At 62.4% G+C, this 114,425-nt stretch carries 100 protein-coding genes, 1 pseudogene and 2 riboswitches (1 of these 103 cut by a window edge); of the genes and pseudogenes, 55 read left to right on the top strand and 46 right to left on the bottom strand.

Annotation, left to right across the window (positions count from 1 at the left end; genetic code table 11):
* Positions 1-101 precede the first annotated feature (101 nt).
* Complete coding sequence (locus tag JOE27_RS04475) at positions 102-839, bottom strand: SDR family NAD(P)-dependent oxidoreductase (protein WP_204918041.1); 738 nt, start codon at positions 837-839, stop codon at positions 102-104.
* Between the two features lie 321 nt (positions 840-1,160).
* On the opposite strand from JOE27_RS04475, the gene JOE27_RS04480 reads away from it, so the two are divergent.
* A complete protein-coding gene (locus tag JOE27_RS04480; RefSeq protein WP_204918043.1) occupies positions 1,161-2,084 on the top strand; it encodes an AraC family transcriptional regulator in 924 nt (307 codons plus the stop codon).
* Positions 2,085-2,201: 117 nt separating this feature from the next.
* Here JOE27_RS04480 and JOE27_RS04485 read toward each other — a convergent pair whose 3' ends face one another.
* Both JOE27_RS04485 and umuD read right to left on the bottom strand, forming a co-directional pair.
* The gene (locus JOE27_RS04485; RefSeq protein WP_204918045.1) at positions 2,202-3,476 is read right to left on the bottom strand and encodes a Y-family DNA polymerase; all 1,275 of its coding nucleotides are present in this window, start codon (positions 3,474-3,476) and stop codon (positions 2,202-2,204) included.
* Positions 3,466-3,894 (bottom strand): translesion error-prone DNA polymerase V autoproteolytic subunit, encoded by a 429-nt coding sequence (gene umuD / locus JOE27_RS04490; protein WP_204918047.1) that lies wholly within the window; start codon positions 3,892-3,894, stop codon positions 3,466-3,468. The genes JOE27_RS04485 and umuD overlap by 11 nt, the downstream gene beginning before the upstream one ends.
* A gap of 101 nt (positions 3,895-3,995) precedes the next feature.
* Between umuD and JOE27_RS04495 the strand changes: the two genes are divergently transcribed.
* From JOE27_RS04495 to JOE27_RS04510, 5 genes and pseudogenes are all read left to right on the top strand, one after another.
* A complete protein-coding gene (locus tag JOE27_RS04495; protein WP_204918049.1) occupies positions 3,996-4,715 on the top strand; it encodes an SOS response-associated peptidase family protein in 720 nt (239 codons plus the stop codon).
* Between the two features lies 1 nt (position 4,716).
* Positions 4,717-5,064 carry a hypothetical protein gene (locus JOE27_RS04500; RefSeq protein WP_231386186.1) on the top strand — a complete coding sequence of 116 codons (348 nt, stop codon included), beginning with the start codon at positions 4,717-4,719 and terminating at the stop codon, positions 5,062-5,064.
* A 190-nt stretch (positions 5,065-5,254) separates the two neighbouring features.
* Positions 5,255-5,449: pseudogene (locus tag JOE27_RS24790) on the top strand (site-specific integrase); the annotation flags it as partial.
* Between the two features lie 20 nt (positions 5,450-5,469).
* On the top strand, positions 5,470-7,056 hold the full coding sequence (locus tag JOE27_RS04505; RefSeq protein WP_012314600.1) for an ABC-F family ATPase: 1,587 nt from the start codon (positions 5,470-5,472) through the stop codon (positions 7,054-7,056).
* 186 nt (positions 7,057-7,242) lie between these two features.
* Positions 7,243-8,436: an MFS transporter gene (locus JOE27_RS04510; protein WP_115274715.1), complete on the top strand. Its 1,194-nt coding sequence runs from the start codon at positions 7,243-7,245 to the stop codon at positions 8,434-8,436.
* A gap of 60 nt (positions 8,437-8,496) precedes the next feature.
* Here the strand turns inward: JOE27_RS04510 and JOE27_RS04515 are convergent, their stop codons facing one another.
* Complete coding sequence (locus JOE27_RS04515; protein ID WP_115274714.1) at positions 8,497-9,108, bottom strand: FMN-dependent NADH-azoreductase; 612 nt, start codon at positions 9,106-9,108, stop codon at positions 8,497-8,499.
* A gap of 134 nt (positions 9,109-9,242) precedes the next feature.
* On the opposite strand from JOE27_RS04515, the gene JOE27_RS04520 reads away from it, so the two are divergent.
* Positions 9,243-10,145: a LysR substrate-binding domain-containing protein gene (locus JOE27_RS04520; protein ID WP_046786126.1), complete on the top strand. Its 903-nt coding sequence runs from the start codon at positions 9,243-9,245 to the stop codon at positions 10,143-10,145.
* A complete protein-coding gene (locus JOE27_RS04525) occupies positions 10,138-10,497 on the top strand; it encodes an MmcQ/YjbR family DNA-binding protein (RefSeq protein ID WP_115274712.1) in 360 nt (119 codons plus the stop codon). Before JOE27_RS04520 ends, JOE27_RS04525 begins: the two co-directional genes overlap by 8 nt.
* A gap of 27 nt (positions 10,498-10,524) precedes the next feature.
* Here the strand turns inward: JOE27_RS04525 and JOE27_RS04530 are convergent, their stop codons facing one another.
* Together JOE27_RS04530 and JOE27_RS04535 are read right to left on the bottom strand one after the other, a co-directional pair.
* On the bottom strand, positions 10,525-10,953 hold the full coding sequence (locus JOE27_RS04530) for a DUF1294 domain-containing protein (RefSeq protein ID WP_204918051.1): 429 nt from the start codon (positions 10,951-10,953) through the stop codon (positions 10,525-10,527).
* Between the two features lies 1 nt (position 10,954).
* Entirely contained in the window at positions 10,955-11,785 is an 831-nt protein-coding gene (locus JOE27_RS04535; RefSeq protein ID WP_012314606.1) for an undecaprenyl-diphosphate phosphatase, read from the bottom strand.
* A gap of 300 nt (positions 11,786-12,085) precedes the next feature.
* On the opposite strand from JOE27_RS04535, the gene JOE27_RS04540 reads away from it, so the two are divergent.
* The 10 genes from JOE27_RS04540 (at position 12,086) to JOE27_RS04585 (ending at position 23,002) form a co-directional block, all read left to right on the top strand.
* Positions 12,086-13,720 (top strand): methyl-accepting chemotaxis protein, encoded by a 1,635-nt coding sequence (locus tag JOE27_RS04540; protein WP_119687075.1) that lies wholly within the window; start codon positions 12,086-12,088, stop codon positions 13,718-13,720.
* Between the two features lie 124 nt (positions 13,721-13,844).
* Positions 13,845-14,423: a nicotinamide riboside transporter PnuC gene (gene pnuC / locus JOE27_RS04545; RefSeq protein WP_046786123.1), complete on the top strand. Its 579-nt coding sequence runs from the start codon at positions 13,845-13,847 to the stop codon at positions 14,421-14,423.
* Positions 14,420-14,971: an AAA family ATPase gene (locus JOE27_RS04550; protein WP_115274708.1), complete on the top strand. Its 552-nt coding sequence runs from the start codon at positions 14,420-14,422 to the stop codon at positions 14,969-14,971. Before pnuC ends, JOE27_RS04550 begins: the two co-directional genes overlap by 4 nt.
* 297 nt (positions 14,972-15,268) lie before the next feature.
* Positions 15,269-15,706 carry a hypothetical protein gene (locus tag JOE27_RS04555; protein WP_115274707.1) on the top strand — a complete coding sequence of 146 codons (438 nt, stop codon included), beginning with the start codon at positions 15,269-15,271 and terminating at the stop codon, positions 15,704-15,706.
* A gap of 1 nt (position 15,707) precedes the next feature.
* Positions 15,708-16,286 (top strand): adhesin, encoded by a 579-nt coding sequence (locus JOE27_RS04560; protein WP_115274706.1) that lies wholly within the window; start codon positions 15,708-15,710, stop codon positions 16,284-16,286.
* A gap of 48 nt (positions 16,287-16,334) precedes the next feature.
* Positions 16,335-17,822: a heme utilization protein gene (locus JOE27_RS04565; RefSeq protein WP_115274705.1), complete on the top strand. Its 1,488-nt coding sequence runs from the start codon at positions 16,335-16,337 to the stop codon at positions 17,820-17,822.
* A 67-nt stretch (positions 17,823-17,889) separates the two neighbouring features.
* On the top strand, positions 17,890-18,570 hold the full coding sequence (locus tag JOE27_RS04570) for a C39 family peptidase (RefSeq protein WP_115274704.1): 681 nt from the start codon (positions 17,890-17,892) through the stop codon (positions 18,568-18,570).
* A 32-nt stretch (positions 18,571-18,602) separates the two neighbouring features.
* Complete coding sequence (locus JOE27_RS04575) at positions 18,603-19,346, top strand: hypothetical protein (protein ID WP_196996373.1); 744 nt, start codon at positions 18,603-18,605, stop codon at positions 19,344-19,346.
* A gap of 46 nt (positions 19,347-19,392) precedes the next feature.
* The gene (locus JOE27_RS04580) at positions 19,393-20,673 is read left to right on the top strand and encodes a transporter (protein ID WP_046786116.1); all 1,281 of its coding nucleotides are present in this window, start codon (positions 19,393-19,395) and stop codon (positions 20,671-20,673) included.
* Between the two features lie 133 nt (positions 20,674-20,806).
* Positions 20,807-23,002: an LTA synthase family protein gene (locus JOE27_RS04585; RefSeq protein ID WP_125925078.1), complete on the top strand. Its 2,196-nt coding sequence runs from the start codon at positions 20,807-20,809 to the stop codon at positions 23,000-23,002.
* A 51-nt stretch (positions 23,003-23,053) separates the two neighbouring features.
* On the opposite strand, the gene JOE27_RS04590 is transcribed toward JOE27_RS04585, so the two are convergent.
* Complete coding sequence (locus JOE27_RS04590; RefSeq protein WP_119687079.1) at positions 23,054-24,379, bottom strand: sigma-54 dependent transcriptional regulator; 1,326 nt, start codon at positions 24,377-24,379, stop codon at positions 23,054-23,056.
* Between the two features lie 341 nt (positions 24,380-24,720).
* On the opposite strand from JOE27_RS04590, the gene JOE27_RS04595 reads away from it, so the two are divergent.
* Positions 24,721-24,987, top strand: coding sequence for a hypothetical protein (locus tag JOE27_RS04595; protein ID WP_012314620.1), 267 nt, complete (start codon positions 24,721-24,723; stop codon positions 24,985-24,987).
* A gap of 113 nt (positions 24,988-25,100) precedes the next feature.
* Here JOE27_RS04595 and JOE27_RS04600 read toward each other — a convergent pair whose 3' ends face one another.
* The 4 genes from JOE27_RS04600 to cobW all read right to left on the bottom strand — a co-directional run bounded on the left by JOE27_RS04600 (position 25,101) and on the right by cobW (position 31,604).
* Positions 25,101-25,691: a VWA domain-containing protein gene (locus tag JOE27_RS04600; RefSeq protein WP_119689048.1), complete on the bottom strand. Its 591-nt coding sequence runs from the start codon at positions 25,689-25,691 to the stop codon at positions 25,101-25,103.
* Positions 25,692-25,768: 77 nt separating this feature from the next.
* On the bottom strand, positions 25,769-26,770 hold the full coding sequence (locus JOE27_RS04605) for an AAA family ATPase (protein WP_119687080.1): 1,002 nt from the start codon (positions 26,768-26,770) through the stop codon (positions 25,769-25,771).
* Between the two features lies 1 nt (position 26,771).
* A complete protein-coding gene (gene cobN, locus JOE27_RS04610; RefSeq protein WP_204918053.1) occupies positions 26,772-30,533 on the bottom strand; it encodes a cobaltochelatase subunit CobN in 3,762 nt (1,253 codons plus the stop codon).
* A gap of 3 nt (positions 30,534-30,536) precedes the next feature.
* Positions 30,537-31,604, bottom strand: a complete 1,068-nt coding sequence (cobW, locus tag JOE27_RS04615) for a cobalamin biosynthesis protein CobW (RefSeq protein WP_046786111.1) — start codon at positions 31,602-31,604, stop codon at positions 30,537-30,539.
* 98 nt (positions 31,605-31,702) lie between these two features.
* Positions 31,703-31,913: riboswitch (cobalamin riboswitch) on the bottom strand.
* A gap of 871 nt (positions 31,914-32,784) precedes the next feature.
* Positions 32,785-33,010, top strand: a riboswitch (cobalamin riboswitch).
* 108 nt (positions 33,011-33,118) lie between these two features.
* Here cobW and JOE27_RS04620 point away from each other — a divergent pair.
* From JOE27_RS04620 to JOE27_RS04650, 7 genes are all read left to right on the top strand, one after another.
* Positions 33,119-33,304 (top strand): CbtB-domain containing protein, encoded by a 186-nt coding sequence (locus tag JOE27_RS04620; protein WP_204918055.1) that lies wholly within the window; start codon positions 33,119-33,121, stop codon positions 33,302-33,304.
* Between the two features lie 9 nt (positions 33,305-33,313).
* Entirely contained in the window at positions 33,314-34,024 is a 711-nt protein-coding gene (locus JOE27_RS04625) for a CbtA family protein (protein ID WP_204918057.1), read from the top strand.
* A gap of 17 nt (positions 34,025-34,041) precedes the next feature.
* Complete coding sequence (locus JOE27_RS04630; RefSeq protein WP_204920616.1) at positions 34,042-34,434, top strand: cobalamin biosynthesis protein; 393 nt, start codon at positions 34,042-34,044, stop codon at positions 34,432-34,434.
* A 32-nt stretch (positions 34,435-34,466) separates the two neighbouring features.
* Entirely contained in the window at positions 34,467-35,219 is a 753-nt protein-coding gene (gene cobM / locus JOE27_RS04635) for a precorrin-4 C(11)-methyltransferase (RefSeq protein WP_204918059.1), read from the top strand.
* 66 nt (positions 35,220-35,285) lie between these two features.
* Positions 35,286-35,528 carry a DUF1272 domain-containing protein gene (locus tag JOE27_RS04640; RefSeq protein WP_046786105.1) on the top strand — a complete coding sequence of 81 codons (243 nt, stop codon included), beginning with the start codon at positions 35,286-35,288 and terminating at the stop codon, positions 35,526-35,528.
* Positions 35,529-35,754: 226 nt separating this feature from the next.
* On the top strand, positions 35,755-36,369 hold the full coding sequence (locus JOE27_RS04645; RefSeq protein ID WP_046786104.1) for a response regulator transcription factor: 615 nt from the start codon (positions 35,755-35,757) through the stop codon (positions 36,367-36,369).
* A 13-nt stretch (positions 36,370-36,382) separates the two neighbouring features.
* On the top strand, positions 36,383-39,652 hold the full coding sequence (locus JOE27_RS04650; RefSeq protein ID WP_204918061.1) for a transporter substrate-binding domain-containing protein: 3,270 nt from the start codon (positions 36,383-36,385) through the stop codon (positions 39,650-39,652).
* On the opposite strand, the gene JOE27_RS04655 is transcribed toward JOE27_RS04650, so the two are convergent.
* Together JOE27_RS04655 and JOE27_RS04660 are read right to left on the bottom strand one after the other, a co-directional pair.
* Positions 39,633-40,952 (bottom strand): PAS domain-containing methyl-accepting chemotaxis protein, encoded by a 1,320-nt coding sequence (locus tag JOE27_RS04655; RefSeq protein ID WP_046786102.1) that lies wholly within the window; start codon positions 40,950-40,952, stop codon positions 39,633-39,635. The genes JOE27_RS04650 and JOE27_RS04655 overlap by 20 nt on opposite strands.
* A 126-nt stretch (positions 40,953-41,078) precedes the next feature.
* Entirely contained in the window at positions 41,079-42,098 is a 1,020-nt protein-coding gene (locus JOE27_RS04660) for a LacI family DNA-binding transcriptional regulator (RefSeq protein ID WP_046786101.1), read from the bottom strand.
* A gap of 208 nt (positions 42,099-42,306) precedes the next feature.
* On the opposite strand from JOE27_RS04660, the gene JOE27_RS04665 reads away from it, so the two are divergent.
* From JOE27_RS04665 to JOE27_RS04675, 3 genes are all read left to right on the top strand, one after another.
* Positions 42,307-42,846 (top strand): gluconokinase, encoded by a 540-nt coding sequence (locus tag JOE27_RS04665; RefSeq protein ID WP_046786100.1) that lies wholly within the window; start codon positions 42,307-42,309, stop codon positions 42,844-42,846.
* Between the two features lie 114 nt (positions 42,847-42,960).
* Positions 42,961-44,313, top strand: coding sequence for a GntP family permease (locus JOE27_RS04670; protein ID WP_046786099.1), 1,353 nt, complete (start codon positions 42,961-42,963; stop codon positions 44,311-44,313).
* Between the two features lie 84 nt (positions 44,314-44,397).
* A complete protein-coding gene (locus JOE27_RS04675) occupies positions 44,398-44,700 on the top strand; it encodes a hypothetical protein (RefSeq protein ID WP_119687086.1) in 303 nt (100 codons plus the stop codon).
* 76 nt (positions 44,701-44,776) lie between these two features.
* Here the strand turns inward: JOE27_RS04675 and JOE27_RS04680 are convergent, their stop codons facing one another.
* The 4 genes from JOE27_RS04680 to JOE27_RS04695 form a co-directional block, all read right to left on the bottom strand.
* Entirely contained in the window at positions 44,777-46,201 is a 1,425-nt protein-coding gene (locus tag JOE27_RS04680) for a sigma-54 dependent transcriptional regulator (RefSeq protein WP_115274691.1), read from the bottom strand.
* Positions 46,170-47,666 (bottom strand): HAMP domain-containing sensor histidine kinase, encoded by a 1,497-nt coding sequence (locus JOE27_RS04685; RefSeq protein WP_046786096.1) that lies wholly within the window; start codon positions 47,664-47,666, stop codon positions 46,170-46,172. Before JOE27_RS04685 ends, JOE27_RS04680 begins: the two co-directional genes overlap by 32 nt.
* Before the next feature lie 284 nt (positions 47,667-47,950).
* Entirely contained in the window at positions 47,951-49,411 is a 1,461-nt protein-coding gene (locus JOE27_RS04690) for an ATP-binding protein (RefSeq protein ID WP_196996381.1), read from the bottom strand.
* A 109-nt stretch (positions 49,412-49,520) separates the two neighbouring features.
* Positions 49,521-50,114 (bottom strand): lytic transglycosylase domain-containing protein, encoded by a 594-nt coding sequence (locus JOE27_RS04695; protein WP_046786095.1) that lies wholly within the window; start codon positions 50,112-50,114, stop codon positions 49,521-49,523.
* A 190-nt stretch (positions 50,115-50,304) separates the two neighbouring features.
* On the opposite strand from JOE27_RS04695, the gene gspG reads away from it, so the two are divergent.
* Complete coding sequence (gene gspG, locus JOE27_RS04700; RefSeq protein WP_039603405.1) at positions 50,305-50,730, top strand: type II secretion system major pseudopilin GspG; 426 nt, start codon at positions 50,305-50,307, stop codon at positions 50,728-50,730.
* An 11-nt stretch (positions 50,731-50,741) separates the two neighbouring features.
* Complete coding sequence (locus JOE27_RS04705; protein ID WP_046786094.1) at positions 50,742-51,932, top strand: type II secretion system F family protein; 1,191 nt, start codon at positions 50,742-50,744, stop codon at positions 51,930-51,932.
* Positions 51,933-52,028: 96 nt separating this feature from the next.
* On the opposite strand, the gene JOE27_RS04710 is transcribed toward JOE27_RS04705, so the two are convergent.
* Positions 52,029-52,943: a tyrosine-type recombinase/integrase gene (locus tag JOE27_RS04710; protein WP_204918064.1), complete on the bottom strand. Its 915-nt coding sequence runs from the start codon at positions 52,941-52,943 to the stop codon at positions 52,029-52,031.
* A gap of 127 nt (positions 52,944-53,070) precedes the next feature.
* Positions 53,071-54,300 (bottom strand): aminotransferase class I/II-fold pyridoxal phosphate-dependent enzyme, encoded by a 1,230-nt coding sequence (locus JOE27_RS04715; RefSeq protein ID WP_204918066.1) that lies wholly within the window; start codon positions 54,298-54,300, stop codon positions 53,071-53,073.
* Positions 54,301-54,595: 295 nt separating this feature from the next.
* On the opposite strand from JOE27_RS04715, the gene JOE27_RS04720 reads away from it, so the two are divergent.
* Entirely contained in the window at positions 54,596-54,856 is a 261-nt protein-coding gene (locus tag JOE27_RS04720) for a DUF1652 domain-containing protein (protein ID WP_119687089.1), read from the top strand.
* Here the strand turns inward: JOE27_RS04720 and JOE27_RS04725 are convergent.
* The 9 genes from JOE27_RS04725 to JOE27_RS04765 form a co-directional block, all read right to left on the bottom strand.
* The gene (locus JOE27_RS04725; protein ID WP_115274687.1) at positions 54,853-56,940 is read right to left on the bottom strand and encodes an EAL domain-containing protein; all 2,088 of its coding nucleotides are present in this window, start codon (positions 56,938-56,940) and stop codon (positions 54,853-54,855) included. The genes JOE27_RS04720 and JOE27_RS04725 overlap by 4 nt on opposite strands.
* Positions 56,941-57,197: 257 nt before the next feature.
* Complete coding sequence (locus tag JOE27_RS04730) at positions 57,198-58,685, bottom strand: efflux transporter outer membrane subunit (RefSeq protein WP_115274686.1); 1,488 nt, start codon at positions 58,683-58,685, stop codon at positions 57,198-57,200.
* Positions 58,682-61,789: an efflux RND transporter permease subunit gene (locus tag JOE27_RS04735; protein ID WP_046786090.1), complete on the bottom strand. Its 3,108-nt coding sequence runs from the start codon at positions 61,787-61,789 to the stop codon at positions 58,682-58,684. The genes JOE27_RS04730 and JOE27_RS04735 overlap by 4 nt, the downstream gene beginning before the upstream one ends.
* Complete coding sequence (locus tag JOE27_RS04740; RefSeq protein WP_115274685.1) at positions 61,786-64,884, bottom strand: MdtB/MuxB family multidrug efflux RND transporter permease subunit; 3,099 nt, start codon at positions 64,882-64,884, stop codon at positions 61,786-61,788. The genes JOE27_RS04735 and JOE27_RS04740 overlap by 4 nt, the downstream gene beginning before the upstream one ends.
* Positions 64,881-66,173, bottom strand: a complete 1,293-nt coding sequence (locus tag JOE27_RS04745) for an MdtA/MuxA family multidrug efflux RND transporter periplasmic adaptor subunit (RefSeq protein ID WP_161872563.1) — start codon at positions 66,171-66,173, stop codon at positions 64,881-64,883. The genes JOE27_RS04740 and JOE27_RS04745 overlap by 4 nt, the downstream gene beginning before the upstream one ends.
* Positions 66,174-66,491: 318 nt before the next feature.
* Positions 66,492-66,992: a thiol peroxidase gene (gene tpx, locus JOE27_RS04750; protein ID WP_039603773.1), complete on the bottom strand. Its 501-nt coding sequence runs from the start codon at positions 66,990-66,992 to the stop codon at positions 66,492-66,494.
* Between the two features lie 168 nt (positions 66,993-67,160).
* Entirely contained in the window at positions 67,161-68,438 is a 1,278-nt protein-coding gene (locus JOE27_RS04755; protein WP_046786087.1) for a serine/threonine transporter, read from the bottom strand.
* Between the two features lie 263 nt (positions 68,439-68,701).
* On the bottom strand, positions 68,702-69,898 hold the full coding sequence (locus JOE27_RS04760) for an amino acid aminotransferase (RefSeq protein ID WP_204918069.1): 1,197 nt from the start codon (positions 69,896-69,898) through the stop codon (positions 68,702-68,704).
* Between the two features lie 130 nt (positions 69,899-70,028).
* Positions 70,029-71,054, bottom strand: coding sequence for an Ldh family oxidoreductase (locus JOE27_RS04765; protein ID WP_119687093.1), 1,026 nt, complete (start codon positions 71,052-71,054; stop codon positions 70,029-70,031).
* Positions 71,055-71,196: 142 nt separating this feature from the next.
* Here JOE27_RS04765 and JOE27_RS04770 point away from each other — a divergent pair, with 142 nt between their 5' ends.
* The 11 genes from JOE27_RS04770 (at position 71,197) to JOE27_RS04820 (ending at position 83,699) form a co-directional block, all read left to right on the top strand.
* Entirely contained in the window at positions 71,197-72,060 is an 864-nt protein-coding gene (locus JOE27_RS04770; protein WP_046786084.1) for a MurR/RpiR family transcriptional regulator, read from the top strand.
* 21 nt (positions 72,061-72,081) lie between these two features.
* A complete protein-coding gene (locus JOE27_RS04775) occupies positions 72,082-72,834 on the top strand; it encodes a transporter substrate-binding domain-containing protein (protein ID WP_115274681.1) in 753 nt (250 codons plus the stop codon).
* Between the two features lie 175 nt (positions 72,835-73,009).
* Positions 73,010-73,729 (top strand): ABC transporter permease subunit, encoded by a 720-nt coding sequence (locus tag JOE27_RS04780; RefSeq protein WP_046786082.1) that lies wholly within the window; start codon positions 73,010-73,012, stop codon positions 73,727-73,729.
* A complete protein-coding gene (locus JOE27_RS04785; RefSeq protein ID WP_046786081.1) occupies positions 73,726-74,436 on the top strand; it encodes an ABC transporter permease subunit in 711 nt (236 codons plus the stop codon). Before JOE27_RS04780 ends, JOE27_RS04785 begins: the two co-directional genes overlap by 4 nt.
* 15 nt (positions 74,437-74,451) lie before the next feature.
* A complete protein-coding gene (locus tag JOE27_RS04790; RefSeq protein ID WP_204918071.1) occupies positions 74,452-75,696 on the top strand; it encodes an FAD-binding oxidoreductase in 1,245 nt (414 codons plus the stop codon).
* Positions 75,697-75,718: 22 nt separating this feature from the next.
* Positions 75,719-76,501, top strand: coding sequence for an amino acid ABC transporter ATP-binding protein (locus JOE27_RS04795; RefSeq protein WP_046786079.1), 783 nt, complete (start codon positions 75,719-75,721; stop codon positions 76,499-76,501).
* Positions 76,502-76,804: 303 nt separating this feature from the next.
* Positions 76,805-77,614: a type 1 glutamine amidotransferase gene (locus tag JOE27_RS04800; RefSeq protein WP_119687095.1), complete on the top strand. Its 810-nt coding sequence runs from the start codon at positions 76,805-76,807 to the stop codon at positions 77,612-77,614.
* Between the two features lie 380 nt (positions 77,615-77,994).
* The gene (kdgD, locus tag JOE27_RS04805; protein WP_046786077.1) at positions 77,995-78,906 is read left to right on the top strand and encodes a 5-dehydro-4-deoxyglucarate dehydratase; all 912 of its coding nucleotides are present in this window, start codon (positions 77,995-77,997) and stop codon (positions 78,904-78,906) included.
* Between the two features lie 102 nt (positions 78,907-79,008).
* Positions 79,009-80,370 (top strand): MFS transporter, encoded by a 1,362-nt coding sequence (locus JOE27_RS04810; protein WP_174141136.1) that lies wholly within the window; start codon positions 79,009-79,011, stop codon positions 80,368-80,370.
* A 77-nt stretch (positions 80,371-80,447) separates the two neighbouring features.
* A complete protein-coding gene (gene garD, locus JOE27_RS04815; RefSeq protein WP_174141135.1) occupies positions 80,448-82,001 on the top strand; it encodes a galactarate dehydratase in 1,554 nt (517 codons plus the stop codon).
* 117 nt (positions 82,002-82,118) lie between these two features.
* A complete protein-coding gene (locus JOE27_RS04820; RefSeq protein WP_204918073.1) occupies positions 82,119-83,699 on the top strand; it encodes an aldehyde dehydrogenase (NADP(+)) in 1,581 nt (526 codons plus the stop codon).
* A 180-nt stretch (positions 83,700-83,879) separates the two neighbouring features.
* Here JOE27_RS04820 and JOE27_RS04825 read toward each other — a convergent pair whose 3' ends face one another.
* Complete coding sequence (locus JOE27_RS04825; RefSeq protein WP_115274674.1) at positions 83,880-84,629, bottom strand: FadR/GntR family transcriptional regulator; 750 nt, start codon at positions 84,627-84,629, stop codon at positions 83,880-83,882.
* Positions 84,630-84,852: 223 nt separating this feature from the next.
* Here JOE27_RS04825 and JOE27_RS04830 point away from each other — a divergent pair, with 223 nt between their 5' ends.
* The gene (locus JOE27_RS04830) at positions 84,853-85,503 is read left to right on the top strand and encodes a DUF998 domain-containing protein (protein WP_174141133.1); all 651 of its coding nucleotides are present in this window, start codon (positions 84,853-84,855) and stop codon (positions 85,501-85,503) included.
* Positions 85,504-85,578: 75 nt separating this feature from the next.
* The gene (locus tag JOE27_RS04835) at positions 85,579-85,908 is read left to right on the top strand and encodes a hypothetical protein (RefSeq protein ID WP_046786072.1); all 330 of its coding nucleotides are present in this window, start codon (positions 85,579-85,581) and stop codon (positions 85,906-85,908) included.
* A 60-nt stretch (positions 85,909-85,968) separates the two neighbouring features.
* Here the strand turns inward: JOE27_RS04835 and JOE27_RS04840 are convergent, their stop codons facing one another.
* From JOE27_RS04840 to JOE27_RS04850, 3 genes are all read right to left on the bottom strand, one after another.
* Positions 85,969-86,889: a LysR family transcriptional regulator gene (locus JOE27_RS04840; RefSeq protein ID WP_196996393.1), complete on the bottom strand. Its 921-nt coding sequence runs from the start codon at positions 86,887-86,889 to the stop codon at positions 85,969-85,971.
* A gap of 24 nt (positions 86,890-86,913) precedes the next feature.
* Positions 86,914-87,888, bottom strand: coding sequence for a quinone oxidoreductase (locus JOE27_RS04845; RefSeq protein ID WP_115274672.1), 975 nt, complete (start codon positions 87,886-87,888; stop codon positions 86,914-86,916).
* A gap of 109 nt (positions 87,889-87,997) precedes the next feature.
* Positions 87,998-89,212 carry a YeeE/YedE family protein gene (locus JOE27_RS04850; protein WP_204918075.1) on the bottom strand — a complete coding sequence of 405 codons (1,215 nt, stop codon included), beginning with the start codon at positions 89,210-89,212 and terminating at the stop codon, positions 87,998-88,000.
* Positions 89,213-89,377: 165 nt separating this feature from the next.
* Between JOE27_RS04850 and JOE27_RS04855 the strand changes: the two genes are divergently transcribed.
* Positions 89,378-90,286: a LysR family transcriptional regulator gene (locus JOE27_RS04855; protein ID WP_119687100.1), complete on the top strand. Its 909-nt coding sequence runs from the start codon at positions 89,378-89,380 to the stop codon at positions 90,284-90,286.
* Here the strand turns inward: JOE27_RS04855 and JOE27_RS04860 are convergent, their stop codons facing one another.
* From JOE27_RS04860 to JOE27_RS04875, 4 genes are all read right to left on the bottom strand, one after another.
* The gene (locus JOE27_RS04860; RefSeq protein ID WP_204918077.1) at positions 90,287-90,805 is read right to left on the bottom strand and encodes a DMT family transporter; all 519 of its coding nucleotides are present in this window, start codon (positions 90,803-90,805) and stop codon (positions 90,287-90,289) included.
* A 162-nt stretch (positions 90,806-90,967) separates the two neighbouring features.
* Positions 90,968-91,546 carry a hypothetical protein gene (locus JOE27_RS04865; RefSeq protein WP_039601934.1) on the bottom strand — a complete coding sequence of 193 codons (579 nt, stop codon included), beginning with the start codon at positions 91,544-91,546 and terminating at the stop codon, positions 90,968-90,970.
* Positions 91,547-91,621: 75 nt separating this feature from the next.
* Positions 91,622-92,914 carry a sorbosone dehydrogenase family protein gene (locus JOE27_RS04870; protein ID WP_204918079.1) on the bottom strand — a complete coding sequence of 431 codons (1,293 nt, stop codon included), beginning with the start codon at positions 92,912-92,914 and terminating at the stop codon, positions 91,622-91,624.
* A complete protein-coding gene (locus tag JOE27_RS04875; RefSeq protein WP_039601936.1) occupies positions 92,911-93,339 on the bottom strand; it encodes a DUF2231 domain-containing protein in 429 nt (142 codons plus the stop codon). Before JOE27_RS04875 ends, JOE27_RS04870 begins: the two co-directional genes overlap by 4 nt.
* Positions 93,340-93,517: 178 nt before the next feature.
* On the opposite strand from JOE27_RS04875, the gene JOE27_RS04880 reads away from it, so the two are divergent.
* Positions 93,518-93,817, top strand: a complete 300-nt coding sequence (locus tag JOE27_RS04880) for a hypothetical protein (RefSeq protein WP_115274668.1) — start codon at positions 93,518-93,520, stop codon at positions 93,815-93,817.
* On the opposite strand, the gene JOE27_RS04885 is transcribed toward JOE27_RS04880, so the two are convergent.
* Both JOE27_RS04885 and JOE27_RS04890 read right to left on the bottom strand, forming a co-directional pair.
* The gene (locus JOE27_RS04885) at positions 93,814-94,575 is read right to left on the bottom strand and encodes a hypothetical protein (RefSeq protein WP_204918082.1); all 762 of its coding nucleotides are present in this window, start codon (positions 94,573-94,575) and stop codon (positions 93,814-93,816) included. The two genes, JOE27_RS04880 and JOE27_RS04885, sit on opposite strands and share 4 nt — an antisense overlap.
* Positions 94,572-96,758, bottom strand: coding sequence for an OsmC domain/YcaO domain-containing protein (locus JOE27_RS04890; protein WP_204918084.1), 2,187 nt, complete (start codon positions 96,756-96,758; stop codon positions 94,572-94,574). The genes JOE27_RS04885 and JOE27_RS04890 overlap by 4 nt, the downstream gene beginning before the upstream one ends.
* 259 nt (positions 96,759-97,017) lie before the next feature.
* Between JOE27_RS04890 and JOE27_RS04895 the strand changes: the two genes are divergently transcribed.
* Genes JOE27_RS04895 through JOE27_RS04910 form a run of 4 tightly spaced genes read left to right on the top strand, consistent with a single transcriptional unit; the run spans position 97,018 to position 102,114 of the window.
* Positions 97,018-97,473, top strand: coding sequence for a (2Fe-2S)-binding protein (locus JOE27_RS04895; protein ID WP_046786065.1), 456 nt, complete (start codon positions 97,018-97,020; stop codon positions 97,471-97,473).
* Complete coding sequence (locus tag JOE27_RS04900; RefSeq protein WP_204918086.1) at positions 97,473-99,722, top strand: xanthine dehydrogenase family protein molybdopterin-binding subunit; 2,250 nt, start codon at positions 97,473-97,475, stop codon at positions 99,720-99,722. Before JOE27_RS04895 ends, JOE27_RS04900 begins: the two co-directional genes overlap by 1 nt.
* 18 nt (positions 99,723-99,740) lie before the next feature.
* Positions 99,741-101,087, top strand: a complete 1,347-nt coding sequence (locus JOE27_RS04905) for a cytochrome c (protein ID WP_204918088.1) — start codon at positions 99,741-99,743, stop codon at positions 101,085-101,087.
* Positions 101,088-101,100: 13 nt separating this feature from the next.
* Positions 101,101-102,114 (top strand): XdhC family protein, encoded by a 1,014-nt coding sequence (locus JOE27_RS04910; RefSeq protein WP_119687108.1) that lies wholly within the window; start codon positions 101,101-101,103, stop codon positions 102,112-102,114.
* Between the two features lie 33 nt (positions 102,115-102,147).
* Here JOE27_RS04910 and JOE27_RS04915 read toward each other — a convergent pair whose 3' ends face one another.
* Together JOE27_RS04915 and JOE27_RS04920 are read right to left on the bottom strand one after the other, a co-directional pair.
* The gene (locus tag JOE27_RS04915) at positions 102,148-102,963 is read right to left on the bottom strand and encodes a transporter substrate-binding domain-containing protein (RefSeq protein ID WP_119687109.1); all 816 of its coding nucleotides are present in this window, start codon (positions 102,961-102,963) and stop codon (positions 102,148-102,150) included.
* Positions 102,964-103,098: 135 nt separating this feature from the next.
* The gene (locus tag JOE27_RS04920) at positions 103,099-103,419 is read right to left on the bottom strand and encodes a hypothetical protein (RefSeq protein WP_046786060.1); all 321 of its coding nucleotides are present in this window, start codon (positions 103,417-103,419) and stop codon (positions 103,099-103,101) included.
* Positions 103,420-103,706: 287 nt separating this feature from the next.
* Between JOE27_RS04920 and JOE27_RS04925 the strand changes: the two genes are divergently transcribed.
* A complete protein-coding gene (locus JOE27_RS04925) occupies positions 103,707-104,180 on the top strand; it encodes a YMGG-like glycine zipper-containing protein (RefSeq protein WP_204918090.1) in 474 nt (157 codons plus the stop codon).
* Here JOE27_RS04925 and JOE27_RS04930 read toward each other — a convergent pair.
* The 4 genes from JOE27_RS04930 to JOE27_RS04945 are packed head-to-tail and all read right to left on the bottom strand — an operon-like array spanning position 104,170 to position 107,950.
* Complete coding sequence (locus tag JOE27_RS04930) at positions 104,170-104,997, bottom strand: sugar phosphate isomerase/epimerase (protein WP_115274660.1); 828 nt, start codon at positions 104,995-104,997, stop codon at positions 104,170-104,172. The genes JOE27_RS04925 and JOE27_RS04930 overlap by 11 nt on opposite strands.
* Positions 104,994-105,734, bottom strand: coding sequence for an SDR family NAD(P)-dependent oxidoreductase (locus JOE27_RS04935; protein WP_115274659.1), 741 nt, complete (start codon positions 105,732-105,734; stop codon positions 104,994-104,996). The genes JOE27_RS04930 and JOE27_RS04935 overlap by 4 nt, the downstream gene beginning before the upstream one ends.
* Positions 105,731-107,080 carry an MFS transporter gene (locus JOE27_RS04940; RefSeq protein WP_204918093.1) on the bottom strand — a complete coding sequence of 450 codons (1,350 nt, stop codon included), beginning with the start codon at positions 107,078-107,080 and terminating at the stop codon, positions 105,731-105,733. The genes JOE27_RS04935 and JOE27_RS04940 overlap by 4 nt, the downstream gene beginning before the upstream one ends.
* 42 nt (positions 107,081-107,122) lie before the next feature.
* A complete protein-coding gene (locus JOE27_RS04945; protein ID WP_204918095.1) occupies positions 107,123-107,950 on the bottom strand; it encodes an amidohydrolase family protein in 828 nt (275 codons plus the stop codon).
* Between the two features lie 147 nt (positions 107,951-108,097).
* Between JOE27_RS04945 and JOE27_RS04950 the strand changes: the two genes are divergently transcribed.
* Together JOE27_RS04950 and JOE27_RS04955 are read left to right on the top strand one after the other, a co-directional pair.
* Positions 108,098-109,051, top strand: a complete 954-nt coding sequence (locus tag JOE27_RS04950) for a LysR family transcriptional regulator (RefSeq protein ID WP_204918097.1) — start codon at positions 108,098-108,100, stop codon at positions 109,049-109,051.
* 127 nt (positions 109,052-109,178) lie between these two features.
* Positions 109,179-109,880 (top strand): DUF3053 domain-containing protein, encoded by a 702-nt coding sequence (locus tag JOE27_RS04955; RefSeq protein ID WP_119687114.1) that lies wholly within the window; start codon positions 109,179-109,181, stop codon positions 109,878-109,880.
* A gap of 34 nt (positions 109,881-109,914) precedes the next feature.
* On the opposite strand, the gene JOE27_RS04960 is transcribed toward JOE27_RS04955, so the two are convergent.
* Entirely contained in the window at positions 109,915-111,174 is a 1,260-nt protein-coding gene (locus JOE27_RS04960; protein ID WP_125924894.1) for an ATP-binding protein, read from the bottom strand.
* A complete protein-coding gene (locus JOE27_RS04965; protein ID WP_119687116.1) occupies positions 111,171-111,863 on the bottom strand; it encodes a response regulator transcription factor in 693 nt (230 codons plus the stop codon). The genes JOE27_RS04960 and JOE27_RS04965 overlap by 4 nt, the downstream gene beginning before the upstream one ends.
* Before the next feature lie 213 nt (positions 111,864-112,076).
* Between JOE27_RS04965 and bamA the strand changes: the two genes are divergently transcribed.
* Positions 112,077-114,425, top strand: the 5' portion of a protein-coding gene (bamA, locus tag JOE27_RS04970; protein ID WP_196914403.1) for an outer membrane protein assembly factor BamA. It continues 15 nt past the right edge of the window; the window shows 2,349 of its 2,364 coding nt (coding positions 1-2,349); the start codon lies at positions 112,077-112,079; its stop codon lies off the right edge, out of view.

A 114,425-nucleotide genomic window follows, 5' to 3' on the forward strand; every position in this document is an offset into this window, starting at 1 on the left:
ATGTCTCCATTCCGGCCTGCTATTCAACACTCGGGTTATAGAATCATCCCAGCGTGATACAAAACATTGTTGCGACACTCTCCTCGCTGTCGTCAGAACACTCAGAATGGACTTGCGGTTGGACGCACGATCAATTCGCTGACGTCGACATCCGCAGGCTGCTCTACCGCATAGGCAATCGCTCGGGCAATGGCCGAAGCTGGAATCGCGATCTTGCGGAACTCGCGCATCTCTGCACGCCCGCCGTCATCGGAAATGCTTTCGGCCAGTTCGGACTCGGTAACGCCAGGTGCAATGACGGTGACCCGGATGTCACCCCCCACCTCTTGGCGCAGGCCCTCTGAAATTGCCCGTACGGCATATTTGGTGGCGCAGTACACCGCAGCGGTCGGGCTCACAGCATAGGCTCCAATGGAGGCAATATTGATAATCTGGCCAGCGCGCTGTTGTTGCATGAGCGGCAGCGTGGTGGCAATGCCGTGCAGCACGCCGCGAATGTTGACGTCAATCATTCGGTTCCACTCATCGACCTTGAGCGCTTCGAGCTTCGAGAGCGGCATGACTCCAGCGTTATTGACGAGAACGTCGACGCGGCCATGCAATTCGACAGTGAAGTCAATGAAGGACTGCATGTCATCCAGGTTAGTGACATCCAGCCCCATTACATCAGCGGTACCACCTGCTGAACGAATCTCCTTGGCCAGAGCTTCCAGGCGATCGGTGCGGCGGGCACCCAAAACCACGCGAGCGCCTTTGCTGGCGAGCAGGCGGGCTGTCGCTTCGCCGATACCACTGCTGGCGCCGGTAATTACGATGACTTTTTGTTGGATGCCGTGCATGTTCTCACTCCTGTTTCTGGCTTAAGAGGCCCCCGCCGATCGGCAGGTGGTGCAGCAAGAGTAAGCAGCCTGGGCTGGGCTGGGTTATGCAATTCCTGCGTTCAACATGCACGATCCTGCATGAGCGGCCTGCGGTGAACGGATAACCTTCATGGCCTCAACTGGAATGATGCACAGGAGCGCTTGGACGCGAAGCGATCTGCCAAACACCTAACGATGGCAGCGGTGAGCATTGGGTAGTTGGCCTATTAGCCTCTACCCAAACGGCTGCCGACCCACATATCCTCTTCAACAGGTTGAGCCTAACGGGAGGTAAAGGCGATGAGTGATCGAAACGAAGAGCTGACACGCCTTAGGGCCGAGCTAGCGTCAACCATGCAACGTATCGCTCCGACATACGGCGTATATCAGACGGCAATTGATAAGCTGCATTTCATACGCAGCGATACTCCAACCGATGTGATCCACACTGTGCATAAACCGGGGCTATGCATCATTGTTCAGGGCCGCAAAAAGGTGCAGTTGTGGGAAGAGAGCTATACCTACGACCCCCTGAACTACCTGGTCGTCTCTGTAACTCTGCCGCTGGCGGGTCAAGTGACCGAGGCATCTTCAGAACGACCCTATTTCTGCATCCGCTTGGATATCGACCCGGCAGAAATCGCTCAGCTGATAGCAGACGTAAGTCCTGTCGGCGTTCCAAGCCAACAGCCCCACCGCGGGCTCTACCTGGACAAGATCGATACCCCGTTGCTAGATGCGATGTTGCGACTGGTACGTCTGCTGGATGTGCCATCAGACATTCCTGCGCTGGCACCGCTAGCCCTGAGAGAAATTTTTTACCGGCTGCTAAAAGGCCAGCAGGGCCAGCGCTTACATGAGATAGCGATAACCGATAGCCAGACCCACCGCGTCACTCGAGCCATTGAATGGCTGAACAATAACTATGCGCAGCCGTTACACATCGATGAGCTCGCGAGCTACGTCAACTTGAGCAACTCCACGCTTCACCATCGATTCAAGGCGGTCACTGCAATGAGCCCTTTGCAGTATCAGAAACAACTTCGCCTGCAACACGCGCGCAGGTTGATGATCTCAGAGGGGCTTGATGTTTCCACGGCCGGGTTCAAGGTGGGTTATGAAAGCCCGTCACAGTTCAGCAGAGAATACAGCCGTATGTTTGGGGTGAGGTGCGGCTTAAAGCCTTCCCAGGGAACAATCTTGATGAAAAACCTTGGGGCTTGAATGACACTTTCACACAGCCTGAATCCGTAGCAGCACTGACTATGGCCTTGCCTGCGATTGTCCAAGCTTCTGATCATAGAGTTCGTGGCGGGGACGATCATGAAGCGATTCATCCTCTCAACATTTGACCGTCCACAGCTGATCGATCCGCGTCGTATAGGATTGGCTCATCATCTCCCTCCTCATTCCCCAGTCCGGTGTCGCCGGCACGCTGGCGGCCCGCATCGTTCCCCTGCCCCAGCGTTCGTTGATGTCATCCATCACTTGCATCAGCCGATCACACGTCACCGACTGTTTGAGTGCAAACAAGTCCTCAGAGAACTCTCCTGGTTGCCGCAGGTCCATCAGCAATACCTCGGCCTTGCTGTATCGAAACCCCGGCCTGAAGATCAGTCCGACCGCGTCGGTGGCCAGTCGGGTCATGAGCAGCGTGTCGCAGGTCGGGTACGGCAGTTCCACCAGTGCCCCTTGGGCATGACGGGGCTCGTCCGGGTTGAACATCCCCGTTCGGATGCTCACCCGCATGCGTTTGCACACTGAGCCCTGAGCCCGGAGCTTCTGCGCAGCTCGGCCAACATAGGTGGCCACGGCCTGCTTGATCGGCGCCAGTTCGTTCAGCCGCTTGCCGAACATCCGGCTGCAGCAGATCTCCTGCTTCGCAGGTTCAGCCTCGTCCAGCTCCAGGCATGGCGTGCCAGCCAGCTCACGAGCGGTCTTCTCCACCACCACGCTGAATTTCTGCCGCAGCGTCCAGGGGTCAGCCATGGCCAGATCCATCGCCGTGTGAATGCCCATGGCCTCAAGGTGAGCGGTCATTCGCCGGCCAACGCCCCACACCTCTTTCACTTCGGTATTGCGCAGGACCCAATCGCGCTTGAACGGATCGGTAATGTCGACCACCCCACCAGTCTGCGTCTGTAAACGTTTGGCGGTGTGGTTGGCCAGCTTCGCAAGTGTCTTGGTGCTGGCGATCCCGACACCCACGGGGATACCGGTGCACTGGAAGATCCTGGATCGCAACTTGTGACCGAACTGGGTCAGGTTTTCCTGAATACCGGACAGGTCGGCGAAGCATTCGTCGATGCTGTAGATTTCGGCGGCAGGCACCATCGACTCGATCAGGGTCATGACGCGCTCGCTCATGTCGCCATATAAGGCATAGTTGCTGCTGAAGGCCATGATGCCGTGCCGCCGCAACTTGTCTTTCGCCTGGAAATACGGCTCGCCCATCTTCACGAATGGCTTTGCGTCGTAGGACCTGGCGATCACGCAGCCGTCGTTGTTGCTCAACACCACGATCGGGGTTTTGGCCAGGTCAGGCCGAAATACCCGCTCGCAGCTCGCATAAAACGCGTTGCAGTCGATCAGCGCAAATACCTGGTTACTGCGCATGGTCGCGCACGCTGTACCGCACGACACCCCAAATAACGAGCTCGTCGCCTTCCATGATGTATCGCGGTGGATACGCCGGGTTCTCGGACTTGAGAATCACCACTGCGTCACGGCGGTGCAAACGCTTGCAAACGGGCTCGCAGTTGACCGCAGCGATGACAATGTCCCCATGCTCCGCCTCACGCCCGCGGTCTACGATGACGATGTCACCCGAGTAGATCCCTGCCCCCTGCATGCTGTCGCCCTCAACTTTTACCAGATACACATGGGGCGCACGGAGGTCGAATAGCTCATCAAGGGAGATATGGCCTTCCAGATGGTCCGCTGCAGGCGATGGGAATCCGGCCGGAACGTGAAACGAATAGAGCGGTAACGGTTCGGTACCGCCGGTTGGCGTACCCAGAAATGTGATGGTCATGGGGGAAGGCCCGAAGCAATCTGTATGCATATACAGTAGATCCCGCATCGGGTGCCCGGTCAATCCTGGCGCTGAAATTTCTGACGGGCGAGAGGTGATTTATGTGTGGACGGTACTCGATCTACGAGTCGATGGATCACTACCTGCGGCAGCTATCGCTGGATCTGGTAGTGATCAATGGCTATGACCATGAGGCCATCAATCGCTACAACGTAGCACCATCGACGCGCGTTGAGATCATTCGCCAGGTCGGGGATGGATTGACAGTGGATCGCGTCAAGTGGGGCTGGTCGCCGTTCTGGGCGAAGGGGAAGCGCCCCGATCCGATCAATGCTCGAGCCGAGACAGTGGTGACGGGCACGTTTTTCAAAGGACTTTGGCCGGGGGGGAGAGCCTTGGCGCCGGCCAACGGCTGGTTCGAATGGATACCCGATCCAGCGGAGCCGAAGCGCAAGCAGCCGTACTACATTACCAGCGCTGATGGAGGGCCGCTCTACTTCGCAGCGCTCGCTGAGGTGCATCAGAGCATTGAGCCGGATGAGCGCGATGGGTTCGTTATCATCACCGCAGCTGCGGACGAGGGCCTGATCGACATCCACGACCGAAAACCCTTGGTGCTGACCTCTGAGCTTGCCCGGGAATGGATCGCCCCAAGCACATCACCAGAGCGGGCTTCGGCGATCGTGGAACAGGGCTGCAGGCCGGCAGCGGACTTTCGTTGGTTTCCAGTAGACAAGGCGGTGGGCAATGTCAGGAATGAGGGAGCATCGTTGGTTGCACCGATAAACAGCGAAGACCGGCAGGGTCAGCTAGAGTTTTGATATGTTCAAGCACCGTGAGATAACGATCATGCTGAAACAAGAAGCAGACGACGTGATTGAGCGTATCAGGGACGATCTGAAAAGGCATGGTGTGCTGATCGGCTACGATCCAGAGTTTACCACTGCCGATTTCGGTTGCGACCTGGACCACCACGTCGCTCAGGTCAGAGAGGATCCGGAAAACCGCGTCGTGTGTATCGTGATACATGACGAAGGCTTGTGGGCACAGCTCAGGCAGGGGTCCGTTTATCGCTGCGTCGTCAGTGAATGTAAAGGGAAGCTATTCGGCATGCCGATTACCATTGACCCTCAAACGGATGCGTCGTACACCATTCAGTACAAGCCCTGAAGTGTCTGCAGGGTAGTCAGCCAGCCAGGGTCACCCTCTGCCTGCCAAGTAGAACATCCCTCCGGCGAGCGTCGTTAAAACGATGCCGTCGAATACATCGCCAAAAGCGGCTTTATCCGAGAGCCATGCGTCGATCTGCGCGACCAGAAAGCAGACCGCGATGAATAAAACGGCGCCCGCGATGCGCCAATGCCGCCGCACCTATGCGACAATACGCTCAATGTCTGGTCTCAACCCCACATTTATCGCCCAACAGCTCGGGCATGGCGTGCAGATGCTCTCATCGACTTATGCGCGCTGGATTAACTCGTCCAACGACTGGCAGGAGCGGGAAACGCTCCAGATTGGTCCAAAATTGGTCCGCAGCTGCGAAGAAGCCACGTAAGTTATTGATAGGTAAGCTCCTTGATCTCCACCGCTAACATCACCATGCAGTTCGGCTCCAAGCCCCTGTTCGAAAACGTCTCGGTCAAATTCAACAACGGCAACCGCTATGGCCTGATCGGCGCCAACGGTTGTGGCAAGTCGACCTTCATGAAGATCCTCGGCGGCGACCTGGAGCCTTCCGGTGGTCAGGTCATGCTCGAGCCGAACACCCGCCTGGGCAAGCTGCGTCAGGACCAGTTCGCCTACGAGGAATTCACCGTTATCGACACGGTGATCATGGGCCACGCCCAGCTGTGGAAGGTCAAGGCCGAGCGTGACCGTATCTACTCGCTGCCGGAAATGACCGAGGAAGACGGCATGGCCGTCGCCGAGCTGGAAACCGAATTCGCCGAAATGGACGGCTACACCGCCGAATCGCGCGCCGGTGAACTGCTGCTGGGCCTGGGTATTCCGCTGGAACAGCACTTTGGCCCGATGAGCGAAGTGGCACCGGGCTGGAAACTGCGGGTGCTGCTGGCCCAGGCGCTGTTCTCAGACCCGGATGTGCTGCTGCTCGACGAACCGACCAACCACCTGGACATCAACACCATCCGCTGGCTGGAAACGATTCTGACGGCGCGTAACAGCACCATGATCATCATTTCCCACGACCGGCACTTCCTGAACAGCGTGTGCACACACATGGCCGACCTGGACTACGGTGAGCTGCGCCTGTTCCCAGGCAACTACGACGAGTACATGACCGCGGCCACCCAGTCGCGCGAGCAGTTGCTGTCGGACAACGCCAAGAAAAAAGCCCAGATCGCCGAACTGCAGACCTTTGTCAGCCGCTTCTCGGCCAACGCCTCCAAGGCCAAGCAGGCAACTTCGCGTGCCAAGCAGATCGACAAGATCCAGCTGGCCGAGGTCAAGCCTTCGAGCCGGGTCAGCCCGTTCATCCGCTTCGAGCAGACCAAAAAGCTGCATCGCCAGGCTGTCGTCGTGGAAAAAATGGCCAAGGCCTTCGACGACAAGGTGCTGTTCAAGAATTTCGACATCACTGTCGAAGCCGGCGAGCGCGTAGCGATCATCGGCCCCAACGGTATCGGCAAAACCACCCTGCTGCGCACCCTGGTCGGCGAGATGACGCCGGATGCAGGCTCGGTGAAGTGGACCGACAGCGCCGAAGTGGGCTACTACGCTCAGGACCATGCGCACGATTTCGAAGACGACATGACCCTGTTCGACTGGATGGGCCAATGGACCTCGGGTGAGCAGGTCATCCGTGGCACCTTGGGGCGCATGCTGTTCTCCAACGACGAGATCCTCAAGTCGGTCAAGGTGATTTCCGGTGGTGAACAGGGCCGCATGCTGTTCGGCAAGCTGATCCTGCAGAAGCCGAACGTGCTGGTAATGGACGAACCGACCAACCACCTGGACATGGAGTCGATCGAGGCGCTGAACCTGGCGCTGGAAAACTACCCGGGCACTTTGCTGTTCGTCAGCCATGACCGCGAATTCGTGTCGTCGTTGGCGACCCGCATCATCGAACTGTCGCCGGACGGTGTGGTGGACTTCAGCGGCACCTATGACGACTACCTGCGCAGCCAGGGTGTGCTGGTCTGAAGTCGCTAGCCGGCCTGGCCCTTTGAGGTGACCAGGCCGGCCTCTTTATATGGCGACCACGCTCCACAGGTACTACGCAGTAACTGTGGAGCGGTTTCCCTTTGAATAACTCGTTAGCCTGCTTTCATTTCCTTCGCGCAACGGCCATGATGGGGCCACGCCCACCGCCCGCCCGCGAACGAGCCAATGACCGCGCCACAGCCCGCCCCCGCCAGCAGCAACGCCTCCATCACCCTGCAGATCCTCTCGATCGTTTTCTACACCTTCATCGCGTTCCTCTGCATCGGCCTGCCGATCGCGGTGCTGCCCAGCTATGTACACGACCAACTGGGCTTCGGTGCGGTGATTGCCGGGGTAACCATCGGCCTGCAGTACCTGGCTACCCTGCTCAGCCGGCCTTTCGCAGGCCGTGTGGCCGATACGCTGGGCGGCAAGCAAGCGATCCGCTACGGTTTGCTGGGCATCGCGGCCTGTGGGGTATTGACACTGGCCTCGGCCTGGACCTTGAATGCGCCCTTGCTGAGCCTTGCGCTGCTGCTTGGCGGGCGCGTGCTGCTCGGGCTCGCACAGGGCCTGATTGGCGTTGCCACCCTGAGCTGGGGTATCAGCCAGGTGGGGCCTGAACATACGGCCAGGGTCATATCCTGGAACGGCATCGCGTCATATGGTGCCATCGCCATCGGCGCCCCCGTTGGCGTGCTCGCAGTCGATAGCCTGAATTTCAGCGTGCTCGGCCCAGCCTTGATACTGCTCGCCGCCCTGGCAATGCTGGTGCTGCGCAAACGCCCGGACGTGGTGGTGGTGCGCGGTGAGCGCCTGCCGTTCTGGTCTGCGTTCAGCCGTGTGGCGCCTTGCGGCCTTGGGCTGACCCTGGCTTCGATCGGCTATGGCACCCTGACCACCTTCGTCACACTTTACTATCTGGAACGTGGATGGGCAGGCGCCGCTTTGTGCCTGAGTGCCTTCGGTGTGTGTTTCATCATTTCGCGGCTGTTGTTCGTCAACGCCGTCAACCGCTTTGGCGGTTACAACGTGGCGGTTGCCTGCATGGCCACAGAAGTGCTCGGCCTGAGCCTGTTGTGGCTTGCGCCCTCCCCGCTCTGGGCGCTGGTCGGGGCCGGCCTCACCGGTTTCGGTCTGTCGCTGGTGTACCCAGCCTTGGGCGTTGAAGCCATCAAGCAGGTGCCCAGCAGCAGCCGGGGTGCCGGGCTGGGGGCCTATGCGGTGTTCTTCGACATGGCATTGGCCATCGCCGGCCCGGTCATGGGCGCAGTGGCGGCGCACCTTGGCTATGCGTCGATATTCTGCGTCGCGGCCCTGCTGGCCCTTAGCGGGGTTGGCCTGACATTGTTGCTGGCGCGGCGCAGCCATCGCGGCTGAGCGTTACCCATGAAAAACGGCCGCCGCGCAAGCGACAGCCGTTCGTTTAATACAAGTTGTTCATGCCGTGGCGAACAGCTCACTGGCAATCTGCGCCTGAGCAGCATCGATGGCTTTGCTGCGGTGCTCCGGGCCATAGGCCAGGCCGTGAGCGCGAACGATCTCCAGGTCGGTGATGCCGATGAAGCCCAGGAACACCTTGAGGAAGTCTTCGTGGCCCGCGCCGGTCGGCTGGCCAGCGTGCAGGCCGCCAGCGGTGGAAACCAGTACTACTTTCTTGTCACCGCACAGGCCTTCAGGGCCTGCCTCGGTGTAGCGGAAGGTCTTGCCGGCCACTGCAACGCGGTCGATCCAGGCCTTGAGCTGGGTCGGTACAGTGAAGTTGTACATCGGCGCACCAATCACCACGGCGTCGGCGGCAAGAAACTCGTCCAGCGTTTCGGCGCTGAGCTTGGCTTCGAAGGCAAGGGCTGCATCGCGAACGTCTTCCGGCGTGCCGGCTGCAACCAGGGTGGCAGCAGAGAAGTGGGCAATGGCGTCGGCGGCGAGGTCACGATAGACCACTTCGATGCTCGGGTCAGCGGCTTTCCAGGCCTGGACCACTTCACGGCTCAGTTGGCGCGAGGCGGAATTGTCGCCCAGGATGCTCGAATCGATGTGCAACAGTTTCATGGGACTCTCCTGTGAATGAAGACCGCAGCATTGGGCGATCACGATGGAGAGAATCCTACCGGACCGTCGAATAGCTGAAAAGCCAGCAAAAATGCGTTAGTTTGTCCCACAGATAGAACAGTGAGACAGCCCTCATGCAAGACCTCAACGATCTCTTCTACTTCGTTCGCGTAGTCGAAGCCGGTGGCTTCGCCGCCGCCGGGCGCCAGCTGGGCATCCCCAAGTCGCGTCTGTCGCGGCGCATCGCCGAACTGGAAGAGCGGTTGGGCACGCGGTTGCTGCAGCGCACCACGCGCCAACTGAAGCTCACCGCGGTAGGTGAACGCTATCTGCACCATTGCCAGGCCATGCTGCTGGAAGCCGAGGCCGCTGACGAGGCGGTGGCCAGCATGAGCAGCGAGCCGCGGGGGCGCTTGCGGGTGTCCTGCCCGGTAGCGTTGGCCCATGCGTTCCTGCCGGACGTCATCAGCCGATTTCTGGAGCTGTACCCCCAGGTGCAACTGGACATGGTGTTGCTCAATCGCCGTGTCGACCTGATTTCCGAAGGCATCGACGTTGCCCTGCGCGTGCGAGAGCTGGGCGACGAAGACCCGGCGCTGGTCACGCGCCGGCTGCGCCAGGCGCAGATGCAACTGGTGGCCGCGCCCGGCTTTGCCGATCATGTCCGTGAGCCGTCCGAGCTGGCCTCCTTACCGGTACTGGGCGCTGCTGAAGCAGACCGGCTGGTGCATTTGCGCCTGCTGGGGCCCAATGGTCGCCAACAGGAAATCGCCCTGGAGCCACGGTTGGCCATCGATGATTTTGTGGTGCGCAATGCCGCCGTACGTGCCGGGCTGGGATTTACTGCGTTGCCGAGCATGTTCTGCGAGCATGAACTCGAACGCGGCGAGCTGGTGCGGCTGCTGCCGGACTGGTCGCTGCCGGGGGGCTATCTGCAGGCGGTTTACCCGCATCGGCGTGGGTTGCTGCCTGCAGTACGGGTATGGATCGATCATCTGGCAGCATCGTTCGAAGCGTGTGGAGACCGTTATGTCTAGACAGACCATGACCGAGGAACAGGTGGCGGCGTTCTGCCTGGCGCTGCCCGGCGCACGGGAAGACTACAAGTGGGGCGGAATCCGGGTATTTTCGGTTGCCGGTAACAAGATGTTCGCAGTACTCGACCTGGCGGGGGCTGGCTTGTCGTTCAAGGTGGCCGATGAGCTGTTTCTGGGCTACTGCGACAGGCCAGGCGTGCGCCCGGCACCGTATCTGGCACGGGCGCGGTGGATCAGCATGGCGCCGCCCTACCCCATGGGCCGGGAAGAATTGTGTGACCTGCTGCAGCGCTCGCACCAGTTGGTGGTGCGGCGGCTGGCGAAGCGCTCGCAGGTTGGCCTGCTGATGTGAGGGCCCACGAAGGGCAGTAAGAGGCCATCACCCCAGAGACAGTACATGCCCACCCAGAAACAGGTGATCAACCCAGAACACCTGATGCAGCAATACAATCGCCCAGAACACCATCTGGTATGAAGCCTTGCGGGTCTTGTGCCGGTAAAGCTGCTGGGCGATCAGCGCACCTGGCCAGCCACCCAGTAGCTCACTGGCATGCAGTACCTTCTCTGGCGTGCGCCAGGCCTGGGTACGGGCCTGCTGCTTGTCCTGCCAATACAGCAGAACTGTAACCAGGCTTACAGCGGGATAAATCGCCAACGGCAGCCATGACTGCCCGCTCCAGGCCATCTGCGCCGCGCCCGCCAGCGGCAGCAGGCACAACACCCCAAGCATCAGCAGCTTGAGGCGTACATTGCGTACGCCCTCTGCCTTGCGCGCAGCACGCCGTTCTGCCGTTTGTGTCCGAGCCATATCAGCCGTGCGCCGTCGACCAGTCGACCCAGCCGAACTGCCAGGTGGCCAGGATCAGCAAACCGAAGGCTATGCGGTACCAGGCGAAGGCCGCATAACTGTGGTTGGCGATGAACTTGAGCAGGCCGCGCACTGCGATCATGGCGAAGATGAACGAAGTCACGAAGCCAATCGCGAACACTGGCAGATCGCTCGGCTGGAACAGGTCACGGTATTTGTAACCCGAGTACACTGCCGCACCGACCATGGTCGGCATTGCCAGGAAAAACGAGAACTCGGTGGCTGCCTTGCGCGACAGGCCGAACAGCAGGCCGCCGATGATGGTCGAGCCGGAGCGCGAGGTGCCCGGGATCATCGCCAAACACTGCACGAACCCGATCTTCAAGGCATGCGACCAGCGCATGTCATCGACGTGGTCGACCGCCACGCTGTGGGTGCGGCGCTCGGCCCAGAGCATGATCACACCGCCGATAACCAGCGCCGTCGCCACGGTGATCGGGTTGAACAGATATTCATGGATCAGGTCCGCGAACAGCACCCCCAGCACCACCGCCGGCATGAACGCCAGCAGCAGGTTGGCGGTGAAACGCCGCGCCGCCGGCTGGCTTTTCAGCCCGAACACCACATCGAGGATCTTGCGCCGAAACTCCCATACCACCGCCAGGATGGCCGCCAACTGAATGATGATGTTGAAGGCCATGGCCCGTTCGCCACCAAAGCCGATCAGGTCAGCAACGATGATCTGGTGACCGGTACTGGAGATCGGCAAAAATTCTGTCAGTCCTTCGACCACGCCCAAGATGATTGCCTGAAAGGCAGTCCAAAAATCCATCATTCCCCCGGTTGGAGCGCTGCTGCTTGCAGGCCCCTTGTTCTTGATTTGCTTGTGATTGCCGCATGCGGCGCGGCCTTTTTACAGCGTCAGTTGGGACCCGTGCCAGTAGAAAAGTTCACGTGGCCTAAAGGTTTCATCTCGCGCGGCCGAAATCCTAGCAGAGCGGCTTTGCAAAGGCTTGCCCGGCATGCGGCATCACAGCCATTAACTAGCACTTAGCCATTAGTCGGGTTTGGCCAAGCGCCAAAGCATGCTTGGATGCACCTTCATAAAAAGAACAATGCGGGAGTGCCGTTCATGAAGACCTTGAGGTCAATGTCGATCAGCCGCCGTTTGTGGCTGATACTGCTGGTTGCAGTGGCAATGCTGGTGATGCTCGGCCTGCTGATGCTGCGTCAGATCCATGGCGACCTGTACCAGGCCAAGGCGGAAAAAACCCGCCATGTGGTGCAGACCGCTGCGGGCGTGCTGGCGTATTACCAAGGCCTGGAGGCCGCAGGCACGCTCAGCCGCGATGCGGCCCAGCAACAGGCCCTGCAGGTGGTGCGCGCGCTGCGCTACGACCAGAACGACTACTTCTGGATCAACGACCTGGCGCCGAAAATGATCATGCACCCGGCCAACCCCAAGCTCGATGGCCAGGACCTCTCCGCCATTCGCGATCCTGACGGTTTCGCCGTATTCAACGAAATGGCTGCCCTCGCCCGCAGCCAGGGCGCAGGCCCGGTCAATTACCGCTGGCCCAAGCCTGGTGCCAGCGAACCGGTGGCCAAGACTTCTTATATTCAACTGTTCAAGCCATGGGGCTGGATCATCGGCTCTGGCGTGTACATCGATGATGTGCAGGCTGAATTCGCCCGCCAGTTGCGCCATGCCTCGCTGGTGGGCCTGGGTATCGCCCTGCTGATGGCTCTGGTGGTCATGCTCATCGCCCGCAGCATCGCGCGCCCGTTGCAGGAAGCGGTACAGGCGATGGGCAACATCGCCAGCGGCGAAAGCGACCTGACCCGACGCCTGGATACCCATGGCCGTGACGAAATCACCCACTTGGGCGAGCACTTCAACCGTTTCAACGGCAAGTTGCAGCGCGTGGTCGGCCAACTGCAGGGCGCGGCGCACTCGTTGGCGCAGTCCGCCGGGCATGTCGGTGACAATGCCGGTGCCGCGCAACAACGCAGCGCACAGCAATCGATGCAGATGGACCAGGTGGCAACAGCGGTCAACGAGGTGACCTACGCGGTGCAGGACGTGGCCAAGACCGCGGAGCAGGCTGCAGGCGAAATGCGCGCAGCGCAGCAGCAGGTGGAGCACGGGCAGCAAGCGATCCATGGCAGCCTGCAGCAGATCGACCGGCTTTCGGCAACTATCGAGCAGGCGGTACAAGTGATCCGTGACCTCGCCGGGCACAGCACGAAGATCGGCGGGGTGCTGGAGGTGATACGCTCGATCGCCGAACAGACCAACCTGCTGGCCCTCAATGCGGCCATCGAAGCGGCCCGCGCCGGCGAGCAGGGCCGTGGCTTCGCGGTGGTGGCTGATGAGGTGCGGCTGCTGGCCCAGCGCAGCGCGCAATCGACGGCAGAGATACACACCATGATCGAGCACCTGCAAGGTCAATCGGACGCCGCGGTCAAGGCCATCGACACCAGCAGCGAAGCTTCGCGCCAGACAGTCGAGCAAGCCCGGGAGGCCGGCTCCAGCCTGGACGCCATCAGCCAGGCGCTGCACAACCTCACCGTGCTCAATGCCACCATTGCCAGCGCGACCTTGCAGCAGTCGCATGTGGTTGAGGAGATCAATCGCAATGTGCTGGACACCGCCGGGTTGTCGCAACAGACCGCCGATGCAGCGCGCCAGTCCAGTGATGCCGGCGTGGCGCTGGGGCGCCTGAGCGAAGAGTTGGAGCAACTGCTGCGCCAGTTCCGGGTATGAGGACACTCGTGCGAGCCGGCCCGTCGGTTCCCACTGGCATGCGCCAGCACGTGCTGCTGGCCTTCTACTCCTTCCTGCGCCCACACGCTACAATCGCGCCCCTTACCCTCTCCAAGGATCGCCGATGTCCGGCCTCGAACTCATCGCCGCCGTGCTTGGCGTCACTGCCGTCTGGCTCACCGTCAAACAGAACGCCTGGTGCTGGCCTATCGGCCTGGTGATGGTGCTCATTTATGGCTGGCTGTTCTTTGAGGTGAAGCTGTACTCAGGGATGCTGCTGCAACTGGCCTACGCCGGTTTGCAGTTGTACGGCTGGTGGCAATGGAAACGACCAGACCGGGTAGAGGACGCACGCGCAGTGTCGCGCCTGCCCGTGAAGGCTGTGTTCACAGGGCTGGCAGCGGGCCTGGTGCTCAGCGTTGCCCTTGGCGCAGCCATGGCCCACTGGACCGACGCCGCTCTGCCTTGGCTGGACGCTACGCTGACGGGCTTGAGCCTGGTCGCGCAACTGTGGATGGCGCAAAAACGCCTGCAGTGCTGGCCACTTTGGTTGGTGGTCGACCTGTTCTATGTTGGCCAGTACCTGCACCAGCAACTGTATTTCACGGCGGGCTTCTTTGCCGTGCTGACCCTCATCGCCGTGCGTGGCTGGCTGGAATGGGGCCGTGATCCGGCGTTGCAGCCAAGCAAGGTGCAACCATGAAGGTCCTGGTACTGTGCGGCCCGGAGTCCAGCGGCAAAAGCTGGCTTAGCGGCGAAATCCAGGCGCACTTTGGCGGTGTGGTGGTCAGCGAGTACGTGCGGCATTTCATCGACCAGCACTGCCGCGACACCTGCTACGCCGATATCACCCCCATCGCCCGCGGCCAGTTGGCCTGGGAAGACCAGGCCCGGGAGATGGCGCCGCCGTTGCTGATCCTCGATACCCACCTGCTCAGCAATATGCTCTGGAGCCAAGCGCTGTTCCAGGCTTGCCCACCCTGGCTTGAACAGGCATTGCTTGCACGCCACTACGACCTGCATCTGCTGCTCAGTCCGCAAGGGGTTGACTGGGTTGCCGATGGCCAGCGCAGCCAGCCCGACCTGGCTGACCGCCAGGCATTCTTCGATGACAGCCTGCAATGGCTGCAACGCCATCGGCAAAGGCTGCAAATCATTGATGGCCACTGGCCCCAGCGTAGCGCCTCAGCATTACGTGCCGTGCAACAGCTGCTGCTGGGCACAGCGCCGCACTGCCCCACCGAGTGTTAAACCGGTGATACACCACGCTGGGCGTTGACCCCCGTATTTGCGCACTTCCCCACCAATTGCGGGGGGAGTGTCAAGCAGGTGAGACATTGTTGAAAAGAGCGCTGCAGGCAATGTGCATAGCGGGCAAAACGGCGAGCGGCGGCAAATCTGTCTCAGCGCTGATACAACAACTTCCAGCCGCTCCCAGCTAGATTCTGCAAACCACTGAATTCAAAGCCTTTTCCAAAAGCGGCACGCCTCCTGCTCTCCTCCTCGCAACGCTGAACTAGGCCAGCGCTCGAAGAAGGAATCGCCGTCGTGAGCACACTGGATAAAGGCATTACCCGCCTCCTGCTTGTCGGTTGCGTACTGGGGGCAGGCATGGCGCTGCCGGTCCAGGCCGACAACGGCATCATCGTCATCACCCGCGATGTACAACCTCGGATGGCGATACGTGCGCCACTGGCGCCTGACCCCAACCCCACTACCGCCAACGCCAACCCATCCGCATACGTGCTCAAACAGAGCAACGAATTGAGCGATGGCGACTTCGCCAACATCACCAGTGGCACGGGAATCTCTTCGCTGATCACCCAGCAGACCGACAACCTGGGCGGCAACATCAGCAACCAGAACCAGCTACCGAACCTGGCAGCAGGCCGTGGCACAGGCTCGGGCAACGGTATTTCCAACATGGTCAACTCAAGTGTTCAGCGTGGCCTCGCCCCTCTGCAGATCCTTACCGGAGGCAAATGAGATGAGGCAGACGCTGTCTATCATGGCCGTGTTGTTCAGTGCATCGGCCCTCGCCCAATCCCCCGTTCCTGTGCTCAACCATGCCACCATCGACAGCTCCGGCGCGCAATACCAAGGCAACTTCAGCGTAAACCAGGCCGCCGGCGACCGGCAGCAACAGGCCAATGCCCGGGCTTTTGCGATGGGCCACGGGGCAGATGCAACCACGCAGATTCGCCAACGCCAGCAGTCGATCGTCGACCCCAACATGGGAGCCACCGCCAGCATTCAGGGCGACGCCTTCAGCCATGGCAGCGGCGCTCTTGGCGTCAACCAGAGCGCAGGCGCCAGCACCCAGCAGGCCAATGCCCTGCGCATCAGCATCAGTACACAACCGCAAAGCATCGATGACAGCGTCCTGTTGCAGCAGAACGTGGCGCTGATCAACAGCTCCGATCCAACTGATACCTCACCCGGCTATCGCCAGGTCACTACCGGTGACCAGGCATTCACCGGTAGTCGCGGGGTCATCCAGCTGAATCAGAGCGCCGGGGTGGGCAACCAGACGGCAAACACCCTGAGCGTACGGGTCGCGAACTGACCCAAACAGGTGAGAACAACACTTAACCTAAAAAGACGGAGAAACACCATGAAACCCTCGATGGCAATCAAGCCTCTGGTTTTCGCAATTGCTGCGGTCATGGCTGTTGCTGCACAAGCGGATCAGAACGACAGGCGTGGCAACGGCCACAACCACAACTACACACCACCGGCAAAAGCGGTGTACACCAGTGCCACTGCTGAAGCGACCGACATTCAGAGAAGCACTAACAACAGCATCCGCAACGAAGGCACCATCAACGAAGCCGAGATGAGCAGCTCCGGTACTGGCGCAAGTGGCAACGTGGGCGTCAACGTGGCAGCCGGTAACGGCAACCAGCAGGACAACGCCGCGGCCATCGCCAACACGTCGTCCGACAATGCCGACATCGACAACAGCTTCGTCTTCGGCACAGCCACCGCAACCGCCGATGTTGTCCAGCGCAGCAACAATAACACCGTCAACAACTGGTCGACCCAAAGCTCCGCGGTCATGAGCGGCTCGGCCGATGGCAGCAGCGGCAACATTGGTATCAACGTGGCTGGCGGCGACCTGAACCAGCAGAAAAATACCATGGCCATTGCCAACAACAGTGCTGGTATCGGTAACTCGACCGCCACCGCTTCGGCCGATCAGAATGGCCCTGGCCTGGAAGTCAACAACCGCGCCGACCGTACCTATACCGTCGATACGTTGACCTTCACCACCAGCAAGAGCGGGTCGTCCTCGCGTAGCGGCTCGTTCGATGCGAGCGTCGACAAGAGCTCCAGCTCGAGCTTCAGCGTGGCTGGCTCCAACAGCAGCAGCGCCAGCGGTTCGAAGAGCAGCAGCTCCAGCGGCTCTAGCAGCATGAGCGCCAGCGGCTCCAACAGCAGCAGCGCCAGTGGCACCAACAGCATGGCTGCCAGCGGCTCCAGCGGTTGGGATGCCAGTGGTTCGGCCAGCCGGGACCACAGCTCTTCGTCTAGCGCTTCGCTGAACGCCTCGCTCGATGCCAGCATTGAGGGCAGCGCCTCTTCCTCCGAAACGTTTGGCCGCTTCGAGCGTTCTCGCAGCTCCGACTTCGATGCATCGCTCAACGCATCGCTTGACGCCTCGGTGGACAAGTCGCATGACTCGGCCAGCAACTCGTCGTTCGACAAGTCCTACAACTCGTCCTTCGACAAGGCGTATGACTCTTCGTATGACCGTACCCGTGACTCGTCCTATGACAAGTCTCGCGATACCGCCTACGAGAAGGCACACGATTCGGCATGGGAAAAAGCGAGCGCTTCGGCCTACGAGAAAGCTGGCGAAAAAGCGTCGGAATCTTCGGACAGCATCTCGAAGAGCTTCAGCGAGTCTAGCGAGTTTGCGCTGAGCAACACCGTGTCGTTCCAAGTGCTGACCCCGACCGGCTGGGCCAACCCTGTGACCAACACCGCGACCCTGAGTGGTTCGGTCAATGGTGGCAGCGGCAACCTGGGCGTCAACGTGGCAGCAGGTGTGGGCAACCAGCAAAGCAACTCGCTGGCCATCTCCAACACCTCGATGTAACAACTGCGGCCTGGAGGCCCCCTTCGGGGGGCCTCTTTCTAACAAGAAAAAGCAGGGGGCGTCGAACATGCGCATGATCGCCTTGGCAGTGTTGCTGAGCATGGCCGGTGTCAGCGAAGCAGCCCAGATGCCATTGTCCGTGCTACCGGGTGGCGCGGTGATCTACAAACCCATCCAGAGCATCCGCGAGCGCAAGTTCGCTGACCTGGTACAGCAGAAAACCGACTTCAGTTGCGGCGCCGCATCTCTGGCAACCATCCTGCGCCAGGCCTACTGGCTTGACGTCGACGAACAACACGTGATCGAGGGGATGCTGGCACACGCTGACCAGGATCTGGTCCGCACCCAAGGCTTCTCGATGCTCGACATGAAGCGCTACGTGGAAAGCCTGGGCATGCGTGCCCGCGGCTACCGGGTAGCCCCGGACACCTTGCACAGTATCCGCATACCGGTAGTCGTGCTGCTGGACATCCGCGGCTACAAGCACTTCGTGGTGATGCAAAAAGTCGATAAAGGCTGGGTATACGTCGGCGACCCGGTACTAGGGCACAAGCGCTTCAAGATCGATGACTTCGTCAAAGGCTGGAACGGCATCATCTTCGCCGTCATCGGCCAAGGGTACGACAAGAACAATATCCTGCTCGATCCGCCGCTGCCGCTGAGCGCCAAGAACCGTGTCAGCAACTTCACCCCGGTGCAGGACGCCGAGCTGATGGACTTCGGCTTCATCCAAAGCGATTTCTTCTAATGACAATGGGCAAGACGCTCCGGGAGCATCCCATGAAGACTTCAATCTGGCTGGCCGCCATTTGCCTGGCCGCCAGCCTTCCGACACAGGCAGAAACGTTCAAACCGATCGAGCTGAAGGATCAGGAACTGGCCAACCTGCGCGGGCGCTACGTTATGCCTGGGCGCATCGTCAGCTTTGGCATCGTCATGACCAGTACCTGGCAGAACGCCAACGGTGAAGTGATTGGTGCAACCTCCGCGATGCAGATCCAGCAGTCGACCATCAAGCCGCAGTTCTATGTATCGATGATCAATGAAAAAGGCACAGGCAGGCCGCAATCGGGCAGCGCCGGCACCGGTACCGTCACCGGCGGCGGTGGCCTGAACAGTACCGAAGGCGTAACCCAGGTCGTGCGTGCTGCCGGCGATTACAACACCGCCCATAACAATGTCGACATCAATGTCACCAAGGCCAACGAAGCGTCAGCGGCACAACCCCAAGGCCAGGCCCTGGCCGCAGGTACTACGCTGGTCGGCGCCAATGGCGCAGGCTCGCTGAGCGTTACCTCCAGTGGCCGCGGCGTGCAGCTGAACATCATCGCCAGCAACAACCAGGGCAACACCGTGCAGCGCCTGGGCCAGGGTGGCCTTATGCAGAACACTACCCTGCTCGGCACCAGCAACCGCGTCAGCAACCTGACGTCGCTCAATGTGGTGCTGCGTGACGCGCCCACAGCCGGATCGATGGCCCCAAACCTTGATCAGCTCAAAGGCCTTCGCAATCTCGGATACTGATCTACGCTCAGTCTCATCGTATGTAGTCAGAAGGGACGGCTAACCCATGCACCGTTTGTTGACGTTCAGAGTTATCGTTTGTTTGACAACCTTGGCCCCGGCCACTCTGCTACAGGCGGCAACCGACCCACAGGTCGAAACTCTCAAACAGGAACTGATGGCGCTCAAAGAGCGCTATGAAGCCCAACAGAACGCACTGATGGTACTGGAGCAACGCCTGCGCCAGGTGGAGGAGGCGCCGCGAGCGCCAGCGCCCAAACGCCTGACAAAGTCCCCCGCCGAGGGCGTCAAGGGTGGGCAGACCGTGGCATCGGGCGCTCCCGGGACCACCGGCAGTTCCTATGGCCAATCGCTGCAGGACGACTCGGAACCTGCGCAAAGTGTGTCCAACCTGTACGACGAAGCCAGCGGTTTCTTCGGCGGCGGCAAGTTCAGTGTCGAAACCGGGCTGACCTACACCCACTACGACACGCGCGCCTTGACCCTCAACGGCTTCCTCGCCCTCGATTCGATCTTCCTCGGCAACATCAACATCGACCGCATCAAGGCAGACAACTGGACGCTGGACCTGACGGCACGCTACAACGTCGATCAGCGCTGGCAGTTCGACATAAACGTTCCCATTGTCTACCGCGAATCGACCTACTCTTCCGGCGGTGCGGGGGGTGCTGCCGGTGTCAGCTCCGATGGTACCGTTACCCGCGACCCCGCCCTCGGTGATATCAACGTCGGCGTGGCCTACAAGTTCCTGGATGAGTCGGAGAACTGGCCCGACGCAGTCGCCACATTACGCATCAAGGCGCCCACCGGCGACGACCCCTATGGCATCAAACTCATCCCGGTTGCCGGTAATGACAACCTGGCTGTCCCTGAGGACCTGCCGACCGGCAACGGTGTCTGGGCGATCACGCCCGGTATCTCGCTGGTCAAGACCTTCGACCCGGCCGTGCTGTTCGCCAGCCTGTCCTACACCTACAACATGGAGGACTCGTTCAGCGACATCAGCCCCACGGTCAACACCAAGGTGCCTGGTGACGTGAAACTCGGCGACTCTTGGCAGATCGGCGGCGGTATTGCGTTTGCCTTGAACGAAAAAATGAGCATGTCGTTCTCGGTCACCGATCAGTTCTCGAGCAAGAGCAAGATCAAACCCGACGGCGGTGACTGGCAGTCAATCACCAACAGCGACTACAACGCGGCGAACTTCAACATCGGCATGACCTTCGCGGCCTCCAACAACCTGACCATCGTCCCGAACCTTGCCATCGGCCTGACCGATGATGCCCCTGACTTTTCCTTCAGCCTGAAGTTCCCTTACTACTTCTGACGTCACTGTAACCGGGCTCCCGGCGGGCCCGGCTTTTGGTAACCAACCCTTAAGTCAGCCGCTTTCATGACCCCACCCTGCTATGATTGCCCATACATTTGTGACGTTTTAACGGCAATCAAGGAAAGTTTTCGTGAAAAACCCGCACGGCCATCCGCATACCCGGCTCGTAGCCCTTGCGACCCTGGTAATAGTGATACCCCTGGCTGCGCGCACCCTGCTGGGTTGGTCCAACCCGCTTGGCTATCTTTCGGACCTTGCCTTGGGCAGCCTGCTGGTGCTGCTGTTGTACCGCAGGCCCTGGTGGCTGGCCACGCCCGTGCTGCTGGCGTGGGCTGCATTGTGGGTCGCTTCGGCAGAGCTGGTCAGTGCAGTGGGCCGGCTGCCTACCAGTGCCGACCTGAGTTACCTGTTCGATACACAGTTCATGGAAAACTCCACCGACGGCGGGCTTGCCCATGCCTGGCTGCCGTGGGTCATGGGCGCTGGCTTGCTGGTTTGGGCGCGCTCTGCCTGGCGCAGCCGCACAACGCCTGACGCACCGCTGGGCCCCAAGGCGCTGGCCATACCGTTGACGTTGTTTGGTTTGCACTGGGGCGCTCAGCATCTGGCGCCGTCCGACGCCGATCAGTGGCGCCAGTACAACCTTCCCCATCAGCTCCTTTCCGTCGGCGTCGGTACGCTGCAGCACAAGGCACTGAGCTGGGCCGGGCAAACGCAACCGATCACCCCCCTTCCCACTGCCGGCCTGACCCAGTCAGACCTGAACGGCCAGAAGTTGCCAAGCGGGCGTGCCCGCAACCTGCTGGTGATCACCCTCGAAGGCATCCCCGGCGCCTACGTGCGGCCCAACCGTCAGGCCCTGCACAGCCGTTTTGATGAAAACCTGATGCCCAACCTCAGCCGCTGGGCAGAGCGTGGGATGAACACGCCAGACTACGTATTGCATACCCACCAGACCATTCGTGGCCTGTATGCGATGCTTTGCGGTGATTACGACAAGCTGGCCAACGGTACCCCAAAGGGCATGGAACTGCTCACCCAGCATCAGCGCAACCAGGCTTGCCTGCCAGCCCAGTTGCGTCAGGCCGGCTTCACCACGCATTACCTGCAAGGCGCTGGCCTGCGCTTCATGGCCAAGGACCGCATCATGCCGCACATCGGTTTCGACTCGGTGCACGGCCTGGAATGGTTCAGCAACGAGAACTACCTGCAATTCCCCTGGGGCAAGGATGACCGCGCGTTCTTCGAGGGCGCGCTGGACTACGTGGGCCAGCTCAGGCAACAGGACCGCCCCTGGATGCTTACCCTGCTGACCGTGGGTACCCACCAGCCATACTCGGCGCCCGCTCAATACCTGGAGCGGCATGACACAGCCAAGCAGGCTGCGGTGGCTTATCTGGATGACGCAATCGGTGCATTTCTCGACAACCTCGAACGCCAAGGCGTGCTTAAAGATACGCTGGTCGTAATAACCTCCGACGAGTCCCACGGTATCGACGGCGTGCGCCTTGCCTCCTCCTGGGGCTTCAACCTGACCTTGGCCCCGGAGCAGGCGCAGCTACCCCATATCAAACATGGCACCTATGGCCATATCGATCTGGCAACGTCCTTGCTCGATTATTTCGCCCTGCCAATACCTGCCGCCTTGGGCGGCCGCTCGCTTTACCGCGATTACGATACGGGTCGCGAGATGATTTCCTACACCAACGGCATGTTGCGCTACCACGATGGCCGGGGTGTATTCACCGAATGCGACTTCCAGCAGCGCTGCCGCCGCTATGCCAGCGAGGGCTTCATTGCCGAAAAGGCCAAGTACCTCGGCGCTGGTGACAGCCGACTCGGTGCTCAACTCGGCGCCCTGGCCGGCGTGCTGGATCAGTCCTTGCTGCAGACGCCGCTCAACCTGCGCTATCAGTTCGGCGGCCCCTCGCCCATCCAGTTGCAAGCGCGAATTCGCGATGACTGGGCCGATAACCTGATTGGCGCCCAGTACCTGGAGATGCCTGGGGGGTCACGCACACGAGTACGGGTCAAGGTACGCGCACTCGATCCACAGCATGCCGCCTATATTCAACTCAAGGCCAAGGAACTGGAGCAGGATGTGCCATTGGGGCTGCCTGACGAAATTCGTGTGACTGCCGCCGAGCCGCTGGAGATGGAGTTCGGCTTCGACAACCCAACGCAGCGCAAGGCGTTTTCGTTCCACCTGCTGGGGTATGGCGCAGGGGAAGTCGAAGTCAGCGATTTCAGTGTGATCACGGCGCTGCCAGGCGAAGAGGAGACGGCCGAAGAGGGTTCGGACGGGCATATCGCTCAGTCGAGCTGATCGGTTCTCTGTGGGAGGCGCCTCCCAAGGTAGGCGCCGCTACAAAAAAATTCAGCGAATCTGGTGCTTGTGCAATAGCCGATAGAACGTAGGCCGTGATATTCCGAGCACCTTTGCGGCAAAGCTCAGGTTGTTGCTGTGCCTGTTGAGTACATCACACAAGGCCTGACGTTCTGCCCGATGCTTGTAGTCTTCCAGGGTACCCAACGGCAGATCTTCCTGTTCCAGTACATGCAGGCCAAGGTCTTGAGCCTCGATCTGTCGCCCTTCTGCCAGCACCAGCCCCCGACGCACGCGGTTGGCCAGCTCCCGCACATTGCCCGGCCAATTATGGCGGCCCATTGCAGCCAAAGCGTGGTCACTGAATGTGCGCGGCCTGCGGCCTGTTTCCAGGCTGTAGAAATGGGAAAAATGGTTGGCCAGCATCGACAGGTCACCATGCCGGTCTCGCAAAGGTGCTGTCACTACCTGCAAGACATTCAGCCGGTAGTACAGGTCTTCGCGAAAGCGGCCTTGTTCGATGGCACGCTCCAGGTCCACGTGCGTCGCCGCCAGCACCCGCACATCGACCGGTATCGGCTGGCTTCCACCTACCCGCTCGATGTGCTTTTCCTGCAAAAACCGCAGCAGGTTAGCCTGTAGTTCCAACGGCAGGTCGCCAATTTCGTCGAGGAACAAGGTGCCGCCATGGGCTGCTTCGATACGGCCGACCTTGCGCTGGTGGGCGCCAGTAAAAGCGCCCTTCTCATGCCCGAACAGCTCCGACTGGATCAGGTGCTCGGGTATCGCACCGCAATTGATGGCGATAAACGGCATTTCGCAGCGCTGCGACTGCCGATGCAGGGTGCGAGCGACCAGTTCCTTGCCTGTACCGCTTTCCCCGCGTATCAGCACGGGTGATTCGGTTGGGGCCAGCTTGCCCAGCAGTTTGCGCAATTCGAGAATCGGCCGGCTGTCGCCGAGCAGCTCGTCCTTGAGGCCATCGATCGGCACGGTGCCCTTGCCCCGCAAGCGGGCCATGCCAAACGCGCGCCCCAAGGTCACCAGAACCCGAGACACATCGAACGGCAAGGTATGGAAGTCGAAGAACCACTCGCAAACGAAGTCACCCACATTCTGAATTCGCAGTTGTTCGGCGTTGAGCACCGCGATCCATTCGGTGTTGCTGCGCTTGATCATGTCCTTGACTGCATCCGGGTGTCGCAAATGCGAATCCTGCAAGCGCAGCAGGCCAATATCGCAACGGTGCTCCAGCGCCAGGTCAAGGCTACAGCTGTGAACATCCCAACCGGCGTTTTCAAGGCCGGGCAACAGGCGGTGGCAATCGTCGCAGGGGTCGACGATGAGCAAGCGACGAAGGGATGCGGTTTCGTGCATGACCGTTCCTTGGCGCCAGATTATGGTTTTTTACGAGAAAACAGTAAGTTGCGGCGCCCATTTAACAGTAGCAACGAACTTGACGCTGCCCACTACCGTCTGTCCGCCCATTTCTGACGGTTTTCGGGCATTCGGGAATTTTTCGTAATAAACGGCGTCACAGGCGGCGCAGGAAACAAAAAATGTGTGCGTCGTAAAAAAATTTACAACCACTGTGTGACTTCACCCCTAACTTGGAGCATCAGTACAAATAACCCCGCGCTGCGGATCGCGACAACCTGAAGCGATAGCAGTTACGCGGACTTGAATTTCGATGTTTGGGACCATAGAGAGACCGAACCATGAATGCCCCGCTCCGTGTCAACGAAGCACTGCTGATCGCCGACCACGCCTTCGAACCCTTCCAGTGCGTCGCCTGGGATGCACCCAACGGTACTGGTGAGCTGAGCCTGGCAGTGATCGACCGGACCAGCACCCGTATCGGCAGCAAGCAAGTGTCTTCGCGCATCTATTCCGACCCGGCCCAGTGGGCCAGCCTGATCGAAGAAGTGCGTGCCGAACTGTGCCAGAAAGGCTATGCCCTGCAACCCTGGTCGATGCCGAAGTAATATCAGAGTTTGCGTGCAAGTGCGTGTTCGGCACGCACTTGTGCAACTTTCCAGTACCACTCAGGCAACTTGCAGAACTGCGACAAAGTGTCGCCCCACCCTCGCGCAGTGCATCACTCTTTTAGCTTGAATTGCTCGATATGCTGATAGCGTGCTTGCAATTGCATGGCAAGTTGCTGTGCCCGCCCCAGACGAACCGGCGCCATTTCCATGTCCACCAATAGTGTGGCACAGGGCATCGGCTGCAGATCATTTGAGCGCTGCAGACGTCCATCGGTGAATACCAGGCAGCGCTGCTGCTCCTGTGGGTGGGCTTTTTGCCTTGCCTGCAGCCAGCGCCTGCCCTGCTCCAGGGCTGCGATCAGCGGCGTACCGCCGCCAGCACCCAATGCGTTCAACCAGGGTTGCAGTGACGCCGAGGCTTTCAGGCCATGACGCTGCCACTGCGGTGCACCGCCGCTGGCGGTCAGCAAGGCTAGTCGCGCACGCTGGCGGTAAGCCTGGTCAAACAACTCTGCCAGCAGCCCTTTACTCTGTGCCAGTGCCTTGTGCCGGCGGGTGGAGGCCGAAGCATCGACGATCACCAGCCACAGCTGGGCAGCACTGCCTTGGCGCTGTTGCCAGCAAAGGTCTTGGCGCACGCGTGGTCGCCCTTTCAGCAAAGTAGACAGCCAGGCCACGCGGCCCTTCTCCGCTGCACGCACGCGACCACGGCTGGCACCACTCAGCTTACCGACCCGGGGCAAGGCATCCGCCACTTTAGTGCCTGGCGGGCGGATGCTCAGGGCTTTTTTGCCCAGTTCGGTACCTCACGCCGGGCGCCGCTGGCCACAGGCTGCGCAGGCAGCGCGCCCCAATCACCCTGCCCGCCCTGGCTATGCCCATCGCGACCGCCTGCCTCGGGGGGATTGGAAGGTGGTGCCACCTCTGGCGGTACGCGGCGTCGATGGCGCAATGCGAATTCCGCGACCGCATCGACATCAAGCTCCTCGATCGCCTCGCCACCGCGCCAGGCACAATGGGCGCGGGCGGCACGTAGCCAGACCAGGTCTGCACGCAGGCCGTCGACCCCAGCGGCGAAACAGCGCTCGGTGATCCAGGCCAAGGCCTGATCGTCCAGCGCTATCGCTGCCAGCCCCTGACGCGCCGCATGACAGCGTTCGCGCAACTGTGCCTGAGCAGCGGCCCACTGTTCACAGAACGCCAGGGGGTCGGTGTCGAATGCCAAGCGACGACGAATGATCTGCTGGCGCGCCTGTGGCGCGGGCAAGCCATCGAGCACCACATTCAGACCGAAGCGGTCGAGCAACTGCGGACGCAACTCGCCTTCTTCGGGGTTCATGGTGCCAATCAGAACGAAACGGGCACTGTGGCGGTGGGAAATGCCGTCACGCTCTATACGGTTGGTGCCGCTGGCAGCCACATCGAGCAAAAGATCGACCAAGGTGTCGGGTAGCAGGTTGACCTCATCGACGTACAGCACGCCGCCATCAGCCTGGGCCAGCACCCCTGGCGAAAATTGCGCCTTGCCCTGCCCCAGTGCCGCATCGAGGTCGAGCGTGCCGACCAGCCGTTCCTCACTGGCGCCCAGCGGCAGGGTGACGAACGGCCCCTCACCGAGCAGGTCGGCCAAGCCGCGAGCCAAGGTACTTTTGGCCATGCCACGCGGGCCCTCGATCAGCACGCCGCCGATTTTCGGGTCGATTGCGGTCAGGCACAGCGCCAGCTTCAGGTCGTCTGCACCGACCACGGCCGCCAGGGGAAATTGCACGGGTTCACTCATTTCAAGCTTGTTCCTCGCCGTCGAGCAACTGCTCCTCAAGGGCTTCGCGGTATTCACCAGGCGCTTCCCAGAGCCCGCGCTGCTGGGCCTCCAGCAATCGCTCGGTGAGGTCTCGCAAAGCCTCGGGGTTATGCTCACGCATGAAGTCGCGGGTCGCCGGGTCGAGCACATAGGCATCGGCCAGCGACTGATAATGATGGTCATCGATCAGGTGTGTGGTGGCATCGAAAGCGAACAGGTTGTCGACCGTCGCCGCCAGTTCGAAGGCCCCCTTGTAGCCGTGCCGCTTGGCCCCGTCGATCCATTTGGGGTTGAGGGCTCGGGCGCGAATGACCCTGTTCAGTTCCTCTTTGAGGGTGCGGATACGCGGCCGATCGACCTGGCTGTGGTCGCCGTGATAACTGGCCACCACCGCACCGGACAAGGTTTCGGACGCCGCCAGCATGCCACCTTGAAACTGGTAATAGTCGTTGGAATCGAGCAGGTCGTGCTCATGGTTGTCCTGGTTCTGCAGCACCGCCTGGACCTGGCCCAGCCGCCTGGCGAACTGAACACGCGCCGGGGTGCCTTCGTCACTGCCACCGTAAGCGTAGCCGCCATGGTTGAGGTACACCTCGGCCAGATCGTCCCGGCTATGCCACAGGCGGCCATCGATTGCATTCTGCACCCCGGCCCCGTAGGCGCCGGGCTTGGCGCCGAATACCCGCCAACCGGCCTGGCGTGCAGCCTGTTCGGCCTCCACCCCTTCAGCCTGCAGCGCCGCTCGCTCGGCACGCACCCGCGCCGCCAGGGGGTTGAGGTCATCCGGTTCGTCCAGCGCCGCTACCGCCTGTACCGCGGCATCGAACAGGCGGATCAGGTTGCCGAAGGCATCGCGGAAAAAGCCCGAGACACGCAGGGTCACATCCACCCGTGGGCGATCGAGCAGGCTCAACGGCAGGATCTCGAAATCGTCGACACGCTGGCTACCGGTAGCCCATACCGGGCGCACGCCCATCAGCGCCATGGCCTGGGCAATATCGTCACCGCCGGTGCGCATGGTTGCAGTGCCCCACACCGAAAGGCCAAGCTGGCGCAGATGGTCGCCGTGGTCCTGCAAATGGCGTTCAAGGACCAGGTTCGCTGAGGCGAAACCCAGGCGCCAGGCAGTCGTGGTGGGCAGGTTGCGTACATCCACCGTATAGAAGTTGCGGCCCGTGGGCAGTACATCCAGGCGACCGCGGCTGGGTGCCCCGCTGGGGCCGGCTGGTACGAAGCGCCCAGCCAATGCTGCGAGAAGGCCATTGATCTCGGCCGGCCCGCAGGCATCCAGGTCTGGAGCAACCTGCTCCTGTAAGGCCTGCACCACCTGACGTACCGGCTGCCATTGCGCCTCGTCGGGCAATTGCAGAGCGCCGCCCAAAGCTTGCTCGATCACCTGCAGTGCCAGCAGTTCAAGGCGTTCCCGGCTGTCGCCAAAGGTACGCCACGGTGCTTCGCTGACGGCCTGCAGTAGCGCCGGGCGCGGCCCCGCCCAGTTTTGCCCCAGGTCACAGTCCAATGGGTCGAAGCCCAGCACCAAAGCCTTGGCGAGTGTGCGCAACAAACTGGCGTTACCACCCCGACCATCACCGCGCTCGACCCGAAGCAAAGCCAGCAAGGTGTCGATCCGCAGGCGGGCTTGCGGAGACTGGCCAAATACGTGCAGGCCATCACGGATCTGGGACTCCTTGAGATCGCACAGGTAGGTATCCAGGCGTGGCAGCCATACGGCGGCGTCGTCCAGTTGCCCTTCCAGTTGCAGCTCCCGGTCGATGTGGTTGGCCTTGACCAGCTCGAGAATGTCGCGCTGCAGCTCACGGGCGCGGCGCGGGTCGAGCATCTGCGCTTCATAGAACTCATCAGCCAGCTGTTCAAGCTCGCGCAACGGCCCGTACGTTTCGGCTCGGGTCAGCGGTGGCATCAGGTGGTCGATGATCACTGCCTGCGTGCGGCGCTTGGCCTGGGCTCCCTCGCCCGGGTCGTTGACGATAAATGGGTAGATGTTCGGCAGCGGGCCGAGTAGCGCATCCGGCCAGCACTGGTCAGACAGGCCGACGCCTTTGCCGGGCAGCCACTCCAGGTTGCCATGTTTGCCCACATGGATGACCGCATCGGCGGCAAAGGCGTGGCGCAGCCAGAAATGAAATGCCAGGTAGCCATGCGGCGGAACCAGATCCGGGTCGTGGTACACCGCACTGGGGTCGACCTGGTAACCGCGTGCCGGCTGGATGCCGACGAAGGTCAGGCCATAGCGCAGCCCGGCCACCATCAGGCGGCCGCTGCGGTACATCGGGTCCTGCTCGGGCGCCCCCCAGCGTTCCAGCACAGCCTTGCGGTTGGCTTCGGGCAGGCGCTCGAAAGCGGCCTGATAATCTGCCAGGCTCAGGCTCTGGGCGCAGGGGCGCTGGTCGAGGTGATCGAGATCGTTGGTGACGCCGCCGAGCAACTGGTGAATCAATTGGGTGCCGCTGTCCGGCAGTTCGCCCAGCGGGTAGCCTTCAGCCTGCAGCGCCTTGAGAATGTTAAGCGCCGCCGCAGGGGTATCGAGCCCAACACCATTGCCGATGCGCCCGTCCCGGGTCGGGTAGTTGGCCAGCACCAGCGCAATGCGCTTTTGCCCATTGGGCAGGCGCGCCAGCGCCACCCAGCGGCTGGCCAGCTCGGCGACAAAATCCATACGCTCCGGATGGGCGCGATAGCACACCACGTCAGACTGGCTGCGCTCGCTGCGCCAGGCCATGTCCTTGAAGCTCACCGGCCGGGTAATGATGCGCCCGTCCAGCTCGGGCAAGGCAATGTGCATGGCCAGGTCGCGTGCGCCCAGGCCTTGCTCGCTGGCTTCCCAACCAGGTTGGTTGTCTTGCGCACAGATGGCCTGCAGCACCGGTATGTCCCGGCGAAACGGCCGCAGGCTGGGACGCTCCGGACTGGACATGGCAAAGCCCGTGGTATTGATCAGGACCTCGGCGCCCGCTTCGTCCAGCCAGTTTTCGACCTGTTCCAGGCAGGCGCTTTCCTTGAGGCTGGCAACGGCGATCGGCAGCGGATTGAGGCCGGCCGCCTGCAGGCGCAGGCAAAACACGTCGATGAACGCGGTATTGGCTGCCTGCAGGTGCGAGCGGTAGAACAGTAGCGGCGCTACCGGGTGCTCCGGGTGCCACTGGGCGTACCAGTCCTGGAGCGTGGCATTGGGAGTGCCCGGGTGATACACCGAGGTGCGTGGCAACGGTTGCGGTGCATCCCAGCTGTAATCACGGCCCAGCCACTGGCTGGCCAGGTACTTGAACAGATTGACGGCGTTGGCCTTGCCGCCCTGACGCAGGTAGTGCCAAAGGCGCTCGGCTGGCTCTCCAGTGACGGTGCCAAGCCCGGTCAATTCCGGATCGGGGCGGTCGTCACCGGGCACCAGGATCAATTGCACGCCGCGTGAAGCCAGTTCGACCAGTTGTTCCACCCCATAGCGCCAGTAGCCGACGCCACCGTGCAACGACACCAGGATCACCTTGGCGTGGCGCAGCACCTCGTCGACATACAGGTCGACGGAGGCATGGTTCTGCACCTGCATGGGGTTGGCCAGGCGCAGGCTGGGGTAGTCGTCCGGCAGTTGCTCGGCGGTTTCGGCGAGCAACGCCAAATGCGAGTCGCCGCTGCAGAGGATCACCAGCTCGGCGGGTGTCTGGCCGAGGTCGGCGATGCTGTCGTCCGGCACGAAGCCGCCGGGCTGGGTCCGCAGCAGGTGCATGGGTCAGGCGCCCAGTGCCTGGCGCAGACGCGCTTGCAGGTGCGCGGCATCAAGGTCTTGGCCGATCAGCACCAGGCGGGTGATGCGCGGCTCATCGGCACGCCAGGCGCGGTCGAAGTGCTTGTCGAAACGGGTGCCTACACCCTGCACCAGCAGGCGCATCGGCTTACCGGGAATGGCCGCGAAGCCCTTGGCGCGGAGGATGCCGAACTCCACCACCAGTTGGGTCAGGGCATCGAGCAGCAGCGCTTCGTCGGCCTCTGGCAGGTCGATGGAGATGGAGTCGAAGGCATCGTGATCGTGATCATCGTGGCCTTCACCGTCGTGATGCGAATCATGGTGAGTGCGGCGCCCATCAATGTGCGCCTCGGACTCTGCCCCGACGCCCAGCAGCACGTTCAGCGGCAGGCGGCCGCTGCTGGCCTCGATCACCTTGACCGCAGGCGGCAATTCTTCGGCCACTTCGGCGCGCACTTTGGCCAGGCCTTCGGCGTCGATCAGGTCAGCTTTGTTCAGTACCACCAGATCGGCACTGGCCAGTTGATCGGCGAACAATTCGTGCAGCGGCGACTCATGGTCCAGGTTGGGGTCGAGCTTGCGTTGGGCGTCGACCTGGTCCGGGTAGGCGGCGAAGGTACCGGCGGCGACAGCTGGGCTGTCGACCACGGTGATAACCGCGTCGACGGTGCAGGCGTTGCGGATTTCCGGCCACTGGAAGGCCTGCACGAGCGGTTTTGGCAGCGCGAGGCCGCTGGTTTCGATGAGGATGTGGTCGAGGTCGCCACGGCGCGCCACCAGTTCACGCATGACCGGGAAGAATTCTTCCTGCACGGTGCAGCAGAGGCAGCCGTTGGCCAGTTCGTAGACGCGGCCGCTAGCCTCTTCTTCAGTGCAGCCGATGCTGCACTGCTTGAGGATTTCACCATCGATGCCGAGTTCGCCGAACTCGTTGACGATGACTGCGATGCGGCGGCCTTGGGCGTTGTCGAGCATGTGCCGGAGCAAGGTGGTCTTGCCCGAGCCGAGAAAGCCGGTGACGATGGTGACGGGGAGTTTGGCCAGTGTTTTCATGTCGCGTTGCCCTTGGCAGGATGGCGCGGGCATGCGGGACGAAAGCCGCGGCCAGGTCGGCCGGGCTCGTTCGCCACCGGATCACCCCGCCCGGTTGATAGTCGAAAACGTTGCGAGGCAGGTCTCCTGGCTTGCACCGTTGCGGCCCTTTCGATCACGGGGCTGGCGGGATGACGCCTTCCCGCGCTTGGGCGCAGTGGCTGTGTCGATCCGTTACCGGTGCTTACAGTTGCGGGGGCAGCCGCGGCTTGTACCGCGTTCCCGTCTTAGCTTCGGCCTGGCCGAAGAACCTCGAAGCGGCAAGGCTACGCGGGGGGTGGCAGGTGGTCAACTGTTGGCGTGCACCACCCACGCCCCTCTCCAATTAACCCTGCTCTTGCTCTTGCTCTTGCTGTTGCTGTTGCTCTTGCTGTTGCTCTTGCTGTTGCTCTTGCTTTTCTAGCGCGCAAGTACAGGCACCACAGATTGCGACTTCAGGAGGCCGAGCGCAGGTCTTGCGAAGGGAGGTGACGGGCATGGATGCCTGTCAAGCGCTGCGGCCCATGGATGGGCCGTCAGCGCGGTCCTCCCGGGAGCAAGGCCGGAGCGAGGGAACCCCGGAGCGTAGCGTAGGGGCCGGATGATAGGAGCCAGCCTTTTTTGGTTACTTTTTGGGGCGTTTGCCAAAAAGTGACCCGCCGTAAGGGCGGAAAGGTGAGTGAGCGCCGCCACCGCAAATGGATATGCCCGCATGAATCAAAGCCCTCGCATGAGCTTCTGGCTTCTGGCTTCTGGCTTCTGGCTTCTGGCTTTCAGCTAGCGTGAATATCTATTTGCCGTGGCGGCGCTCACTCACCTTTCCGCCCTTACGGCGGGTCCCTTTTTGTCTTGGCAAAAAGGAACCAAAAACCGCCTGCTCCCATCATCCGGCCCCTACGCTTCGCTCCGGGGTTCCCTCGCTCCGGCCTTGCTCCCGGGAGGACCGCGCTGACGGCCCATCCATGGGCCGCAGCGCTTGACGGGCATCCATGCCCGTCACCTCCCTCCGCAAGACCTGCGCTCGGCCTCCTGAAGTCGCAATCTGCGGTGTCTGAACTATCGCGCTCTGAAAAGCAAAAGCAAAACAACGGCAACGGCAACGGCAACCAAACAATGACCTGCGATAAGGCCTGCGATTGACGCAAACCCTGCCCCGTGCTCTCCTTGCACCTTGCGTTCAGGTGCCCCCTCTGGGGGTGAAACGGGAAACCGGTGCGTCGCAGGCCCTCGATCAGGGCCGGACAATACCGGTGCTGCCCCCGCAACGGTAAGCGAGCGAAGCGTCTAGACCACTGTGCCACATCGTACGGCATGGGAAGGTGACGCTTTACCAGGAGCCCTGCTCCTCCTCGCAAGCCCGGAGACCGGCCTGGCGTTCATGAACACCCCGCGGTGGGCGGGCGCTGTCGCATTTCCCTGGGCCATTCAAGCCCGGGGTTGCCGCGCTTGCCTGTTGCTCAATCGGCACAATGCCCTACAAAGCAGAGGAACGCGTCATGCCCGTCATCAGCGCCAAACACGGTATCGCCACCCCCGTCACCCTCAGCCAGCGCGTGGTCATCGCCGCCGCTGCCAGCCTGTTGGGCCTGTGCCTGATCTACTTTGCCGGCTTCTCACACATCGAAGCCGTGCACAACGCTGCCCACGACACCCGCCACAGCGCCGCGTTCCCTTGCCACTGAGACCGCCCCATGATCAAGCGCATTGCCCGCACCGCCGGGTTCAGCGGGCTGCTCGCAGCCTTGTTGTTGACCCTGCTGCAAAGCTTCTGGGTCGCACCGCTGATTCTTGAGGCGGAAACCTATGAATCGACAGCCCCCTCCACCGAGCACCACAGCCACGATATCCAGGCAACCGTTGGGCATGAACATGCTGCGGCGCACGAACACAGTGCCGATGCCTGGTCACCGGAGGACGGCTGGCAGCGCATCCTCGCCACCACCGGTGGCAACCTCGTCGTAGCCGTCGGCTTCGCCCTGATCCTTGCCGCGCTGTACAGCCTGCGTGAGCCCAACCGCGTCACCACCGGCGCATTATGGGGGTTGGCCGGGTTCGCCGTGTTCTGCCTGGCACCCACCTTGGGCCTGCCGCCAGAGCTGCCAGGCACCGCAGCCGCAGACCTCGGCCAGCGCCAGAACTGGTGGATTGGCACCGCCGCCGCCACCGCGCTGGGGCTTGCATTGCTGGTGTTCGCTCGTCATTGGCTGCTCAAGGCCCTCGGGGCAGTATTGCTGGTAGTGCCGCATTTGATCGGCGCTCCGCAACCCGAAGTCCATGAAAGCCTGGCCCCAGAAGCCCTGGAAACACAGTTCAAGATCGCTTCGTGGGCAACCAACGCTGCCTTCTGGCTGGCTCTGGGCCTACTCAGCGCCTGGCTGTACCGCCGTTCCAGCCAGGCTTGATGGCAAGCCACCACCCGCTGCCGGCGCTTTACGCCGGCTTTGGTTGCCGCCGGGGCTGCCCGGTTGAGGTCCTGGACGAGCTGCTGCACCAGGCACTTCATGGCCACGGGCTGACGCTGTCGGCGTTGCGCGGCATCGCCAGCATCACGTCGAAAGCCGACGAGCCTGGCCTGCAACAACTCGCCGAACGTCACAATTTGCCCCTGCTGGTGTTCGACGCCTCGCAACTACAGGCTTACGAGCCACAACTGAGCCATCGCTCTGCGGTGGCATTCGCCCACAGCGGTTGCTGGGGCGTCGCGGAGAGCGCAGCCCTGGCAATGGCCCATCATGAACGCGGCAACGCCTCGCTTGTGGTGACGCGGCAAACGCTCGGCGCCGCTACCCTGGCCCTTGCCTGCGGCGGATAATTGGCCCACCCATTCACCTGCAAGGATTTTCCATGACGGTCTACTTCATCGGCGCCGGCCCCGGCGACCCGGAATTGATCACGGTCAAAGGGCAACGCCTGATCCGTCAGTGCCCAGTGATCATCTACGCCGGCTCCCTGGTGCCCGCGGCAGTGCTCGACGGGCACCAGGCCGAGGCCGTGATAAACAGCGCGGAACTGCACCTGGAGCAAATCGTGGAGGCCATGCACGCGGCCCATGAAAAAGGCCAGGATGTCGCCCGTGTTCACAGTGGCGATCCCAGCTTGTACGGCGCAATCGGCGAGCAGATCCGCCATCTGCGCGAGCTGGGTATCGATTACCAGATCATTCCGGGTGTAACCGCTACCGCTGCCAGTGCCGCGTTGCTGGGCTGCGAGCTGACGCTGCCTGAGGTGGCGCAGACGGTCATTCTAACCCGCTACGGGGACAGCTCACCCATGCCAGCAGGCGAGCAACTGGGCGACCTGGCGCGTCATGGTTGCACCTTGGCGATCCACCTCGGCGTGAAACACCTGGCTCGAATCGTCGATGAGCTTGTCCCCCATTACGGCGCAGACTGCCCGGTGGCCGTTGTTCACCGCGCCACTTGGCCCGATCAGGACTGGGCACGGGGCACCCTCGAGGATATCGTCGAGAAGGCAGCCGCGAAGGGTTTTCGTCGCACCGCGCTGATTCTCGTCGGGCACGTACTGGGCGATGCTCCGTTCGCCGAGTCAGCCCTGTACCGCGCCGGGCATGCGCACCTTTATCGCCGGGGCAGTTGAACATTGCCAAGCTGATACAGACCGTAGCAGACTCCAGGCTCCATCCCGCGGACCGGAGTCGCGCCCATGCTGGAACTACGCCCCAATTGCGAATGCTGCAATAGCGATCTGCCGGGCGACAGCCCTGACGCGCTGATCTGCTCGTTCGAATGCACATTCTGCAAAAGCTGTGCTGAAACCCACTTCAATGGCCGCTGCCCCAACTGCTCAGGTCAATTGGTCGCACGCCCCACCCGGGTTGGTACGGCCTTGAGCAACAACCCACCTGCCACTGAGCGCGTGCTCAAGCCCCACGCCCGCTGTGCTTGAACAACTTGCAGCCACAAGCATCGGCGAAAAAATACCCTGGCGATGCTTGTACTCAGACGATTTTGTAGGATTTTTCAACAAAGTCGTCCCCCTAACTCAACAGATCTATACTCGCCATTACCAAGGAACCGGAATGGACGTATCGTGCTGCGCTGCAGAAAGACCTTGCAGACGTATTCCTGATTAGCCTTAGGAAACGGACCACATTCCGACAGGAGTTAGCCTCATGACAACCGTGCTGATCGTTGACGATCACTCTACCGTTCGATTCGCGCTGCGCATGCTGCTTGAGCGCGAGCGCTTCAAAGTTGTGGGGGAAGTCGAGAACGGTAGCGAAGTGGCGCAGGTAGCACGCAACCTGCGACCCGACGTCGTGATCCTGGATATCGGGCTTCCTGGCCTCGACGGCATGGAAGTCATCAAGCGCCTGCAGCAACTCGAACAGGTCCCCAGGATCATGGTATTGACCGGACAGGCCACCGAGTTGTACGTCCGCCGTTGCCTGGATGCCGGTATAGGCGCATTTGTAACCAAAGATGAAGATCTCGATGCCGTCGTCTTTGCCATGAAAGCCTTGGTCAAGGGGTACTCGACCTTCCCGCAGATGTCGGTGAACAGCAACACTCTGGACAGCGAGCACGGGCGCCTGGGCAGCCTGTCAAATCGGGAGATGGAAGTGCTTCGGCGTCTGGCCCGTGGTGAAAACAACAAGAACATAGGCCATTGCATGAACCTCAGCGCCAAGACCATCAGCACCTACCGTGGCCGCATCATGGACAAGCTCAAGACTGAATCATTGGTAGAAATGGTTGATCTGGCCAAACGCAATAACGTCAATTAGGCGCGTGATCGGCATGAAGTGCGTACTGGTTGCGCTGTTGCTGGCCATTGGCATGGCTGGCTCCGCGCTCGCCGCACCGGCAGATGTCGAAACGCGGCGCTTGTTGGCACGTGCTGTCAGCACCGCTTCACCACTGCAACTCGATGCCCAGGACCGCCAATGGTTGCAGCAGCGCAAAGTTCTGTTGCTGGGCAGCTCGCGTCCCGATTATCCCCCGTTCGAGATCAACATCAGCCCGAGCGACTATGAGGGCCTGAGCGCAGACTATGCCGGGCTAATATCCGAACTTCTGGAGATACCGATAGAGGTCAGGCGCTTTCCCAGCCGCCATGCGGCGATCGCAGCCTTACGCGACGGCAAAATCGATTTGCTGGGCAGCTCCAACAGTTTCGAAGCGGCCGATGCCCAGCTGAACCTGAGCCAGCCCTACGCAGACGATTTGCCAGTCATCGTCACCCGCGAAGGGCGCACCCTGAAAAACAACACAGACCTCACAGACGTGCGCCTGGGCATGGTCGATCACTACCTGCCGAGCGAAACGGTCCGCTCGCTCTACCCCAAAGCACAGTTGAGCCTTCATCGCTCAACGCTGGCAGGGCTGGCAGCGGTGGAAATGGGAGAGGTGGACGCCTATCTGGGCGACGCTATCAGCACCGATTTTCTTATTGGCAAAAGTTACCAGGGTACGGTGAAGATCGACCATTTCTGCCGTGGGCCAGCGGGCACCTTTTCCTTCGCCCTGGCCAATGACAACCCGCGCCTGCGCCGCCTGATCGACATGGCCCTGGCAAGGATCACAGAAAGCGAGCGTTTGAACATCCTGCGCCGTTGGACAAGTGGCAACACCAGCCTGTTGCTCGAACGCCATCTGTCAGCACTTACCGCGGAAGAACAGACGTGGATAGACCAGAATCCTACTGTCAGTGTACTGATCGACGCCGCACTTGCGCCGCTGACCTTCAACGATGCCCAGCAGCAGCCCAGCGGGATTACCATCGACCTGCTCAAGCAGATAACCCTGCGCACCGGGCTGACATTCAAGCTCATCGAGCGTAACGCCGTGCAGACCATGATCGAACAAGTGGCACGCGGCGAGGCGCAGATGATCGGGGCCCTGGGTTATGGTGCGAAGCGCCAGACGCAACTGCGCTACACCCGCCCCTACCTCGTCAGCCCGAGGGTTCTGGTCACACGCAGCCAGACGCCCTGGCCGCCAAAGTCCAGGGGGCTGGAGGGCAAACGTATCGCCCTGCTGCGGGGCTCACCCCTGCGAGCAGAAGTGCAACGCCAGCACCCCAAGGCGGTAGTGGTAGAAGTGAACAATCCGCTAGGCTTGATGGAAGCAGTCGCCAACGGCAATGCTGACGTCGCCTACAGCAGTCATATCAACGCGAAGTACTACATCACTCATGTTTTCAAGGACCAGCTACGCATAGCCGCAGTGCTCGGTGATGACCCGGCGACCGCGGCATTCGCCGTCGCGCCTGACCAGCCGCAGTTGCAGGCCATTCTCGACAAAGCCCTGTTGAGCATTCCTCCTGAAGAACTCGACCAACTGATCAATCGCTGGCGTATCAGCACCGTGGTCAGCGACAGCCCATGGCGCAACTACCGCACACTGGCATTGCAAGTGCTGGTGCTTTCTGCGCTGTTGCTGGCCGGCGTGGTGTTCTGGAACAGCTACCTGCGCAAACTGATAAACCAGCGTACCGAGGCGCAGCGCGCCTTGCAGGAACAATTGTCGCTGAGCCGCGGCCTGCTCGAACAGCTGCGCCAGGCCAAGGACGATGCTGAACGGGCCAGCCATACCAAAAGCACCTTTTTGGCGACCATGAGCCACGAGATCCGCACGCCCATGAATGCGGTGATCGGCCTGCTCGAACTGGCGCTGGAAGATAGCCGTAAGGGCCGTTGCGATACTCAGGTCCTGCAGACCGCGCATGATTCGGCCATTGGCCTGTTGGGGCTGATTGGCGACATCCTCGATATTTCCCGCATCGAATCCGGCCACATGAGCCTGCAGCCAGAAGCCACCGACCTGGTGGAACTGGTCCGCACCACCCTGCGGGTCTTCGACGGCAATGCACGAGTCAAGGGCCTGCGCCTGCACTGCGAACTACCAGAAGGGCCCGTCTGGGTGTTGGCAGACGCCCTGAGGATCAAGCAAATCCTCTCCAACCTGCTGAGCAATGCAATCAAGTTCACCGATCGGGGCGAGGTTCACGCAACCTTGGCACTTGAGCCGACAACCGCCGGCAACAGCGTGCAAGTGCAGCTGAGCGTGCGCGACACCGGTATTGGCATTGGTTTGACAGACCAGGCTCGTCTCTTCAGCGCTTTTGCCCAGGCTGATGGCCCGCGGGCGCGACAGGGCGCAGGGCTGGGTCTGGTGATAAGCCGCACCCTTGCCAAACTGATGGGCGGCACTCTTAACCTGCAGAGCGTCGAAGGTGTAGGCACCAAGGTATCGGTCGAGATGCAGCTGCCGACCTGCGAAGCCCCGCTGCCTGCCGAGCACGCTGTACCCAGCCAAGGTAGTGAAAGCGGGCCCCTGAACATCCTGGTGGTGGATGATTACCCGGCCAACCTGCTGTTGCTGGAGAAACAGCTCAATACTTTGGGCCATCGAGTGACGTTGGCCGAAAATGGCCAAATGGCGCTGGCCCTCTGGCAGGCTGAAGAGTTTGACCTGGTCATCACCGACTGCAGCATGCCAGTGATGGACGGCCACCAACTGGCCCGCAGCATTCGTCTGCAGGAGCATGAATTGGCCAGGTCAGCCTGTACGATCATCGGGATCACCGCCAACGCCCAGGCCCAAGAACATGAGCGTTGCCTGGCCAGTGGCATGGACGACTGCCTGTTCAAACCTGTCGGCCTCAGCGCCCTCAAAGCCCATTTGCCGCAGAACCAAGCCACTCCTATTGCGCCGCAGCCAAAGGCCAGCGGCTTCAACCTCGACGAGTTGCGCCACCTGACCCAGGACGATGAACAGCTTGTCCGCCGCCTGCTTGAACAGCTTTCGCAAAGCGCCAGCGAAGACCTTGCGGCGCTACGCGGCCTGGGCAGTACACCAGACGGCGATGCGGTGCGCGCCGTCGCCCACCGTATAAAGGGCGGCGCCAAGATGCTCAAGGTGCGCGGCGTGGTCACGGATTGCGAAGCCATCGAACAGGCCCAGGCGCGGGGCGTGCCCACCGACGCCCTGCGCCTGCAACTGGAAACCAGCCTGCAGACCCTGCAGCGCGAACTCTCCGACGCCCTCAGTGCAATTGCAACGTAGAATTGATCTGGCTGATCGCGTCAACCACGTGGCGTGACCCCTGCTGGATCTCCATGATCACAGTCCCTGCCTCGTTAGCCAGGGCAACACCTCGCCCCGTGCGTGTCAGGCTCGATTGCATGCTGGCCACTGCCGTGAGCGAAAGATCATGGTTCTGCCGTACCACATCGACGATCTCCAGGGTCGCCTTGCTGGTGCGTGCGGCCAGGCTGCGCACCTCGTCGGCGACCACAGCGAAACCGCGCCCATGTTCACCAGCACGTGCCGCTTCGATCGCGGCATTCAAGGCCAGCAAGTTGGTCTGATCGGCGATGCCGCGAATGGTCAGGACAATCTGCCCGATCACGTCCGATTGTTTGCTGACGGCATCGATGCTGCGCGCCGCGTCATTGAGCTCCTGGGAAATCTGCTCGATGACTTGCACGGTTTGCTGTACCACTTCGGTGCCCTTCCGTGCGCATGCATCAGTCTGTACCGAACTGGCATGGGCCGCTTCAGCGGCGCTTTGCTGCGTACTGACCTGCGCGGTGATGTCGCTGGCGAACTTGACCACCTTGTATAGCCGGCCCTTGCTGTCGAAGATCGGATTGTATGAGGCCTCGAGGTATACCGTCTGGCCTTGCTTGTTGACCCGTTCGAAACGATGGGAGTGATACTCGCCACGGTTCAGCGAAGCCCAGAAATCGCGGTATGCAGACGACTCCCGCTCATGGGCCAGACAAAACAAGCCGTGGTGGCGGCCCACTACCTCTTCCAGGCGATAGCCCATGGTAGTCAGGAAATTCTCGTTAGCCTTGATCACCCGCCCCTGCGGCGTGAACTCGACCACCGCCATGGAGCGACCGATGGCCTTGAGCAGGCTTTCGCTCTCGTGCTCATCCTTGATCCGCTGACTGATATCGGAAGCCACCTTGATCACACTGATGACCTGCTGACGCTCATCGAGCACCGGCATGTAGCTGGCCTCCAGCCAGACTTCACGGCCGGCCTTGTCGATACGCTCGAACGTGCCGCTGATTGGCTTGCCCTCGCCCAACTCGCGCCACAACTGCTGATATTCGGCACTTTTGCTGTAGTCGGGGTCGCAGAACAATCGGTGGTGCTTGCCCCGCAACTCATCGACGCCATAGCCCATTGCCAGGCAGAACTGCGCATTGGCATCGAGAATGGTGCCGTCAGGGCCAAACTCGATCATCGCCATTGAGCGGCTGATCGCCGCGAGTTTTGCCTGGGTTTCTGCCAGAGCCTGGCGAGCGCGCTGAATCTCGAGCAAATCTGACTTGCGATGGAAATCGAACATGGCGCCGGGGTCCTTTATGCGCAGGGTTTTCTGAGCATAGATCGGCGCCGACAGCGTGCAAGCAAACTGCTATCACTTAGTGATTAGTGTATTCGTGCGGCCCATCCCCGCCCCATGCGTGCGGGCTCAGGAACTTTCTCGCACCATCAGCTCAAACCCCAGATCCTGCTGCTCGGTAGCCACTCGCTTGCCATCGAGCAACGCCAGCAGCGCCTGTGCCGCGCCCCGACCAACGGCGGCACGCGGTGTGCGAATGGAGGTCAGACGGGGAACCATATGCGCCGAAGCCGGCAGGTCATTGAACCCGACCATGGCTACTCTCCCTGGAACTTCGATACCTTGGCGCAAGGCCTGCAGCACAGCACCCTGGGCAAGGTCGTCGTTGCAGAAAAAAATGCCATCCACATCCGGTGCCTGCGCCAACAATTGGCTGAACAGTTCACTGCCCAGTGCAATGGACGAGGGTTGCGGCGACAGGACCTCCAGTTCGGTAGCGTGCATGCCGGCTTCAGCCAGCGCCTGGCGGAACCCTTCGGCACGCTGCATCACCCGTGGGTCAAGTTGCGCGGCGATGAACGCCAGGCGCCGCCGGCCTCGCTCGAGCAGGTGCCTGGCAGCAGCCCGACCAGCCTGCTGCTGGGAAAACCCTACCGACAACATGCCAGGCGTGCCACCCAGCTCCATCATGTGGACGCAGGGCACGCCGCTGGCCACCAGCATCTGCCGAGAAGCCTCACTACGCTCGAAACCGGTGAGCAATATGCCGCACGGTTGGTACGCCAGGTAATTGCGGATCAGATTCTCTTCTTCGTCGATATCGTAGTGATAGTTACCGATCAGCACCTCGAGCCCGCGGGGGCGCATCACTTCGTGGATGGCCTCCAGAGTGTCGATGAACAGCTGGTTGGACAACGACGGAATCAGCACAACCACCGACTGGCTGCGTGCAGAAGCCAACGCCCGGGCAGCGGGGTTGGCGATATAGCCAAGGCTCGCTGCCGCGGCCACCACCTTTTCCACCAGTGCCGGAGCCACGGTGCTGACACCGCGCAAGGCGCGGGAAGCGGTAATCGGGGAAACCCCGGAGAGCCTGGCCACTTCTGCCAGGGTGGGTCGACCGGTAGTGCGGGAGCCTGAGCGGGACATGAGTGTTGTAATTTTACTACTTGCCAAGGGAGGGGAACGGCCACTAAGGTAGCGCTGTCTCAGGACGCAAGCAATGTAATCTTTGGTGGTGGCCACTACGCGCCTTCTGCCGAGCGTCCATACTGCGTAACGACAAGATCAACAACACCGGGGAGTTCGCGTTTCGTCAGCGACGAGACAGCGCTATCTCACCCCGCAGGAGGTACTGATGAATTCTCCCCTGTCCGCCATCGTGGTGATGGGCGTGGCCGGTTGCGGCAAAAGCTGCATCGGCGCTGCCATAGCCGCCAGAAGCGGCGGCCGCCTGATCGAAGGCGACGCGTTTCACCCTGCCGAAAACATCCGCAAGATGAGCGCGGGCACGCCGTTGAACGACGACGACCGAGCCGGTTGGCTAGTGCGCTTGGGCCAAGAGTTGCAAGCCACGGTGCAGGCGGGCGAACGCCCGATCCTCACCTGCTCCGCACTCAAGCGCCGTTACCGCGATACCTTGCGCCAGGCCATGCCGGAGCTGGCATTCGTGTTTCTCGAACTCACCCCTGCCGAAGCCGAGAAGCGCGTCCTCGCCCGCCCCGGCCATTTCATGCCGGCGAGCCTGATCGACAGTCAGTTCGCCGCCCTCGAGCCCCCGCATGGCGAGCCTCTGACCCTGCCCCTTGATGCCACGCAGCCGATAGACACGCTGGCCGAGACGGTAGACGCCTGGCTAAAGCCCTGCGGTGAGCGGAACCTGGCGCGGACCGCATGAACCTGGCGGTTTTTCCGGCTCACCAAAGACAGCGCTGTCCCGACGCCTGAAAGCGCCGATAGTTCAATTTCAAGCAACGCCAAAAAACAACGATAAGACCGAGGCCTTAAAACCATGTTCGGACTGGCTACAGATACCTTCCTGCTGCTCGACGCCCTGGTGACCATCATCGGGCTGATCCTGCTGATCACCCATTTCAAAGTCCACCCCTTCGTCGCCCTGACCATCGCCGCCGGTTTCCTCGGCCTGACTTCCGGTATGCCGGTGGCCAAGGTCATGAAGTCATTCCAGGATGGTTTCGGTGGGGTACTGGGCTTTGTCGGGATCGTCCTCGCCCTGGGGACCATGCTCGGCAAGCTGATGGCCGACTCCGGTGGCGCCGACCAGATCGCGCAAACCCTCATTCGCGCCTTCGGCAAGAAGAACGTGCATTGGGCCATGATGTTTGCCGCGTTCCTGGTCGGCATCCCGCTGTTCTTCGAAATCGGCTTCGTACTGCTGATTCCGCTGGTGTTCATCGTCGCCAGGCGCTCGGGTGTATCGCTGATCAAGATCGGTATCCCCCTGCTGGCGGGCCTTTCGGTGGTGCACGGCCTGGTGCCTCCGCATCCGGGCCCACTGCTGGCGATCGGCATTTTCAACGCCGACATCGGCAAGACCATCTTCTATGGCCTGCTGGTGGCACTGCCCACTGCAATCATCGCCGGCCCGCTGTACGGTAACTTCATTTCCCGCTATATCCCGGGTAATCCGTCACAGGAACTGATGGACCAGATCGCCAAGGAGTCCGATCAGGGTAACCTGCCGAGCTTTACCGTCACCCTGGTCACCGTGCTGCTGCCGGTTGTGCTGATGTTGCTCAAGACGTTCGCTGACGTCGTGCTACCGGCCGAGCACATCGTTCGCCAGTGGATGGACCTGATCGGCCACCCGATTACCGCCCTGCTCGCCGCCCTGCTGCTGGCCTTCTACACCTTCGGCTCGGCGCGCGGCTTCAACCGCCAGCAGATCATGAAGATGCTCGACCAGAGCCTGGCGCCGACGGCTGCCATCGTGCTGATCGTCGGTGCAGGCGGCGGTTTCAAGCAGATGCTGGTCGATACCGGGGTCGGCAATGTGATCGGCCAGATGGCGGTACAGGCAGAAATTTCACCGATCATGCTGGCCTGGCTGGTGGCTGCGGTCATCCGCATCGCCACGGGGTCGGCGACGGTTGCCACCATTACCGGCGCAGGCATCGTTGCCCCGGTGATCGACCTGGTGCCCGGCGTCAACCGTGAGCTGCTGGTGCTGGCCACCGGCGCCGGTTCGCTCATTCTGTCCCATGTCAACGACGCCGGCTTCTGGCTGGTCAAACAGTACTTCAACATGACCGTGGCCGAGACCTTCAAGACCTGGAGCATGATGGAGACCATCCTGTCGGTGGTCGGCATCATCTTCATCATGATGCTGTCAACGGTGGTGTGACCGCTTATCGGGGTAATGGCACCTTGGCGTTTTGAGTAGGGCCCAACGCAAGTACGTGCCCTACCTTCGCAAAGGAGCCTGCCCATGATACGCACAAGCCTGTTACTCGCTGCCTTGCTCGCCTCCCCCCTGGCCCTGGCGGTCGGCACCGGGCCGACCCATCCGGATGATCCGCACAACCCGGCGCCCCAGCCGGGCGTGGACAGCACCCTCAACCCGATCGAGGAGCCCATGCCACGGGATACCGACCCGCGAATACAGGGCAGCGACCCTGAAAGCCCGCCAGCCAGGCAGAATGACAATCGTGATTTGCCTGGGATGGAAGGCAGTGGGTCGGAGGGCGCGGGTGGCCAAGGTGGTAACGGATCGGACGGCGGTCAGCGCTGAGCGGTACCGCCCTCTTCCCGGGCTTGCCCCGTGAAGAGGGCGCAATTGGCAACGCAGGAACGCCGCTTCGACCCCCTCACCACTGGCGCTTTTCAGGCCGTGTCAGCCCCAGCTTTTCTATCTTGTAACGTAGCATATCGCGCGATAGCCCCAGCATCCGCGCCGACTTGGTCACGTTCCAATCAGTACGGTCCAGCGTCCTGCACACCAAATCCCGTTCCATGTCCGGCAAACTGGTCCCAGGCTCAGGCTCATGCCGCGGCATTTCGTACACCGTGGCCATCGGCTGCGTGAGGGGTTCATCGACCAGGGTCAGGCACAGATTCAACTGGTGCGCCTGCACCACTTCATTAGGTGCCAGCAACACCGTCTGTTCCAGCATGTTGCGCAACTCGCGCACGTTGCCAGGCCAGCTGTAATTGAGCATCAAGTTCTGTGCCTCGGTACTGAAGCGCAAGTTCGGTTTACCGTACCGACGCCCGTGATGGGCCAGGAAGTGCCGCGCCAACAGCAGGATGTCCTGGCCGCGGGCGTGCAAGCGCGGTACCTTCAGCGCGATGATGCGCAGCCGGAAGAACAGGTCCCGGCGAAACTTGCCCTGCTGCACCATCTGTTCGAGATTGCAGTTGGTGGCGCTGATCACCCGCAGGTCAACCTTGCGCTCCTTGACCGCACCTATGCGGCGGATACTGCGATCCTCCAGCAGTTTCAGCAGCTTGGCCTGTAGCACCAGGTCCATTTCGCCGATCTCATCGAGGAACAGGGTGCCGCCGTCCGCGGCCTCCACCAGCCCCACGCGACGTTCCTTGGCGTCGGTGAATGCCCCCTTCTCATGGCCAAACAACTCAGCCTCCAGCAGGTTGGCCGGGATCGAGGCGCAGTTGAACTCGATGAACGGGCCTTTGCTGCGCGAACCATCGAAATGCAGGGCACGCGCAACCAGTTCCTTGCCGGTACCCGTCTCGCCTTCGACCAGCACCGGCGGCAGGTCGTCATTGGCCATGCGGCGTTCAGCATCGAGCACCTGGCGCAGCGTGTGCTTGAGAGTGAGCATCACCGGCGAGTCGCCAATCAGCGCCTGCAGCCCGGACTTCTGCGCCTCGCGCTCCTGGTAGAACGACAGCGTGCGCTCCATCCGCTCGGTGGCCAAAGCCTTTTCCAGTGTCAGTTTGAGCTCGGCCAGCACCACGGGCTTGGTCAGGTAATGGAAAGCCCCCTCTTTCATCGCTTGTACGGCATCCTCTACGTTACCGTAGCCGGTCATCATGATTACCTTGAGCTCCGGCATCTGCGCCACCAGCGTGCGCAGCAGGTCATGCCCATTCATGCCGGGCAGCGAGTTGTCGGTGAGTACCGCGTCGGGCTGGAACCGCTTGATCTGCTCAAGCGCAAGCTCCGCACTGTTACACACCGTCACCTCAAAGCCCTTCAGGTTCAAATAGGTGCGAATGTTGTTGGCAAGGATTTCATCATCCTCGACTACCAGGATGCTGTGCTCCATGTTCCCCTCCCGCTGCGATATTGAAAGTGAGGCTGACGCGGGTTCCTTCCTCTTCACGGCTGCTCAGGCTGACCGAGCCGCCAAAACGTTCCATGATGCGCTGAACCAGCGCCAGGCCTACACCGAGGCCGCCCTGCTTGGTGGTGAAAAACGGTTTGAAGACCATGCGTTGCTGCTGCCTGGTCATGCCCTTGCCTGTGTCACTTAGCAGCAATGCAGCGCGCTGACCTTCCTGTATGCAGACCATGGCACGCAACTCGCCACCCATTGGCATGGCTTCGATGGCATTGGAAAACAGGCTGTTGAGGATCTGCGTCAACTGCAGAGGCTGGCTGGCTACCCACTGCGTCTGGGGCCCGTCGAAGGAAAAGCGGATGCCGTTACGCTCGATCTGCTGGGCAAACGCCAGGCGGGTATCCTTGATGGCGGCTACCAGGTCCACAGCCTCGGGCATATCGCTGGTCGGGCGCAGTGACACCAGCAGTTCGCGCACCCAGCGTGACATGCGGTCCACCTGGCTAATGATGTCGACAATGTTCTGCTGGGCCTGCGGATTGGCGATTTCCTGTGCCAGCTCTGCGCTGGAGCGGATATTGGCCAATGGGTTTCGCAGGCTGTGGGCCACCGCCGAGGACATCTCACCAAGGGCAACATAGGTTTCACTCGCCACCAGCCGATCCTGTTGCTGGTGCAGCATCGACGCTGCGCGACGCACGATCCAGAACAGGCCGAAGTAGATCAGCGCCCCGCCTACCAGGGTCGAGGCCCAGATCAGCACATAACCGCGCTGAATGCGTCGAATGAGGTCCTGTGGCTCTTTGTAAATCTCGACCATAGACAGCACCTGCTCACCTTGGCTGTCGAACAGGGGAATGTAGTTTTCGATGAACAGGTAATTGGGCTCACGCTCGAACTTCTGTTCCTCGCGGTGCTCTTCGACCTTGTGGTAGCTGGCGGACACCGCCTTGCGCGAGCGGAAGGCGTGATCCAGGTCGCCGTCGGCCTCGATGCGCTTGCCAACCAGATCGGGGTTGGTGGACCAGACGATGGTGCGGTCACGGGCATAGACATTGGCCAGCAGCGTGTCCGGAAGATGCTCGACATGATCGAGGAACTCGACCCGAGTCGCCATGGCCAGCTGCGGGCTCACCTGCAGATGCTGCTGGTCCAGGCGCGGATCGAGCAGCTCACCCATGGTGGTGCCAGGTGGCAATTGCGAATGGCGCACTTCGGCCTGGGCCATGGCCTGGATGAATTGGGCGGTGAGCATGGCGTCTCGCTCCACGCTATCGCGGACCACGAAGCGGGTCGATACATAGCCCAGACCACCTGCCACCGACGTGATGATCAGCAAGCTGATCACGGAAAACCAGCGCAGCAAATTGAATTCGCGAAGGGGCGTAGCCAGACCACTGCCGGGCTGGGCGAGGAGCTTGTCGGGAACATCGGTTTCCAGCGTCTGCATCGCGAGGTTCCCGCGCAAGGATTCCGTTCAGAAGGCTGTCACGCATTGCCGTGCGTAGCTAACTGATAGCACTTAGCCACGCCGGCCGCAGCCGCCACTTATCGCCTATGTCTTCCTGCAAAAAGTCAGCCACGGCTGTCTTTCTAAACTAATTTAAATCTAATCAATCGGTTAGCAACAGAATCTAATCCTTAATCTAGAATAGATCCCCCAGTTTTGGGGAGTTTGTACCCAATAATAAAATGTTCTTTTAGAACAATATCTTAGCGTCTACTTCTAGATTTTTACGAAGCTCGCGCAAGCCGAAAGTTGAGCGAAACCTGAGTGCCAAGGCCTTCGCGGCTACTCAACCGAACCGACCCACCGAAACGCTCCATGATCCGTCTGACCAATACCAACCCCACCCCCAGCCCACCTTGTTTGGTTGTGAAGAAGGGCTTGAACGCCATGCGCTGCTGCTGTTCATTCATGCCTTTTCCGGTGTCGGTCAGGCGCAGGGTGACGCTGCGCCTGTCCTGCTTCACCACCTCGACACGCAGCCGCCCACCCTGCTCCATCGACTCCAGAGCGTTGGCGATCAGGCTGTTGAAAATCTGCCCGAGCAATTCCGGCTGTCCCATCACCTGCAGTGCCGGAAGCGGCTTCAGGTCCAGGGTCACGCCACTGCGTGCCAGCGCTATGGCAAAGGTCTGCAAGCTGTCCTGCAGGACTTGGGGAAGGTCGACCGGTATCGTCTTGTCATCCAGTGGCCGCAGCGACTGCAGCAACTGGCGGATCCACTGCGACATGCGGTCGACCTGGCTGATGATCTCGTTGATATTGCGCTGCGCCGGCCCTTCGTCGTACACCTGAGCCAGTTCGGCGCTGGAGCGGATACTGGCCAACGGATTGCGCAGGCTGTGCGCCACGGCCGAGGACACCTCGCCAAGGGCCACGTAGGTTTCATTGCTGATCAGCCGCTTCTGTTGCACCGCCATCACCCGGGCGGCGCGGCGCATGATGCCGTACAGGCCGATGTAGACCACCCCGGCACCCACCGTGGTGGCCAGCCAGATGAGGACCAGGCCATGTTCGATGCGCACGATCAGGTCATGGGGTTCCTTGTATATCTCCACCATCGCTACGACGTGTTCGCCATCTGCGTCGAACAGCGGAATGTAGTTCTCGATGAACAACTGCTCAGGTGGCGTCACGAACTTCTGCTCGGAGCGGGCCTCTTCGAAGCCGTGGTAACTGGCCGAGACCCGCATTTTGTGCTCGAACGCCCGATCCAGGTCGTCATCGCCCTGAATCAGCTTGCCCGTCAGCGCCGGATTGCTCGACCAGATCACTGTGCGGTCCGGGGCATAGATGTTGGCCAGCAGCATGTCTGGCAAGTGCGCGATGTGGTCAAGGAATTCGCCGCGGGCCTTGCGCCGCGCCACAGGGTCAACGCCTGGCAAAGGATCAAGGTCCGTACGCGGGTCCAGCAGTTCGCCCATGGTGCGCACATTGGGGATCGCCACATGTCGTACTTCAGCGTCGGCGATCGAGGTGATGAACTGCGCGGTAAGCAGCGCGTCACGCTCGACGCTTTCGTCGATGATGAAACGGCTGGATATCAACCCCAGACCGGCGGCCACCGACAGGATGATGGCCAGGCTGACCCAGGCGTACCAACGCAGGAGGTTGAACGGCTTGCGCGACATGCCAGCGTCAGGGCTGGCGGGTGACTCGAGTGGGTCGGAACGGGAGGCGATGTCCATGGCGGCTACCACTGCTGAGCACCTTTGAAAGGTTATAGCCCAGAGTTGGGGAACCCATGGCATTGATTTTCGCAAGGCCGATGCAAGGCTGCCTGCCATCAGGTGCCCATCACAACGGCGAGTCCGCTGCCAGCCCCTGTAACTTGCGGTATTCGCGCAGCACATTGGGCACATACCGTCGGGTTTCGGCGAAGGGCGGCACCGCGCCACGTCGGCGCACAGCATCCGGGCCGGCATTGTAGGCGGCCACGGCCAGGGTGATGTCGTTGTCGAACAGGTTCAGCATGCGTTTGAGGTAGCGGGCCCCGCCCTGCACGTTGTCCTCCGGATCAAGCACATCCTCAACACCCATCTCCTTCGCCGTACCCGGCATCAGTTGCATCAGCCCAAGCGCCCCGGCGGCCGAGCGGGCCTTTGGGTTGTACCCCGATTCTGCCTTGATCAGCGCATGCAGCAATGCCTGCGGCACGTTGTGCATGCGCGCCGCTGCTGCCACCAGGTCGGCGTAGGGCCGCCCGGTGATCAATTGCGCATTGGCCGGGCCAGCCTGCGCAACCGGTTCGCGAATGACCCGTTCATAGTTGCGCCCGGGCCGGTGGACGTTGGTCAGCACGTAACCGCCCTTGTCATCGATGGCAATGTACACATCAGCCTGGGCGGTAGCCCCAGCCAGCCAGATCAGTCCCAGGATAATTCCACGCATGTCGGTCGCCTCCCCGCCGTGCCCCCCGATATGGGGGAAATACCCCGGAAAACCCGGGCTTTTCTGCTACGACGCAAGCACTGTGCCGCTTGCCATGGCGCATGGCGCAAGGCCCCGAGGCAGACGTGCACGGCTGTTGCATGGCAGATGAAAACCTGAAAGGCATGTCCCCATGCAGGAGGGCTTCACCATGCAGCGCAAACCCAATCGCCAATGTGGCTTCACCCTGCTCGAACTTCTGGTGGTCCTGGTGGTGCTCGGCTTGTTGGCCGGTATCGTCGCCCCCAAGTACTTCAGCCAGCTGGGCCGTTCCGAGGCCAAGGTGGCACGGGCGCAGATCGAAGGGCTGGGCAAGGCCTTGGACCTTTATCGCCTGGAAGTCGGCCACTACCCCAACAGTGAGCAGGGCTTGCAGGCACTGGTTGCCGCCCCCAGTGGCGAAGCCCGCTGGTCAGGCCCTTACCTGCAGAAAGCAATTCCACAGGACCCGTGGGGCCGTGCCTACATCTACCGCCAGCCAGGTGAAAACGGCGGCGAGTACGACTTGCTGTCCATGGGCAAGGACGGCCAGCCCGGTGGCGATGGTGAAAACGCCGAAATTACCAGTTGGCAATGAGGAGCAAGGCCATGCGCTACAGCCTCAAGGCCCTGGGTAGAGAGGGCGTGGTTCAATTGCACATCGATGCCGAGGATGCCGAACAGGCTCGGCGCAAAGTGGAAGACCAGGGCCTGCGTGTCGTCAGCGTACGCAGCCAAGGCGGCACTCTGGTCGGTGTGCCCTGGCGACGCCAGGTCGCCTTTGACCTGTTGCTCTTCAGTCAGGAACTGACCACGCTGCTGCACGCCGGCCTACCCTTGATCGATGCGCTGGAAAGCCTTGCGGAAAAAGCCCCGACCGCGGCAACCCGTAAAGTGCTGGCGGCGCTGGTTGGCCAGTTGTACGAAGGCCGCTCGCTGTCCCAGGCCCTGGCCCAGCAGCCGCGGATATTCCCGCCGCTATACGTGGCCCTGGTGCAGTCCAGCGAGCGTACCGGGGCGCTTGGCGACGCCCTGCACCGCTATATCGGATACCGGCAGCGCTTGGATCTGGTCCGGCAAAAACTGGTGGGGGCTTCGGTCTACCCGCTGCTACTGCTACTGGTGGGCGGTGGCGTCGTGCTGTTCCTGCTCGGCTACGTGGTGCCACGCTTCAGCCTGGTGTTCGAGGGCATGGGCAGCGAACTGCCCTGGCTTTCGCGCATGCTGATGCAGATCGGCCTGTTCCTGCATGCTCAACAGTTGCCCCTGGCCCTGGCAACGGCAGGCGGCATCGGCGCCTTGGTGCTGCTGCGGCGTAACCCCGTTCTGCGGCGTTGGGTGTCGCGCCAGATACGGCGAATGCCAGCCTTGCATCAGCGCCTGATGATGTATGAGCTGGCGCGTTTCTACCGCTCGCTGGGCATTCTGCTGCAAGGCGGCATACCCATCCTGACGGCCATGGGCATGGCCCGCGGGCTGCTGGGAAGCGCTGCGGCACAAGGCCTGGAGCAGGCCAGTCGCGGGGTGGGTGAAGGCCTACCGTTGTCGCAAGCGCTGGAAGCCGGGCAGTTGGTGACACCCGTGTCGCTGCGCTTGCTGCGGGCGGGTGAGCAATCGGGGAACCTGGGCGAGATGCTTGAACGCTGCGCAGACTTTCATGACCAGGAAATAGGGCGCTGGGTAGAGTGGTTCGTGAAGCTGTTTGAACCGCTGCTGATGACCTTCATCGGGTTGCTGATCGGAGTGATCGTCATTCTGATGTACATGCCGATCTTCGAGCTGGCGTCGAGTATCCACTAGCCGTCACCGACCGCGTTGACGGCCGGCTTGCCGACGATCAACGGCGAGGCTGGTGCCATCTGATACGGTGCTGGCCTGATGGGTGAGCCCGCTCGCTCAATAGTCGAACCGGTCCACCGCCCGCCGCCGCTCATTGTCATCGCGCCGATCGTAGCTGGCAGTGGTCTGGATGTTGGCGTGATGCGCCAGCTTCTGCGCGATCGACAGGTCGTGCTCTTCGATCACCCGGGTGATGAACGCCCGGCGAAAATCATGCGGCATGATCTTCACCCCCACCTGCGCCCCGCGCTGACGGGCGATGTAGTAGATCGCATGCTTGGTGATGCGCGCACGGGTAATGTGGTTGCCACGGCGGATGCGGTTGAACAGGAAGGGGTCGTCCGAGGCGCCCTCTGGCAGCGACTGCCGTCGCAGATCAAGCCAGGCCTGCAGTTTTTCGAAGGCCCAGGGCGGGGCATACTTGATCAGTTGCCGGTTGCCTTTGCCCAGCACCTGCAGGCTGCGCGCCTGGAAGTCGACTTGCTCCAGGTCGATGTCCACCGACTCCGATTTGCGCATGCCGGTGCCATACAGCAGCGCGATGATCGCCGCATCACGAACACCCTGCGGGCGCGGGTCGGCGGTGCAGACATCCATCAATTCGCGAATCAGGCTACGGCGCAGGTTGCGCCCAGGCGGCAGGCGGCTGCCGGTTGCCGGCTTGACCTCACGAATACGCAGCAACTGCTCATGATCGATCAGGCCCTGGCGCCAGGCTTCATTCACCACGCCGCGTATTGCGTTGACATAAAGCGACGAACTGTTGGGCGCATAGCCATCGGTGCGCAGTGCTGCAACCAGGCCGATCACATGTCCCGGCTCAAGCTTGTGCCATGGCACATCGGCGAGGTTGCAATCAATGAAACCCAGCCGGTCGGCAGCGTCTTGCAAGATGTAGCGCATGGTTTGCTGGCTGGAAGGCGCCAGCCTGGCGAGGTACTGCAGCAGCGGATTTTGCGAAAGGTCGGACAAAACGTGAATCCTGTAGCGAAGCCCGGAGCGCCATCGGGCCCTCCAGGCGTAAAGCGGCCTGCGTCATTGCCTTGAAGATCAGGGATCTTGGCCACTGACATGAGCTGAAATGGGGGCACATAGGCTATCACTGGTAGGCCTCGTGTCCAACTCGGCAATCCTCGGCTTCACCTTCGATATCCCTGGCGGCCTGCTCGGCCAGTACACGCCTGGCGCAGGCAGCGATGCGGCAGCACACTTCTTCCAACTGTTCGGCCGCAAGCACCAGCCCCATGCGCACATGTCCCGTTGCGCTGGGCCCGAATGCATCGCCCGGCAGCAGTGAAACGCCCTCCTCAATCAACAGCCGCTGGGCGAAAGCCTGGGCGCTCAGCCCGGTTTCGCGGATATCAAGCATCACGAACATGCCGCCCGCCGGCCGGTGAGGGCGCACCCCGGGGCAATCGCGCAGGGCCCTGCACACCAGATCACGCCGCTGACGATAGGCCTCGCGCATCTGTTGTACCGCAAGCAGGTTCTGCTCCAGCGCTACGCAGGCCCCCTGCATGACAAACTCCGGCAAGCCAAACAGCATGGCCATTGCCAGATTGGCCAAGTGCGCGATCAGCGCCGGGGGGCCGACCACCCACCCCACGCGCCAGCCGCTCATCGCATGCGACTTGGACACACTGTCGATGATCACGCAACGCTCGCGCATGCCGGGCATTTGCGCCGGGGCAACCGCTTGGCCGTCGTACAGCAGGCCACTGTAGACCTGGTCGCACACCAGCCAAAGATCATGGTCGCGACAAAGCTGCGCGAGTTGCACCATGTCCTCAGGGGAGATGGCGCTGCCGGTCGGATTGTGCGGTGTGTTCAGCAGCAGCCCTCGGGTACGCGGGGTTATTGCTTGCGCCACGGCTTGCGGGTCGAGCCGAAAGCCCTGCTCCGGGCTTACCGCCACCTGTACCGGTTGCGCCCCGCAAGCGCCGAATACAGCGTGGTAAGTGACATACATGGGCTCGGCGACGATCACTTCGTCCCCCGCTCCAAACAGGCATTGGCAGACCGCATACAACGCACACTGTGCGCCAGCGAGCACCATCACCTGCTCGACACTGACCTCAGGGCCACCACGGCGTGCAATCGCCTGGCGCAGCGCAAGGTTGCCACGCACATCACTGTAGTGGGTGTCGCCGCGGCGAAGGCTGAAGACCGCAGCTTCGACAACGGCCGTTGGCGTATCGAAGTCAGGATCGCCCACCGACAGCAGGAAGATTTCGCGCCCTTCGCGACGCAGGGCCTGTGCCTGGTAGTGGATATCCCAGGCAGCAGCGCCATCACCGGCAATGCGTTGGGTGAGCGTGGAATAGCGCATGACTGTCTCCCTGTCTGCCCAACTCGCACCGCTGGTCTGAAAACGCTGTGCGCCGAATGAGGTTAAAAATAGCAGAACCCTTCTGCAGCTCTGGCAACACCCGCCAACGAAAACGTTTGCTTGGCCATTTGCCGCCAAACGGCGAAGGAGCCATGTTTGTGACCGGGGTCAAGCGTAGGTGCATTTATCGTTTTTTCGGCAGAACAGCGGCCTGACGGATGCTATCTTTAGTTTCCCGACGGCCGCGCTCGCGGCGCCCCGTTCACCGCGTCCGGGTACGGACAAGGAGGCTGGCATGAACAAGATGACGTTCCCCAACGCCTGCCAGGTGATGCGCTGGCACTTCCACCCGCTGGGCTTCGAGGCCACCATGGATGCGCCACGCAGCATGATCGCCCGCCTGTTCGACCGTGCCACGGGCGAAACCTTGCTGGCGATCGCTGGCATCCCCTGCACTGCGATAATGGCGGCAGCCGATGTCGAACGTATCATTGAGGCGGTAGAAGCTGAAATGGATGCTTTCTTACCGGTTCTCGCCCTGCGTGACGCCAGCTAGGCGACCGCCTCGGGGCTTTTGCGCAATACCTGCAATGTCCCCATGAACTGCTCGGCCGGTACCGGCTGGCCCAGCAGGTAACCCTGTAGCGAATCACAGCCCAGACGGGTCAGGAAATCCTGCTGCCCGCCGGTCTCCACGCCCTCGGCAACAATACGCAAGCCCAACGCCTGGCCCAATGCAACGATGGCCGAAACAATGGCTGCATCGTCGCTGTCCTGCTCCAGGTCACGGACGAAACCTCGGTCGATCTTCAGCTCATTGGCGGGTAAGCGCTTGAGGTACATCAGGCTCGAGTAGCCGGTACCAAAGTCATCGATGGACAGGTCCACGCCCATATCGGACAGGCGCTGCAAGACTGCCAGGCTGGCATCGGCATCGTGCATTGCCGTCGTTTCGGTGATTTCCAGCGTCAGGCGGTTGGCCGGCAAACCGTTCTCGCGCAGGGCGCGGGCAACGCTGTCAACCAGGCCGGCATGGCAGAACTGGATCGCGGACAAGTTGACCGCCATGCGCCAGTTTTCATACCCCTGATCAAGCCACTGGCGCATCTGCCGGCAGGCCTCGTCCAGCACCCATTCGCCAATCGGGATGATCAGGCCGGTTTTTTCCGCCAGGCCAATGAAGCGGTCCGGCAGCAGCAGCCCGTGCTGAGGATGCTGCCAGCGCAACAAGGCCTCGGCGCCGATCGGCTGGCAAGCCTGCGCGGCGAACTTGGGCTGGTAATGCAGGCGGAACTGGCGTTGCTCCAGGGCCATGCGCAGGTCCTGCAGCAGCTGCAGCTGCTGGCGGGCGTTGCTGTTCATGGAAGCATCGAAGAAGCTGTAGCCATTCTTGCCGGCGCTCTTGGCGTGATACATGGCAGCATCCGCGTTACGCAGCAACTCCAACTGGTCTTGGCCATTACCCGGGTACAGGACAATGCCCAGGCTCGCCGTCAATTGCAGGTCATGCTCGGCCACGCGGAACGCCCGCGACACCAGGTTGACCTGTTTGGCTGCCACATCCATGGCATCCGCGGGCTCCTGCAGTTCCACCAACAACACAAACTCATCACCGCCAATGCGCGCCAATGTGTCCTGGCTGTGCAAGTGGCCGCGCAAGCGTGTTGCCACTGCCTTGAGCAGCAGGTCGCCCACATGGTGACCAAACGCATCATTGACCGGTTTGAAGCCGTCCAGGTCGATGAACATCAGCGCAAAACAGCCGCCCTGCTCCGCCACCTTGCCGATCGCCTGTTCGATACGGTCAGAAAGCAGCGTGCGGTTGGGCAGGCCGGTCAGCGTGTCATGCAGCGCCAGCTGGGTGAGTTCCTGGTTGGCGAGGGTCAGCGAACGCGCAAGCTCCGCAGTGCGTGCCTCCAGGCGAGCATCGAGCACCGAGGTCAGCAAGGCCACTGCGAGCACCGCCAGGGTAGTGATCAGAACCAGATAGACCAGCCCATCACCTTGCAACCCGCCTGCCAGCGCGCCGCAGAAACTGCCTTGGGGGAAGTTGGCTGCGGCCATGCCGGTGTAGTGCATGCCGACGATGGCGACGCCCATCAGCACAGCCGCCAGTCCGCGGATCTGGCGAACGTAAGGGGTATGCTGACGCAGCCGGAAGGCTATCCACAACGCTGCCGCCGAAGCGCCCACCGCGATCGCCAACGAGGCACCGAACAGCGTTGGGTCGTAGTCAATGCCCGGCAGCATACGCAACGCCGCCATGCCGGTGTAATGCATGCAACTGATGCCAGCACCCATGAAGAGCGCGCCAAACACCAGTTGCAGCCACGGCAGGCTCGGTTGGCTAACCAGCCATAGGGCAAACCCCGAAGACAGCACGGCGATCAGTAATGAGAAGGCGGTCAGGCCAATGTCATAGCCCAGTTCGACCGGCAGGCTGAAGGCGAGCATGCCGATGAAGTGCATCGACCAGACGCCGGTACCCATCGCCAGCGCCCCACCGCCCATCCACAGGTGCACCGCCCTGCCCTGGGCGGTAGCGATGCGGCCGGTCAGGTCGAGGGCGGTATAGGAGGCTAGGATGGCCACGCACAGTGAAATCAGCACCAGCGAAGCAGAGTAACTACCGGTCAGCATTGAGAGTTCCAGCGACGGGACAGGGGCCCGAAAAAGCCGACGATTGTACTCAAGCTTTGGCGAAACGCACGGGATTTCTGAGCGCTCAAATGGATCTGTAATTATCTGCGAGAGTCCACCAGCCCCGCGATAGAGCCCCCCGGCGAACCACTGACATCAAATTGCCATTGGTCGGCTTTTGTCGCGCCTGAAGGGCAGGTGAAAAAAGATGTTGGCTCATGCCTGAGCGGGCATTTTTTCGACACTAGACCGCGCCTTCACTCCTGACTGGCAAACGCTTGCCCGGCATCCCAGCCGCCGCCCAACGCAGCGATCAGCTGCACACTGGCCACCAGACGCCCCTGTAACAGGTTCAACACACTGCGCTCATTGCTCAGCGCCGTGGTCTGTACATTGACCACGTCCAGATAGCCGATCAGCCCGGCCCTGTACTGGTTGTCGGTCAGGCGCAACGACTCACGCGCGGCATCCAGAGCTTCCTGGCGCACGAGCGCCTCTTCGCCGTAAACCTTGAGTTGCACCAGGTAATTCTCGACCTCCTTGAAGCCGTCGAGCACGGTCTGGCGGTACTGCGCCACGGTCTGGTCGTATACCGCGACAGTGCGGTCAACCTCGGCGCTGCGCTTGCCGGCATCGAAGAGTGTCAGCGCCAGTTGCGGCCCTACCGACCAGTAACGATTGGGCAACTGAATCCAGTCATTGAAGGTACTGCTGGAATAACCACCGCTCATGCTCAGGCTCAAGTCAGGGAAATAGGCGGCCCGTGCCACGCCGATGTTGGCGTTGGCCGCCATCACGTTGCGCTCGGCCGAAGCGATGTCCGGGCGGCGCTCCAGCAGTTGCGACGGCAGGCTTACCGGAATCTGCGGCAAGGCCGGGATGCTTTTGCTGTCGGCGAGGGCAAACTCGGCGGGTGCCTTGCCCAGTAGCACGGCAATGGCGTTTTCGAACTGTGCACGCTGCCAGACCAGATCTATCAGGTCGGCTTGGGTAGTCTTGAGCTGGGTACGTGCCTGGGCCACTGCGTCGGGGCCCGAGACGCCTGCACGGTACTGGTTCTGGGTCATGCGCAACGAACGTTCATACGTCGCGACGGTGGCTTCCAGCAGGCGCTTCTGCTCATCGATTACGCGCAACTGCAGGTAATTCTGCACCAGCTCAGACTGCTGGCTGAGGCGGATCGCGGCGAGGTCGGCGAAGCTCGCTTGAGCACTGGCCTCGTTGGCGTTCATGGTCTCGCGCAACTTGCCCCACAGGTCGATTTCCCAGCTCACGCCAAGCTGCGCGTTGTAAGTGTTGCGAATACCGCTGCTGTTGTTGGAAAGGCTGGAGCTCGAACTGCCTGTGCCCTGGGCCGAGCGGTTCTTGCTGGTGGTCAGGTCCAGGCTTGGGAACAACGACGCACGGCTACTGCGCACCAGCGCTTGGGCCTGGCGGTACTGGGCTTCGGCCTGCGCCACACTCTGATTGCTGCGGTTGAGCTCCTCGACCAGAGCGTTGAGCCCCGCGTCACCATAGATTTCCCACCAGGCGCCACGGGCGATGGCATCGGACGGGTTGGCCTGGGTCCAGCCCTCGGCCTGTTTGAACTGCGCCGGTGTGCTCAGCTCCGGGCGATGGTAGTCCGGGCTCAGGGTACAGGCGCTTAGCAGCGCCGCACACAGACCGGCACCGACCAGGCGTGAGCCACGCCCGCGGGTCAGCAGTTGCAGGGCGCGATGGAGTGGGGACTGGGCAAAATTCATAGCGGGGTATCCAGAGCGGCATCGGTGCGCACGCCGCGCCAATGGTTGAATCGGTGGCGCAGGCGGTCGAGGTACAGGTACACCACCGGCGTCGTATACAGGGTCAGGACTTGGCTGAAGACCAGGCCGCCAATGATGGTCAGGCCCAGCGGTTGGCGCATTTCCGCACCCTCGGCGCGGCTGAGCAGCAGTGGCAAGGCGCCGAGCATGGCCGCCAGCGTGGTCATCAGGATCGGCCGCAGGCGCAGCAGGCAGGCACGGCGGATCGACTCTTCCGGTGTCAGCCCCTGATGGCGCTCCAGTTGCAGCGCCAGGTCGATCATCAGGATGGCGTTCTTCTTCACCACGCCAATCAGCAGGAACAGGCCCAGCAGGGATATCAGGCTGAATTCGCCCCCGGTGACATAGAGCGCAAGCAAGGCACCGACGCCAGCCGAAGGCAAGGTCGAAAGGATGGTCAGCGGGTGAATGTAGCTTTCATACAGTATGCCCAGCACCAGATACACCAGCACCAACGCGCCAAGAATCATGAACGGCTGGCCTTGCTGGGTCTTGGCGAAGGCGTCTGCCGTGCCGCCCAGCTTGGCAATCACCTCCTCGGGCAGGCCCAGCTTGGCCACCGCCCGCTCCACCGCCGCCATGGCCTGGTCGGGGCTGTAGCCTTCGGCAACGTCGAAGGCGATGTCTTCGGCAGCGAACTGGCCCTCATGACTGACCCGGTCGTTTGCCAGGCTGTTCTCGTAATGGGCGATGGTCGACAAGGGCACACGCGCCCCGTCACTGGTGATCACCTGCACCTGCTCCAGGCTGCTTGGGTCCCAGGCGTATTTCGGGTTGATTTCCAGCACCACCTGGTACTGGTTGAGGCTGTCGTAGATGGTCGAGATCTGCCGTTGACTGTAAGCGTTGTTCAGAACGGTGGTGACCATGTCCATGTCGATACCCAGGCGCTTGGCCTGGTCGCGATCGACTACCAGTGTCACCTGCTGGGTACCGGAGCCGTCGCGAGCATCGATGGCGGTCAGCTCGGGCAGCGCGCGCATGGCTGCGACCACCTTGGGGAACCACTGGCGCAACGCTGCCAGATCGCCGCTCTGCAGGGTGTACAGGTACTGCGACGAGGTCTGGTCACGGCCACCGCCGCCCAGCTGCAGGTCCTGGTCAGCCATCAGGAACAGCCGTCCGCCAGGGACCTTGGGCATTTCCTTGCGCAAACGCTCGATGACCTGCTGCGCATCGATCTTGCGCTCGCTGATCGGCTTCAGGCGCACCAGCACCATGGCGTTGTTGGTACCACTGTTGCCACCAATGAAACCGGCAACACTCTGCACGGCCGGGTCGGCCAGCAAGGCACGGCGGTAGATTTCCATCTTCGGCTGCATCACGGTGAACGACAGCCCGTCGTCACCGCGGATGAAGCCCATCAGCTGGCCGGTGTCCTGCTGCGGGATCAGCGTTTTCGGCACGACCACATACAGCACGATGTTCAGGCCGATGGTCGCCAACAGGCTGATCAAGGTCAGGCGCTTGTGGCGAAGGGCCCAACTCAGGCTGCGATCGTAGCCTTGGACCATGCGCTTGTGCACATTGTCGCTCCAGCGCTGCAGGCGCGTCTGTTCGGCGCGGTGGGGCTTGAGCCAACGGGCACAGAGCATCGGGGTGAGGGTCAGCGAAACCACCAGCGAGACGATGATCGCCGCCGCCAGGGTAATCGAGAACTCCTGGAACAGGTTGCGCACGATGCCGCCCATGAACAGGATCGAAACGAACACCGCTACCAGCGAGACGTTCATCGACAGCAAGGTGAAGCCGACTTCCTTGGCGCCGAGGAACGCCGCACGCATCGGCGGCTGGCCGTCCTCGATATGCCGCGAAATGTTTTCCAGCACCACGATGGCATCGTCCACCACCAGGCCTGTGGCCAGGATCAACGCCATCAGCGACAGGTTGTTCAGCGAAAAACCGCACAGGTACATCACCGCGAAGGTCCCCACCAGCGATACCGGTACCGCCAGGCTGGGGATCAACGAGGCGCGCAGGCTGCCGAGGAACAGGTAGACCACGAGGATCACCAGCACCACGGCGATCAGCAGTGTGTGCTCGGCTTCCTTGAGGGTGGCCTTGATGACCGGCGAACGGTCCATGGCCACGTTCAGTTGCACGCTGGCCGGCAGCAGCGACTGCAGGGCCGGCAACTGCGCGTGGATCTGGTCGACGGTCTCGATGATGTTGGCGCCGATCTGACGGTTGACCACCAGCAGCACGGCACTCTGATCGTTGAAAAAGCCGCTGTTGTAGCGGTTCTCGACGCTGTCTGTGATGGTCGCCACGTCGGACAGGCGCAGTATCGTACCGTTCTGCTGCCGGATCACGATCGGTTCGTAATCCTTGGCTTTTTCCAGCTGGTCGTTGGCCCGTACCTGCCAGTTGCGCTCGCTGTCCTCGACGAAACCCATCGGCCGGCGCTGGTTGGCGTTGGCCACCGCAGTGCGCACTTCGTCCAGGGACAGGCTGTACTGGTTGAGCAGTTGCGGCTCGACGGAAATGCGCACAGCCGGCAGCGAACTGCCGCCGATCTGCACTTCCCCTACCCCACTTACCTGAGCCAGGCTCTGCGACAGGATGGTGTCAGCCAGATCGTACAACTGGCCTTTCTGCAGCACATCAGAGGTCAACGACAGCACCATGATCGGCGCCTGCGACGGGTTGAGCTTCTTGTAGGTCGGCATGCTGCGCATGCCGCTGGGCAGCAGGTTGCGGGTGGCGTTGATCGCCGCCTGCACCTCGCGCGCGGCGCCGTCGATGTCCCGGCCTTGCTCGAAGCCGATGATTACCCGGGTCGAGCCCTGGTTGGAGCTACTGGTCAGGGTGGTGACACCGGCGATACTGCCAAGCTTGCGTTCCAGCGGCGTGGCTACCGTGGAGGCCATCACCTCGGGGCTGGCGCCAGCCAGGTTGGCTTGAACCACGATCACCGGGAAGTCCATCTGCGGCAACGGCGAAACCGGCAGCAGGCCGAAGCTGACGCCACCAAGCAGCATGATTGCCAGGCTCAGCAGCATGGTCGCCACAGGCCGGCGAATGAAAGGGCCGGACAGGTTCATGCCTCGGCCTGCGTGGTGTCAGCGGCTGGGCGCCAGCGCCGTGCCAAGCGGTCGAAGTACAGGTAGATGACCGGCGTTGTGAACAGGGTCAGCACCTGGCTTACCAGCAAGCCGCCGACCATGACCAGCCCCAGCGGCTGGCGCAACTCGGCACCGGAACCTGTGGCCAGCATCAGCGGTACTGCGCCGAACAGCGCAGCCAGGGTGGTCATCAGGATCGGCCGGAAGCGCAGCAGCGCCGCCTGGTAGATCGCGTCGTGCGGGCTCATGCCTTGGTTGCGCTCGGCCTCGAGGGCGAAGTCGATCATCATGATCGCGTTCTTCTTGACGATGCCGATGAGCAGAATGATGCCAATGATGGCGATCATGCCCAGGTCGTTGCCGCTGAGGATCAACGCCAGCAAGGCACCGACCGCCGCCGACGGCAAGGTCGAGAGGATGGTGATCGGGTGAATGTAGCTCTCGTACAGCACGCCGAGCACGATGTACATGGTCACCACGGCGGCAAGGATCAGCAGCAAGGTGCTCGACAGGGACGCCTGGAAGGCCTCGGCAGCGCCCTGGAAGCGGGTCTGCACGCCGATGGGCATGCCGATTTCCTGCTGGACCTGCTCGATCACCTTGACCGCTTCGCCCAGCGACGCACCATGCGCCAGGTTGAACGACATCATCACCGCGGGGAACTGGCCGATGTGTGAAATCGCCAGCTGCGCCTGGCGCTGCTCGATGCGCGCCAGTGCCGACAGGCGTACCTGACCACCGTCACTGGCCTTGACGTGGATCGACTCCAGCGCCTGTGGGCCGATGCTTGCTGCATCGCGCGACTGCAGCACCACCCGGTACTGGCTGGCCTGGGTATAGATGGTCGAGATCTGCCGCTGGCCGAAGGCGTCATACAGGGCGTTGGTGATTTGCGACACATCGATGCCCAGGCGGCTGGCCATGTCACGGTCGATCACCAGGTACACCTGCAGCCCCTTGTCTTGAAGGTCGCTGGCCACATCCTGCAGTTCCGGCCGCTGTTGCAGCGCATTGACCAGCTTGCCGCTCCACTGCGCGAGCAGGTCGGCGTCGGGCGAGGACAGGCTGAACTGGTACTGCGTGCGGCTGACCCGATCCTCGATGCTCAGGTCTTGCACCGGCTGCATGAACAGGCGGATGCCGACCAGCTTGTCGAGCTGAGGCTGCAAGCGGCTGATCACCTCGCCGGCCGTCACGTCGCGCTCGCCGTGGGGTTTGAGGTTGATCAGCAGACGGCCACTGTTGAGCGTGGCATTGTCACCGTCCACGCCGATGTAGGACGACAGGCTCTGCACGGCCGGATCCTGCAGGATGATCGTGCTCAGCGACTGCTGGCGTTCGCTCATGGCGGCGAACGAGGTGGACTGCGGGGCTTCGGAGATACCCTGGATCACCCCGGTGTCCTGCACCGGGAAGAAGCCCTTGGGCACCACCATGTACAGGAAAACGGTCAGTGCCAGGCTGGCGACCGCCACCAGCAAGGTCAGCGGCTGGTGCCGGAGCACCCATTGCAGGCCACGGCCGTAGTAATCGATCAGCCAGTCGATCCAGGCACCACTGGCTCGGTAAAAACGGCCTTGCTCTTCTTCTTTGGGTTCACGCTTGAGCAGGCGTGCGCACATCATGGGTGTCAGGGTCAGCGAGACCACCAGGGAAATCAGGATAGCCACCGCCAGCGTGATGGCGAATTCGCGGAACAGCCGGCCCACCACATCGGCCATGAACAGCAGCGGGATGAGCACGGCAATCAGCGAGAAGGTCAGGGAGATCAGGGTGAAACCGATCTGCCGCGCGCCCTTGAGCGCAGCCTGCATGGGCGTTTCGCCCTCCTCGATGTGCCGCGAGATGTTCTCCAGCATGACGATGGCGTCATCGACCACAAAACCGGTGGCGATGGTCAGGGCCATCAAAGTCAGGTTGTTGATCGAGAAGCCGGCCAGGTACATCACGCCGAAGGTGCCGATCAGCGACAGCGGCACGGCAATCGACGGGATGATGGTGGCACTGATGCGGCGCAGGAAGACGAAGGTCACCATCACCACCAGGACGATGGCGATCAGCAGTTCGTGCTGCACATCCTTGACTGCGGCGCGGATGGTCTGGGTGCGGTCGGTCAGCACCGACACCTCGAGGCCGGCGGGCAGGTTGTCGGTGATCGACGGCAGCAGGTCCTTGATGCGGTCGACCACCTCGATGACATTGGCACCGGGCTGACGCTGGATGTTCAGCAGTACCGCCTGGTTCTGGTTGGCCCAGGCAGCGAGGCGTTCGTTCTCGGCTCCGTCGACGATTTCGGCGACGTCCTTCAGGCGCAGCGGCGCACCGTTGTTGTACGCCAGGATCAGGTTGGCGTACTCCTCGGGGGAACGCAGCTGGTCATTGGCATCGAGCATCGACACCCGGGTCGGGCCATCGAAGTTGCCCTTGGGCTGGTTGACGTTGGAGGCGCCAACCAGGGTACGCACGTCATCGAGGTTCAGACCATTGGCGGCCAACGCATCGACGTTGACCTTGATGCGCACAGCCTGGCGCTGGCCACCGGCGATGCTGACCATGCCCACGCCGCCGATCTGCGCGAGCTTCTGCGCCACGCGGGTGTCGACCAGGTCGTTGAGCTTGGGCAGCGGCATGGTCTTGCTGGAAATGGCCAGGGTCAACACCGGGGTATCGGCAGGGTTGACCTTGTTGTACACAGGTGGTGCTGGCAGGTCGCTGGGCAGCAGGTTGCTGGCGGCGTTGATCGCGGCCTGTACCTGCTGCTCGGCAACGTCCATGTTCATGTCCAGGCTGAAGCGCAGGGTCAGCACCGAGGCACCGCCAGAACTGGTCGATGCCATCTGGGTCAGGCCCGGCATCTGGCCGAACTGGCGCTCGAGCGGCGCGGTCACGGCGCTGGTCATCACCTGCGGGCTGGCGCCCGGATACAGGGTCATGACCCTGATGGTCGGGTAATCGACCTGCGGCAAGGCCGAAACCGGCAGCAGCTTGTACGCGATCAGGCCGGCCAGCACGATGGCCAGCATGCTCAGCGTGGTGGCGACCGGGCGAAGGATGAACAGGCGCGACAGGTTCATGCGCCCGCCTTGCCTGCCGTTTCACCGGTCTGGGCCGAGCCTTTGCCGTCCTGCCCCTGCAGGTGCTGGCCGGGGGTGGCCGGTACTTGCGAGCTGTCTTCGACCACTTCGACCTTGGAACCTTCGCGCAGGCGGTCGGTGCCTTCGAGCACCAGGCGGTCACCGGCCTTGAGGCCTTCGAGGATCACACTGTTCTCACCGTCACTGGGGCCCACCTTGAGCTTGCGCACATTGACCGTGTTGTCGGCAGTGACGACATAGGCGAAGGTGCCGTCGTTGCCGAACTGGATGGCCGCCGCCGGTGCCATGACGACCTGCTTGAGGGTGTCGGCCAACAGGCGCACGTTGACGAACTGGTTGGGGAACAGGGCCATGTCCTTGTTCTCGAAGCGGCCTTTGAACTTCAGGGTACCGGTGGTGATGTCTATCTGGTTGTCGATGCTGGCCAGCACGCCAGTGGACTGCAGCTTGCTGTCGCCGCGGTCCCAGGCCTCGACCGGCAGGCTGGCACCGCTGCGGTAACGTTCCAGCACGGTAGTCAGCTCGGTTTCCGGCAAGGTGAAGGCAACGCTGATCGGTTCGGTCTGGGTGATGACCACCAGGGCGGTAGTGTCATTGGCCGCCACCAGGTTGCCCAGGTCGAGCTGACGCAGGCCCACCCGGCCACTGATCGGCGCGCGGATCTGGGTGAAATCAAGGTTCAGGCGGGCATCATTGACCTGAGCCTGGTTGGTTTTCACCAGCCCCTGGAACTGCGCCACCTGGGCTTCGGAGGTATCGAGCGTCTGTTTGGCGATGCTGTCTTCGGCGTACAGGCCTTTATAGCGCGCCAGGTCGACTTGAGCGTTCTTGAGCTGCGCCCGGTTTTGCGCCAGCGTGCCTTCGGCCTGCTGCAGCGCGATGCGGTAGGCGCGCGGGTCGATCTCGGCGAGCAAGTCGCCAGCCTTGACCTGCTGGCCCTCCTTGAAGTGGATTTTCACCAGCTCACCGGCAACACGGCTACGCACGTTGACGGTATTGGTCGCGGTAACCGTGCCAAGCGCCTTGTAGTAGAGCGGAAAGTCGCCCACCCGTGCAGGTTCCACACGCACTGGCACCGCTTCGGTGGAGCCGCCGAAGCCGGGACGGCCCATACCGATGCCCATGCCCTTGCCCGGGCGCCCCCCGCCCGCTTCTTTTGGGGCAGGCGTTGCAGCGGGCCACAACCACCAGGCCAGCAGGGCCACCAGCAGCAGGATCAGCAGGCCAACGAGCCAGCGACGAGGGGATCGGGAGACGGAAACTCGCATGGGTTGAACGAACCTTGTTCGGAATGACGACTTGGGAAGGTGAACGATAAGCACTGGCACTCTTTTAGCAAAGGCCCTTTACCAGAGGTTTACCTTTGCCTGACGTTGCCAAGAGGCTGAACTTTAAATGAAAACGGCCCGGAAAGCGTTCCGGGCCGTTACAGGGTGTTGCTTGGAGAGGCAGCGTACTGAAGAGTTCCGAGGCCGAAACCTTCGATAAAGGCCTTCGTTACGCTCAATGCCAGCCAGCTAAGCGATTTAGGGCCGCTTTGCGGCCCCGACAAGGCCAACTGACTGGCATCAGCCCTGCACCATTCTTTACTTCAACACCGCCAGTGCCGCGTCATAGTTCGGCTCTTCAGCGATTTCACCTACCAGCTCGCTGTGCAGCACCTTGTCGTTTTCGTCCAGCACCACCACGGCGCGGGCAGCCAGGCCGGCCAGCGGGCCGTCGGCAATGGCAACACCGTAGTTTTCGAGGAACTCGCGACCACGCAGGGTCGACAGGTTCTTCACGTTCTCCAGGCCTTCGGCGCCGCAGAAGCGCGCCTGGGCGAACGGCAGGTCGGCAGAGATGCACAGCACCACGGTATTGGCCACATCGTTGGCCTGGGCGTTGAACTTGCGCACCGAGGTAGCGCAGGTCGGGGTATCGACGCTTGGGAAGATGTTCAGCACCTTGCGCTTGCCGGCGAAGTCCTTCAGCGACTTGTCGGCCAGGCCTTCACCTACCAGGGAGAAGGCCGGAGCCTGGGCACCGGCTTTTGGCAGCTCGCCGTTGACCTGAACCGGGTTGCCTTTGAGAGTCACTTGAGCCATGGACGAAATCCTTATGCGGGGTTTGAAAAGGACACTGAGTTAAGCATGAAGGCGGCCGGGTGCCTATGGGGTTCAGTGAAATTGTTCTATTGCCTGACAGTTATTGTGGACAAAAAAATGTCCGGGTTGCTACAAGCAGCCCGGACATTTCTCAAAGCGAACGATGGATCAGCCCAACAGGCCGTACACCACAGAAGTCAGCGCAACCAGGCCAACCACCACTACAAAGACGTTGGACAGCGCGCCACTGTACTTGCGCATCGACGGCACGCGGCGGATGGCGTACATCGGCATCAGGAACAGCAGCACGGCGATGATCGGGCCACCCAGCGACTCGATCATACCCAGGATGCTCGGGTTCAGGGTGGCGACGATCCAGCACACCACCAGCATCAGCGCGGCAACCACACGGTCCAGCGCCTTGGCGCCCGGGCGTGCACCGGTTTTGGCGATGATGCCCTTCAGGCCTTCGCTGGCACCGATGTAATGGCCCAGGAACGACTTGGCGATGGCGATGAAGGCGATCAGCGGCGCGGCGAAAGCGATCGTCGGGTTGCTGAAGTGGTTGGCCAGGTACGACAGGATCGACAGGTTCTGCGCCTTGGCCTCAGCCAATTGAGCGCTGTCGAGGGTCAGTACGCAGCTGAAGACGAAGAACAGCACCATGGCCACCATCAGTAGGTGTGCGCGTGCCAGGATCTGGCCGCTGCGCTCGTCGGCGTGTTCGCCATACCGGCGCTTCTGGTCCACGGCAAAGGCCGAGATGATCGGCGAGTGGTTGAACGAGAACACCATCACCGGGATCGCCAGCCACACGGTGTGCAGGAAGGCCGAACCCGATGGCAGTTGGGAAGCGCCGTCGAGGATACCCCCGGTCCAGTGCGGGACCAGGTAAAGGCCCAGCAGCGCCAAGGCGACGATGAACGGGTAAACCAGCAGGCTCATGACCTTCACCGTGGCCTGCTCACCGCAGCGCACGATGGCCAGCAGGCCCAGGATCAGCACGAACGACAACAGCGCCCGCGGCGGCGGGGTCATGTGCAACTGGTGTTCCATGAAGCTGGTGACCGTGTTGGTCAGCGCCACGCTGTAAATGAGCAGGATCGGGAAGATGGCGAAGAAGTACAGCACGGTGATCAGTGCACCGGCCTTGATGCCGAAATGTTCTTGCACCACCTCGGTGATATCCCCGCCACTGCGCCCGGACAGGACGAACCGGGTCAGGCCGCGGTGGGCGAAGTAGGTCATCGGGAAGGCCAGCGCGGCGAGGATCAATAGCGGCCAAAAACCACCGAGGCCGGCGTTGATCGGCAGGAACAAGGTACCTGCACCGATGGCGGTGCCAAACAGGCCCAGCATCCAGGTAGTGTCATGACGGGACCAGCTGCCAAGGGCAGCCGGGGTCGATTCGAAGCGTTGTTCAACGCTTGGGGCCTGCTCGTTCATTCCGGGTGCAACTCCACTCGCAAGACTGCAACAGGGCTGGGAGTGGCGAAACAGAGGCTTCGAGCACCCCAACCAGAAAAGAGGGGCGCGATTGTGCACTGAAAGTGGGCGGTTGCGAAGCCCCGCCCGAGGGACGGTTGCACTTGTCTTTACAAGCGGGGTTGCACTATGGGGCCGCCTTGCGGCCCTTTCCGACCGGTCCGGCGCCCCGGCAAGGCCGCTCAGACGTTCGCGAAGCCTTGCAGGAGCGGCACTGTGCGGTGTTACTTCTGAACGGCAGCGAACGCTTCGGCAACCCGTTGCAGGTTGGCCGGGCGCAGGCCGGACATGCACACCCGGCCGCTGTCGATCAGGTACACACCGAACTCGTCGCGCAGGCGGCGGACCTGCTCGACGCTGAAACCTGTGTAGCTGAACATGCCACGCTGGCGCAGGAAGAACTGGAAGTCCTGGCCTGGCAGCAACACGGCCAGCGCATCGACCAGGGCCTGGCGCATATCGAGAATGCGCTTGCGCATCACCTCGACTTCAGCGGCCCACTGCGCATTCAGCGCAGCATCGCCGAGCACACCGGCTACCAGCTGTGCGCCGAAGTTGGGCGGGCTGGAGTAGTTGCGGCGCACAGTTGCCTTGAGCTGGCCAAGCACGCTTTGGGTGGTGTCTTCATCGTCGCAGACCACCGACAGGCCCCCTACCCGCTCGCCATACAGCGAGAAGATCTTCGAGAACGAGTTGCTGACCAGGCACGGTACGCCGGCACGGGCCATTTCGCGGATGGCGTAGGCGTCTTCCACCAGACCCTCGCCGAAGCCTTGGTAGGCGATGTCGAGGAACGGGATCAACTGGCGCGCCTTGACCACTTCCACCACGTGCTGCCACTGCTCCTGGGTAAGGTCGGCACCGGTGGGGTTATGGCAGCACGGATGCAGCAGCACGACGCTGTTGGCCGGCAGGGTCTGCAAAGTCGCCAGCATGCCGTTGAAGTCCACGCCACGGCTGGCCTGGTCGAAGTACGGATAGCTGTGCACCTTGAACCCTGCACCTTCGAAGATGGCGCGGTGGTTGTCCCAGGTCGGGTTGCTGACCCAGACTTCGGAGGCAGGGAAGTAACGCTTGAGGAAATCGGCGCCGACCTTGAGCGCGCCGGAGCCGCCGACGGTCTGCACGGTCGCCACGCGCTTGCCGGTGACGGCTGGGTGATCGGCACCGAACAGCAGTGCCTGGATCGCCTGGCGGTAGCTGGCCAGGCCTTCCATCGGCAGGTACAGCGAAGCCTCGTGGGCCACGCCGGCGATGCGTTTTTCAACCGCATCCACCGCTTTGAGCTGCGGCACCACGCCGGCCTCATCGTAATAAAGGCCGATACTCAGGTTGACCTTGTCGGCGCGCGGGTCGGCCTTGAAGGTTTCCATCAACGAGAGGATCGGGTCGCCGGCATAGGCATCGACATGTTTGAACACAGCGTGCAGCTCCTTGGATCAGGACAGTTCGGAAAGGCTCAGGTGAGGATACCCGGACTCGGCGGGCAGGAACATCACCTATTGTGCAAGGTTGTCTATGCAAGATTGCACAGCGGGCATTTGCAGCGTGTCAGCTGGCCAGCGCCTTGAGCTCCTGCAGCTCAACCTCAGTCACCGCCACCCCTTCACGCTGTGCAATTTCCCGCTCCCGGTAGCGCCGCTCGCCCGGCATACGCGACAACCCCACCGCCTGCATCTGCTCGACCAGCTCCCGGCTGCGCTGCGCAAACCGGTCGCCTTCGGCTTTGCTCGGGTCGATGACGATGATCAGTTGCCCGGTCCACGGCGTTTTCGCCCCAGGGTGGCTCGCCCAGTCGAATTCCCAAGAGAAATGCCCACCGGTCAGCGCCGCCGCCAGCAACTCGACCATCATCGACAGTGCCGAGCCCTTGTGCCCGCCGAAGGGCAGCAGCGCACCGCCTTCCAGGATGGCCTTGGGGTCGGTGGTCGGCTGGCCATCGGCGTCCACGCCCATGCCCTCCGGCAGCTGCTGGCCGGCCCGCGCAGCGATCTGCACGTCACCATGGGCCATGGCGCTGGTGGCCATGTCAAAAACGATAGGGTCGTGCCCCGCACACGGCGCGGCAAAGGCAATCGGGTTGGTGCCGAACAACGGCTTGCGCGCACCGTGTGGCACAACACAGGTCATGCTGTTGACCACGCTCAGGGCTACCAGGCCCTCATCGGCAAACGGCTCCACATCGGGCCACAGCGCTGCGAAATGGTGGGAGTTGTGAATCGCCAGTACCGCGATGCCGGCACTGCGGGCCTTCTCGACCAGCATTGCACGCGCCGCGGCCAGGGCCGGCTGGGCAAAGCCCCCGCCAGCGTCTACCCGAACAAAGCCCGCCGCCACGTCAGTCACCTGCGGTATGGCACAACCGTTCACCCAGCCGCTGGCCAGGGTCGAGACATAGCCAGGCATACGAAACACCCCGTGGCTATGGGCACCATCGCGCTGAGCGCTGGCGCAATTGTGGGCGAGCACGCCGGCCACCGCTGCACTGCAGCCGTGACGCTGGAAGATCGATTGCAACAACCCCTGCAGTTCGGCAAAAGGCATGCGCACGACGGGGTGGGTGGAAGGTGCAGACATCTGAAGCTCCTTTCTTGGAATTGGAATGGCAACAGCGTGGGCCGCGACAAAAACTTTCCCGCATGTGACAGCTATCTGTCAAATGTTGACTCTATGACAGAAAACATTCATTTTCTATTCACGCCTCGCCTGGAGCAACAGCATGAGCCAACCGATCAAACAACGCCTGGAACACAGCCTGCAAGCCGCGACTGCTTCAGGCCACAAGATCGCCAGCTACATGCTCGCCAATCTCCAGGAATTGCCGTTCCAGACCTCAGCCAGCATTGCCGCCAAGCTCGGCGTCAGCGAATCCAGTGTCGGGCGTTTCTGCCGCTCACTCGGTTATGCCCATCTCAAGGCGCTCAAGCAAGACCTTCAGAGCGACCTGGGTGATGGCCCATGGCTGGTGGGAGACCGCCTGCAGGAATACCGCCAGCAGCACGACGACAACACCCGCGCAGGCAGCCTTGAGCTGGAAATTGCCGCGTTGGTACGGGTGCACGAATACAGCCGCAGCGAGGCCTGGCACATAGCCGCCCAGCGCCTGGCAGACAGGCCGCGGGTATTCATTGCCGGTTTTCAGACCGAGCGTGGTGTGGCCCAGTGCATGGCCCACCTGCTGCACTACCTGCGCGACGGCGTCCAGGTGGTCGATGGCAGTGCCGGGCACTTCGGCGAGGTGCTGCTCGGGCGCCCGGAAAACAGCGCGCTGGTGGTGTTCGAGGCACGCCGTTATTCCCGCCATGCCTTGCTGCTGTGCCAGAAGGCACGCCAGGCCGGTATCCCGGTCACGCTGGTGACCGACACCTTCTGCGACTGGGCCGATGCCAATGCCGACGAGGTGTTCCGCATCCCCACCGAATTCAATCTGTTCTGGGAGTCCACCTCGGCAATGCTGTCGTGGGTGCACCTGATGGTCAACGAGGTCTGCAAGAAGCTCGGGCCTGATGTTGAAAAACGCTTGGAAGCGACTGCCGCTCTACATAACGAATTCGTCGGCTACACGACGGGAAAACAACAATAGCAAGAGTGCAAGAGGTGCGAGATGAACAAGACCATGGCTATGGTGGGTGCATGTGCCCTGCTGCTGGCGGCTAACGCCAGCGCCGAAACCCTGCGCTTCGCCACCGAAGGGGCCTACCCGCCCTTCAACTATGTGGATGCCGACAACCAGTTGCACGGTTTTGACATCGACATCACCCACGCCCTGTGCGAGCAGATGAAAGTCGAGTGCACCCTGGTGGCGCAAGACTGGGAAGGCATCATCCCGGCCTTGATGGCACGCAAGTACGATGCGGTGGTGGCTTCGATGATCGATACCGAGGAGCGCCGCAAGAAAATCGCCTTCACCGACCATTACTACCGCACGCCGCTGACCGTCGCCGTGGCCAAGGACAGCAAGATCAGTGATGCGCAGAACACCTTCGAAGGCTACACGGTGGGTGCCCAGTCGTCCTCGACCCAGGCGATCTATGCCGAAGATGTGTATGCCAAGGCGGGCGCTGACGTGAAGCTCTACCCGACCATGGACGAGGCCAATGCCGACCTCGCCGCCGGCCGCCTGGACGGGGTGATCGCCGACAAGTTCCCGCTGCACGAGTGGATGAACAAGAACGGCCAGGAATGCTGCAAGGTGCTGGGTGACGTGGCCGGCACCAAGGCTAATGCCGCCATCGCCGTGCGCAAGGACGATGAAGCACTGCGCCAGCGGCTGAATACCGCGTTGGCGCAAATCGTCGCCAACGGTACCTACCAGAAAATCGCCAGCAAGTACTTCGACTTCGATATCTACAACTGATTCCGCCTGCAACGACGCGCTCTCCCGAGCGGCCTTGTGTCGCGAAAGGACCGCAAAGCGGCCCCAGGCTTGTGCAGCGCCACCAGAACCTGTGGGGCTGCTGCGCAGCCCTTTCGCGACGCAAGGCCGCTCCTACAGCGCTCGCGCGTGGAGCAGTTAATTCTAGGGATATGTCATGCTCGATCAATTGTCCTTGCTGTCCTTCGCCAGTGGTGGCTGGGGCCAGGCGCTGCTGGCAGGCGCGCTGGTGACCGTGTCACTGGCCCTCGCCTGCCTGCCCATCGGCTTGCCACTGGGCCTTGTCGTGGCCCTGGCGGCGCGCTCGCGCAAGCGCCTGCCGCGTGCCTGGTCAACCACATTTTCCACCGTGTTCCGCGGCCTGCCCGAGCTGCTGACCCTGCTGATCATCTATTACGGTTGCCAGATCGCCGCACAGCAACTGCTGGCCGCCATGGGCTATCAAGGTGAGTTCCTGATCAATACGTTCCTCGCGGCGATGATCGCTTTCAGCCTGGTGTTCGCCGCCTTTTCCAGCGAGATCTGGCTGGCTGCTTTCAAGACCCTGCCCAAAGGCCAGCTGGAGGCCTGTGCGGCACTGGGCCTGGGCAAGCGCACCGCCTTCTTCAAGGTGGTACTGCCACAACTGACGCGCATCGCCCTGCCGGGGCTCTCCAACAACTGGCTGTCGTTGCTCAAGGATACCTCGCTGGTATCGACCATCTCGCTGGTCGACCTGATGCGCCAGACCAACCTTGCGGTCAGCGTGACCAAAGAGCCGATGTTCTTCTACGGGGTGGCCTGCCTGGGTTACCTGCTGTTCTCGGCGCTATCGGGGCGGGTGTTCGCCTACATCGAACGGCGCAGCAACCGCCACCTGCAAGGAGCACGCGCATGAGTGCCGAACAATGGCTGAGCCTGGTACTGGACCCCGACCTGCTGGAGCGCTACGGGCCACGGTTCATCGACGGGCTGCTGGTAACTGCCAAGCTGGTAGCGATTTCCTTCACCCTCGGCGCCATGCTCGGCCTGCTGCTGGCGCTGGCCCGGATGTCGCGCAACCTGCCGCTGCAGCGCCTGGCGGCCGGCTACATCTATTTCTTCCGTGGCTCCCCCCTGCTGGCACAACTGTTCCTGCTGTACTACGGGCTTGGGTCGTTGAAGGGGTTCTGGCAGGACGTCGGCCTCTGGTGGTTCTTCCGCGAAGCCTGGCTCTGCACCCTGCTGGCCTTCACCCTGAACACGGCCGCCTACCAGGCCGAAATCTTCCGCGGCAGCCTGATGGCCGTGGCGCCAGGGCAGTATGAAGCAGCCAGGGCTCTGAACCTCAAACGCTCCACCACCTTCTTCAAGGTCATCTTGCCGCAATCGTTGCTGGTGGCCATCGGCCCGCTGGGCAACGAACTGATCCTGATGATCAAGGCCAGCGCCATCGCCTCGCTGGTGACCATCTACGACCTGATGGGCGTGACCAAATTGGCGTTCTCGCGCAGCTTCGACTTCCAGATCTACCTGTGGGCCGCCGTCCTCTACCTGGTGATCGTCGAACTGGTTCGGCGCCTGCTGAAACACCTGGAGGCCCGCCTGGGCCGCCACCTGAACTGACCGAAGGATACAATCATGCATTGCCAGACCCTTGTCCTGGGCGCCGGTATCGTCGGCGTCAGCACCGCGCTGCATCTGCAGGCACGCGGGCGCCAGGTGATCCTGATCGACCGCAATGAACCCGGTTGCGGCACCAGCCATGGCAACGCCGGGCTGATCGAACGCTCCAGTGTCATCCCCTATGCGTTCCCCCGCCAATTCGGCAAGCTGCTGCGCTATGGCCTCAACCGCCAGCCGGACGTGCGCTACAGCCTGCTGCACTTGCCCAAGGCCGCGCCCTGGTTGCTGCGCTACTGGCGGCAGTCGGCACCGGGGCGGCTGGCCGGGGCCGCGGCCGACATGCTGCCGCTGGTACAACGCTGCGTAGAGGAGCACGACGCCCTGATCGCCGCCGCCGGCCTCGAAGGGCTGGTGCAGGCCAAGGGCTGGATCGAGGTGTACCGCGACCCGGCGTTGTTCGAGCAGGCCAAGGCCGAGGTCAAGGGCCTTGCGCGCTATGGCCTGCACTACGAACTGCTCGAACGCGGGCAACTGCAGGCACGCGAGCACCAGCTCGACAGCACCATAGTCGGCGGCATCCATTGGCTCGACCCCAAGACCGTGAACGACCCCGGCGCCCTCACCCGTGGTTATGCTGCGCTGTTCGTCCAGCGCGGCGGGCAGTTCCTGCACGGTGATGCGCGCAGCCTGCGCCAGGTCGGCAGCCAATGGCGGGTCGAAAGCCAGCGCGGGCCAGTCACCGCCGGCGAAGTGGTGGCGTGCCTTGGGCCACAGTCGGCCGACCTTTATGAGCGCCTGGGCTACACGATCCCGCTGGGTATCAAGCGCGGTTACCACATGCACTACGCCACCCGTGACGGCGCTCAGTTGCAGCACTCGATCTGCGACACCCAGGGCGGCTACGTACTGGCGCCGATGGCCGCCGGCATACGCCTTACCACCGGCATCGAGTTCGCCGCCAGCAGCGCCCCAGGCAACGAAATTCAGCTCAAGCGCTGCGAAGCGCTGGCGCGCACATTGTTCCCGGCACTGGGTGAGCGCCTGGACGACACCCCCTGGCTGGGCCGTCGCCCCTGCCTGCCGGACATGCGCCCCGTGATCGGCCCGGCGCCACGGCACAAGGGCCTGTGGTTCAACTTCGGCCACGCGCACCACGGCCTGACGCTGGGCCCGGTCAGCGGTCGCCTGGTGGCTGAACTGCTGACCGGCGAGCGCCCTTTCACCGACCCTGCGCCTTACAGCGCGGCACGTTTCAACTGACACCACGCGGGAGAACAACAACATGACCGCCCCTTTGAGCGTTGCCAGCCTTGCCCCTGAAAACGACCCACGCCCGGTGCTGATCCGCATCGAGGGCCTGAACAAGCACTATGGCGCTTTCCATGTATTGCGCGACATCGACCTGCAGGTGCGCGAAGGTGAACGCATCGTGCTGTGCGGCCCCTCCGGCTCAGGCAAGTCCACCTTGATCCGTTGCATCAACCGCCTGGAAATTGCCGAACAAGGCAGCGTCCAGGTAGCCGGCACCGACCTGGCCAGCAGCACACGCCAGGCCGCCCAGGTACGCAGCGACATCGGCATGGTGTTCCAGCACTTCAACCTGTTCCCGCACATGAGCGTGCTCGACAACTGCCTGCTGGCTCCCACCAGCGTGCGCGGCCTGTCCCGCAAGGACGCTGAGGAGCGTGCCCGGATGTACCTGTGCAAGGTCGGCATCGAAAGCCAGGCGCACAAATACCCCAGCCAGCTCTCTGGCGGCCAGCAGCAGCGGGTGGCGATCGCCCGCGCCTTGTGCATGAAGCCGCGGATCATGCTGTTCGACGAGCCGACCTCGGCGCTGGACCCGGAAATGGTCGCTGAAGTGCTGGATGTATTGGTGCAACTGGCGGGCACCGGCATGACCATGCTCTGTGTTACCCATGAAATGGGCTTTGCCAGGCAGGTTGCCGAGCGGGTGCTGTTCCTTGAAGGCGGGCAGATCATCGAAGACAGCCCGCCGCAGGTGTTCTTCAACCAGCCGCGCACTGCACGTGCCAAAAGTTTTCTGGCGCAGATCCTTCATTGAAGCCACTGCCCCCTTCATTGCACGGCTGCAATGACCCAACTGCGTCGTTAAATATAATTGACCTCGCCCCCTGTCAAACCCTTGCCGCCTGAGGCTCGCAAGGGTTTCAGCCCCCGAATTCAGGCGCTTCAGCCCATTTCAGTCGTTTGACATATCGAACGGCTCTGGCAAGCTATCTACAAGCCCCGACCGGCATCGTCGCCTCTGACGAGCCGGCAGTGCTCGGGGCTTCAGGTAGCACACCAGGCCCCGCGCCGTGCACCTGCACAACAACGGCAGGTCGAACCTGCCATAAGGTGACATATGTCCAACAGCAACATTGGCAACAAGCAACCTTCCCTGCGCAAACCCGTCGTCCTGATGACCATGGGCAGCCAAGAGCGCAAAGGCCATGACTACCAGGTCATGACCCACAAATACATCACCCCGCTGGTCGATTTCGCTGATTGCGTCCCGGTACTTGTGCCCACCTGCTGTGGCACCGAAGACCTCGAGACCTATCTGGACATGGCCGACGGCGTATACCTGACCGGTGCCGGCAGCAACATCGAGCCGAGCCTGTATGGCCAGGAAAACCAGACACCAGGCAAAGGCCAGGACGTCAACCGCGACCTGTTCGATATTCCGCTGGTCAAGGCCGCGCTTAAACGTGGCCTGCCCATCTTCGGCATCTGCCGCGGCATGCAGGAAATCAACGTCGCCCTGGGCGGCGATATCTACCAGAAGGTTTACGCCGAACCAGGCTACAACGACCACCGGGAAAACCCGGAAGATCCGGTCGACGTGCAATACGCTCAGGTGCATGGCGTGAAGATCAAGCCGGGCAGCTGGCTGCACGACGCCCTTGGCACCGACGAGATCCGCGTCAACTCGCTGCATGGCCAGGGCCTGCGCACCCTGGGTACAGGCATCGAACCGATCGCCCACGCCGAAGACGGCCTGGTCGAAGCGATTCACGCCCCGAGCATTTCGCCGTTCCTGTTTGCTGTACAGTGGCACCCGGAGTGGCAAGCGGCCAAGAACCCTGATTCGATCAAGATCTTCCAGGCCTTCGGCGATGCCTGCCGCGCCCAGGTGCGCAAATCCCAGATCAAGCGCCAACAGGCCGCCTGACACTCAGCTTCGTCAGTTTTGATCGCGGGGCGGCGCAAGGCCGCCCCCCGCTTCCCCGGTCACCCTCTGCTGGTCCCAGAACACTTCCCGTGGATGCGGGCGGCGGGCTTGCGCCTGTCTCCGCGATCGTTTTTCCCCTCCCGAGAGATACGATGACTGTTTAGATGGTTGTCGTCAGGTTTTCTGCGCCTGGGATATCGCGCGACGCCGCGCCCTACAATCCCGAGCCGCGCGCGATTCCGCCCCACCACAAATCCCCGATTGGCCACGTGCCCCAAAAATTTTCCACGGATGGACTAGTCATCACGCTAGTTGTACGATAACTTACCTCCAACGCAAAACAACACCCTTCACCCAAGCGCCACAGGATGCCAATAACAATGAATCCACAAGAACTGAAATCCATCCTCTCCCACGGGCTGCTGTCTTTCCCGGTCACCGACTTCAATGCCCAGGGCGACTTCAACCAGGCCGGCTACATCAAGCGCCTGGAATGGCTTGCCCCGTACGGTGCCAGCGCCCTGTTCGCCGCCGGTGGCACCGGTGAGTTCTTCTCCCTGGCCGCCAGCGAGTACAGCCAGGTAATCAAGACCGCCGTCGACACCTGCGCCACGTCTGTACCGATCCTCGCCGGCGTCGGTGGCTCCACCCGCCAGGCCATCGAATACGCACAGGAAGCCGAGCGCTTGGGTGCCAAGGGCCTGCTGTTGCTGCCGCACTACCTGACCGAAGCCAGCCAGGACGGTGTCGCCGCCCACGTCGAAGCGGTGTGCAAATCGGTCAACATCGGGGTGGTGGTATACAACCGCAACGTTTGCCGCCTGAACGCCGACCTGCTGGAAAAGCTTGCCGAACGCTGCCCTAACCTGATCGGCTACAAGGACGGCCTGGGTGACATCGAACTGATGGTGTCGATCCGTCGCCGCCTGGGTGACCGTTTCAGCTACCTGGGTGGCCTGCCGACCGCCGAGGTGTATGCTGCCGCTTACAAAGCCCTGGGTGTGCCGGTGTACTCCTCGGCGGTGTTCAACTTCATTCCGAAGACCGCGATGGACTTCTACCACGCCATCGCCCGCGACGATCACGCCACCGTTGGCAAGCTGATTGACGACTTCTTCCTGCCATACCTGGACATCCGCAACCGCAAGGCCGGTTATGCCGTGAGCATCGTCAAGGCAGGCGCGAAGATCGCCGGTTACGACGCAGGCCCGGTGCGCACGCCGCTGACCGACCTGACTGGCGAAGAATACGAAATGCTCGCAGCCCTGATGGACAAGATGGGCCCGCAATAAGCGGCCCCCGCGGCCTGCCATCGCCGCACCCGGAGTGGGCCACCCCACTCCGGCTACAACTCGTGAGCCCGCACAAAAATAACTAGTGGGAGTATTACCAGCATGCAAGCGACTAAAAAGACGCATGTGCGCTACCTGATCCTGTTCATGCTGTTCCTGGTGACCACGATCAACTATGCCGACCGCGCCACCATCGCCATTGCAGGCTCCAGCCTGCAGAAGGACCTCGGCATTGACGCCGTAACCCTCGGTTATATCTTCTCCGCCTTTGGATGGGCTTACGTTGCCGGCCAGATTCCTGGTGGCTGGCTGCTGGACCGCTTCGGCTCCAAGAATGTCTACGCCTTCAGCATTTTCACCTGGTCGCTGTTCACCCTGCTGCAGGGTTTTGTCGGCGGCCTGCCAGTGGCTTGGGCGGTCGTCACCTTGTTCACCCTGCGTTTTCTGGTTGGTTTTGCCGAAGCACCATCGTTCCCGGGTAACGCCCGCATCGTTGCGGCCTGGTTCCCCACGGCAGAACGCGGCACAGCATCGGCGATCTTCAACTCCGCGCAGTATTTCGCCACCGCACTGTTCGCCCCGATCATGGGTTGGATCGTGTTCAGCTTCGGCTGGGAGCACGTATTCGTGGTGATGGGTGCACTGGGCATCGTGTTCTCCATGGTGTGGCTGAAGACCATCTACAACCCGCGCCAACACCCGCGCATCAGCCCGCAAGAACTCGAGCACATCGAGCAGAACGGCGGCCTGGTGGACATGGACCAGAAGCGCGGCAACGACGGCCCGAAATGGGGGTACATCAAGCAACTGCTGACCAGCCGTATGCTGCTGGGCGTGTACCTGGGCCAGTACTGCATCAACGCCATCACCTACTTCTTCCTGACCTGGTTCCCGGTATACCTGGTGCAGGAGCGCGGCATGACCATCCTCAAGGCGGGCATCATCGCCTCGCTGCCGGCAATCTGCGGCTTCATCGGCGGAGTGCTCGGTGGGGTACTGTCTGACTGGCTGCTGCGCCGCGGCAATTCGCTGACCTTCTCGCGCAAGCTGCCGATCGTCTGTGGTCTGCTGCTGTCGACCACCATGGTCTTTTGCAACTATGTCGAGGCGGAATGGATGGTGGTCGGCTTCATGACCCTGGCCTTCTTCGGCAAGGGCATCGGCGCACTGGGCTGGGCCGTAGTTGCCGATACCTCGCCCAAGCAGATCGCAGGGCTGTCCGGCGGCCTGTTCAACACCTTCGGCAACATTGCTTCGATCACCACTCCTATCGTCATTGGTTACATCATCAGCGCAACCGGCTCGTTCAAGTGGGCGCTGGTGTACGTGGGCGCCAACGCCCTGGTAGCGGTGTTCAGCTACCTGGTCATCGTCGGGCCGATCAAGCGTATCGAGTTGCGTGAGGATGCAAAGCCAGGCGCTGAGCCTGCCGCCCCGGGCGAACTGGCCAGCGCACGTCACTGAGTGAGCACGCCCGCGACCGGTAATGCCGGTGCGGGCGGATGTACAAAGCCTGAGAACATCACAAACAGGGCCCAAACATGCAGTTGATCGAACATTCCGACTCGCCCCGCTACGTCCGCTTGCACGACGACGATAACGTCGTGGTAGTGGTCAACGATGGTGGTCTGGGCGAAGGCGCGCGCTTCCCCGATGGCCTGACCCTTGTAGAAGCCGTGCCGCAGAGCCACAAAGTGGCCACCGTCCTCATCGCCAAAGGCGAGCCAGTGCGGCGCTATGGGCAGATCATCGGTTACGCCCTGGAAGACCTGCGCCAAGGCAGCTGGGTCCAGGAGAGCCAACTGGCCATGCCGTCTGCCCCAGAACTGGACAGCCTGCCCCGCTGCGATGCCGTACCTGCCCCCTTGCCTGCGCTGGATGGCTTCACCTTCGAGGGCTACCGCAATGCTGACGGCACCGTCGGTACCCGCAACATCCTGGGCATCACCACCACCGTTCAGTGTGTGACCGGTGTGCTGGAGCATGCAGTCAAGCGCATCCGCAGCGAATTGCTGCCCAAATACCCCAATGTCGATGACGTGGTCGCCCTCACCCACAGCTATGGCTGCGGCGTGGCGATCAACGCCCGCGATGCCTACATCCCGATCCGCACCGTGCGCAACCTGGCACGCAACCCCAACCTGGGTGGCGAAGCGCTGGTCATCAGCCTGGGCTGCGAGAAACTGCAGGCCGGCCAGGTGATGCACGACAACGACCCTTCGGTAGACCTCAGCGAGCCCTGGCTGTATCGCCTGCAGGATGCCAGCCTTGGTTTCACTGAAATGATCGAGCAGATCATGGGCCTGGCCGAGACGCGCTTGCAGAAGCTCGACAAGCGCCGCCGCGAAACCGTGCCGGCCAGTGAGCTGATCCTGGGCATGCAATGCGGCGGTAGCGATGCATTCTCCGGTATCACTGCCAACCCGGCGCTGGGCTATGCGGCCGATCTGCTGGTGCGAGCCGGCGCCACCGTGCTGTTCTCGGAAGTGACCGAGGTGCGCGACGCCATCTACATGCTTACCTCCCGCGCCGAAAACCAGGCAGTCGCCGATGCGCTGGTGCGCGAGATGGACTGGTACGACCGCTACCTGCAGCAAGGTGCGGCCGACCGCAGCGCCAACACCACGCCAGGCAACAAGAAAGGCGGCCTGTCCAATATCGTTGAAAAATCCCTGGGCTCGATCGTCAAGTCCGGCAGTGGCGCCATCCAGGGCGTGCTCGGGCCGGGCGAGCGGGTAAACCGCAAAGGCCTGATCTTCTGCGCAACGCCCGCCAGCGACTTTGTCTGCGGCACCCTGCAGTTGGCGGCCGGGATGAACTTGCACGTATTCACCACTGGCCGCGGTACCCCGTACGGCCTGGCCATGGCACCGGTCGTCAAGGTGTGCACCCGCACCGAACTGGCCCAACGCTGGCCGGACCTGATCGACATCGACGCCGGGCGCATTGCCAGTGGCCGCTCAAGCATCGAGGAATTGGGCTGGGAGTTGTTCCACTACTACCTGGACGTGGCCAGCGGCCGCAAGCAGACCTGGGCAGAACAACACCGGCTGCACAACGACATCACCCTGTTCAATCCGGCGCCAATCACCTGATGGTTCGGCCTTGCCCGGTATTTCAATGGCACACGCCCGCCTGTAGTAGCTGGCTTGCCAGCTTCCACAGGTCATGCGACATCCACTGATCAACCCTTCCACACACAGGAGCACACCATGCCTGAGATTCTTGGCCACAACTTCATCGCCGGCCAGCGCAGCGCCGCTGGCGCGCAACGCCTGCAGAGCCTGGACGCCACCACTGGCGAGGCCCTGCCCTACAGCTTCGCCCAAGCCACCGAGGCCGAGGTGGACCAGGCGGCTCAAGCGGCGGCAGCGGCCTTTGCCGAATTCCGCCAGCTGGCCCCGGCACGTCGTGCCGAGTTCCTCGACGCCATTGCGGCGGAACTGGACGAGCTGGACGACGCCTTCGTCGCCGTGGTCTGCCGTGAAACCGCCCTGCCCGCCGGGCGCATCCAAGGTGAGCGAGGCCGCACCAGCGGTCAGATGCGCCTGTTCGCCCAGGTGCTGCGCCGTGGCGACTACCTCGGTGCACGCATCGACCTGGCCTTGCCCGAACGCCAGCCGTTGCCCAGAGTTGACCTGCGCCAGATGCGCATCGGCGTGGGCCCGGTCGCCGTGTTCGGCGCCAGCAACTTCCCGCTGGCCTTCTCCACCGCAGGCGGTGATACCGCTGCAGCCTTCGCCGCCGGTTGCCCGGTGGTGTTCAAGGCGCACAGCGGCCACATGGCCACGGCCGACCTGGTCGGTGCGGCCATCGTCCGCGCTGCCGAACGCACCGGTATGCCCAAGGGCGTCTTCAACATGGTGTTTGGCGGTGGCGTCGGTGAGTGGCTGGTCAAGCATCCGGCCATCCAGGCGGTCGGCTTCACCGGCTCGCTCAAGGGCGGGGATGCACTGTGCCGCATGGCCGCCGAACGCCCGCAACCCATCCCGGTATTCGCCGAGATGTCCAGCATCAACCCAGTGATCATTCTGCCCGGCGCGCTGGCCAAGCGTGGCGACGCCATTGCCCGCGAGCTGGCCGGCTCCGTGTGCCTGGGTGCTGGCCAGTTCTGCACCAACCCTGGCCTGGTGATCGGCCTGCAATCGCCACAGTTCAGCCAGTTGCTCGCCGACCTCGGCCAGCACCTGGACCAGCAAGCCGGCCAGACCCTGCTCAACGCCGGTGGCCTGCGCAGCTACGTGGGCGGCCTGGAGCACCTGCAGGCCCACGCTGGCATCGAACACCTGGCAGGCCAACCTCAGGAAGGTAGCCAGGCGCGGGCACAACTGTTCAAGGCTGATGCCCGTTTGCTGGTGGACGCCGACCCGCTGCTGCAGGAAGAAGTGTTCGGCCCGACTACCGTTGCCGTTGAAGCTCAGGACAACGCGCAGCTGCGCGCCGCCCTGCTCGGCCTGCGTGGTCAGCTGACTGCCACGCTGATCGGTGAGCCTGAAGACTTCGAAGCATTTGCCTGGCTGGTACCGCTGCTGGAGGAAAAGGTTGGCCGCATCCTGATCAATGGCTACCCGACCGGTGTGGAAGTGTGCGACGCCATGGTCCACGGTGGGCCTTACCCGGCCACCTCCGATGCCCGTGGTACATCCGTGGGCACCTTGGCCATCGACCGCTTCCTGCGCCCGGTGTGCTACCAGAACTACCCGCAGTCGCTACTGCCTGAGGCACTGCGTGACAACAACCCGCTGGGCCTGCGCCGGTTGGTAAATGGGCAGTGGAGTGACGGGGCGATCTGAATGCCCTGATGCAATAAAAAGCCCCGTATTTGCGGGGCTTTCTTTTGAGTCTTGCATTGGATTTACCGGCCCTGTCGCCGGCAAGCCGACTCCCACGGGGTTAGCGCTGAGCTTGAGAGCAGCGGGGTATCTGTGGGAGCCGGCTTGCCGGCGATAGGGCCAGCGAAGCCACCGGTGAATTCAAACCCCTTGCGCTTCAGCCTCCGCATGCGCCTGGCGCAACCGCTCACGGCTGTTGCTCAGGTGCATGCGCATGGCCATCTTGGCCCCTTCGCTGTCGCTTCGGGCGATGGCTTCGTAGATCGCCTCGTGCTCATGCATCAATCGGCCCATGTAGTGCGCCTGGTCATCATGCGCCAGACGCGCCGAGTTGAGCCGGGTTCGCGGGATGATGCTGGTACCGAGGTGGTTGATGATGTCAGCAAAGTAGTGGTTGCCGCTGGCCTGGGCGATACGCAGGTGGAACTGGAAGTCCGCCGACACCGCATCAGTGGCATGGGCAGCACCCTCGTTGAGTTCGTCCAGCGCCGCACGCATGCCTGCCAGCTCTTCATCGCTACGCCGTTGCGCCGCAAGGCCTGCCGACTCGATCTCCAGAGCGATGCGCAGCTCCAGTACCGCCAGCACCTCACGCAGCGTGACCACGGTGGCCGGGTCGATGCGAAAGCCCCCCGTGGCAGGCGTGTCCAGCACAAAGGTGCCAATGCCATGGCGGGTCTCGACCTGGCCGGCGGCCTGCAGCCGCGAGATCGCCTCACGCACCACGGTACGGCTCACGCCCTCCTCGGCCATGATCTGCGATTCGGTCGGCAGCTTGTCGCCGCGCTTGAGCTGGCCGCTGCGAATACGCTCGGTCAGCACCGTGACCAGTTCCTGGGCCAGACTGCGCGGCTTGCGCCGGGTCTTTGCCGGTACCTGTTGCTCTGTCATGCCCTGTGTTTCACCTTGAAAGACAGCCGACATCATAGCGCAAGCAGTTGTACGATCACATACACCCGACGCGGTATTTATCACCGCAACGCGGCCGGCATAGAGCGTTGCCTTAAATAAGGAGTGTGGCAGCGGACCCGCCTGCGAAGAGGCCAGGACAGACTGCATACATCTCGGTACTGTATACGCATCGATTGGTCACTCCATGGAAGGAAACCCGCTGATGAAAACCTTTGACCGCTGCCTGCTCTGCTGCGGGCTGATCATCCCGCTCTGGCTGCTGCTTGGCGTTTGGTTCACCGCCCAAGCCTACCCGGGCTACGATCATCTGCAGCAGGCCATGAGCCAGCTGGGCGCGGTGGGCGCCCCAACCCAACGCTGGTCACCCCTGCTCAACAACTTCCCGCTCGCTGTGCTGTTTACCCTGTTCGCCTGGGGTCTGGCGCGGCGCTGGCGGGGCTCGAAGCTCGCCCTTGCCAGCGCGGCACTGGTACTGCTGCATGGGCTCGGCAGCCTGGGCACCGGCTTTTTTCCCTGCGATCAAGGCTGTGCGCCTGCGCAACCCTCCCTGTCCCAGCAACTGCACAACGTGTCCGGCTTGCTGATGTTTCTCTCGTTGACCCTGGCCAGTGCGCTTTGGGTATGGGCCGGCAAAGGCGTGGCTGGCTCGCGCGCCTTGGGGGCATTTTCACTAGTTTGTGTGGTGGCTGCGATAGCCAGTGCCACACTGATGGCCCAGGCGGCGCAGAACGGTCAGTTGTTCGGCCTTTACCAACGCCTGAACTATGCCGTCTCGGTGGTTTGGGTAGCCGGGCTTGCTCTGCACTGCCTGCGGCCGACGCTGGCAAATCGCCTGCGCATCGCCACCACGTGACCTGCAACGTGCTGGCCCCCGGGCACTTGAAGCGAAGGCAAACTCCCTTCTCCTTCAGATGCTTAGGACAGCAACATGCGAGTATTTCTAGCAACGGTGGCCGGCTGCCTGCTGGCCACGACTGCCTTCGGCGCCCAGGCCAGAGCGCTGAGCCAGAACGATCGCCATGTTTGTGGCTGGGGTTCGCAGATAGCCGCCGAGGCCCAGCAGGCCAAGCTTTCCGGTGTGACCTTGTATGCCACGCGCAAGAAACTACAAGTACGCCGGTTCGCCAAACCATGGATGCGCATGACCGCCTTCGGCATCACTGAACAGACGTACAACAGTCGCTCGCGGCTCAAGCCGGCAGCCATCAAGCAGACCTACTACGAGCAGTGCGTACAGCATGCAGTTGCAAAGCGATAAAACTATATATATCAGTAATTTATATAGCTTATTTAATGCTTTATCTGGAGCAGGTCAGCCCTAGCGCCGCCATGGCGGGCCCTCCTTGAACTGCTCCGCGACCCATGCCTTGAACGCCCCCAACGAGGCCGTGTTCAAGCGTGCCGATGGTCGCACCAGATAGATCCCGGCCGCCGCATCCAACTCCCATTGCGCAAGTACCCGCACCAGGCGACCGGCGGCCAGGTCCTCGCCCATCAACCAGTCACCGCCAGCGAGTATGCCTACGCCACGACGCGCCGCCTCTAACAGGGCTTCGTTGTCGTTGCCGCGCAATGACCCACTGATCTTCACACTCACCTGAAGGTTTCCACGGGTGAGCCGCCATTCAGGAAATGATCGTAAGCCACTGAATCCCAAGCAATTGTGTTTTGACAAGTCTTCTGGTTTTGTCGGTTCGCCCTGGCGCGACAAGTAGTCCGGTGAGGCGCAGAGGATGCGGACGTGATCACAGAGCTTAGTGGCCACCAGGCGGTTGTCGGCCAGTTCACCGATGCGTATCGCAGCATCAAAACCTTCCCCAACCAGGTCGACGAAGCGGTCGGCATACTCGGCTTCCAGGGTCACCTGCGGATGGGCCAGGACAAAGTCCGCCAGCATGCCGCTCAACCAGCGCCGCCCCATCGCCGCAGGCAAGGCCAGGCGCAGGCGCCCGCGCACCGACGCCGCACCCTCGGTAGCCTCCTGCTCTGCCTCTGCTATCAGCCGGCTGGCCTCGCGCACACGCACCACCAGGCGTTCGCCCTCATCGGTGAAGCGCAGTTGCCGAGTTGTGCGTTCCACCAGGCGAATGCCAAGGCGCTGTTCCAGTGCGCTGAGGCGTTTGGACAATACCGTGGGGTGGCGCGCCAACTGCCGGCCGGCGGCCGAGAAAGAGCCCTGCTCGTGCAGGGCCAGCAAGGTGGCAAGTTCATCGGCGCGGCGGCTGTCAAAGGCGTCCATGGCAAGGCTCTGTGGCTGGGTCAGTCAAGTGGTGAGAATCAGCGCCCCTTCCGACAGCCCCTGTTCCAGGTCTTCGTGGGCCCTGGCTGCTTCGGTCAACGGGTAGCGGCGCCATACCCGTGGCTGGATGATACCTTCGGCGACTGCCGACAGCACGTCGCCTGCGCGCTGCTGGTATTCCTCCACTGTGCGGGTATGGGCGGCCAGCGATGGCCGGGTCACGTACAACGAGCCTTTAGCGTTGAGGGTGCCAACCTCGATCGCTGCCGGGGTGCCCGTGGTCGCACCGAACGATACCAGCAGCCCACGCAGGCGCAGGCTGTCCAGGGACGCTTGCAGCGAGACCTTGCCGACACTGTCATACACCACATCCACGCCTTGGCCCCGGGTGAGTTCATGCACCTGACCAGCCAGCCTCGCAGCATCGAATACCAGCACATGGTGGCAACCCGCTGCCTGCGCGCGCGCCATGCTTTGCGCTCGGGATACCACGCCAATCACCGTTGCGCCCAGGTGCCGCGCCCACGGTACCATCAACTGGCCAAGCGCACCGGCGGCGCCATAAAGCAGAATCTGGGTGCCGGGCCCGACCGGGTAAGTCGTCTTGAGCAGGTATTGTGCGGTGATACCCTTGAACAGGATGGCAGCGGCAGCTTCATCGCTTACCTCGTCCGGCAGATGCACCAGACGCTCGGCAGGATACAACCGGCCGCTCGCATAGCCGCCCACAGGGCCTGTGGCATAACCGACACGGTCGCCGACCTGAACATTGTGTACACCCTCACCCATCGCGACGACGCGCCCGGCACCTTCCAGGCCTAGCCCCGATGGCAGCAGCAGCGGCGCACCGCCTTGGCGCTGCAGCACATCCAGCGGATTGACGCCTATGGCGGTTTGCTCCAGCCAGACCTCGCCAGGCCCTGGCCGTTGGATTTGCAGGGGTTGCAGGCGCATGACGTCAGTAGCGCCGGTAGCGCTCAACACAATTCGGGTCGTCATGTTCGATTCCTTGAGGGAGTGGAAGACCGACTCAGGCTAATTAGTCGGCAGGAATCGAACAATCGGCTTGGGTGCAGATGATTCCTGCACCCGATGAAGCAAAGTGTTTTCAGCAGCCCGTCAGCGCCGCTGGCCGGCGCTCACCGACAAAGAACAATGGGCGCAGACGCACGCCAATGATGTTTCCGGTGTAGGCGGCAACCAGCCATAGCCAGCCATGCACGCTACCCGAAGCGATGCCGCTGAAGTAGGCGCCAATGTTGCAGCCATAGGCCAGGCGCGAACCGTAGCCCAGCAGCAGGCCACCGATCACTGCGGCTACCAGCGAGCGAAGCGGGATGTTCAGGCTCGGGGCAAAACGCCCCGCCAGGCCAGCCGCCAGCAGCGCACCCAGCACGATGCCAAGGTCCATGACGGTGGTCACGTCTTGCCACAGCGGCGCTGCCAGCGCCTTGGCGTTGGCCGGCGCCTGCCAGAACACCCAGCTGCCGACGTCCACACCCAGGCTGGAGAGAGTCTTGGCGCCCCACAGGGCAAATGCGGAGGTAATGCCCCACGGGCGCCCGGCCAAGGCCAGGGTGGCGTAGTTCAGCAAGGCCAGGGCAATAGCGCCCCACAGCAACGGCCATGGGCCACGCATGAAGCGTCGCAGGCCCTGGTGTTCACTGCTCACGGGGGCTTCCAGGGCGCCATGGCGGCGCTTTTCCAGTACCACCGTGGCCCAGGCGATCAGCGCGAACACTGCCACGCTGGCCAGCAGCGCCGGCGCTACCCCCCAGGCCTGGACGATCGAGGTGGCCGGCAACGATGGCAAGGCGAACCACCAGTCGGCATGGTGCGTGGCAGTGACCGAGCCGATGATGAAGAACAGCAGCGTCACCAGCATTCTGGCGTTGCCCCCGCCTACGGTGAACAGCGTGCCCGAGGCACAACCGCCGCCCAGTTGCATGCCGATACCGAAGATGAACGCGCCAAACACCACAGAGACCCCGGCTGGCGCCACCAGCCCGGCCACCGGGTTACCAAACAGGCTACCAGCCGACAACGCCGGGAAGAACAGCAGCACGGCCAGGGTCAGCATGACCATCTGCGCACGCAGGCCGGCGCCCCGTCGTTCGTTGATGAATACGCGCCAGGCCGAGGTAAAACCGAACGCTGCGTGATAAAGCGTCAGCCCCAGAGCGGCGCCGACGATAAGCAGCAGTACCTGCTTGAAGCCGGAATTGAGGTTTAGGAACCAGGCACCAGCCAGCAGCAGGGCCAAGGCAATCAAGGGGGCGCCCAGGCGGCGCGGTTCGGGTGTTGCGGTTGCGGAAAGACCCATCGGAATGCTCGGATTACTGTAAAACGGGGGGCGATTATAGCGCCGGGGTTCGATCAATGCTGCTTTGGGTGGCTTTCATATGTGGCAGCGGGCTGCCCGCTCAGCAGTGCGCACATCTGTTAGGCTGATACGACGCCCCCAAAAGCCACCCTGGCCATTCGCACCATGGATGAACTGCGCAAGATCGACCTCAACCTGCTGCTGGCCCTGCATGCGCTGCTCAGCGAAAAACACGTAACCCGCGCTGCCATCCGCCTGCACCGCAGCCAACCGGCAGTCAGCCATGCCTTGGCGCAACTGCGCGCACATTTCGACGACCCGCTGCTGATCCGCCAGAACGGTCACATGGCCCTGACCGCACGCGCCCAGTCCCTCATCAAACCCTTGCAGGACGCGCTGGGCAGCCTCAACAGCCTGCTGGCCACCCCACGCTTCGACCCCGCTCTGGCTCAGCGCAGGTTCCGCCTGTCGTTGTCCGATTACGCCTCGCGGATCATCCTGCCGCCACTGGTCCGTCACCTGCGCCAGGCAGCACCGGGCGTAGACCTTGCCATCAGCCAGGCCAGCCGCGAGGCGATGATGGCGCAGTTGCTCGATGGCGAACTCGACCTCGCCTTGGGCATCTTCCCCGAGCTGCCGCAGGGCATTACCGCGCAGACACTGTTCGAGGACAGCTTCGTCAGCATCGCCGATCGCCAGGTGCTGCCGGCCAAAGGTGGCCTTGCACTGGATGACTGGCTGGTACGGCCGCACGTGCTCATGGCCATGCGCCCGGACGCCCATGACGAGATCGAGCGCGCGCTGGGTGAACGGGGCCTGCGCCGGCGCATTGCCCTGGCGCTGCCGCACTGGAGCGCCGCCGTCGAAGTGCTCGGCGGCACCGACCTGATCCTTACCGTGGCCAAGCGCGCGGTGGGCCCGATGCGGCCACACAAGGGCCTGCGCCAGTTCGCTCCGCCCTTGCCAATTCCGAACCTGGCCTATCAGCAGGCATGGCACACCAGAAAAGACAGCGATCCAGGGCATCGCTGGCTGCGGGAGACGGTCTGGGCCTGTTGCCAGCCCGGTCGCTGATCAGCCTTCGGGCTGTTTGACGATCGCCGTCTTTGCAGCCGCAGGGCCTGCAGCCCAGGTGCTCTGCACCAAGAACACTCCGACGAGTATCAGAACCACCCCCGCAAGCCTTGGCAGGCTCACCGGTTTGCTGGCAACGCCCATCAGGCCGAAGTGGTCGACAATCACCGACGTTAGAATCTGCCCCGCCACCACCAGCACCAGAAAGCCCGCAGTGCCCAGCTTGGGGGTCAAGGCGGCGGCAGCGGCGACGTACAGTGCGCCAAGCACCCCGCCGATCCACAGCCACCATGGGCCTTGCAATGCTTTGCCCAGGTCAGGCAGCGGTATCCGCAAAACCAGCAAGGCTGCGATGACCACAATGGAACTGACCGTCAATGATGTGAACGCGCCCCAAAGCCAGTGCCCGAGCGCACGACCGACGGCCGCGTTGCTGGCGGCCTGGTAGGGCAGCACGACTCCGGCGAGCAGCGCCAAAACCAAGGGAAGAAACGCAATAAGCAGGGCCTTGTTAGGCATGGATGCACTCATCTGAAGACAGGGTCGGTACATCATCTGAAAATCGACGGGCGTTATGGAAATCGAAATCCTGCACTCAGATTATTCGCCACATGGATGATGGATACCGATCGATGACGCCGGCCTTTTCGCGAGGTCGCCCGCGAAAAGGCCGGCGAGAGGTCAGCGGGATGTCTCGATCCGCAGTACTTCGGTGTAGATCGCATCGACCGTCTGGTCGACCTTGAGGTTTTTCATTCGGGCCTGCAGTTCAGGGTCCTCGACCTTGACCACCTGCAACTTGCCTTCCGGCGGTAGCAGGCTCACCTCATGGGTCTTGAGGTCGATCTTCTTGATCTGCGACGTTACCCGTACCTGGCGGAATGCCTCGCCGCCCGGGTTGGGGTTGTCCTTGGTGGCGCGGATGGTTCCAGACTCATCGCTGGCTTTGGGCGCCCCGCCTACCTCTGTGTTGAGTACATAGGCCACCGCACGGGTCACGTAGATATCGACCTGGTCACCGACTTTGAGGTTGGGCAGCGCCTTGGCCTTTTCCGTGAGCTGGAACGTCACGTCCTTGTCGTCAGGGCCTTTGACCGTGACCTGCCGGTTGGCCTGGTCGATGGCGGTGACCTGTGTGGTCACATGACTTTCCAGTGCTTCACTGGCAATGGGTATATCGGCAGCCTGCACCGTGTAACTGGCGGTACCGACGAGCGTGGCAAGCGCAACAGCGCGAGCGAGTGTACAAAGAGCATTCATAGGCCTGCTTCCCTGTGGTCAAGACCGGACAGGCGCGTGAACGCTTCACGCGCCGCTCCTACACCATAGCTGGACTTACCGATTGCGCGTGACCCGCCATACGGTATTGGCCAAATCATCGGCGATGATCAGTGCCCCGCGAGGGTCAACCGTCACACCGACCGGCCGGCCGCGAGTCTTGCCATCCTCGGCCCGGAAGCCGGTGGCGAAGTCGATCGGTTCACCGGCAGGCTTGCCGTTGCTGAACGGCACGAAGATCACCTTGTAGCCCACAGGGTTTGGCCGGTTCCAGCTGCCGTGCTCGCCGACGAACACGCCGTCGGCAAAGCGCTCGCCCATGGCCGGTATGGAGAAGTCCACGCCCAGCGCGGCCACATGCGAACCAAGGCTGTAATCGGGCTTGATTGCGGCGGCTACCTTGTCCGGGTTCTGCGGTTTCACCCGCTCATCGACATTCTGCCCCCAGTAGCTGTAGGGCCAGCCATAGAAGCCACCTTCGCGCACCGAAGTGAGGTAGTCCGGCACCAGGTCCGGGCCCAGTTCATCGCGCTCGTTGACCACGGTCCACAGCTGCCCGCTGCCAGGCTGGATGGCCAGCGCCGTCGGGTTACGCAAGCCGCTGGCGTAGGGTTTGTGCGCGCCGGTGGCAGCGTCGACCTGCCAGACCATGGCGCGATCGACTTCGGCTTCCATGCCCCGCTCGGTGATATTGCTGTTCGAGCCGATACCCACATACAGGTAGCGGCCATCGGGGCTGATGGTCAACGCCTTGGTCCAGTGGTGATTGATCTGGGCCGGCAGGTCGGTGACTTTGGTCGGCGGGCCGCCCGCCTGGGTCTGGCCTTCCTGATAGTCGAAACGCACCAGCGCGTCCTGGTTGGCCACGTACAGCTTGCCATCGGCAAAGGCCAGGCCATAAGGCGCGTTGAGGTTTTCGGCAAACACCATCTGCACCTCGTAGGTGCCATCGCCGTCGGCGTCGCGCAGCAGTGTCAGGCGGTTGCCACCCTTGACCTGGGTATTGCCCTTGGCCTTGATCTGGCTGGCGATGACGTCCTTGGGCTTGAGCTTGGCCGCACTGCCGCCCCGGCCTTCGGCCACCAGAATGTCACCGTTGGGCAGTACCAGGCTCTGACGCGGGATTTTCAGGTCAGTGGCAATGGCTGTGATGCTGTAACCCTCAGGCACGGTCGGCTTCTGCTCGCCCCAGTGTGCGGGCTGGGCGATCTTCATGCTCGGCAACAGGCCACGCTCGGGGGCCGGCAATTTCGGGTCGGGGCCCAGGGCCTGGGTGGCCTCGCCTTCCCCACCGCAGGCGCTCAACAACAGCGCTACACTCAATACAGGCAATGCATGCAAAGGTTTCATGCCGCACCTCCCGAACGCAGGTTGCTCATACCCAGCCAGGCCGCCACGCAGGCCAGCACGGTCACGATCAAAGACAGCACCAGGCCCGCTGGCATCACTGCCCAGGCATCCTTGGCGTGCTCGAAGGCATTGACCAGCCCTAGTACCCAAGTCACCAGCAACAGCAAAAAGTACAGCGTCGGCCGCCCGCCCTTGCGCTCGGCGCGGACCAGGTTGGCCAGCGCGAACAGCAACGTCAGCCCGCAGAACAGCAGGCCGCCGGCAATCAACCAGGAGGCGAAGTTGCTCCACTGGATCTGGTAGCTCTTGAAATAGGCAATGTCACTCAGCAATGCGCCAAGAAACAGCGGGACCGTGCCGGCCAGCAAGATTGCGTGCAGCGGGCTGGGCGTGCATCGGTAGAGGGTTTGCTCGGTAGCGGTCACGGCGCCTCCTTACTCAGTCAGTGACCCGGGGCTGGCGGACAGGCGCGAGTGCCCGGTCCGTCAGGCGTGCGCGGGGTGCGCTTAGCAAAGGATCACCTTGACGTCCGGTTAGTTCACCGCTTGGCTTGATAGAAATATCCTGAAAGACTTCACCCCCTTTCCACCAGAGGCAAATGGCATGAGCGCTGATAAAGCACGACCGTACGCGTTGTGGGCCGCATATGCCCTGCTTAGCCTCAGCATGGCACTGACTGCCGGATGTTCGAACAAGCACAGCCAGGCTCGCTACCAGACAGCGGCATTGGGCTCGAACTGTTTCGCCAAGGCCGTGCCCACTATGGGAGAAGGCGGCCTGGCGTGGGGCGATACCTTGAGCATGGCCCGCCACAAGTCAATGAACAATTGCATCCGCTATGCCGGCCGGTCCGGCGGAACGCCCAGGACCTGCCAGGTGGTCATGGCCAAGTGCAAGAACTAGCGGCTGCCGGGTTCCGCCCCCTCAAGCCGGGCGTCCAGCACGGCTTCCAGATCCGCCAGTTCGATTTCACCGCCGGCCTCCAGCAGCGCACACCGTTTTGTACAGTCGATGATCACGCGTATGCCGTCGCGCGCGCGGTGGCTTGGGTACTTGCGCAATGCCAGTTCGACGGTCGAGCCGCTATGCCAGGTGCTGACGTCCGCTGACCAACAGGCATCCTGGAAGCTCAGCAGGCAAGTGCCTTGGTGGGTATCGAGAACACGCGGGGAATAGACCCAATGCGTATTTCCAGCCTCCCACGGCCTCACCATTACCCGGTAGTGGTCATCCGCTGAGCGGGACTGCACCTCGTCTTCGACTGCAGGCTGGCCATTGGCGGCCACGTAGCGGTCGAAAGCATTGACCTGTCCCGCCGTACGGCAGCCTTCCGAGTAATAGGCCACGTGCCGCCTGTACCGGGCAAACTCGGCGCACTGGGCGCCATCGGCGAACAAGGAGGCGATAGCAGCGCTCTGCACCAACCAGTAGATCTCATCCGAACCTTCGTGGGCTTTGCTGCTGCCCAAGGTGATTGCCTGGCCCAGCAGATCGCTGGCCAGGCGCCGGCCTTCATGACGCACTGCGTCATCGGCCAGCGGCGCGGACCTATTAGCCGCTTGCGCCATTAAGGCCGCGTAGCGCAGGTACAGGGCCTCGCCAATCAGGCCCGGTGCGGGGTAATCGGGAAGAGGCAGGTCGAGCGGCTCGAGCCTTGTCACACCGCCTTGGCCCGGGCGGCATGCAGTTTCTTGTAGCTCTCGATCAGGCGCAGGTGGCGGTCCAGCCCCTCCAGCTTCATGCTGGTCGGGGTCAGGCCATGGAAGCGCACGCTACCGTCCACCGAACCCAGCACTGCATCCATGCGCGGGTTGCCGAACATGCGGCGGAAATTGGCCTCGTAGTCCTCCATCTGAAGCTCATCATCCAACACCACTTCCAACACCACATTCAGGGCCTGGTAGAACAAACCGCGCTCGACAGTGTTGTCGTTGAACTGCAGGAACGCCTCGACCAACTCCTTGGCGTCCTCGAAACGCTTCAGCGCCAGGCAGATCAGCAGTTTCAACTCAAGGATGGTCAACTGGCCCCACACCGTGTTGTCATCGAACTCGACACCGATCAGCGTGGTGATGGTGGTGTAGTCGTCCACCTCACAGTTGTCCAGGCGCTTGAGCAGCGCACGCAATGCACGGTTGTCCAGGCTGTGCAGGTTGAGGATGTCGGCACGGAACCCCAGGGCACGGTTGGTGTTGTCCCAGATCAGGTCCTCGACCGGGTAGATCTCCGAGTAACCCGGTACCAGGATGCGGCAGGCGTTGGCGCCGAGGTTGTCGTACACAGCCATGTACACCTCCTTGCCCATGCCCTCGAGGATGCCGAACAGGGTCGCGGCTTCCTGGAGGTTGGAGTCTTCGCCATGGCCGGAGAAGTCCCACTCGACGAATTCGAAGTCGGCCTTGGCGCTGAAGAAGCGCCACGACACCACACCACTGGAGTCGATGAAGTGCTCGACGAAGTTGTTCGGCTCGGTCAGCGCGTGGCTTTCGAAGGTCGGCTGCGGCAAGTCGTTGAGCCCCTCGAAACTGCGGCCCTGCAGCAGTTCGGTAAGGCTGCGCTCAAGCGCCACCTCCAAGCTTGGGTGCGCGCCGAACGAGGCGAACACGCCGCCGGTACGCGGGTTCATCAAGGTCACGCACATGACCGGGAATTCACCGCCCAGCGACGCGTCCTTGACCAGCACCGGGAAGCCCTGCTCTTCCAGCCCCTGGATGCCTGCGACGATGCCTGGGTACTTGGCCAGCACCTCCTGCGGCACATCCGGCAGGCACAGCTCGCCCTCAAGGATTTCACGCTTCACGGCCCGCTCGAAGATCTCCGACAGGCACTGCACCTGAGCTTCAGCCAGGGTATTGCCTGCGCTCATGCCGTTGCTGAGGAACAGGTTTTCGATCAGGTTGGACGGGAAGTACACCACCTGCCCGTCCGACTGGCGCACGAACGGCAGCGAACAGATGCCACGCGCGGTATTGCCCGAGTTGGTGTCATACAGGTGCGAACCACGCAGCTCGCCGTCCGGGTTGTAGATCTGCAGGCAGTATTCGTCGAGGATCTCCGCTGGCAGCGCGTCCTTGGGGCCCGGCTTGAACCACTGCTCGTTGGGGTAGTGCACGAACGGCGCGTTGGCGATGTCCTCGCCCCAGAACTGGTCGTTGTAGAAGAAGTTGCAGTTCAAACGCTCGATGAATTCACCCAGCGCCGAGGCCAGCGCGGCCTCTTTGGTCGAGCCCTTGCCGTTGGTGAAGCACATCGGCGACTGCGCATCGCGCACGTGCAGCGACCAGACGTTGGGCACGATGTTGCGCCACGAGGCGATCTCGATCTTCATGCCCAGCCCGGCGAGCAGGCCCGACATGTTGGCGATGGTCTGCTCCAGCGGCAGGTCCTTGCCGGCGATGTAGGTGGTGGTGTCGGCCACCGGCATGAGCAGGCCCTGGGCGTCGGCATCGAGGTTGTCCACCTGCTCGATGATGAACTCGGGGCCGGTCTGTACCACTTTCTTGACCGTGCAGCGGTCGATGGAGCGCAGGATGCCCTGCCGGTCCTTCTCAGAGATGTCCTCCGGCAGCTCGACCTGGATCTTGAAGATCTGGTTGTAGCGGTTCTCGGGGTCGACGATGTTGTTCTGCGACAGGCGGATGTTTTCGGTAGGGATATCCCGGGTCTGGCAGTACAGCTTGACGAAATAGGCGGCGCACAGGGCCGATGAGGCAAGGAAATAGTCGAACGGCCCCGGGGCCGAGCCATCGCCTTTGTAGCGGATCGGCTGGTCGGCGATCACCGTGAAGTCGTCGAATTTGGCTTCAAGACGAAGGTTGTCGAGAAAGTTGACCTTGATTTCCATGCGGGAACACCGTGATTTAAGCGTGCAAAACGAAATTGGCCGGCATTATCCGGTTTTTTCGGCTGGAAGTCCTGTTTGTCTGTGCCGCCCACCGCTGCGGCACTTGATTGCGCATTTCGCCGGATTGCTTGCCTGATTCTCTGAACCTGCCGTACACGGCAGGCCGCCGCTCCCCCCGCTGTGCTAGCGTTTGCGGATTGGGGAACAACGTATTCCCTGCACGGCAACATAATCACAACCGATGATCAGCAGGTGAGCCATGGAACTTCGAATCAACCAGAAGACCTACCAGGTCGAGGCCGATGCCGACACGCCGTTGCTGTGGGTGATCCGCGACGACCTCGGCCTGACCGGCACCAAGTACGGCTGCGGCCTGGCACAGTGCGGCGCCTGCTCGGTGCTGGTGGACGGCAATGTGGTGCGCGCCTGTGTCACGCCGGTGGCCGGGGTGGTCGGGCGTGAAGTGACCACCATCGAAGCCATCGAGGCCGACGCGGTGGGCAAGCGCGTGGTGGCCGCGTGGGTCGAGCATCAGGTGGCCCAATGCGGTTACTGCCAGTCCGGGCAGGTGATGGCGGCCACCGCGCTGCTCAAGCACACCCCGCAACCGAGCGATGCGCAAATCGATGCGGCGATGGTCAACCTGTGCCGCTGTGGCACTTATAACGCCATCCATGCCGCCGTGCACGAACTCGCCCAAGGGGAGAAAGCCTGATGAACACGCCTGTCGATACCCCAGCGGTGCTGCTCGACCTGCCGCCGGGCGAAACGGTCAACCTGTCGCGTCGGCGTTTTCTCGCCGGTACCGCCGTAGGCGCCCTGGTCCTGGGCCTTGGCCTGCCGCTGGGCGTCAGCCGGGTCCAAGCGGCGACGGCCGCCGCCCAGGAACGCGGCACCCAGGTGCCTGCATTCCTAGAAATCCGCCAGGACGGCACGGTACGCCTGCTCTGCCCGTTCATGGAAGGCGGCCAAGGCACCTACACCGCCATGGCACAGATCGTCGGCGAAGAACTGGACGCGGACCCTGCCACGTTCGTGGTCGACAGTGCCCCGCCGGGCGAAGCCTATGTCGTGATGGAAAACGGCATGCGTATCACCGGCGGCAGCATGTCGGTGCGCATGAGCTACCCGACCATGCGCCGCCTTGGCGCCCTTGCCCGGGCCATGCTGCTGCAGGCCGCAGCCGAGCAATGGGGCGTACCGGTGAGCGAACTGTCCACCGAACCTGGCAAGGTGCTACACGCCGCCTCGGGCCGTTCGCTTGCCTATGGCGAACTGGCTGAACGGGCCATGGACCTGCCGGTACCGGACCCAGCAGGCATCAAGCTGCGCGACCCCAGCCAGTTCCGCTGGATCGGCAAGCCGGTGCGCCGTGTCGATGCCTACGACAAATCCACCGGCAAGGCGCTCTACACCATCGACATCAAGCTCGACGGCATGCTCCAAGCCGCCGTGCAGCACGCCCCGCGCCTGGGCATGACCGTGGGCAGCCTGCGCAACGAAGCTCAGGTCAAGGCCATGAAAGGCGTGCACTCGGTGCATCAACTGCCAGGCGCGGTTGCCGTGGTGGCCGAACGCTGGTGGCACGCCAAGCGTGCGGTCGAGGCGCTTCAGGTGGACTGGCAAGAGCCGGGCGCCGACAGCAAAGTGCGCGCGATGCCCGCCGACTTCTCAAGCGATGCCTGGCGCGAGCACCTGGCCGCCCAGACAAGCCCTGCCAGAGACGACGAAAGCGAAGGCGATGTGGCCGCTGCACTGGGCAACGCCAAAACCAAGGTCGAGGCCACCTACCACAACCAGTACCTCAACCATGCCCAGCTGGAGCCGCCGTCCGCACTGGCGCGCTTCAACCCCGACGGTTCGCTGGAGGTCTGGCTGCCCAACCAGGCGCCGGACATGTTTCGTGACGACATCGCCAAACGCACCGGCCTGGATCCTGCACAGATCACCCTGCACTCGCCGCTTCTGGGCGGGTTCTTTGGTCGCCACTTCCTGTATGACTCGGCCAATCCTTACCCGCAGGCCATCCTGCTGGCCAAGGCCGTCGGCCGCCCGGTCAAGCTGATCTGGAGCCGCGAGGAAGAATTCCTGCGCGATGTGCTGCGGCCGGTAGCGGTGGTCAAGTTCCGCGCAGGGCTGGATGCCGATGGCCTGCCAGTGGCCATCGAAGCAGTGAGTGCCACAGAGGGCCCCACCGAGGCCCTGGCGGGCAAGCAAGGCGAAAAAATCGACCCTACGGCGCTCGAAGGGCTGTCGGGCAAATCCTACGCCATCGCCAACAAGCGCATCGCACAGATCTACGTCAAGGGCCCGGCCATGCTGGGTTACTGGCGCTCGGTGGGCAACTCGCTGAACGATTTCTTCTATGAGTCCTTCCTGGACGAGCTGGCTGACAAAGGCGGTAAAGACCCCTTTGAGTTGCGCCTGCACCTGCTGCGCGACAACCCGCGCCTGACCAACCTGCTGCAAGCGGTGGGTGAATTGTCCGGTGGCTGGAAGCGCGGGCCGTTCACCGCTGAAGACGGCAGCAAGCGGGCGCGTGGTGTGGCCATGGCTTCGCCGTTCGGCTCGGAGGCCGCCGTGATCGCCGAAGTATCGATCGAAGATGGCCAGGTCAAGGTTCACGACATCTGGCAGGCGATCGACCCCGGCAGCATCGTCAACCCAGCGATCATCGAAGCCCAGGTCAACGGCGCCGTGGCCCTTGGCCTGTCGCAGACGCTGGTTGAGGAAGCCGTATACATCGATGGCAAGCCGCGCGCGCGCAACTACGACCTGTACCCGATCCTGCCAGCCTCGCGCATGGCCCGGGTGCATGTGCGCATTGTCGAAAGCGGCGCGAAGATGGGGGGCATTGGCGAGCCGCCGTTGCCTGCGGTGGCGCCAGCAGTGGCCAACGCGGTGGCGCAACTCACAGGCCAGCGCATCCGCAGCCTGCCCATGAGCCGCCATACCTTCAGCTGACCGGACAAGGACCGCCACATGACCCACAGTCGATTCGCAAGAACCGCAGGCTGGCTGGCGCTGCCGTGCCTGGTCGCTGCAGGCCTGCTGGCCTGGTATGTCACCCGTGAGCCCGCTTCGCCCTTCGTCACCGAACAGAACGCCAGCTTCGACCCGGCGCTGGTCAGCCGTGGTGAGTACGTGGCCAGGCTCAGCGACTGTGTCGCCTGCCACAGCCTGCCCGACGGCAAGCCATTTGCCGGTGGGCTGGAAATGGCCACGCCGCTGGGGGCGATACACGCCACCAACGTAACTCCCGACCCCGCGACCGGCATCGGCAATTACAGCCTCGCCGACTTCGACCGCGCTGTGCGCCACGGTGTCGCACCGGGGGGCAGACGGCTTTACCCGGCCATGCCCTATCCTTCATACGCCAAGCTCAGCGATGACGATGTGCGGGCGCTGTATGCCTTCTTCATGAAAGGCGTACAGCCTGCCCAACAGGCGAACATCCCCAGCGATATCCCGTGGCCGTTGAACATGCGCTGGCCGATCGCGCTGTGGAACGGCGTGTTCGCAGCAGACGAACCTTATGCGGCCAAACCGGCGCAGGACGCGGTGTGGAACCGAGGCGCCTACATCGTTCAGGGCCCCGGCCACTGTGGCAGTTGCCATACCCCACGGGGCCTGGCCTTCAACGAAAAAGCCCTGGATGAAGGTGGCAAGCCGTTTCTGGCCGGCGCGCTGCTCGACGGTTGGTACGCACCCAGCCTGCGTGACGACCACAACACCGGCCTGGGCCGCTGGAGCGAGGCCCAGATCGTGCAGTTCCTCAAGCACGGGCGCAACCAGCATGCGGTGGTCTATGGGTCGATGACCGAGGCGTTCAACAATTCCACCCAGTTCATGAGCGATGACGACCTGGCAGCGATCGCCCGCTACCTCAAATCGTTGCCGGGCGACCCCCAACGTGACGGCGCGCCGTGGCAGTATCAGGCAGTGTCTGCCGGTGAACGCCTGAACAGCCCCGGCGCCCACACCTACGTGACCCGCTGCGCTACGTGCCATGGCCTGGATGGCAAGGGCCAGGCAGAATGGATGCCGCCGCTGGCGGGGGCCACCTCGGCGCTGGCCAAGGAGAATGCTTCGGCGATCAACATCACCCTCAATGGCTCGCAACGGATCGTCGCCGCCGGGCTGCCGGATGCCTACCGCATGCCTGCGTTCCGCGAGCAGTTGTCGGACCAGGAGATCGCCCAGGTGCTGAGCTTTGTCCGCAGTACCTGGGGCAACCACGGCGGTGCGGTCGACGCGCAGGCCGTCAGCAAGCTGCGCGGGGATACCGACCCGGCCAGCAGCAGCCCGATCATCTTGCACATGCGCTGAGGAAACACTGTCAATGGAAAGCATCGACCTGTTGGTCCTGCGCACCACCCGTGACTGGCTCCAGGCCGGCGAGCGGGTGCTGCTGGCGACCGTAGCCCGCACCTGGGGTTCGTCGCCCAGGCCGGTGGGCTCAATGATGGCCCTGCGTGGCGATGGCAGGGTCATTGGCAGCGTCTCCGGTGGCTGCATCGAGGATGACCTGGTGCACCGCTATACCACTGCCTACAACGGCGAAGGCATGCCGGAAGGGCCGCCGCGCGTGGTGCGTTATGGCGTCAGTGCCGACGAGGCTCATCGCTTTGGCCTGCCCTGCGGCGGGACCCTGGAGCTGATACTCGAGTTCAGCCCTTCATTGCCCAGCCTTGAGCAGCTTCTGCCGCAGCTGGACGCTGGCAACCTGGTCCGTCGCGAGCTGGACCTCGGCACCGGTGGCGTAAGCCTGGCCGCCACGCACGCACCCGAGCAGTTCAGCTTCGATGGCCAACGCATGGTCAATACCCTGGGCCCCGGCTACCGCATGCTGCTGATCGGTGCCGGGGTACTGGCCGAGTACCTGGCGACCATGGCGCTGTTCAACGGCTTCAAGGTGGCCGTCTGCGACCCTCGCCGCGAATACATGGATGGCTGGAATGTCGCGGGCGTGGAGAAGATAGTCGGCATGCCGGACGATGTGGTCAGGGCCTTCGCCCCCGACCTGCGCAGTTGCATCATTGGCCTGAGCCATGACCCCAAGCTGGACGACCTGGCCTTGCTCGAAGCCTTGCACAGCACAGCCTTCTACATCGGTGCGATCGGTTCCCGGCGTAACAGCCAGCTGCGCCGCGAACGGCTGATCGTGCACTTCGGTGAGACGCAAGCCTCACTCGAACGCCTGCATGGCCCCATCGGTATCTATATCGGCAGCAAGACCCCTGCAGAGATCGCGGTCAGCGTGATGGCGCAGGTTCTTGCCATCAAGAACGGCGTTGCCTTGCCCAGCGCGGTCGATGTGACCAAGGCCAAGCGGGCTCGGGAAGCCAGTGCATGAGGTGAACGTGCGCCAATGCCAGCACACTGTGCCTCAATGCTGCCCGCCCGCTTGCTCCTGCTTCCAACGCTCCAGGTTCTTCGCCAGCAGCTGCCCAGGCAGCGGGCCAGAGACGATTTCCTTCATTTTTTGCGCCAGTTGCTCACGCAGCCTGGGCTGGTTGCACGGCGATGCATGGGACAGCGCCAGGTACAGACCTTCACTGGACACCGGCGGATCGAGCACCTTCAATTGCTTGTCCATACCCAGCGTGCGCGCCAGCGCCATGCCGGGATACTGCTCATAGATCAGGTAGTCGTTGCGCTTGTGCAGCAGCTTCTCGAACGCCTGCCTGGCACCGGGAACCGCTTCGAGCGTGAGGTTGGCCCTGGCGTAATCGTCGAACTCTTGGCCGTGGCTGTTGCTGACCAGGGTGCCGCCCTTGCGCCCCTTCAGGTCTGACCAGCCACGGTAGGCAAAGGCAGCGTCCTGGCGCACCCAGACAACACTTGGCGTATGCAAGAACGGCGGGCTGATGAAGTCCGCCTCCTGCTGACGCGCCTGGGTCAGGAAGTAACCGGCCATCAAGTCGATACGGCCTTTGCGCACCTGTTCCTGAGCCCGCGACCATGGCCCGCCGTAGACCACCTGCATTTTCACACCGAGCGCCTGGCCCAGGTAGTCAAGCAGGTCGGCGTTGGCACCGATCAGCCGCTGGGGGTCGTTCGGGTCGCGCCACAAGTAAGGGGGATATTCCGGATTGCCGGTGGCCGTCAGTTGCCGACACACATCCTCCGCTGCCCAGGCCTGAGGCAACAGAATCAGGGAAAACGAAAGCAGCAAAGACCGGCCGGACCACCGCTCGACCATCTACAACCCTCGGTGCATGCGGCCTTAGGCGGCCAGCCGTGGTCGCGAAAGGCTGCCACATCCTGTGCACGTCTGCTGTACAGCTGCCCGCATGCTCTACAGAGTCTGGACGAGAATCCGCTGGCTGCCAGAAATTTATCCGGGCATGCGCGCCAAAGACCGCTTGGCGGCCGCCTGGAACACGCCGCGCAGTGCCTTGACTTGCTCTTCGGTGAGCGTTTGCGCGCAGCTCAGCCCCTGCAGGAAGCCTATGCCCCAGTTTTTGGTCTGATCCAGTTGCTGACGGTTTTCCGCTTCGGCGATATCGCCCAGATGCAGCGCGGCGTGGTGTTCGTAACGGTCACCCAGTGCCAACTTGCGCAGTTCACCCAGAGCGACCTTGAATTCAGCGGCGGCAACATCGTCCAGGCCCAGGTGCTCATACTGAAGCAGGCTCAGACGGTCGGTGGCGGTCATCTTCGAATCTCCGTTTCTCTATAAAAGGAGCAGTTGCAGGAAAGTCACCGACCAACCCAGAACGCTTCCAGGCGCCAGGTGATGGTGGTGTGGTAATGAGGGTTGTATACCATAGGTGGGGCCCATCGCCCTAGCGGTGTGCGCCGTCCGGTTGGCTGTAGCCACCAGGGGCGACTACCAGGCCCCTTTCACCGCCAGGGTGATACTCGGCTCGTCGTCGACTTGGTCGAGGGCCGCAACCGGCAGCTATGCTGTCAGATGCAATTCCCATTCAGTGGAGGTGTGTCATGCGTCCGTTCACAGGGAGTTTCCTGCTGGTGCTGCTTTGCGTAGCCCCGGCACTGCAGGCCCAGTCGGTAACCCCATTAAAAGGTCAGAGCAGCCAGCAGATGCAGCTGGATATCAACGAATGCAATACCGTGGCAGCCAACGCCGCGAACAACGCCGCAACCACCTCCAGCTCCAATGTCGGTGGCCGGGTCAAAGGCGCGGCTGTGGGTGCTGCAGCCGGTGCCGCTGGCGCCCAGGTACGCAGCAACCAGCATGAAGCGTTGTCTGACCGGGCCGGCGACGACGCCAAAGAAGAGTATCGGCAGAACCGTGCTGGGGAAGTGGCCGCTGCCGGAGCGGTCGTCGGTGGTTCCCGGCAACGCCAGGATCGCCGCGAGGACCGGCGCACCGAGGATCAGGCACAAAGTTCGGCGCAAGCCAGCGCCTACAGCGGTTGCCTGCAAGGGCGGGGATATCAGGTCAATCCTTGATCTGGGGCTGCCGGTTGGTTGGCAGACGAACATTGCCTAACCAACCGTGCGTCGCTTCACGCACGTGTTTCAACCGGTTTTCACCGCGAAGCGTTACCGACGGCGTTTCCACACTCACCTGCACATCCGTCGGCAACGCCCCCATCAACGCTGCCAGTGGCAACTGCCCCTGCCCCGGCAATAACCGCCCTTCACGCGCCTCCTGGATAATCAATGCCTCAGCCGGCGCAGTGAGCGGCGCATCGCACAGTTGCACCGCTCGCAGGTAGCGCGGGTCGACTTCGGCAAGTGCCGCTACATCCCCGCCCGAACGGAACAGATGCAGCGCATCCACCAGTACCGCGCTGTTGTCCTGCCCAGCCATGTTCAACACAGCCAGCGCCTGCTGCAAGGTCGCCACCGGTCTCCAGCGCATGAACTCCAGGTCTACACGCAAACCATACTCCTTGGCCATTTCACACAGCGCCGCAAAGTTGTGCGCAAGCCGCACACCGTCTTCATCATCCCCGGATACCGTGAGGCTGGTGGCACCCAGTTCAGCGCCTGCCGCCAGCAACATCGCACAATCGCCAACCTGCACCTGCGGCGTCAGCGAGACGAACTCTATGTCGGCAACGCCTACACCCTCACCTGCCATCACAGCCTTCAGTTCCCGTAGCGCCTGGCCACCAACCGCAAGCGGATACGCTTGCGCACCCGGCATCACCGGGTGCAGCCGCAACCCAACAGTGCTGAAACCGGCCCGGCCGGCTTCACGCACCAGCGCTTCAGGCGCAAGGTCCAGCGCTGTCAGGTGGGCAACCCCTAGCGGCTTCAATAAGTCGCCCTCCCGCCACTGAGGTCGAATACGAAGCCTGTGGTAAAGCTGCATTCCGGCCCGGCGATCCAGGCCACCATGTTGGCAATCTCCTCAGCCTTGAGGAAACGCCCCATCGGGATCTTGGCTTTGCTGGCCGCGATATGCTCCGCAGTCATCTCGGCCATCAACGGGGTTTCGACCATCGCCGGGGCGATGCAGTTGAGCGACACGCCATCCTGCGCCAGTTCCTTGGCTGCGGCCTTGGTGAAGGCGATGACCCCGGCCTTGGCAGCCGAGTAGCCGCTTATGTACTGCACGCCATCCTTGCCCGCCATCGACGCCACGTTGACGATCCGCCCATAGCCGCGCTCGCGCATATGCGGGATGGCCGTTCGACAGCAGTAGAAGACGCCGTTCAGGTCGATGGCGATGACCTTGTCCCAGGCTTCTGGCGGGTATTCCCAGGACGGTACCACCGGCCCATTGATGCCAGCGTTGTTGACCAGGATGTCGACCTGCCCCACACGCGCCAGTACGTCAGCGAATGCCGCCTCGACCGAGGCCAGCGAAGCGACATCCACAACCTGGCGCAGCACTGGCTCGAAACCGTTGTCGACGCTGTCCCAGCCATCCACCGCGAGGTCCCAGATCACCACCTGGGCACCGGCGGTGTGCAGCCGTTGGGCGATGGCCAGGCCGATGCCACGCATGCCGCCAGTAACGATTGCAGTTTGTCCTTGCAGGGGTTGGCTCATTGTTCAGCTCCTTTTTCAACACAGGGAATATCCGGCAGGCGACGCAGGTCGCGCACCATGAACAGGTAACACAGCGCGCCCAGCGCGGTGATCGAGGACACGAACACCAGGGCCCAGACGAATGACCCGGTGGCCGTCACGATCAGGCCGATGGTCAACGGGGTAACGATGCCGGCGGCGTTGGCGAACAGGTTGAACAGCCCGCCACTGAGGCCCAGCAAGCCTTTGGGCGCGATGTCGGAAACGATCATCCAGGCCAGGGCCGACATACCCTGGGCGAAATAGGCAATACAGAGGATGGCGATGACCAGCACGTCCGACTCGACATAGTTGGCCAGGACAATGACCGACGCGGTCAGCAGGCCGGCGATCACCGGTAGCTTGCGCGCCACATTCAGCGAGTAGCCGCGGCGCAGCAAGGCATCGGAGAGCCAGCCGCCGACCAGCGTGCCCAACGAAGCGGCGATGAACGGCAGCACCGCCACCCAGCCGACCTTGAGCCACGGCATATGCCGCTCGGTGACCAGGTAGGTCGGGAACCAGGTGAGGAAGAACACGTTGGTCGAGTTGCAGGCGAACTGCCCCAGGCAGATACCGAGCATGTTGCGGTGCTTGAGCAGCGCCGGGATCTGTGACCACTGGAAGACCGTGGCTTTCTGGCCACCATCGACCACGCCACCGCCGGCAGCGATATGGTCCAGCTCTGCCTGGTTGGCGGTGGTCGACTGGTGTGGCTCATGGTATTTGCGCCACCAGACCAGCCCATAGAGCACGCCCATCAGACCGACCGCCATCAGCAGAAAGCGCCAGCCATAGGCGTGCAAGACCCAAAACAGCAACGGTGTCAGGAACGCGAGGCCGGTGTACTCGGCAAAGGTGTAGATACCCGTCGCCCTGGCCCGCTCGCTTTGCGGGAACCAGGTCGCCACCACGCGGCTGTTGGTGGGGAAGCACGGCGCTTCTGTCACACCGACCAGAAAGCGCATGCCCAGCAAGGACAAAAAGCCCTGGGCCAGGCCCTGCAGGCCGGTGAACAGCGACCACAACGTCAGCGCCAGCCAATAGGTGAGCTTGGTGCCCAGCCGGTCGATCAGTATGCCGCCGGGGATCTGCGCAGCAGCGTAGGTCCATGAGAACGCCGAGAAAATCACCCCCATCATCGCCGCATTCAGCCCCAGATCGGCGCTGATGCTTGGCGCGGCGATGCCCATGACGCTGCGGTCCAGGTAGTTGATCATGGTGCCGCCAGAGATCAGCGCCAGAATCATGAAACGGGTACGGGTACGTTGCTGCTGGCGCGCAGGCGTGTCGAACACCCCGGCGCCGCTAGGCTGATCAGCATTCATGACAATTGCTCTCTTGTTATTGGAATGGCGAATGCGCAGGCGTCAGGCAAACCCGAACAGGCGCCTGGGGGTATCCCACATGATGGTTCGCCGCAGGTGCGGGTCTGGCATCAGGCGCTCGGCCAACTTCAGCAAGGGGCCGTAGTCCACCCGGGTTTGCTGGCGGATGAACGGCCAGTCCGAACCCCATACACAGGCTTGCGGGCCAAAAGCGTTGATCAACTCGTGCACGTAGGCGCTGCTCTGCTCATGCAGGGCAGCAACAGCGGCGAATTTCTGCATACCCGAGAGCTTCACGCTGGCCCGCCCATGCCGGGCCAGCCTGAGCAGTGCCTGGAAGCCGGCCTGTTGGGTACCGGCCGCCGCATCCGGGCGCCCGCAATGGTCTATCAATACCCGCACCGCACTGCGCTCGATCAGGCCGAGCAATTCGACGAGCTGGTCTTCGCACACCTGGATCTGGGCGAACAGGCCAAGTTCGGCAAGCTTGCCGAACAACGGCCCGACGTCATGCAGGCTCGCCACGCCATACATCGCCGGGTTGAAGGCCACACCGACCACGCCCTGCTCACGCAGCGCGGCCAGTTGCTCGAGGCTGATGTGACGATCGACGACCGCTATGCCCTTGAAACGCCCCTGACCGCTGGCCAAGGCATGCAGCAGGCAGCGGTTGTCAGTGTGGTAGCCACTGTTGGGCCCCACCAACAAGGCATGACGCACGCCATAGGCATCCATCACCTGGTTGAACTGCTCCAGCGGCGCGACCTCCTGACCGGACGGTGTGTACGGCGCATCGGGGTGGTAAGCGAAGCGTGCAGGGTCAAACAAATGGTTATGGCAATCGATCTTCGGTTCATCAAAGATGTTCAAAGGCGGTTCCTTCAAGCGCCACTGCGCTTGCCTGCAGATCTTGTTATTGTTCGCCACCAGGGGCGATTTTCCTGGGTTCACGATACTGCGGGCGTAGCGATAGCGCTCATACACAGATGGCGAATACCATAACCTAAGGTAATACTCATGCTTCCCGGCAAAGAAGGCCGCGACGCCAGTGCACTGGTGTTCAAACTGCGGCACATGGAGGTGTTCAGGGCGGTGATGCTGACCGGCTCGATCAGCGCCGCCGCGAAGATGCTCTACGTCTCGCAGCCGGCGGTGAGCAAGCTCATCGGCTACATCGAGGGGCGGCTGGCCTACCGCCTGTTCGAGCGCATCAACAACCGCCTGGTACCCACCGCCGAGGCGCAGATCCTGTTCCGTGAGGTCGAACGGGTGTATCAGGCGGCGTTGCAGGTCAATGAGTGCGCAGTGGGGCTGGCCACCGGCACCCACCGCAAGCTGCGGATTTCCTGCAGCGCCTCGTTGTCGACGGTGGTGATCCCGATCGCCCTGGCCCAGCTCAAGCGTGAGGCGCCCGCACTGCAGATCGAATGGCAGACCTCGCTGATGGGCGAGATGCCCAACCAGATCCTGTCAAAAAAGGTCGACCTGTCGATCGCCGCCCTGCCGGTGGTGCACGATCATTTGCATTCCCAGGCCTTCATGCGTGGGCGCATGGTCGTTGCAATGCCCGTCGATTACCCCCTGGCACAGCAGCCCTCACTGACCCTGCAGCAGCTGGAAGGCCACCCGCTGTTACTGTTCCGTCCGGATATGCCGTTCGGCAAGCTGCTGGCCGAGGAGATAGCGCGCCGCGGCCTTCACCTGGACTCGCTGTTGTCGTTCACCAATGCCAACGAAGCCGTGGCACTGGTCAAGCAAGGCATGGGTATCACCTTGATCGATGAGTTCGTGGCACAGGACAGCGGCCTGGCCGTAGTGCGCTTGGCTGACGAAATTCACTTCGATATCAGCTTCGTCCATTCGCGCTTTGAACCGCCGTCGCAGGCGGCGCTGCACCTGATGCGCGTGCTGCATGGCCAGGCGCTCAAGCTGGGGCGGCAGATCCCCGGGTTCGAGTTGCCCAGCATATGAAGCCAGCGGGTCTGGGTTTACCTTCACTGCCAGATTGGATCCGCAGGCTGGAAAACGCTAACCTTGCACCGCCGCGCAGCGCGTGACGGTGCGCAGGCCTACCCATGCACTCAGGAGATTCACCGACATGAACGTCTCATTCCAGCCCCGCTGGCTGCTCGCCCTCGCCCTGCCCCTGGTACTCGCCGCCTGCGGCGACAGCGAACCCAAGCAACGTGCCGCCTTCAGCGAATTCCTGCAGACCCGTATCGTCGACAAGCCAGGGGTGCATGTGCCCAAGCTGAGCGCAGACGAAACCAAGGCTTTTGGCCCCTACAGCGATCACTATGCAGTCATCACCCAGTTCAACGGCGCGATGGATGCCGCCGTGCAGCCTCTGGGTAACCTGCTGCAAAAAGGCGCGGTTCGCTCGCTCAATGATGTCACTGCCCGCCGTGACGACATAAAAGCGGTGCAGACCGGCCTGAACGACATGGGCAAGCAGTTGCAGGAGCAAAAGGCCAAGGCGGACACCGCCCATGCCCAGCTCAAGCAGCCGCAAGACCTCAAGGTGGTTTACGACAAGGCCTTTGAGCGCACCGTCAGCGTCCCGGCCGACACCTTCCTGGACGTGCTGCCGCAAATCAACGGCACCCTGGACAGCAGCCTGAAGGTGGCCGACTACGTGGATGCGCACAAGGAAAAGATAGAAATCAACGGGGCCATCGTGAAGGTGTCCGACCCGACCGTTCAGGCTGAGTTGAATGCCTTGCTGGCGGACCTGAACAACCAGGCCAAGACCGTGCAGCAGGCGCAGGCAAGGCTGAAGACGGTGATGCTCGGGCGCTAGTCGGCTGCGATTGAGGCGGCGGGTGAGGGTTTGCTCATACCCGCTGCGGCAATTGGATGTTCACCCGCAATCCCCCTCCCTCTCCCGCCTGGGCGGTGATCGTGCCCTGATGCAGCGCGATTGCCCGACGGGCGATGGCCAAGCCCAGGCCAAAGCCATCGCTGCCGCTGTCCATACCCCGGTCGAACGGCTCGAAAATGCTCTGCAGGCGCGCCGGGTCCACACCTGGCCCTTGGTCGATGATGGTCACTTCCAGCTGTTCACCGTCGTCGGCCAGCAGCGCCAGCACCCGTACTTCGGTACCCGCAGCGGTGTAACGCACGGCATTGCGCACCACGTTCTCAAAGGCGCGATACAGCAGCTCCTCATGCCCGCGGGTAAAAAATGCGTCATCCGCGCTCAGCGAAACCTGGCATTGCTTCATGCCGGCCTCGAAACGGGCATCTTCGACTATTTGCGCCAGCAACTCGACCACATCCAGCGCTTCGCAATTGCCATCGCACGGCTGTGACTGGGCACGCGCCAGGGTCAGCAGTTGCTCGATCAGGTCATCCATGCGCCGTGATTCGCGCTCGATGCGTTCAAGCATTTCACCGCGGTCCGGCTGCTGGCGTATCAGGCCGATGGCCGCGTGCATACGGGTCAAAGGCGAGCGCAGCTCGTGAGAAATATCATGCAGCAGTTGCTGCTGGGCCTCGACCAGCGCCTTGAGCTGGCTGGCCATGCGGTCGCAGTCCTCGGCAAGGTCGACGATCTCGTCGCGGCGCTTGCCCAGGCGTGGCTTGACGCGCACTTCGAACCGGCCCTGGGCGACCTGCCCCATGGCCTCGCGCAGCCAGGTCAAGGGCCTGGTCAGGTACAGGCTACACAGCAAGGCAAACAACGCGCTCATCAACGTACCGGTGAGGAGCGGGCCCATGCCGCGGGGGCGCGGCGCCTCGTCAAGGGAGGTTGCCACCGAAGCGCGCAGCACCAGGGCCTGGCCGCCCTGGTCGAGCAGCGCCCGTTCGAAACGAGGCATGGCCACAGCCCTGCCGGCCAGCAAGTGGCCGGTGCCGTCATACAGCCCCACCTGCACACCTTCTGGCTGGGGCGAAACCTGCAACAGCTGGCGGCCGGCCTGCTCGCCGTAGCGGTGCAACATGTTCAGCTCGGTAACCAGCAGCGAACGCAGCGCCGGGGTGTCGCCACGCAGGTCGTCGAGCATGAAGGCCCCCGCGCCCACCAGGAACGTCAGGCTATTGGCCAGCCAGAAGGCCAGAAACAGCTTCCAGAACAGGCGCCGACGCATCATTCGACGATCAGCATGTAGCCCATGCCCCGTACGCTCTGGATCCAGCTGCTGCCGTCGGCGCGTGGGCCGAGCTTCTGACGGATGCTGCTGATGTGCACATCGATGCGTCGATCGTAACGGGTCAGCGGGCGGCCCAGGGCATTGAGCGACAGGTCTTGCTTGCTCACCAGTTGGCCCGCCTGGCGAGCCAACGCTTCGAGCAGGCTGAATTCAGTCCCGGTCAGTTCCAAAGGAGCAGCGGCCCACTGGGCCTTGCGGCGCCCTGGCCACAACGTCAGCGCCCCACTGCCGATGGCTTCGCCAGCCTGGCTTTCAGCCAATGCGTGCGGTTGCACCCGGCGCAGGATCGCGCGCAAGCGCGCCACCAGTTCGCCCGGGGAGCTGGGCTTGGGCACGTAGTCATCGGCACCCAGCTCCAGGCCGGCAATGCGGTCGATGTTGTCACCACGGGCGGTGAGCAACAGCACCGGAACCTGGCTACGCGCACGAATGCGCCGCAACACTTCGATCCCTGAGATGCCCGGCAGCATCACATCCAGCACCACGATGCGAAAAGCCCCACTCAAGGCTTTGGTCTCGCCCTCTTCGCCGCTAGCCACGGCGGTCGCCTGGAAACCTTCGCGGGCCAGGTAAAGGGCAAGCATTTCGGTGAGTTCGCGGTCGTCATCGACCAACAGCACAGGAATCATGGTGGGTACGCTTAGGCAGGGGTTACAAAGCGCTCATGATCGCCCTGCCGCGCCAGGCTGTCACCGCAAGCTGGGCGAACTTTACACATCTTTACCCTGGGTTAACCGCGCCAAACACAGCCCGCCCTTATCCTCATCGCCCGCTTGCCTGGCAGCCGCCGCGCGCCTTCGCCGAGCCTGCTCAGCCACCCTTACGCCCGCCTGGAACCCCCGATGAACTACCCGCGTCTGTTGCTCTCCATCCTGCTGCTACAAGCCTGCGTGGCCCAGGCGGCGCCGTTCAGGATCGCCGACATCAGGGTCAACGGCCTGCAGCGGGTATCCGCCGGCAGCGTTTTCGGTGCCTTGCCCCTGAACGTGGGCGATCAGGCCGATGACCGGCGCCTGGTGGAGTCCACCCGTTCGCTGTTCAAGACCGGCTTCTTCCAGGATATCCAGCTGAACCGCGACGGCGATGTCCTGATCATCAACGTGGTCGAGCGCCCGTCGGTGTCGAGCATCGAGATCGAAGGCAACAAGGCGATCAGCACCGAAGACCTGATGAAGGGCCTGAAACAGTCGGGCCTGGCCGAAGGCGAGATCTTCCAGCGTGCCACCCTCGAAGGCGTGCGTAACGAACTGCAGCGCCAGTACGTGGCCCAGGGCCGCTACTCGGCCGAGGTCGACGCCGAGGTGGTGCCGCAGCCGCGCAACCGGGTTGCCCTGAAGATCAAGATCAACGAAGGCACCGTCGCTGCCATCCAGCACATCAACGTCGTCGGCAACACCGTGTTCGACGATGAAGAACTGGCGCAGCTGTTCGAGCTCAAGACCACCAACTGGCTGTCGTTCTTCAAGAACGACGACAAGTACGCCCGCGAAAAACTTTCCGGTGACCTGGAGCGCCTGCGTTCCTACTACTTGGACCGCGGCTACATCAACATGGACATCGCTTCCACCCAGGTGTCGATCACCCCGGACAAGAAGCACGTCTACATCACCGTCAACGTCAACGAAGGCGAGAAGTACACCGTTCGTGACGTGAAGCTGTCGGGCGACCTGAAGGTGCCGGAAGACCAGGTCAAGTCGCTGCTGCTGGTGCAGCCGGGCCAGGTGTTCTCGCGCAAGGTGATGACCACCACGTCCGAGCTGATCACCCGCCGCCTTGGTAACGAAGGCTATACCTTCGCCAACGTCAACGGCGTGCCACAGCCCAATGACGAAGACCACACGGTCGACATCATGTTCGTGGTCGACCCGGGCAAGCGTGCCTACGTCAACCGCATCAACTACCGCGGCAACACCAAGACCGAAGACGAAGTGCTGCGCCGCGAAATGCGCCAGATGGAAGGCGGCTGGGCTTCGACCTACCTGATCGACCAGTCCAAGACCCGCCTGGAGCGCCTGGGCTTCTTCAAGGAAGTCAACGTCGAGACCCCGCCAGTGCCGGGCACCGACGACCAGGTCGACGTCAACTACAGCGTCGAAGAGCAGGCATCCGGCTCGATCACCGCCAGCGTGGGCTTCGCCCAGAGCGCCGGCCTGATCCTGGGCGGCTCGATCAGCCAGACCAACTTCCTCGGTACCGGTAACAAGGTGTCCATCGGCCTGACCCGTTCGCAATACCAGACCAAGTACAACTTCGGCTTCACCAACCCGTACTTCACCGAAGATGGCGTGAGCCTGGGCTACAACCTGTTCTACAGCAGCACCGACTACAGCGATTACTACGATGACGGCGTTTCCTACTACGCCATCAACAGCTATGGCGCGGGCGTGAGCCTGGGCTACCCGATCAGCGAAACGTCGCGCCTGACCTACGGCCTGACCCTGCAACACGATGACATCTCCCCCGGCACCTATAGCGCCGACGAGATCTATGACTTCATCCAGCGCGAGGGCGAAAGTTTCAACAACCTCAAGGCTTCGATCGGCTGGTCCGAGTCGACCTTGAACAAGGGGGTGCTGGCGACCCGTGGCCACTCACAGAGCCTGACGCTGATGGCCACCACGCCAGGCAGCGACCTGTCCTTCTACAAGCTCGACTACAGCGGCCAGACCTACCTGCCGCTGAGCGAACGCACCACATTGCGCCTGCATACCAGCCTGGGCTACGGGGATGGCTACGGCTCCACCGAGGGCCTGCCCTTCTATGAGAACTACACAGCCGGTGGCCAGGGTTCGGTACGCGGCTTCAAGGATGGCTCGCTGGGCCCGCGCAATACGCCGGCGACCGGTACCTATGCAAGTGCCGGTCAAGCCTATTACTCCGACCGCGATACCGATGCACTGGGCGGCAACATCCTGGTGACCGGCGGCGCCGAGTACATCTTCCCGATGCCCTTCATCAAAGACCAGCGCCAGCTGCGCAGCTCGGTGTTCGTGGACGCGGGCAACGTGTTTTCCGACACGTGCTACCTGTCCACCACGCAGGGTTGCGGCAGTGTGGGCCTTGACCAGCTGGCGGTGTCGCTGGGCGTCGGCGTGACTTGGTACAGCCCCATGGGGCCGCTGACGTTCAGCCTTGCCACACCGGTAAAGAAGCCGGAGAACGCCGAGACGCAGATATTCCAGTTCTCGCTG

Source organism: Pseudomonas sp. M5 (assembly GCF_016907075.1).
In the GTDB taxonomy this organism is placed as follows: domain Bacteria; phylum Pseudomonadota; class Gammaproteobacteria; order Pseudomonadales; family Pseudomonadaceae; genus Aquipseudomonas; species Aquipseudomonas putida_E.

Coding starts and splice junctions, on each gene's coding strand:
- JOE27_RS04475 (WP_204918041.1), bottom strand. CDS start 839: ATGCACGGCATCCAACAAAAAGTCATCGTAATTACCGGCGCCAGCAGT.
- JOE27_RS04480 (WP_204918043.1), top strand. CDS start 1,161: ATGAGTGATCGAAACGAAGAGCTGACACGCCTTAGGGCCGAGCTAGCG.
- JOE27_RS04485 (WP_204918045.1), bottom strand. CDS start 3,476: ATGCGCAGTAACCAGGTATTTGCGCTGATCGACTGCAACGCGTTTTAT.
- umuD (WP_204918047.1), bottom strand. CDS start 3,894: ATGACCATCACATTTCTGGGTACGCCAACCGGCGGTACCGAACCGTTA.
- JOE27_RS04495 (WP_204918049.1), top strand. CDS start 3,996: ATGTGTGGACGGTACTCGATCTACGAGTCGATGGATCACTACCTGCGG.
- JOE27_RS04500 (WP_231386186.1), top strand. CDS start 4,717: ATGTTCAAGCACCGTGAGATAACGATCATGCTGAAACAAGAAGCAGAC.
- JOE27_RS04510 (WP_115274715.1), top strand. CDS start 7,243: ATGACCGCGCCACAGCCCGCCCCCGCCAGCAGCAACGCCTCCATCACC.
- JOE27_RS04515 (WP_115274714.1), bottom strand. CDS start 9,108: ATGAAACTGTTGCACATCGATTCGAGCATCCTGGGCGACAATTCCGCC.
- JOE27_RS04520 (WP_046786126.1), top strand. CDS start 9,243: ATGCAAGACCTCAACGATCTCTTCTACTTCGTTCGCGTAGTCGAAGCC.
- JOE27_RS04525 (WP_115274712.1), top strand. CDS start 10,138: ATGTCTAGACAGACCATGACCGAGGAACAGGTGGCGGCGTTCTGCCTG.
- JOE27_RS04530 (WP_204918051.1), bottom strand. CDS start 10,953: ATGGCTCGGACACAAACGGCAGAACGGCGTGCTGCGCGCAAGGCAGAG.
- JOE27_RS04535 (WP_012314606.1), bottom strand. CDS start 11,785: ATGGATTTTTGGACTGCCTTTCAGGCAATCATCTTGGGCGTGGTCGAA.
- JOE27_RS04540 (WP_119687075.1), top strand. CDS start 12,086: ATGAAGACCTTGAGGTCAATGTCGATCAGCCGCCGTTTGTGGCTGATA.
- pnuC (WP_046786123.1), top strand. CDS start 13,845: ATGTCCGGCCTCGAACTCATCGCCGCCGTGCTTGGCGTCACTGCCGTC.
- JOE27_RS04550 (WP_115274708.1), top strand. CDS start 14,420: ATGAAGGTCCTGGTACTGTGCGGCCCGGAGTCCAGCGGCAAAAGCTGG.
- JOE27_RS04560 (WP_115274706.1), top strand. CDS start 15,708: ATGAGGCAGACGCTGTCTATCATGGCCGTGTTGTTCAGTGCATCGGCC.
- JOE27_RS04565 (WP_115274705.1), top strand. CDS start 16,335: ATGAAACCCTCGATGGCAATCAAGCCTCTGGTTTTCGCAATTGCTGCG.
- JOE27_RS04570 (WP_115274704.1), top strand. CDS start 17,890: ATGCGCATGATCGCCTTGGCAGTGTTGCTGAGCATGGCCGGTGTCAGC.
- JOE27_RS04575 (WP_196996373.1), top strand. CDS start 18,603: ATGAAGACTTCAATCTGGCTGGCCGCCATTTGCCTGGCCGCCAGCCTT.
- JOE27_RS04580 (WP_046786116.1), top strand. CDS start 19,393: ATGCACCGTTTGTTGACGTTCAGAGTTATCGTTTGTTTGACAACCTTG.
- JOE27_RS04590 (WP_119687079.1), bottom strand. CDS start 24,379: ATGCACGAAACCGCATCCCTTCGTCGCTTGCTCATCGTCGACCCCTGC.
- JOE27_RS04595 (WP_012314620.1), top strand. CDS start 24,721: ATGAATGCCCCGCTCCGTGTCAACGAAGCACTGCTGATCGCCGACCAC.
- JOE27_RS04605 (WP_119687080.1), bottom strand. CDS start 26,770: ATGAGTGAACCCGTGCAATTTCCCCTGGCGGCCGTGGTCGGTGCAGAC.
- cobN (WP_204918053.1), bottom strand. CDS start 30,533: ATGCACCTGCTGCGGACCCAGCCCGGCGGCTTCGTGCCGGACGACAGC.
- cobW (WP_046786111.1), bottom strand. CDS start 31,604: ATGAAAACACTGGCCAAACTCCCCGTCACCATCGTCACCGGCTTTCTC.
- JOE27_RS04620 (WP_204918055.1), top strand. CDS start 33,119: ATGCCCGTCATCAGCGCCAAACACGGTATCGCCACCCCCGTCACCCTC.
- JOE27_RS04625 (WP_204918057.1), top strand. CDS start 33,314: ATGATCAAGCGCATTGCCCGCACCGCCGGGTTCAGCGGGCTGCTCGCA.
- cobM (WP_204918059.1), top strand. CDS start 34,467: ATGACGGTCTACTTCATCGGCGCCGGCCCCGGCGACCCGGAATTGATC.
- JOE27_RS04640 (WP_046786105.1), top strand. CDS start 35,286: ATGCTGGAACTACGCCCCAATTGCGAATGCTGCAATAGCGATCTGCCG.
- JOE27_RS04645 (WP_046786104.1), top strand. CDS start 35,755: ATGACAACCGTGCTGATCGTTGACGATCACTCTACCGTTCGATTCGCG.
- JOE27_RS04650 (WP_204918061.1), top strand. CDS start 36,383: ATGAAGTGCGTACTGGTTGCGCTGTTGCTGGCCATTGGCATGGCTGGC.
- JOE27_RS04655 (WP_046786102.1), bottom strand. CDS start 40,952: ATGTTCGATTTCCATCGCAAGTCAGATTTGCTCGAGATTCAGCGCGCT.
- JOE27_RS04660 (WP_046786101.1), bottom strand. CDS start 42,098: ATGTCCCGCTCAGGCTCCCGCACTACCGGTCGACCCACCCTGGCAGAA.
- JOE27_RS04665 (WP_046786100.1), top strand. CDS start 42,307: ATGAATTCTCCCCTGTCCGCCATCGTGGTGATGGGCGTGGCCGGTTGC.
- JOE27_RS04670 (WP_046786099.1), top strand. CDS start 42,961: ATGTTCGGACTGGCTACAGATACCTTCCTGCTGCTCGACGCCCTGGTG.
- JOE27_RS04675 (WP_119687086.1), top strand. CDS start 44,398: ATGATACGCACAAGCCTGTTACTCGCTGCCTTGCTCGCCTCCCCCCTG.
- JOE27_RS04680 (WP_115274691.1), bottom strand. CDS start 46,201: ATGGAGCACAGCATCCTGGTAGTCGAGGATGATGAAATCCTTGCCAAC.
- JOE27_RS04685 (WP_046786096.1), bottom strand. CDS start 47,666: ATGCAGACGCTGGAAACCGATGTTCCCGACAAGCTCCTCGCCCAGCCC.
- JOE27_RS04690 (WP_196996381.1), bottom strand. CDS start 49,411: ATGGACATCGCCTCCCGTTCCGACCCACTCGAGTCACCCGCCAGCCCT.
- JOE27_RS04695 (WP_046786095.1), bottom strand. CDS start 50,114: ATGCGTGGAATTATCCTGGGACTGATCTGGCTGGCTGGGGCTACCGCC.
- gspG (WP_039603405.1), top strand. CDS start 50,305: ATGCAGCGCAAACCCAATCGCCAATGTGGCTTCACCCTGCTCGAACTT.
- JOE27_RS04705 (WP_046786094.1), top strand. CDS start 50,742: ATGCGCTACAGCCTCAAGGCCCTGGGTAGAGAGGGCGTGGTTCAATTG.
- JOE27_RS04715 (WP_204918066.1), bottom strand. CDS start 54,300: ATGCGCTATTCCACGCTCACCCAACGCATTGCCGGTGATGGCGCTGCT.
- JOE27_RS04720 (WP_119687089.1), top strand. CDS start 54,596: ATGAACAAGATGACGTTCCCCAACGCCTGCCAGGTGATGCGCTGGCAC.
- JOE27_RS04725 (WP_115274687.1), bottom strand. CDS start 56,940: ATGCTGACCGGTAGTTACTCTGCTTCGCTGGTGCTGATTTCACTGTGC.
- JOE27_RS04730 (WP_115274686.1), bottom strand. CDS start 58,685: ATGAATTTTGCCCAGTCCCCACTCCATCGCGCCCTGCAACTGCTGACC.
- JOE27_RS04735 (WP_046786090.1), bottom strand. CDS start 61,789: ATGAACCTGTCCGGCCCTTTCATTCGCCGGCCTGTGGCGACCATGCTG.
- JOE27_RS04740 (WP_115274685.1), bottom strand. CDS start 64,884: ATGAACCTGTCGCGCCTGTTCATCCTTCGCCCGGTCGCCACCACGCTG.
- JOE27_RS04745 (WP_161872563.1), bottom strand. CDS start 66,173: ATGCGAGTTTCCGTCTCCCGATCCCCTCGTCGCTGGCTCGTTGGCCTG.
- tpx (WP_039603773.1), bottom strand. CDS start 66,992: ATGGCTCAAGTGACTCTCAAAGGCAACCCGGTTCAGGTCAACGGCGAG.
- JOE27_RS04755 (WP_046786087.1), bottom strand. CDS start 68,438: ATGAACGAGCAGGCCCCAAGCGTTGAACAACGCTTCGAATCGACCCCG.
- JOE27_RS04765 (WP_119687093.1), bottom strand. CDS start 71,054: ATGTCTGCACCTTCCACCCACCCCGTCGTGCGCATGCCTTTTGCCGAA.
- JOE27_RS04770 (WP_046786084.1), top strand. CDS start 71,197: ATGAGCCAACCGATCAAACAACGCCTGGAACACAGCCTGCAAGCCGCG.
- JOE27_RS04775 (WP_115274681.1), top strand. CDS start 72,082: ATGAACAAGACCATGGCTATGGTGGGTGCATGTGCCCTGCTGCTGGCG.
- JOE27_RS04780 (WP_046786082.1), top strand. CDS start 73,010: ATGCTCGATCAATTGTCCTTGCTGTCCTTCGCCAGTGGTGGCTGGGGC.
- JOE27_RS04785 (WP_046786081.1), top strand. CDS start 73,726: ATGAGTGCCGAACAATGGCTGAGCCTGGTACTGGACCCCGACCTGCTG.
- JOE27_RS04790 (WP_204918071.1), top strand. CDS start 74,452: ATGCATTGCCAGACCCTTGTCCTGGGCGCCGGTATCGTCGGCGTCAGC.
- JOE27_RS04795 (WP_046786079.1), top strand. CDS start 75,719: ATGACCGCCCCTTTGAGCGTTGCCAGCCTTGCCCCTGAAAACGACCCA.
- JOE27_RS04800 (WP_119687095.1), top strand. CDS start 76,805: ATGTCCAACAGCAACATTGGCAACAAGCAACCTTCCCTGCGCAAACCC.
- kdgD (WP_046786077.1), top strand. CDS start 77,995: ATGAATCCACAAGAACTGAAATCCATCCTCTCCCACGGGCTGCTGTCT.
- JOE27_RS04810 (WP_174141136.1), top strand. CDS start 79,009: ATGCAAGCGACTAAAAAGACGCATGTGCGCTACCTGATCCTGTTCATG.
- garD (WP_174141135.1), top strand. CDS start 80,448: ATGCAGTTGATCGAACATTCCGACTCGCCCCGCTACGTCCGCTTGCAC.
- JOE27_RS04820 (WP_204918073.1), top strand. CDS start 82,119: ATGCCTGAGATTCTTGGCCACAACTTCATCGCCGGCCAGCGCAGCGCC.
- JOE27_RS04825 (WP_115274674.1), bottom strand. CDS start 84,629: ATGACAGAGCAACAGGTACCGGCAAAGACCCGGCGCAAGCCGCGCAGT.
- JOE27_RS04830 (WP_174141133.1), top strand. CDS start 84,853: ATGAAAACCTTTGACCGCTGCCTGCTCTGCTGCGGGCTGATCATCCCG.
- JOE27_RS04835 (WP_046786072.1), top strand. CDS start 85,579: ATGCGAGTATTTCTAGCAACGGTGGCCGGCTGCCTGCTGGCCACGACT.
- JOE27_RS04840 (WP_196996393.1), bottom strand. CDS start 86,889: ATGGACGCCTTTGACAGCCGCCGCGCCGATGAACTTGCCACCTTGCTG.
- JOE27_RS04845 (WP_115274672.1), bottom strand. CDS start 87,888: ATGACGACCCGAATTGTGTTGAGCGCTACCGGCGCTACTGACGTCATG.
- JOE27_RS04850 (WP_204918075.1), bottom strand. CDS start 89,212: ATGGGTCTTTCCGCAACCGCAACACCCGAACCGCGCCGCCTGGGCGCC.
- JOE27_RS04855 (WP_119687100.1), top strand. CDS start 89,378: ATGGATGAACTGCGCAAGATCGACCTCAACCTGCTGCTGGCCCTGCAT.
- JOE27_RS04860 (WP_204918077.1), bottom strand. CDS start 90,805: ATGCCTAACAAGGCCCTGCTTATTGCGTTTCTTCCCTTGGTTTTGGCG.
- JOE27_RS04865 (WP_039601934.1), bottom strand. CDS start 91,546: ATGAATGCTCTTTGTACACTCGCTCGCGCTGTTGCGCTTGCCACGCTC.
- JOE27_RS04870 (WP_204918079.1), bottom strand. CDS start 92,914: ATGAAACCTTTGCATGCATTGCCTGTATTGAGTGTAGCGCTGTTGTTG.
- JOE27_RS04880 (WP_115274668.1), top strand. CDS start 93,518: ATGAGCGCTGATAAAGCACGACCGTACGCGTTGTGGGCCGCATATGCC.
- JOE27_RS04890 (WP_204918084.1), bottom strand. CDS start 96,758: ATGGAAATCAAGGTCAACTTTCTCGACAACCTTCGTCTTGAAGCCAAA.
- JOE27_RS04895 (WP_046786065.1), top strand. CDS start 97,018: ATGGAACTTCGAATCAACCAGAAGACCTACCAGGTCGAGGCCGATGCC.
- JOE27_RS04900 (WP_204918086.1), top strand. CDS start 97,473: ATGAACACGCCTGTCGATACCCCAGCGGTGCTGCTCGACCTGCCGCCG.
- JOE27_RS04905 (WP_204918088.1), top strand. CDS start 99,741: ATGACCCACAGTCGATTCGCAAGAACCGCAGGCTGGCTGGCGCTGCCG.
- JOE27_RS04910 (WP_119687108.1), top strand. CDS start 101,101: ATGGAAAGCATCGACCTGTTGGTCCTGCGCACCACCCGTGACTGGCTC.
- JOE27_RS04915 (WP_119687109.1), bottom strand. CDS start 102,963: ATGGTCGAGCGGTGGTCCGGCCGGTCTTTGCTGCTTTCGTTTTCCCTG.
- JOE27_RS04920 (WP_046786060.1), bottom strand. CDS start 103,419: ATGACCGCCACCGACCGTCTGAGCCTGCTTCAGTATGAGCACCTGGGC.
- JOE27_RS04925 (WP_204918090.1), top strand. CDS start 103,707: ATGCGTCCGTTCACAGGGAGTTTCCTGCTGGTGCTGCTTTGCGTAGCC.
- JOE27_RS04935 (WP_115274659.1), bottom strand. CDS start 105,734: ATGAGCCAACCCCTGCAAGGACAAACTGCAATCGTTACTGGCGGCATG.
- JOE27_RS04940 (WP_204918093.1), bottom strand. CDS start 107,080: ATGAATGCTGATCAGCCTAGCGGCGCCGGGGTGTTCGACACGCCTGCG.
- JOE27_RS04950 (WP_204918097.1), top strand. CDS start 108,098: ATGCTTCCCGGCAAAGAAGGCCGCGACGCCAGTGCACTGGTGTTCAAA.
- JOE27_RS04955 (WP_119687114.1), top strand. CDS start 109,179: ATGAACGTCTCATTCCAGCCCCGCTGGCTGCTCGCCCTCGCCCTGCCC.
- JOE27_RS04960 (WP_125924894.1), bottom strand. CDS start 111,174: ATGATGCGTCGGCGCCTGTTCTGGAAGCTGTTTCTGGCCTTCTGGCTG.
- JOE27_RS04965 (WP_119687116.1), bottom strand. CDS start 111,863: ATGATTCCTGTGCTGTTGGTCGATGACGACCGCGAACTCACCGAAATG.